The sequence below is a fragment of the Spirillospora sp. NPDC048823 genome (assembly GCF_043198445.1).
In the GTDB taxonomy this organism is placed as follows: Bacteria; Actinomycetota; Actinomycetes; order Streptosporangiales; family Streptosporangiaceae; genus Spirillospora.
Genome location: NZ_JBICUT010000009.1, coordinates 1 through 115343, shown reverse-complemented (window position 1 = coordinate 115343; position 115343 = coordinate 1). Strand labels below are relative to the sequence as shown.

The following is a 115343-nucleotide window of genomic DNA, read 5'->3' as shown; positions in this document are numbered from 1 at the left end:
GGGGAAGTGTCTGCGCCTCGAAGGCGGAACGGTTGGCGGGCACGAAGAACTGGGAGCCCAGGGCGTCCCCCAAGGCGAGGCCCTGGAGTGAGGCGTATGCGCGGGCGCGGGTGGTCATGTGGTGGCGGGTTCCAAGGTGAGGCGGGACAGTTCCCTGCGGGACGAGATGCCGAGCTTCGGGTACGCCTTGTAGAGGTGGTACTCGACCGTTCGCGGGCTGAGGAAGAGTTGCGCGGCTATCTCGCGGCTGCTCGTTCCCTCGGCTGCCATGCGGACGACCTGAAGCTCCTGCGGAGTGAGCCGGTCGAGGAGATCCGGGGCCGTGGGCACGGAAGGGCCCGTTTCGCCGGTGGCCCGCAGTTCGGCGCGCGCGCGGTCCAGCCAGGGGGTCGCATGGAGGCGCTCGAAGATCTCCACTGCGGAACGAAGAAGGACCCGTGCGTCGGAACGGCGGCGTGCCCGCCGCAGCCACTCGCCGTAGAGGAGTTCTGTGCGGGCCCGCTCGAACGGCCGCGTCGACCGCTCGTGCAGCTGGACGGCCCGTGCGTACGGTTCCTCGCTGTCGCCCAGCAGGGCTTCGCAGTGCAGGGCCACGGCGAGGGCCCACGTCTGCTTTCCCGCCTCGGCCCAGGCGCGGAACCGCTCGAAGGGCGCGTAAGCGAGTTCGGGCTGCCCGGAACGCACGGCCGCCTCGACGTGGTCGGCGGCGGAGACCATGCTGCCCGTGCTGTGGCGACGGGGGCCGTGGGCGATCTCGTCGAGGCGGCGCAGCGCGTCGTCGTAGCGGCCGAGGCCGAGGTCGAGCAGCGCGAGGGCGCCGTCGGCGAGGCCGCCGCGCGCCGGGGGCCCGGCTTTGACGAGTGGGGCGATCAGCTCGCGCAGCCGGGTCTCGTCGCCCTCGATCGCCGCGACGCGCGACAGGACGGCGCCGAGCCGGCCCACCCGGTGGGGCCGGCCGGTGTCGCGGGCCAGCGCGATCGCCTCGGCGACGGTGGCCTCGGCGTCCGCGTGCCGACCGGCCGCGATCTGCGCCTGGGCCAGTGTCTGGAGGATGTTCGGAAGCGCGCCGATCAGTCCGTGCCGCCGGGAATGCGCGACCTCGGCGGCCGCCAGTTCCAGCGCGGCCTCGTCCGCACCGATGATCAGCGCGAGCTGCGCGCCGCGCACCAGATCCCCCGCATCGGGGAGGCGGTTCGCTGCGTCGAGGGCGACACTTCCGGTGTCGCGTACGGCGGCCCCGGCACCCTGGAGGGGACCACCGCGACCGGGGCCGGAGTCGCCCGCGCCCGGGACACCTGAGTCGTCTGCGCCGTGGTGGCCGGTGCCGTCGCGGTGAACCCGGCCGCCGCGGATCTCTGCGACCAGCCGCGTGAGGAGCGGAAGGGCGTGAGCGTGGTCGCCGCCGGCCAGGAGGGCGAGCCCGCGGATCATGCGGTCGCCCGGAAGTAGCTCGGCGGCTCGCAGCACGGCGGGCAGCTCACCGGACGTCCATCCGTACACGGCACCGGTCCGCAGCATCGCGGCGCGCTCGTCGGGTGCCGCGCCGGCGGCGTGGTCGACCATCATGCGGGCCGCGGCGCGCGGGTCACCGCGCTCGTACTCGACGGCGGCGTGAACGCGGGCGAGCCGCGCCGGCGCGGCGGGGTCGGCGGTGATCTTGCCCGCCTGGACGGCGAGTTCCTCGGCCTCGTCGAGCCGTCCCGCCTGAAGGATCAGGGAGGCGGCGGAGCCGAGCCGCGCGGCGCGCATGTCCGGGGCGGGCGTCAGGTCCGCCGCCTGGCGGTAGATCGCCGCGGCCGTCGCGTACGCCACGCGGTGGCGAGCCCGCTCCGCCGCGTCCTGCAACTCGGCGGCGACGTCCTCGTCCGGCGCCATGGCCGCGGACGCGCGGTGGCGGGCGCGGCAGTCCGGGTCGTCGGCGGTGTCGGCGAGCGCCTGGTGGACGGCGATGCGCCGCGCGGCGACCGCGCCGTGGTACGACGCCGCCCTGATCAGCGGGTGGCGGAAAACGATGTCGCGGCCGGTGACCGCCACCAGCCGGGCACGTTCGGCCTCCTCCAGATCGGCGAGGCCCACGCCCATGCTGTGCGCCGCGCTCAGCTGCGTCGGCATGTGCCCCCGCCCCTCCGCCGCGGTGATCAGCAGCATCAGCCGGGTTCTCTCCGGGAGGCGGCCGATCTGCGCGCGGAACGAGGCGAGCACCCGGTCGGCGACGGGCAGCGGGTCGGGACCGTCGACGAGGCGGGTCCCGGCGGCGCCCAGTTCCTGCAGGGCGAGGGGGTTGCCGGCCGCCTCCCGGATCACCCTGGCGCGGCGGGTGGGCGTCAGGTCGCGCGCCGCGAGGAGCCGTTCGGCGTCGCCGTGCGCCAGCCTCTCGACGCGCAGCTCGGGCAGTCCGGTGCCGGTGAACGCGTCGTCGCGCGCCGCGAAGAGCATCACCACCCCTTCGGCCGCGAGCCGCCGTGCCGCGAACAGCAGCGCCTCGGCCGTCGCGGTGTCGAGCCACTGTGCGTCGTCGACCAGGACCAGGACCGGGCCGTTCTCTCCGGCGAGGCCGGAGGAGTCGGCGAGGTCGGCGAACAGGGTCAGGACGGCGAGGCCGGTGGTGAAGCTGTCCCGCCCGGGCTCGGCGGACGCGGTGCCCGGCCCGCCGAGGGCGGAGCGCAGCGCGGCGGCCTGCGGGGAGGGGAGGGCGTCCAGCTGGTCCCGGACGGGCCACAGCAGCTGGTTGAGGCCCGCGTACGCGATGGCGGACTCCGCCTCGATGCCGGTGACCCGCAGGACATGCGGGGGCGCGTCCGCCGGAAGGAGACCCGCCGCCTCGGCGAGCAGCGCCGACTTGCCGATGCCGGCCTCCCCGCGCAGGAGGAGCGCGCCGCTGCGGCCGTGCGCGCGTGCCTCGGAGAGCAGCGAGGAGATTCGCGCCTGTTCGTCGTTCCGCCCGTAAAGCACGTGTCCAAACTACGGGCCGAACTACCGAAGTCATACGGATTCGCCTTGTAGCGGACGGCTCGTACGTTCTTGACCAGCGAGAACGCACTAGGAGGACGTCATGCAGGAACTGTTCGAGCCACTGTCCGCGGGGAAGCTGGACCTGCCCAACCGCCTGGTGATGGCGCCGATGACCCGCAGCCGGGCCACTGAGAACGGCACCGTGACCGAGTTGACGGCCGAGTACTACCGGCAGCGCGCCGGCGCCGGGCTGATCATCACCGAGGGCACGCAGCCGAGCGTCCGGGGCCAGGGGTACATCCTCACGCCCGGGCTGCACTCCGGCGACCAGGTGGCGGCATGGCGGACGGTGACCGACGCCGTGCACGGCGAGGGCGGACGGATCTTCGCCCAGCTGATGAACGCGGGCCGCGTCGGCCACCCCGTCCTGTACCCGGACGGCGCGCTGCCGCTCGGGCCTTCGCCGATCGCGTCCGGCGTGCAGTTGTTCACCCCGGACGGGATGCTCGACCACCCCGAGCCTCGTGAGATGACGCCGGCCGACATCGCGCAGGCCGTCGACGATTTCGCCGCGTCGGCGCGCAACGCGATCGAGGCCGGGTTCGACGGGGTGGAACTGCACGGCGCGAACGGCTACCTGATTCAGCAGTTCCTCGCCGACGGCAGCAACACGCGGACCGACGCGTACGGCGGGACGGTCGAGAACCGGGTCAGGTTCGCCGCCGAGGTCGCGCAGGCGGTGTCCGACGCGATCGGCGCCGACCGGGTGGGCTTCCGCGTGTCGCCGGGCGGCACCGCGAACGGCGTCAGCGAAAGCGACACCCCCGAGCTGTACTCGGCGCTGATCGCCGCACTCGCCCCGTACGGCCTCGCCTATCTGCACGTCATGGAGCTGGGCGACCGCGCGACGACCCGCCGGATCCGCGCCGAGTGGCCGGGCGCGCTGATCCTGAACCCGCACCCGACGCCCGAGTCCTTCCCCTCCAGGCCCGAGTACGGCCTGGAGGCCCTGCGGGACGGCGTGGCCGACGCGGTCGCGTTCGCGGAGATGTGGCTGGCCAACCCGGACCTGCCCGCCCGCATCAAGGCCGGCGGCCCCTACAACGAAGCCGACAAGGCGACGTTCTACGGCGGCGACCACCGCGGCTACACCGACTACCCCACCCTGACGTAGTGGCACCAGGCCGCCCCCGGGTGCTGGGCCGGGCATGGCCCGGGGCCAGGAGGGCCGGACCAGGTGCCGGGGCGGCGGCCCGGCCGGGGCCCGGCCCGGCCCCTCACCGGGGGCCAGGGCGGGGCCGGGCCGGGGGCGGGGGAGGATCAGAGGCCGGGGCGGACGCCGCCGTTGAAGTTCCGCTTGTAGTAGGAGTTCAGCTTGATCTTCTTCACCCGCGAGCGGGAGTTGGGCGCGTGGATCATGTAGCCGTGGCCCGCGTAGACGCCCACGTGGGACCGGCCGCTGTAGAAGAACAGCAGGTCGCCCTTGACGGCTCCCTTCCAGGAGACCTTCTTCTTGACGGCGCGGTAGATCTGCTGGCTGGTGCGGGGCATCTTCACGCCGGCCTTGCGCCAGGCGCCTCCGGCGAGGCCCGAGCAGTCCCATGAGCCGGGGCCCGTCCCGCCGTAGCGGTACGGGTCGCCGATCTGCCTCGAGGCGTACTTCACGGCGTAGGCCGCGCGCTTCTTCTGCTTGGCGGCCCGCGACGTGGAGGCCTTCGTGACCGGCGTGGCCGCAAGGGCGGCGTGCCTTTGCGATGGCGCCGCCGCCTCCGCAGGTGCGGCTGTGAGGAGGGACGCTCCCAGCGCCGCGGCCGTGGTGAGGGCGAAGCCGCCAGTGGTGATTCCGGTCTTCGGGGTGATTCGGGGGGTATGCAGAATGACTCCAGACCTCGCGGGTGATGCCTACCGGGCAGCCGTCATCCACGGGGTGTTCACCATGGGTTCGGGATGCTGCGGCCGTGCGGATCCAAAACGTCATCAAGCACGACGCGGGAGAATCAGGGCCGCTTCCGGTTCCGTGCCTCTCGACTGCACGGATTCGGCGACCGACGGCGGCTTTCCGGGAAGGGTCCAGGGGGACGGCCTCGGGGGAGCGTGCCCGCCGCGCACAGGTGGCCAGGCACGTCGCTGCCGCTCGTCGGAGTGCGTGTTCTGTTATCTGGGCGGCCTTCTGAGCCGCATGAACCGAGCAGGAACGTAGGCGGACTCGGGCGAACAAGGCAAATCCTCCTCGGCATTTCCGTGTCGGCAGGCACTGGCAAGGAGACACAAGGCCCCGGGTCGGCCTGCGGCGATTCCGACTCCATTTCGGAATGTGTGATACGCATCACCAATTCCGAATGAAGATCGACGTCCATGCTCGCGTCCCGGGCGACGACAGGTAAGTAGAACAGCGTTCTGTGGAAAACCCGGCCGCCGGGACGGGCATTTGTTTGGTTGATCACAGATCGCTAAATTCCGCCAATGCCTGGCCATTTCAGGCACATCCCCGCAGGGACGGCTGGTGGAGCGGTCGGGCTGGATAGCCGGATTCGGCCAGACCAGGGGGTTGACGGGGACGGCGAAGCCACCTGTAGTCCGATGGAGGATCATGTCCGGTCTCCGGAGGGAGTCCCGTGTTCGGCAGGCCAGGCAGAGCGCGTACCGCGCGTCTCCTCTCAGCACTGACCCTGTCGGTGGCGCTTGCGCTTGCCGCCGCATCCCCTGCGACCGCCCAGGACGAGCCGGCGACGGCCAAGTTCCCGCCCGGCTTCCTCTGGGGTGTCTCCACGTCCGGGTTCCAGAGCGAAGGGTCTTTCCCGGACAGCAACTGGACGAGGTACGCGGAGCAAGGGGCGTACGGGGTGGAGCACCCGTACGGAGGCTCCGTCGATTTCCGGCACCGCTACCCCGGTGACCTGAAGCTCGCCAAGGGCCTCGGCGTGGACGTCTTCCGCACGTCCATCGAGTGGTCGCGGATCGAGCCGCGCCGGGGGCACCGCGACCCGGACGCGATCGCCTACTACGACGACCTCATCCGCCAGATCAAGGCGAACGGGATGCGGCCGATGCTCACGCTCGACCACTGGGTGTACCCGGGGTGGGTGGCGGACCAGGGCGCCTGGGACAACCCGCGTACGCAGGAGGACTGGCTGCGCAACGCCGAGTTCGTCGTCAACCGCTACAAGGACCAGGACGTCATCTGGATCACGTTCAACGAGGCCAGCGCATACATCTACAAAGAACTGACGACCCGCCCCATGCACATCGGGCAGATGCTGACGATGCGCGACGCCCTCATCAAGACCCACCGTGCCGCCTACGACCTGATTCACAGGATCGACCCGGACGCCATGGTGTCGAGCAACGTCGCGTACGGGACGCTCCTCAACGGCATCTTCGACGCGGCCCTGTTCAACGACGTCACCGACAAGCTCGACTTCATCGGGATCGACTACTACTACGGCGCGAACTTGGAGAACTTCAGCGCCGTGTACTCCCTCACCGGCGAGTTCTGGAAGATCGACCCGGAGCCGGAGGGGCTGTACTACGTCCTCAAGAACTATCAGCGCCGGCTACCGCATCTGCCCGTCTACATCGTCGAGCACGGCATGCCGACCGACAACGGCAAGCCGCGCCCGGACGGTTACACGCGCACGGACCATCTGCGTGACCACCTCTACTGGGTCCAACGGGCGATGGCCGAGGGCGTCAAGATGATGGGCTACAACTACTGGAGCCTCACGGACAACTACGAATGGGGCAGCTACCGGTCGCGTTTCGGCCTGTACACGGTGGACGTGCTGACCGATCCGTCCTTGACGCGCCGTCCGACCGACGCCGTCGCGACCTACCGGTCGATCATCGCCAACCAGGGTGTTCCGGCCGGGTATGTGCCGGTACGCGAGCCGGGCTGGTGCTCGATCGAAGACCCCATCGCCACCTGTCTCGGCACGACGCCGACGCCGCCCGCCGAATACCGCGTCCCGGGGTGACGGGCGAGGCATGACCCGCGCGTCCCCGGGTACCGCCATCGCGACCGTTACCGACCAGAGGATCGCGTGGGGGATGTGCGGACAGAACCCAAGCTCATGGGCCGCGGGTCCGGTACCGCGGGTCCGGGCCCAGGCTCGGGCGGCGCGGCGGACGGCCTGCTGCTGAGCCTGAAGCGCGCCGCCGCCGCGCTCCGGGACGCCGGCATCGGGTACGCGCTCGCCGGCGGGTTCGCCGCGTACGCGCACGGTGCGGCCGTGTCGACGCACGACGTCGACTTCGTGGTGCGCGAGCGGGACGTCCAGGGGGCGCTGGACGCGCTCGCCGCCGCGGGCATGACGCACATGGAGAGCCCGGAGAACTGGCTGGAGAAGGCGCGCGACGGTGAGTACCTCATCGACCTGATCCACACTCCGTCGGGCCGTCCCGTGGACGGGGAACTGCTCGGGCGGGCGGAGGAGATGACGGTCGCGGCGGTGTTCATGCCCGTCCTGCCCGCGACCGACCTGATGATCATGAGGCTGCTGGCGTTCACCGAGACCGCGTGTGACTTCAGCGGATTCCTGCACGTGAGCCGGGCGCTGCGGGAGCAGGTGGACTGGCGGCGCGTCGCCGCCGAGACGGCGCGATCCCCTTACGCCTACGCCTTCCTGACGCTGCTCGCCCGCCTCGGCGTCATCGAGGAGGGCGTCCTGTGACCGAGAGGAGACGGTGGTGACCGGAAGGGACCGCGGCGTGGCCGATCTGCCCGGCTACCTGTCCGCGCACATTCAGGAGAGGCTCGCGAACGAGGCGCACGAGCTGGGCATTCGCGTCGACATTCGCGGTGACGTGGTGCATCTGCGCGGCGAGGTGGTGAGCGAGGAGCGGCGGGGGGACGTGGAGGCGGCCGCCCGGGCCGTCGCTGAGGGCCGCGAGATCTGCAACGAGGTTCACGTCGTCGCGGTCGCCGAGCCGGAGGGGGAGGAGAGGATTTCATGATCCGTGTGGCTGCGGCGGGGGACCTGCACGTCGGGCCGGAAGTCGCCGGGGCGTACCGGCGGCACCTGTCCGCGCTGGCCGACCAGGCGGACGTGTTCCTGGTCGCCGGCGACCTGACCAGGCACGGGACGGTCGAGGAGGGCCGCGTCGCGGCGGGTGAGCTGCGCGATGCCGGGGTCCCGGTGGTCGCGGTCCTCGGCAACCACGACTACCACTCCGACGCCGAGGAGGAGATCGCGGACGTGCTGCGCGACGCCGGTGTGACCGTCCTGGAGGGGGACGGGACGGTCCTGGACTGCGGCGGGACGAGGCTCGGCATCGCGGGCGGCAAGGGGTTCGGCGGCGGGTTCGAGGGCAAGTGCGCCAGCGACTTCGGCGAACCGGAGATGAAGGCGTTCGTCGCGCACACCAAGGACTTCGCCGGACGGCTGGGCGCGGCGCTCCTGGGCCTGGACGCGGACGTGATCATCAGCCTGACGCACTACTCGCCCGCCGAGGACACCCTTCAGGGCGAGCCGCCGGAGATCTATCCCTTCCTTGGCAGCTACCTGCTGGGTGAGGCGATCGACTCGGCCGGTGCCGACCTCGCCGTGCACGGCCACGCGCATAAGGGAACGGAGAAAGGCCTCACACAGGGCGGGGTCCGGGTGCGGAACGTCGCCCTGCCCGTACTGCAGCACGCCTACGCGCTGTACCGCCTGGACACCTCGGAGGCGGCCGGGCGTCACCGCGTCCAGGAGAGCGTCTCCGCTTGGTGAAGCGCGTGGCTCTGGGGGGAGGGACGGTGGGCGATCGTGAGATCTCGTGGAGGGGAGGGATCTCGCGGTCGCCCATCTCGGCCTGTCCGCTCTCGGTCAGTCAGCGCCGCGGAGCAAGTCGAGGACGGCACGTTCGGCGGGGCCTCAGCCCGGATGGATCTCGCCGCCTGCGGGCACCAGCGTCTGCCCGGTGTAGTACGACGACTGGCGGTTGGACGCGAAGAACACGTAGGACGGCGCGATCTCGTCGGGGTCGGCGGCGCGCCCCATCGGTGCCTGCTGCCCGAAGCCCTCGACGCGTTCCTCATCGAACGTGGCCGGAATCAGCGGCGTCCAGACGGGGCCGGGGGCGACGCAGTTGACGCGGATCTCGCGGTCCATGAGGTTCTGGGCGAGGCACTCCATCAGCGTCATGGCGGCCGCCTTGCTGGCGGAGTAGTCGATGAGCGTCTTGTTGCCGCGCAGCCCGTTGATGGACCCGGTGATGATGATGGACGACCCCGGCCCCATGTGGTCGAGGGCCTGCTGGACGGTCCAGAACAGCGCGAAGACGTTGACGTCGAACGTCCGGCGGAGTTGGGCGTCGTCGATCTCGCGGACGTCCTTCACCGGCGTCTGCGTCCCATGGTGGAGGACGAGCAAATCGAGCCCGCCGAGGTCGCGGACGGCGCGTTCGACGACCTCGCGGCAGTGCCGTTCCTCGGCCAGGTCGCCGCCGAACGTGAAGCAGCGGCGTCCGGCCGCCTCGACCAGGCGCGCGGTGTGCCGGGCGTCGTCGTCCTCCTCCAGGTACGTGATCGCGACGTCGGCGCCCTCCTTGGCGAACGCGACGGCGGTGGCGCGTCCGATGCCGGAGTCGCCGCCGGTGATGAGGGCGCGTCGCCCGTCCAGCAGGCCGCTCCCGGCGTAGTCGCGCATCTCGTCACGGGGTTCGGGTGACATGTCCCCGGTCCGGCCGGGGTATGGCTGGCTCTGTGCCGGTCGCTCGCTCATGGCTCAGTCCCCCTTGTGGGGCGTCGACCCCCATGCCTGCCGGTTCGGTTGGCTCATGGGGTGCGAGTGCCCGGGGCAGCGGGGAGCAAACGCGACCCCTATTGTGACTGTTGAGTAACATCGTGCTCCGCAATCCGCCGGGGTGTGAGCAGAGCGCGGGATGACTTCTGGGTAACATCATCCCGAACCACATTCGGTCCCTGACGTAAGGTGCTGCTTATGGACCTGAACGGAGTTTCCGCCGTCGTATCCGGTGGCGCGAGCGGTCTCGGTGAGGCCACCGTCCGCGCGCTGGCCGCCGACGGCGCCAAGGTGGTCATCGCCGACCTGAACGAGGAGAAGGGCAAGGCCCTCGCCGACGAGATCGGCGGTGTCTTCGTCAAGACGGACGTGTCGAACGAGGAGCAGGTGCAGGCCGCCGTCCAGGCCGCCGTCGACACCGGCAACCCGCTGCGCGTCATCGTCAACAGCGCCGGCATCGGCTGGGCGTCGCGGACCGTGAACCGCGACGGCACCCCGCATGACCTCGCCTCCTACGAGACCGTCATCCGGATCAACCTGATCGGCACCTTCAACCTGATGCGGATCGGCGCCGCCGCCATCTCCAAGACCGAGCCCGCCGACGCCGACGGCGCCCGCGGCGTGGTGATCAACACCGCGTCCATCGCCGGCCTGGAGGGCCAGACCGGGCAGCTCGCCTACTCGGCGTCCAAGGGCGGCATCATCGGCATGACGCTGCCGGCGGCGCGCGACCTCGCCGCGATCGGCGTCCGGGTGAACACCATCTGCCCGGGCATCATCGACACCCCGATCTACGGCGAGGGCGAGGCCGCGGACGCGTTCAAGGCCAAGCTCGCCGCGCCCGTCCCGTTCCCGAAGCGGATGGGCAAGGCGTCGGAGTTCGCGCACCTCGTCAAGTCCCTGGTCGAGAACGACTACATGAACGGCGAGACCATCCGCTTCGACGGCGGTATCCGCTTCCAGCCGAAGTGAGGCCCGAATGACCGACGCTGTATCGCCCGAGGGGGGACGACCCCCCACGCCCCCCGGAAACGCCGCTGTATCGCCCGAGGGGGGACGACCCCCCACGCCCCCCGGAAACGCCGCTGTTCTGACCGAAGAAGACGGCGCCGTCCTCGTCATCACCATCAACCGCCCCGAGGCCCGCAACGCGGTCAACGGCGAGGTGGCGCGGGGCATCGCGGCGGCCGTCGACGAGCTCGACTCCCGCAAGGACCTGTCCATCGGCATCCTCACCGGCGCCGGCGGGACGTTCTGCGCCGGCATGGACCTGAAGGGCTTCCTGACGGGCGACAACCCGACCGTCGAGGGACGCGGGTTCGCCGGCATCACCGAGCGTCCGGCGGCCAAGCCGCTGATCGCCGCCGTCGAGGGCTACGCGCTCGCCGGCGGCTGCGAGGTCGCGCTGTCCTGCGACATGATCGTCGCGGCGAAGGACGCCCAGTTCGGGCTTCCGGAGCCGAAGCGCGGCCTGGTCGCGGCGGGCGGCGGCCTCCTGCGGCTGCCGCAGCGCATCCCGTTCCACATCGCCATGGAGATCGCCCTGACCGGCGACAAGTACCCGGCGGAGCGGATGGCCGAGCTCGGGTTCGTCAACCGGCTCGCCGAGTCGGGTGGTGCGCTGGCGGCGGCCAAGGAGCTGGCCCTGAAGGTCGCCGAGAACGCGCCGCTGGCGCTCGCGGCGACCAAGAAGGTCATCGTCGAGTCCGCGGACTGGTCGTCGGACGAGGCGTGGAAGAAGCAGCAGGACATCGTGCTGCCCGTCTTCACGTCCAAGGACGCCCAGGAGGGACCGGCGGCGTTCGCCGAGAAGCGCAAGCCGAACTGGAAGGGCGAGTAGCCCCACCACCGGCCCGACCCGTACGCCGAGACGCCCGGAATCAACTGGTTCCGGGCGTCTCGACGTATGTGGTGCACGAGCCTCAGCGGAGGACGGGGAAGTTGCTGCGGAACACGCCGTGCGGGTCGCGGCGGCGCTTCAGGTCGCGCAGCCCGGCGAGCGTCCCGGGTGTGAACGCTTTCGCGGCCCGCTCGCCGGGGGCGAGGAAGGTGAACGGCTTGCGGCCCGTCGTGTACGGGACGAGGGCGTTCGCGATCTCCTGCTGGCGGTCGCGCACGGCCGTCCCGCCGTCCTCGCCGGGGACGCCGAACATGTAGAGGGCGAACGGCTCGTCCAGATGCCCGGCGGGCGTGCCGGACGGACGGGCCAGCGCGCCGCCGAGGTGCCGCAACTGGACGCTGAGCAGCGGGTCGATGGGGCGTTCCAGCAGCGCCGCCGCCACGTCGTCCGTCAGTTCGGTCAGCAGTTCCGCGCGGGACCGCCCGGGGCCCGGGTCGGTCGGCTCGGCCGTGATCGACCCGAGGTCGGCGACCGGCAGCGGCGCGCGGGTATCGGAGATCCTTCCGGGGATCTTGTCGAGCGGACGCAGAAGCGCCTCCGCGTCGCCCCCGTCGCCGAGGAAGGCGCTGTCGACCGCCGCCAGCGGCGCCGCACCCGGGAACTGCAGCAGCTCGTACCAGGCGGTCAGCTCCTCCGGGGCCGCCGCGGTGATCTCCCGGTAGGCGTCCAGGACGGCGGGGGCCTGGTCGGCGGGCCACAGCATCCGTCCACCGTGCAGCCGCGGCGCCGGATGCAGGGCGAACTCGATCGCGGTGACGATCGCGAAGTCGCCGCCCCCGCCGCGCAGCGCCCAGAACAGGTCCGGGTCGGTCTCGGACGTCACACGGGAGCGGGCCCCCGCCGCGTCCACGATGTCGAACGCGCGGACGCTCCCGGACGCCCACCCGTACTTGCGGCCGAACCAGCTCAGCCCGCCGCCGAGGGTGTAGCCGGTCACGGTGACCACCGGGCTGCTGCCCGCGAGACCGGTCAGGCCGTGCGGGCTCGCCGCCTCCAGGACGCGCCCCCAGGCGACGCCCGCGCCGGCTCGGGCGATCCGCTCGTCCGGACGGATCTCCAGCTCGTTGAGACGTGCGGTGCGGAGCAGGATCACGTCACCGGGGTCGCCGGGGCCGCCGGCCGCACCGAGGTCGCCGGCCGCGCCGTGGCCGCTCGGCTGTGCCGCGATGGTCAGCCCGGCGAGGCGTGTGTGCCGGACGAGGGCGGCCACGTCGTCGGCGTCGGCGGCCTCGACCACGGCTCCGACGGGCTGGTCCACCGCGAGGTTCCAGGGGCGCCGCGCGCCTTCGAATCCGCCGTCGCCCGCCGCGAACACCCGGCCCCGGACCACGCCGCGCAGTTCGTCCCCGATATTCATGTTTCTCCTCTTCGTCGTCGTGTTCGTCATCTGGGGTTCAGCGTGCCCGCCGGCGGCTGGGATCGAGCTGGGATCGAGTTGAGGTGCCCGTAAGCTGGGCACTCGCACGATTCGGGAGGGTGATGGCGAAGGGACCGGTGTTCCGGCTGTTCGGCCCGCTCGAGGTCGCGGACGGCTCGGGACACGCGCTCGACCTCGGTACGCGCAAGCAGCGCGCGCTGGTGGCGATGCTGGCGCTGGAACCCGGCCGCGTGGTGTCCCTGGACCGGCTGATCGACGAGCTGTGGGCCGGGGAGCCGCCCGCCCGGGCGACCCGGACGCTGCAGGCCTACATCGCGCACCTCCGCAAAGTGCTGGAGCCCGGCAGGGCGCCGCGGACACCGCCGTCCGTCCTGCTGACCCGTGAGCCCGGCTACCAGCTCGCCGTCCCGCCGGGACGGATCGACCTGTGGCGATTCACCGCCTGGGCGGAGGAGGGCCGCGAGGCACTCGCCCGTGGCGCGCACGCGGAGGCCGTCGAGGCACTGGACCGGGCCCTCGACCTGTGGCGCGGTGACCCGCTGGGGGAGTTCGCCGACCAGGAGTTCGCCCGCCCCGCCGCCGCCCGCCTCACCGAACTGCGCGCGGCCGCGCTGGAGGACCGGTTCGACGCCCGGCTCGCGCTCGGCGAGACCGCCTCCCTGGTCCCGGGGCTGGAGGCGCTCGTCGAGGACGCGCCTTACCGGGAGCGCACGTGGTCCCTGCTCGTCCTCGCGCTCTACCGGGCCGGACGTCAGGCCGACGCCCTGGCCGCGCTGCGCCGCGTGAGAGCACGCCTGTCGGACGACCTCGGGCTTCGTCCGGGGCCCGAGCTCCAGGAGCTGGAGCGGGCGGTGTTCGACCAGTCGCCCGACCTCCGCCTCCCCCCACGCGAGGCACAGCGCAAGCCGCCGGGTGAGGCGGCGTTCGCCACGGTAGGGTCCGCCACGGCGGGGTCCGTCGTGGCGGGCCCGGAACCGGATGGGGACGGGCTGGTGGCACGGTCGGCGCAGATGGCGCTGGTCGAACGGTGTCTCGGCGAGGCCCGGCGCGGGCGGGGCGGTGTCGTCCTGGTGACCGGGGAAGCCGGCATCGGCAAGACCCGGCTCGTTCATGCCGCCGCAGACCTGGCCGCCGCCCGGGGATTCCGCGTCGCGTGGGGACGCTGCGTCGACGGCACCGCGCCCGCGTTCTGGCCGTGGAGGCAGATCGTCCGCGAGGCGGGGGACGAGTCCGGGCTGCTCACCGCGGAGACGATCTCCCCCGAACCGGACTCCCGTGAACCGGGCTCGCCCGAACCGGACTCCCGCGGGCAGGACCCCGGTGCCGCCTTGTTCGCCCTGTTCGAGCAGGTCGCCGACGTTCTGACGCGGGACGAGACACCGCTGACGGTCGTCCTGGACGATCTGCACTGGGCGGATGTGTCGTCGCTGCGGCTGCTGTCCTTCGTGGCGGACGCGGCCGTCCGGCACCGGCTGCTGGTCTTCGTCACGTGCCGCCCCGAACCCGGCGATCATCCGGCCGCGCTCCGCGACACCCTGGCCGGGCTGTCGCGGTCGGCCGAACGTGTGGAGCTGAGCCCGTTCACCGCGGAGAACGTGGCGTCCTACCTGCGCGTGAGGGGCGTCACCGAAGAACCCGGCCTGGTGGAGACCCTGCTGGACAGGACCGGCGGCAACCCCTTCTACCTCGGCGAGGTCCTGCGCCTGTGCGGCAGCGAGGGGATGGAGACCGTGCCGAGCGGCGCGCGGGACGTGATCGAACGCCGCGTGGCCCGCCTGCCGGAGGAGACGCGGGCACTGCTGCGCGCCGCCGCGGTCGCCGGACGCGACGTCGGCATCGACCTGCTCGAAACGGTCACGGACATGACACCCGAGCAGGTCATGACGGCGCTGGAACCGGCGATCGCGACCGGCCTGCTGGTCGAGCCGCCCGCCGGGACGGTGGGGCCGGCCCCCGACTACCGGTTCGCGCACGCTCTCGTGCGCGAGGCGCTCTACGCGGGGCTGAGCCGGCTGGAGCGATCGCGGCTGCACCTGCGGGTGGGGGAGGCGCTGGAACCCGTCCTTCCGGAAGCGGAATCGGCCACGCTCGCGCACCACTTCGCCCAGGCCGCGAAGCTGGGCGGTACGGACAGGGCCGCCAGGGCGGACAAGGCGGCCGAGCACGCGTCCCGCGCGGCCCGGCACGCGACGGGCCAGCTCGCGCACACCGAGGCCGTCGACCTGTGGGCTCTCGCGCTCTCCGTCCTCCCGCCGGGCCGGGACGCCGAACGGGCCAGGATCCGCACCGAACTCGGCCAGGCCCGCCGCACCGTCGGTCGGCCGGAGGAGGCGCGCCGCGACTGGGAGGACGCGATCCGCATCGCCCGCACGATCGGCGACCGCGACGCACTGATCCCCGCGGTCACCGCCATCGGCGGACCGTCCCTGTGGAACTGGCGGCCGTACGGCGTCGTCGACGGCGAGATGGTCGCGGTCATCGAGGATCTCCTCGCCGGGCCGCTGCGCGACGCCGACCGGGCGGCGCTTCTCGGTGCCCTCGCACTCGAACTGCACTACGGCCCGCGCAGCGCCGAGGGCGAACGCCACGCCGCCGAGGCGGTCGACATCGCCAGGAGGACCGCGGACGTCCCGCTCCTCGCCCGGACGCTGAACAACTATCTGCTCGCGGCGTTCCGTCCCGGCCGCAACGCCGAGCGGCGCGCTGCGGCGGAGGAGCTGGCGAACCTGCCCGGCCTCCCGGTCAGCGGCGAGGTGATGGCGCGCGTGTTCCTGATGTCCTGCCTGCTGCGCGACGGCGACGTGCCCGGCTGGGACCGCGAACTGGCCCGCTGCGAGACCCTCCTCGGCGCGGCGCCCCGGCCCGAGCTGGAGTCGATGGTCCGTGTCGCGCAGACGGCGCGCAGCACCCTGGACGGGCGGTGGGACGAGGCCGAGGCACTGCTCGCCCACGACATGCGGTTCGGCTCGGCGCTCTGGGGCAGCCGGTTCCGCCGGCTGGTCACGACGTTCACGTGCCGCCGCGCTCAAGGCCGTGTCCCCGAGGTACTGGACGAGCTGATCGCCGCTGCAGAGGAACCCCATCTCGTTCCGCTGCGCCCCGTCGCCGTCCTGGCGGCCGTCGAAGCGGACCGTCCCGCACTGGCGCATGAGCTGATCGGCCGCTGGGGAACCGGCATTCCCGACGACTGGGTCGCCGATTTCCTCATCCCGGTCTGGGGCCTGGTCGCCGCCCGCCTGGGCACCCCCGACCCCGGTGACCTGTATCGCCGTCTCCTCCCTCATGCGGACCAGTTCGTCGTCGCCGGCATGGGGACCGCATGCTGGGGATCCACCCACCTCGTCCTGGCCGAACTGGCGCGCCGCACAGGCGACGACGACGCGGCTCGCGATCACGCCCGCGCGGCCCACGAAGTGCACGAACAGCACGGATTCGGCTACGGGGTGTTACGAGACACCGAAAGCCCGTAGGCTCGTTACCGGAATCGACCCCCCGGGAGAGACCCATGGACATCATCAGCCGGGCGGAATGGGACGCCCGGGCCCCCCGATCCCGCACCGAAGTCAGCTGGTCCCAGCGGACCGAGTTCGTCGTCCACTACTCCGAAGGCCCCACCGACCAGTCGGTGCGCAGCATCCAGGACTTCCACATGGACGGCCGGGGCTGGGCCGACATCGGCTACAACTTCCTCGTCGACGTCGGCGGCCGGATCTACGCGGGCCGCGGCTGGCTGGTCGTCGGCGCGCACGCCCCGGACCACAACACCTCCGGCATCGGCGTGTGCATGATCGGCCGGGACGGCGACGCCACCGCCGCCGCGAAACGGTCCATCCGCCGGCTGTACGACGAAGCGGGCCGGCGCGGGGGCCGCGACCTGAAGAAGCTCGGCCACCGTGACGTGTACGCGACGAGCTGCCCCGGTGACGAGCTGTACGCCTGGGTACGGGCCGGGATGCCCGCAGACTTAGATGACGTGCCCGACTACGTCTCCGTCTCGATGGACGCCGAGCAGGCCCTCCCGCCGAACACGTGGGTGACGATCGACTGGGGCCGCGAGCACTCCGACCGCGACCATCACCACCGGGACGCCGGCGGACCGTCCTTCGTCGAGGGCCCCGCCCGCTACGCCTTCACGGCCAACGTCCAGGTGGACGGCCTGGCCCCCGGAACCGGGCTGCGCGCCCGCGCGATCGAGCACGCCGACTCTGGCGGCGACGTCGCGGGCGGCCCCGTCGCCGAATACATCGCGGGCAAGGGCTCGACCCTCGTCCACTACAGCCTCCCGGCGGACACCGTCGGCGACGGGTACCGGGTCCGTTTCCAGGTCATCCACCACGGCACCGAGACCGCCCGCATCACCTCGGGCACCGCCAAGGCCCTCGCCTGGCCCACCTGACCCCCGTCCTGGCCGCTTCGCCCGGGGCCGGAAGCCGTACGACCGGGTTCGCTTGACTTCAAGTGGACTTTAAGTGGCAGGGTCTGGGGCATGGACAAGACTCGGACGACAGGCCGAACCGACGACGAATCCGACGCCCTCATCGCCCTGCTCGACATCGCGGACAACATCCCCGGGGCGCGCGAACTTCGTGCCCGTTCGTACGAGTTGCTCGGCATCGCGCCGGATGCGGCGGTGGTCGACGTCGGATGCGGATCCGGCCGGGCGGCCGTCGAGATGGCCGAGCGGGGCGCACGGGCGGTCGGCATCGACCCCGACGAGCGGATGATCGCGGTGGCGGCCGAGCGCTGGCCCACCGCGGACTTCCGCGTGGCGGACGCCTACGATCTGCCCTTCGCCGACGGCGAACTGCACGGCTACCGGGCGGACAAGGTGTACCACGTCCTGGACGACCCTTCCCGCGCGATCGGCGAGGCACGGCGCGTGCTCGCCCCCGGCGGGCGCATCGCGCTGATCGGGCAGGACTGGGACACCTTCGTCATCGACGCCGACGACGCCGCGCTCACCCGCACCATCGTGCACGCTCGCGCCGACCGGGTCCCCACCCCCCGGGTCGTCCGCCGCAGCCGCAACCTCCTCCTCGATGCGGGCTTCGCCGACGTCACCGTCGAGGCCCACACCTGGATCTTCACCGATGCGGCGATGGTTCCCGCGCTGGCCGGCCTCGCCGAAGGGGCGCGCTCGGCCGGAGCGATCAGCGACGCGCAGGCCGAAGCCTGGGTCGCCGAGCAGCGTGAACGGGGACGGCGCGGGCGGATGTACCTCGCCCTCCCGCTGTTCGTGACCGCGGCCACGCGCCGATGACCGCCCGGCGCGCAGGGAAGACGGACGGATGTCAGCGGGGTGGTCAGTCCCAGCGGGTGGAGCGTTGGCGCTTGATGTTGGCGCGGCGCTTCTTGTTCTCCAGGCGGCGTTCGTTGATGCCGCGGGGGACCTTCTTGGGAATGCGCTTCTTCGGGGGCGGGGCCGTGGCCTCGGCGAGGATCGTGGCCAGGCGGGTGCGTGCGGCGTCGCGGTTGCGGAGCTGGGAGCGGTACTCCTCGGCGCGGACGGTGAGGACGCCGCGGACGAGGCGGCCGGCCAGGCGTTCCAGCGCTCGGGACTTCAGGGTGTCGGGGAGGGACGGGGAGTTCGCGACGTCGAAGGAGAGCTCGGCGGCGGTGGCGCTGGTGTTGACGTGCTGCCCGCCCGGCCCCGAGGAACGGGAGAAACGCCAGCTCAGCTCGGACTCCGGGATGGAGACCGAGCCGCGGACATGGATCTGGTCGGGCATGTCCCCATTGTCGCAGGGGAGGGTGATCTTGTCGTACGAGTTACCCCCGATGGCGGCAAACTGCAAGCACTTACTTACAATGAACGCCATGGCTGAAGGAGTGTTCCAGGACGGCGACCTCATCCGTGTCATCACGCAGGAGGGCGTGCTCATCGCGGCGGGTGGGGCCGCGTCGCTGCTGCAGACCGCGCATCCCAAGGTGGCGCAGGGCGTCTACGACCACAGTTACACGGCGGACGATCCGGTGCGGCGGCTGCGGAACACGATGGGGTGGCTCTACACGGTGCAGTTCGGGACGCGGGAGGAGGCCGAGACCCTCAGCGCACTGGTCACCAAGGGGCATGAGTCCATCACCGGACCCGACTACGAGGCCAATGACCCGGAACTGCAGGTGTGGGTCGCCTCCACGCTGTTCGCGGTGGCCGCGCAGTTCTACCAGATGCTCTTCCGGCGGACGTTCGACGAGTCGGAGCTTGAGGAGTTCTACCAGCAGAGCAAGACCTACGCGACGATCCTCGGGTGCCCGGAGGAACGGATGCCGGGGAACTACCGGCGGTTCCGCGAGTACTACGCGGACATGCTCCAGAACCTGAAGATCAGTGATGCGTCGCGGGCGGTGGCGGACCAGGTGCTGGACGGGGGGAAGCTGCCGGGCGGCCCGTTGAACGCGCCCGGGATGATGGCGATCCGGCTGCTCACGGCGGGGCTGATGCCGGCGCCGATCCGCGAGCAGTACGGGTGGAAGTGGGACGCCGCACGGGAGCGGCGGTTCCGGCTCCTGGTCGACGTGCTGTCGGTCGTGTACCCGCGGCTGCCGCTGCGAGTCCGGACGCTGCCGCGGTCCGTCTACCTGCGCTCGACGCGGAAGATGCTGGCGAAGGTGAAGCAGCGGCCCGCGATCTCGGTCAGATCCACCTGATCAAAGCGGCCATGGGGCGTGTGGCCGTTGAGCGGCCGCGTGGCCCACAGGGAAGCCACGCGGCCGCTCTCCCTTGCTCGGTCCCTCCTCACCCGGCCCGGCTGGGAGGGACCTCTGGCCCGGTTCCGCCGCCCGTCCGCCCGCTCCCCCCAGAGCCTGGCCGGACGGCGCCCGGGTCAGATCGGGGCGCCGGCGATGATCTCGTCGGCGGTCTTTCGTTCACTCACGATCGAGAATGCGTCCCGGGGCTGCAATCCACCTGGATCCAACCTGAAAGTTGCCTGAACGCGACCTTCGGTCTTCATCCGTGGTCGGTTCTCGCCCGTGGTCGGCAAGCCCGTGGTCAGTCTTCGTCCAAGGCCAGGACGACCCTGAAGGTGGCTCCCTCGTCCGGTGTGGAGTCCACCTCCACCAGGCCCTCATGGGCCGCCACCAGTGCCGCGACGATGGCGAGGCCGAGGCCCGCGCCGCCGCCCTCCCGTGACCGGGCCTCGTCCGCGCGGTAGAAACGCTCGAAGACCCGTTCCGACTGCTCCGGCGAGAGACCGGGGCCCCGGTCGGCGACCTCGACGATCGCCGCGGGGGCGTCGCGCAGCGTCCCCGGCTTGAGGCGCACCTCCACCTGCGCGCCCTCGGGGGTGTGCACGATCGCGTTCGTCAGCAGGTTCCCGAGCACCTGGCGCAGCCGCGGCTCGTCCCCCCGGACCTGGTACGCCAATCCTCCCTCGACCGAAAGGTCGATCGTGCGCTCGGGTGCGAGAACTCTGGCCTCCTGGACAGAGTCGGCGGCGACGGCGAGCAGGTCCACCGGACGCCGCTCGATCGGACGCTGCCGGTCCAGCCGGGCGAGCAGCAGCAGGTCCTCCACGAGCAGGCCCATCCGGGACGCGGTCTCCTCGATGCGGCCGATCAGCCGGTCGAGTTCCTCGGGGCTGCGGGCGGCGCCCTGCCGGTAGAACTCGGCGAATCCGCGGATCGCGGTCAGCGGAGTGCGCAGCTCGTGGCTGGCGTCCGCGATGAACCGCCGCATCCGCTCCTCGGAGCGCAGCGCCGTCCGCTCCGACTGCCGCGCCGCCGCCTCCGACTCGGCGCGGGCCCGGAACGCCGTCTCGATCTGCGCGAGCATCGCGTTCAGCGAGCGGCCGAGCCGTCCCATCTCGGTGCGCGGATCGGCCTGCGGGACGCGGCGGGACAGGTCGCCCGCGGCGATGGCGCCCGCGGTCTCCTCGACCGCGGCGAGCGGACGCAGGCTCGCCCGGACGACCCACACACCGAGCCCGACCAGGCCGGCCAGCACCACCAGGCCCACGATCGCGTCGATCGCCACCAGCCGGCGGACGGTCCGGTCGACCTCGTCCAGGCTGAACGCCAGCACGAGGATCGCGCCGTCGCTGTCCGGGATCGGCTCGGCCAGGATCCGCCACGACGAGGTCGAACCACCCGTCCCGGACACGGTGAACGGCCGGTCGATCCACCCGGACAGGTCCTCCGGGAGACGCGGATGGCCGGGATCGCTCCACGCCGGGTTCTGCCCGACCGTACGGCCGTCATTGACGCGGATCTGCCCGTAGATCTCGCTCGGGAGGCGGACGGTGAACCGGGTCTGCCCGCGTTCCAGATGGGGGACGACCTGGTCGATCGTCCGGCCCACGGAGCCGCGGAGCTGATCGTCGGCCCGCCCCACCAGGTACTGCCGCAGCACCGACGCGCCCGCCGCGCCCATCACCGTCATCCCGAGGGTGGCGAGGACGAGCATCCCGGCGACCAGCTTGACGCGCAGCGACGTCCGCCCCCACAGGTGGGCCAGGCCGCGCCGCGTCCACCCGGCCGCGTTCCGGCCGGGGGCGTTCGGCGGCCCGGGGTGCGCCGCGGATGCAAGGGCGCCGGTGGCGGACGCCGGAACCCGGGCGGTCATCAGCCCGGTCTCGCCGGCTCACGCAGGACGTACCCCACACCGCGCAGCGTGTGGATGAGGCGCGGCTCGGCGTTGTCGACCTTGCGGCGCAGCGCCGACACGTACGACTCGACGATCCCCGCGTCGCCCCGGAAGTCGTAGTTCCACACGTGGTCGAGGATCTGCGCCTTCGACACGACGCGTCCCGCGTTGGCCATGAAGTAGCGCAGCAGCTTGAACTCGGTCGGCGAGAGCTGGATCGCGCGTCCGCCGCGCCACACCTCGTGGCTGTCCTCGTCGAGTTCGACGTCGGCGAACACCATGCGCGGCGTCGGCTCGGCCACTCCGCCGCGGAACCGCCGCAGGACCGCCCGGATGCGGGCGATGACCTCCTCCAGGCTGAACGGTTTGGTGACGTAGTCGTCGCCTCCGATCGTCAACCCCTTGATCCGGTCCTGCACGGCGTCCCGTGCGGTCAGGAACAGCACGGGGGTGTGGTCGCCGCCGGACCGCAGCCGCCGCGCCACGTCGAACCCGTCGATGTCGGGGAGCATGACGTCCAGCACGATCAGGTCCGGGCGGTGCCGCCGCGCCGACTGGACGGCGTCGGCCCCGTTGGTCGCTGTGACCACGTCGAATCCGGTGAAGCGCAGGCTGCCGGCGAGCAGCTCCAGGATGTTCGGCTCGTCCTCGACGACGAGCAGCGTCGCCTCCGCCGCCTTGCCGCCGCCGTTCGCCGTCCGATCAACCGTTCGATCAGCCAATGGCACAGTCTCCCTCCACAATCACCGCAGAGGTTCCCATCTCAACCTGAATGTCCCCTGAATGCGCGCAGAGGATCGGGTGAGTGCGTTTTCGTCATCGTGCCTGGTGGGGAGACCGGGTGCCCGCGCCTACCGGCCGAGGTCCCGGATGGCGCGCATGGCCTCGCGGCGCGCGTCGCCGGACAGGACGTCGATGTAGACGCCGCCGTCCAGATGGCCGCACTCGTGCTGGAGGCAGCGTGCGAAGTAGCCGGTGCCCTCGACGCGTACGGGTTCGCCTTTGACGTCCACGCCCTCGACGACGGCGTGCGCGTGGCGGGGCGTCTCGAAACGCAGGCCGGGGACGGACAGGCAGCCCTCCGGCTCGACCAGCATCTCCCCGTCGGCCGCCACGAGCGTCGGGTTGACGACGTGCCCGATGTGCCGCCGTCCCTTGTCGTCGCCGACGTCGTACACGAAGACCCGCAGGCCGACTCCCACCTGGTTGGCGGCCACCCCGGCGCCGTCCTCCTCGTACATGGTGACGAACATGTCGTCGACGAGGCGTTCCAGGGAGGCGTCGAACGTCCGGACGGGGTCGCATCCGGTGCGCAGGACCGGGTCTCCGAGGAGCCGGATCGGGCGGGCGGTTCCGCGGCGCTTGTGGGTCCTCTTGCTCACCCCGAGATCCTATAAAGGACGAGGCGGTGTGCCCGGCCGGGTGAGGGCAGGGCACACCGCGGAGCCCGCCTGACGCTTCCGGAGCCGGGTGGGGTTACAGCTCGATGGGGCCGCGCGGAGGCTGCGGCGGGACGGCCGGACCACCGGACTGCCCGGGACCGCCGGGCTGTGCGGGGCCGGGCTGTGCGGGGCCGGACTGCGCGGGACCGGACTGCGCGGGACCGGACTGCGCGGGACCGGACTGCGCGGGGCCGTCCGGTTCCTCGGCCGGGCGTGCGGGCTTGGGCTGCTGCGGGGCCGGCGGCGCGGGAGCGTCGGCGGCCGGAGCCGCCGGCCCGGGCTTCTTCATGGACGGGGCGCCCTGGGGCGCGCCGGGAGCCGTGGCCGGCTTGGGCGCGGCCGGAATCGGCTTCGTCCCGGGCCCGGACTGCGGCCCGGACGGCGAGGAGGGCTGGGCCGCCTGGGTGGGCCCGGCCTGGGGCGGGGCGGGTTGCTGCTTGCGGGGCGCGCTCTGCCGGACGGCGTCCTCGACCATCTTCTCCAGTGGGCCCGCCTCGTTCTCGGCGGTCAGCAGCCGGTGCAGCGTCTCGCTGATCTCGGTGAGGCGCTGCAGGGCCTGGGTGTGGTTCTTGGTGAGCGAGGTCAGCCGCTGCGTCGCGCCCTCGTTGATCACGCTGGCGCGGCGCTCGGACGCGGTGAGGGTGCGCTCGGCCTCCAGCCGCGCGCTGCTCACCGTCTGCTCGGCCTCCTGCTTGGCGGCCGACAGGACGCTCTCGGACTCCTGCTTGGCGGAGGCGAGCACGTTCTCGGCCTTCTCCTGCGCCTGGGCGAGGTTCTTGTCGGCGTGCGAGCGGGCGTCGTCGATGATCCGCTTGGACTCGTGCTCGGCGTCCTCGCGGATCTCGGCGCCCTTGGCCTCGGCCTGGGCGACCTTGTCCTGGGCCTCGTCCTCAGCGAGGTTGATGATCTGCCGGAGCCGGTCGGACAGGTCGTCGCCGGTGGGCTTGCGCGCCTCCCGGACCTCGGCCATCTCGCGGCGGAGGCGCTCGCCGTCGTCCTGGGCACGGGCGAGCCGCGCCTCCAGTTCGCGGTGCTTCTGCTGGGCGCGGGCGATGTAATCGTCGACCTGGCGGCGGTTGTAGCCGCGCATGACGATCTCGAAGGACTCTTCTTGGAGGAGATTCGGCAGGATTTCGGCTTCGTTGCTCATGATGCCTTGGGGGGTCGTTGGCGGGGGTCATCACCCCGTCAGGGTCGGTCGCGATAACATCCTCACCCGCCGTTGAGCGGGCCCACATGTGGAAACGTCAGGACGACTCTTGTCCGGTCCACCCCATTCGCGCAACCGGAACGCGCTTCTCGCTGCCGTTTCTTCATCCGGGTAGGCCCGACAAGCTACCTAATCTGCACAAACTTCGCGCTGTGGGGCCCGTGTGGAGGTTCGTGTCGGGGTTCGTGTCGGGGTTCGTGCCGGTGGGCGCCCGTCCCGGGGGTGCCGTTCGGGACGGGACGGGACGCGTCCTAGCATCGGCCGCATGAGCTACCTGGGATCATTGGGTGAGGACCGGCCGAAGATCGACCCTGAGGCGTGGGTCGCGCCGGGCGCGGTCGTCGTCGGGCGGGTGACGCTGGGCCGCGCGTCCAGCGTCTGGTACGGCTCGGTGCTCCGCGGCGACGACGAGGAGATCGTCGTCGGCGACGAGTGCAACATCCAGGACCTCAGTTGCATGCACTCCGACCCGGGTATGCCCGCCGTCCTGGAGGACCGGGTCAGCCTCGGTCACAAGGCGATGGTGCACGGCGCGCATGTCGAAACCGGCTCGCTCATCGGGATCGGCGCGATCGTGCTGAACGGCGCCCGGATCGGGTCCGGGACGCTGATCGCGGCGGGCGCGCTGGTGCCGCCCGGCAAGAAGATCCCTTCCGGCGTCCTCGTCGCCGGGACTCCGGGCAAGATCGTCCGGGAGTTGACCGACGATGACCGGCTCGTCCTGGCGCACACCCCCGAGGTGTACGTGACCAAGGCCCGGCGGCACCGCACCGCCGAGTGGCACTGACGGTCCGGTCGCCGTCGAGCCGAATTGATGTCTCGCTGACCTGTGGTTATGTGGCTAATGGGCCGGTGAGGGGCATCCCAACCGGCTTCTCCTGACTACGATGACCAGCGTGGTGTGGGGACCGGGCTATGGCAGTGCTCCGCCGCCCAGCCCCCAGATGGGGCAGGATCCGTTCGCGGAGGCAGAGCGGGACACGAGGGCGATGGTGGCCGCCGCATGGTGGCCGTCGACGCCTCCTCAGCAGCGCCATCACGCGATCGGCGGGCGCATGCTCGTCCTGCCCGACGGCACATGGTGGCTGTTCGGAGCGTGGGCGCGCTGGTACCGGCTGCACCCGTCCGACGGCCAGTGGTACCTGTGCCCGCCGCCCCGCACGCCCGCCGTCCGGATGGCGGCGAGGCCAGCGCAGCAGGCGCCGGGGCAGGTGCCCAACCTGCCGCCGCACGTCATCCCGGCCGGTCCCGACTTCTCCTACGACCCGCCGACGGGCCTGCCGTTCGTCGGGCACGGGTTCGCGACGGACGTGACCTCGCGGGTCCGGTCGACGGTCGAGTCCGCCGCGGCCCTGCCCGCCCCCGAGTACCCGCACTGGTGGCCGGAGTTCTCCAGCGGCACGCCGTCCACCGTGGTCGTCGCGTGGGGTGTGATGCTGTGGTGCGCGTCCGCGCCCGCGTTCGACGCGCGCCTGGACGCGCAGATGCTCGACCTCTGGAAGCCGTACCGCGCCAAGCCCCTCCCGGACGTGGACGGCCCGCGCTGGCTCACCCCGCCCGCCCTGGAGACGCTGGCCGGGCTCTACGCGGAACGCCTGCGGGCGAGCCGTGTGGACGCGGCGGTCGTCATCCTCCGGACGATGTGGGCCGTCGCCAGCGCACTGCGCGAAGACGTCCGGTACCAGAGCCGGGCGGACGCCCTGCTCGCCATCCTCAGCACCACGCTCGCCAACCCGACCGTCGACTACGGGGCACTGCCCTACGGGGACCAGGCGATCGTCCAGCAGTGGCTCACCCGCTGCCCGGCGAACCTGGTCCCGGCGCTGAGGAACGAGAGTTCGCCGGGGGACAACTTCCGTCACGCCTTCTACACGCTCAGCGAGCTGATAGCCGACCTCGCCGGCGACCCCGCCGACCCCGCCTACGTTGAGCCGCGCCTGGTGGCCGCCGCGCTGCTCGCCGCCGACCTGGACGTCGTCCGCAAGGACATGGTGGGGACCATCGTCCCCTGGCTCGACCCGGAGATCCGCTACACGGTGCAGGCGGTGTCGGAACAGAAGGGCCACCCTCTGCGCCGGCTGTGGCCGCAGGACATGCGCCTCCCGGAGCCGTTGCGGTCCGCAACCGGGTCCGGGCCGGGCGCGGAGTCACTGCTGGCCGCGATGTACGAGGTCGACCTCGCCTGGTGCCGGCTCGGCGGGATGCCCGCGCGTCCCCGCGGCTTTCCCGTCCCCACCGCGCTCATCGCCGGGATCATCGGCCGCAACCGGGCCCGCGCGACGGCCGCGGTGGCGGCCCCGACCCCGCCGCCCAACCCGGCGCCCTCGCAGCCGTCCCCGTTCGGCATGCAGAGCCAGCCCGGTCTTGCCCCGGGCACGCCTCCGCAGCCGCAGGGCAAGCCGTCCGAGCCCGACCGCCCGTTCGTGCAGCCGCCCGCCCAGCAGGGGTGGGAGAACCCGTCCGGTCCGGCCGGTCCCGCGCCCGGCCAGATGCCTGCACAGGGTCCCGGCCAGGGGCAGCAGGCCGCGTTCGCCGCTCCCGAGCCGCCGGCGGGGGGCTCGCCGCCCGCCGAGGAGGAGCGCGAGAGCAGGGAGGGCCGGGACGACGGGAACGTCGCGCCTCCCTACACCGAACTCGGGTTCCAGCGTCCGGGCGCGGCGCCGCCTGCCCCGATGCAGAGCCCCGCGCCGATGCAGAGCCTTGCCCCCATGCAGAGCCCCGCGCCGAACCAGGGCGCCTCTCAGCCGCCCCAGGCTCCCGGCCAGGGCCAGATGCCCTACGCGGCGCAGGAACAGGCCACGCCGCCGCCCGCCGCGCCGGAGCGGCAACCTGCCCCGGCTCCACAGCTCGGAGGGTTCTCCCCTCCGGAGGAGGGGCGGCAGGACGACGACTTCGTGCCGCCGTACACGCATCTCGGGTATCAGCCGGCGGGCGCCGCTCCTCCGCAGCAGGGGCCGGCGCCTGGCGCCGTCCCGCAAGGACCGCCGAATCCCGTCCGGCCTCCAGAGCCGCAGCAGGCACAACCGCAGGCACAGCCGGCACCGCAGCAGGCGCAGCAGCATCAGCAGCCCGCGGCGCCCGCCGCGTTCGACCCGTACGCCACGCGGGTGGAGGACCAGGCCGGAGCGCCGCAGGGCGCGCCCGGCGCGCCAACGCAGCAGCCCCCGCCGCAGCCACCGGGCCGGCAGGGGCCGCCCGGCACGCGCGTCCTGGGGCCCGGTGACCTCGACGACGATCCGGCGCCACCGCCGCCGCCCGTCCCGGCAGGCGGGCCGGGCACGAAGGTCATGTCCAAGACGATGGTCGGCGATTTCGACTTCCTGGACGACACGCCTTCGCCGGAACAGCCCGTCCACGAGATCCCGCCTCCGCAGGACCGCAGTGAGCGCCGTGTCCTGGAGCGGTTCGGCTTCGGCTTCGTGTACGGGGATCACGACGCGAGCCCGTTCCTGGCGGACCTGCGTACGCAGGCCGAGGAGTGGAACGCGCCCGCGGGCCAGGACGTCGAGCGGACCAGGGTGGACGGCGCGCCGAGCTCGATCAAGTCGGGGCTGCCGGGCGTGCTGCTGGTCGGCGGTCCGCACTCGGGGCAGCGCCGGCTCGCCCGGATGATCGCGCTGACGCTGGCGAACGCCGGCCTCGGCGACGGGTCGATCCGCGCGCACGACGCCGAGGACGTGCGGGACGCGCCCGCGGAGCGGATCGGGCAGATCCTCTCCCAGCCGGGCCCGGTCATCCTGTTCGAGCGGCTGGACGCGGCGATCGACGGCGCGCCCGACCCGGCGGCGGTCGTCGGCGCGGTCCGCCGGGCCCGCCGCGACCCGGTGAACACGACGCCCGTGATCGCCACCTGTGAACCGCACACGTACAAGCGCCTCCTGCAGGAGCATCCGAAGCTCGTCCAGGCGTTCCGCGTGCATCGGCTGCCCGACTTCAGCGACCTCGACAACCGCCTGACGCTGCTGCACCTGCTGGCCGACGAGCGGCGCGTCACCATCGGCGCGTCGGCGCTGGAGGTCGTCCGGGAGGACCTGAACCGGCTCCGCGGGCCGGGCGACCTGGTCAACGCGCGCCTGGTCGAGGCCTACCTGGACCAGGCGGCCCAGCGGAACATGGAGCGGGCCGGCGCGTCGCACGACCGGCTCGTCCTGACCCCGGACGATCTCGCGGGCGTCGCGGAGGGCATCGAGCCGGCGCTGCGCCCGCCCGGCGACATCGACGGCTACCTGCGGCAGCTCGACCAGCTCACCGGGCTGGACGACGTCAAGGCGGCCGTGCACGAGCTCGCCGCCGAGGCGGGGCTCGCGGCCGACCGGGCGCGGTACGGGGTGGGCGGCGGCGACCCCCGCCACCTGATCTTCGTGGGACCGCCCGGCACCGGCAAGACGACCGTGGCGGGCCTGGTCGGCGGCATCTACGCGGCGCTCGGGCTGCTGCACTCCGGGCACGTGGTCGCCTGCCGTCCCGTCCACCTCGCGGGACGTGACCGGCTCGACACCGAGCGCCGCGTCGCGGGCATGGTCGAGCAGGCGCTCGGCGGGGTGCTGCTCGTCCAGGAGGCGTACCGGCTCGACCGCAGCCCCGCCGTGGTGGACGAGCTGCTCCGCCAGATGAACCAGAACGGCACCCGGTTCATGGTGGTGTGCTCCAGCCCGGTGGCCGAGATGGAGGGCTTCCTCGCGGGCAACCCCGCGTTCCGCGCCGAGCTCGGCCGCGTCATGGAGTTCACCGGGATGGGCGACCGCGACATGGTCCGGCTCTTCCAGGGCTACGCCGAGCGCGACCTGTACATGCTGGACGAGGAACTGCGCGTCGAGCTGCTGAGCCGGTTCGAGCGGCTGCGCGACGACCCGCAGTTCGCCTACGCCCGGACCGTCCGGGCCCTGTTCGAGCAGACGGTGGCGCGGCAGGCGGCCCGGCTCGCGGGCGCCGACGTCAACGCCGCGACCGTGGCCCGGCTGACGGCCCGCGACCTGCCCGAGACGCCGCTGGAGCAGATGCTCGGCGACTTCCGTCCCGGCCGCTGAACCGCCGCTGAGCATCGCCGCCGGATGCCCGGCGAACCTGACACGGCCCGGACACGGGCATCAGACGGGCCTCATCCGGGAAGGGTGACTGCGGGGGTCGGGGGCCCGGATTGACAGGGTCGGAGTGACCCTCGAATGGCCCGCTTGGGTCATGTGCCCGCCGGGGCCGGCCGCGTAGCCTCGACTTGGGTGTGGGGAACGAACGGAGGTGGACGCGGTGCGCCAGAACCTTGATTTGCGCGTCCACGACCGCGTTGCGCTGGACGAGATCGAACTCTATGCCGAGATGCTCAGTGCGGTGGCGGCGGCGGAAGAGCCGCTCACCATCGCGGAAATCGACATGGTGCTCGGAGTACGGTCCGACGAAGCCGGTCGTCGCGAGCTGACGCCGCAAGACTAGGCGGTCCCGGGGGCGATCCCCCGGCCCGGCCGAGCCGAAGCCCGCAGTTCGCACCGGGGGCGCCGATCAAGGCGCCCCCGGTTCGTCTTCGTGCAGGCCGCTCGTGCCTGCCGTGGCGGCTCGCCACGCCGGTCGCTGTAACGAATCTCACCCTGTGTGCCGCCCCGTTCTCCAGGTGACGGCCGCGTCCGGCCCGCGGGCTCGGGAGGCCCGGCCATACGGCGATGCGCAGAAGGTATGTACCTGGTGGTGTAGGGCACCCATGTAGGTGAGAGGATGGCGGACACCAGCCGAAGCTGGGGCAAAGGTTCTTTTTACGGCTGGTTGCGCCTACGATCCTCTGCGGACTGTTCCGGCACTTCAGGAGAACGACGTGCGCTTGCGTCTCACGCCGCGTGAGGACAGCTTCTACGACATGTTCGCCGACTCGGCGAACAACCTGGTCACCGGTGCCAGGCTGCTCGTGGAGCTCATCAGCGACGGCTCGGACCGTGCAGCGATCGCGGAGAAGATGCGTGCCTGCGAACATGCGGGCGACGAATGTACTCACGCGATCATGCGACGGCTCAACGAAACCTTCATCACGCCCTTCGACCGCGAGGACATCTACCGGCTGGCCTCGACGATCGATGACGTGATGGACGAGATGGAAGAGGCGGCGGACCTCGTTGTCCTCTACAAGATCGACGAGTTCCCCAAGGGCATCGTCGCCATGGTGGAGGTGCTGGAGCGGGCAGCGGAGCTGACCGCCGAGGCGATGCCGCGGCTGCGTTCGATGAAGGAGCTCAACGAGTACTGGATCGAGATCAACAGGCTGGAGAACCAGGGTGACCAGGTCTACCGCAAGCTGCTGGCGCAGCTGTTCAGCGGTGACTACGACACCCTCACGGTCCTGAAGCTGAAGCAGGTCATCGACCGGCTGGAGGACGCGGCGGACGCGTTCGAGCACGTGGCCAACACGGTCGAGACGATCTCGGTCAAGGAATCATGATCGCGAAGGACGAACCGCCAGAATCCAGCCGCCCCGCCGATTTCGCCGTAGGCGGACCCGTCGGGGCGGTGCTGGCCAAGGACGAGCCTCCGGGGGCGGACCCGACCCTCGCCGAGCAGGTCCGACGCGGCCCGGTGCGGTTCTGGCCCTTCCTGCTGCTGGGCCTCCTCGCGGTGGTGATCTCCGGGGCGCTGGGCCTGCGCCAGGACGCGCAGACCGCGGTCCTCATCCTGGTCGTGGTCATCGCGCTGGTCTTCGACTACACCAACGGCTTCCACGACGCCGCCAACGCCATCGCGACGTCGGTGTCCACCCGGGCGCTGACACCGCGGGCGGCGCTGCTGATGGCGGCCGTGATGAACCTGATCGGCGCGCTGCTCGGGGTCGAGGTCGCCAAGACCGTCAGCGAGGTCATCACCCCGCCGTCCGGGCTGCACGGCCTCACCGTCGTCGCCGCCGGCGTGCTGGGCGCGATCACCTGGAACATGATCACCTGGTACTTCGGGCTGCCGTCGTCCTCCTCGCACGCGCTGATCGGCGGCGTCGTCGGGGCCGGGATCGCGTCGGCGTCGACCGTCAGCTGGGACACCGTCGTCGAGAAGGTCGCCATCCCGATGGTGATCTCCCCGGTCGCCGGTTTCGGGCTGGCCTACCTGGTGATGGTCGCCATCCTGTGGATCTTCCGCCGCGCCAATCCGGGCCGGATCGCCCGCCGGTTCCGGATCGCGCAGTCGCTGTCGGCCGCGTCGATGGCGCTGGGCCACGGCCTCCAGGACGCGCAGAAGACGATGGGCATCATCGTCCTGGCCCTGGTCACGACCGGCCACTCCGACGGCAAGGGCGTCCCCCTGTGGGTCATCATCGCCTGTGCGGGCGCGCTGTCCCTCGGCACCTACGCCGGCGGCTGGCGGATCATGCGGACGCTGGGCCGCAAGGTGATCGAACTGGACCCGCCGAAGGGTTTCGCCGCCGAATCGACGGCCTCGATGATCCTCTATGCGACCGCATACATCTGGCACGCTCCAATCTCCACCACCCACACGATCACGTCCTGCATCATGGGCGTCGGCGCGACCAAGCGGCTCTCCGCGGTGCGCTGGGGCGTGGCGGGCAACATCATCACCGCCTGGATCCTCACCATGCCGATGGCCGCCGCGGTGGCCGCCATCGTTTACTTCGTGGTCCACCTCTTCGGAGCGTGACCCATCGGGCCGAGCCCCCACATTGAACTGCGGCGTGCCGCCCTTGCGAATTCGCGCATGGGGCGACACGCCGCAGTTCAACGGACCGGGTTATCGGCCGGTGATCCTGTCCAGGGGCGGGGGAGAGATCGTGCCCTGGGCCTTGAAGTAGGCGACGAAGGTGTCCAGGTCGATCGAGCCGAGGACCTGGCCGGTGCCCTCGGTGAAGACGGTGAAGCCGTCACCGCCGCCCAGGAGGAAGTTGTTCGCCGCGACCTTGTAGGCGGTGGCCGGGTCGATGGGCGTCCCGTCGATGGTGATGGCGGAGACGCGGTCGCCGACGGGCCTGGACCGGTCGATGGCGAAGTGCAGGTTGGCGGACGGCTGGAGGATCTTCTCGCCGGCGTCCGTCCACTGCTGTTCGAGGAGCGCGTCGATCTGCGCGCCCGTCAGGGACACGACGCCCATCACGTTGCTGAACGGCTGGACGGCGAACGCCTCGCCGTAGGTGACGACGCCGTCGCCTTCCGAGCCGCTCGCCGCGTAGGCGAGGTCGGTGCGGACGCCGCCCGGGTTCATCAGCGCGACCTGCGCGCCGAGATCCCTGGTCCCGGCGAGCTGCGCGTCGGCGATGACGTCGCCGAGCGCGGTCTCGCCCGAGGGGGACGGCGTGCGGGTGAGGTCGGCGGTGATGCCGCCGATGGGCTTGTCGGCGATCTCGGAGACGCGGTCCTTCCAGGTCTGGACGAACCGCTCCGTCTTCCGGTCCGGCGGCACGTCGCGGGTCACGACGTGGTTGTCGCCGCGGAGGGACGAGCGGACGATGTCGCCGGTGCGGCGGTTCACCCTGAGGTTCACCTCGGTGATCACGCGGCCGTAGGAGGAGCCGGACGAGAACAGGCGCGGGTCGCCCGCCGGGTCCTCGATCGAGCAGATGTACTGCTCGTGGGTGTGCCCGGACAGCACGACGTCGATCTCCGGGTCGGCCTCCGAGGCGATGCGGGACCCGGCGCCGGGGACGACGCCGCACGCGTCCGGCCGCTGACCGGAGTTCACCTCGTCGCCCTCGTGGACGAGGAGGACGATCGCGCGGACGTGGCGGCGCTTCAGCTCGCGGGCGGCCCGGTTCGCGGCCTCGACCTCGTCCTGGAACTCCAGGCCCTTGATGCCCTCCGCGGTCACGATGCTCGGGGTGGTCTTGGTGACGACGCCGATGAAGCCGACCCGGACGCCGTTGACGCGGCGGATCGTCCACGGCTTCAGGGCCGGCCGGTTCCCGTGCCGGTGCTCACCGGCCTCGCGCTTCTTCAGCACGTTCGCGGCGAGGTAGTCGAACTCCGCGCCCCGCCACTCGCCTTCGGGGGAGCAGCCGTCGACCGGGTGGCAGCCGCCGTTCTGGATGCGCAGCAGCTCCTCGTAGCCCTCGTCGAACTCGTGGTTGCCGACGGCGGAGGCCGTGACGCCGATGTCGCCGAGGAACTGCACGGTGGGCTCGTCGTGGTAGGCGGCGGACAGCAGCGGCGAGGCCCCGATCAGGTCGCCCTGCGCGACGGTGAGGGTGTCGCGGTTCCGCAGATTCTTCAGGTGGGCGGCGACGTAGGCGGCGCCGCCGGCGGGCACGGTCTCGCCGTTCTCGTTGACGGCCCTCCCGGAACTGCCGGACGGCGGCTCGAGGTTGCCGTGGAAGTCGTTGAGGGACAGCAGCCGAACCGACGCTGTTGCCGGGGGGCCTGGGGGGTCGTCCCCCCAGAAGTGGGAGGACGCGGTCGGTGCGGGCCCTGCGGCGGCGGGTTGCGCGGTCAGGCCGATGACCGTCAGCCCCGCCGCTGCGCACGCCAGGATGGTGCGTCGTCGAGTCATGCTGCGGACGGTAAGTGCGCCCGGCATACGGTTCCCGGCGGCGCGGTGACGTTTCTGTGACGAATCGATCAGGGATTCCGGCGATCACCAGGGCCGTCCGCACCTTCCGGGCCCGTCCGCAACCGTTGGGCGTTGCCGCATAGGGTGATGGCCGTGAGTGAGCTGCGGGCGCGCGGGACGCTGGGGGACGGTGAGATCGCCGAGGTGCTGGCGCTGGCCGAGGCGGCGGCGGACGCCGACGGGGTCGGGCCGCTGTCCGAGCACTCGGTGCTCGCGCTTCGCGGCGGCCGCGCCGGGATGGCGATCCGCGATGGCGGCGCCGACCGGGGGGAAGACGGCGGAGACAGCGGCGGTGTCGGCGGCGGAGCGCGCGGTGGGATCGTCGCGTATGCGCATCTTGATCCGGCGGCCGACGGGGAACCGGCGGCGGGGGAACTGGTCGTCCATCCCGAACACCGGCGCCGGGGGCACGGGCGCGCGCTGCTGCGTGCGCTGCGCGACGAGGCCGGAGGGCCGCTCCGCGTGTGGGCGCACGGCGATCTTCCCGCGGCCGCCGCGCTGGCGGCCGGCGAGGGCATGGCGCGTGTCCGCGCGCTGTTCCAGATGCGGCGCCCCGCGTCCGGTCCGCTGCCGGAGGCGCGGGTCGCTCCGGGCGTCACCCTGCGCACCTTCGAGCCCGGACGGGACGAGCGGCCGTGGCTGGAGGTGAACGCCCGCGCGTTCGCCGACCATCCCGAGCAGGGAGCCTGGACGATCGAGGACGTCCGCGACCGGGAGGCCGAGGACTGGTTCGACCCGGCCGGCTTCTTCCTCGCCGAGCGGGCCGGCCGGCCGGTCGGCTTCCACTGGACCAAGATCCATCCAGGCGTCTCCGGTGAGGTTCTGGGTGAGGTCTACGTGGTGGGTGTCGACCCGGACGCGCAGGGCCTCGGCCTCGGCCGCACGCTGACGCTGACGGGCCTGCATCACCTGCGCGACGCCGGCGTCGACCAGATCATGCTCTATGTGGACGAGCCGAACGTCGCCGCCGTCCGCCTGTACGAGTCCCTCGGGTTCACCCGGTACGCCGTGGACGTCATGTACGCGACGTCCTAGCCCCGCGGCCTCCGCCCTGACCCGGCCTCCGCCCTGACCCGGCCTTCGCCCTGACCCGGCCTCCGTCCTGACCCGGCCTCCGCACCGCCGGGCGTTCACCCGGGCACCCGGGGATTCTCACAGCGCATGACCCGGTCTCGACCGGGTCTTTTGCGTTGTGAGCTGCGCTGTTAACCCGGCGTCCATGGCAAATCGGGGCATTCTTCGCAGCGCCGGTCATCCTCGTTCATCTGCCGTTCACCTGGATCAGGGTGGCTGGTCATCTCGCCTGCTTAGCGTCGCATCCGACGGTGACCCCGGCACCTGGGCAACGAACCAGGACCGGATCCGGGGACCCGGCCAACGAAACTAAGAGGAGACCCTCCGGTGAAGAACGGTTCCCGACTTGCCGCCCTGGGCGGCGTGGTCGTCGCGGGGGCACTGGCCCTCACCGCCTGCGGGAGCGACGCCAACACGACGGCGAGCACGGGGAGCGCGCCGTCCGCGAAGATCGACTGCGCGAAGGCCAGCGTCAACGCGGCCGGCTCCAGTGCGCAGAAGAACGCCATGGAGGAGTGGACGAAGGTCTACGCCTCCGAGTGCGCGGGTGCGAACCTCAACTACAACCCGTCCGGCTCGGGTGCGGGCATCCAGGCCTTCACGAGCGGGCAGGTGGCGTTCGCCGGCTCGGACTCGGCGCTCGACGAGGAGGAGGCCGCCGCGGCGCAGAAGCGCTGCGAGGGCGGCAAGGCGGTGAACCTGCCGATGGTCGTCGGCCCGGTCGCCGTGGTCTACAACGTCCCGGGTGTGGACGGGCTGAAGCTGTCGCCCGAGACGATCGCGAAGATCTTCTCCGGCAAGGTCAAGACGTGGAACGACCCGGCGATCGCCAAGGAGAACGAGGGCGCGACGCTCCCGTCCTCGCCGATCAAGCCGGTCTACCGTTCGGACGAGTCGGGCACCACCGACAACTTCACGAACTACCTGAACACCACCGCGCCGGACGTCTGGACGTGGGAGGCCGCCAAGAAGTGGCCGAACTCCACCGGGCAGGGCGCGCCCAAGTCCGACGGCGTCACCAGCCAGGTGAAGAGCACCGAGGGCGCCATCTCCTACGTCGAGATGTCGTACGCGACGAACAACAAGCTGCAGACCGCGCACGTGAAGAACGGCGCCGGGGAGTTCACCGAGCTGTCGCCGGAGAGCGCGTCCAAGGCCGTCGCCGGGGCGAAGGTCGTGGGCACCGGCAACGACGTCGCACTCGAGATCGACTACACCACCAAGGAGGCGGGCGCCTACCCGATCGTCCTGGTCACGTACGAGATCGCGTGTGAGAAGGGGCTGCCGGCCGAGCAGGCCGCGTTCGTCAAGTCCTTCCTGACCTACACCTCCAGCGCGGACGGTCAGAAGATCCTCACCCAGCACGGCTACGCGCCGATCCCGCAGAGTGTGCTGACCAAGGTCCAGGCGTCCGTGAAGGCCCTGTCCTGACAGCGGACGACGCCAGCCGCAGCCCCGTCGCCGACGACCCCCCAACCGGGGGTCCCGGCGGCGGGGCCGGCCTGGGTTCGGCCGACGTGATCGAAGGAGGCACCCCCATGACCAGCGAGACCGGCGTCGAGGCGCGGGCCGACGCCCGGCACCGCGCCACCGGCACCGCGATGGGCACCGGACGCGCCGGTGACCGGATCTTCGCCGGCGCGGCCCGCGGCTCGGGCATCACCGTGCTGGCGCTCGTCGCCGCCATCGCCGCGTTCCTCGTCTGGAAGGCGATCCCCGCCCTGCGGGAGAACGAGGCGAGCTTCCTCACCACCGAGGAATGGAACCCGAATGCGGACCCGCCGGAGTTCGGCATCGCGCAGCTGGCGTTCGGGACGGCGATCTCCTCGCTGCTGGCGATGCTCATCGCGACGCCCATCGCGATCGGCATCGCGCTGTTCATCTCGTTCTACTCGCCGCGGCGGCTCGCGTCCGGGCTCGGCTACGTCGTCGACCTGCTCGCCGCCGTCCCCAGCATCGTGTACGGGCTCTGGGGCCTGGTGTTCCTGTCGCAGCACATGGACGACGTCAGCCGGTTCCTCAACGCGGTGCTCGGCTGGATCCCGTTGCTGGCCGGCAGCCCCGGCAAGAACTCGATCTTCACCGCGTCGATCGTGCTGGCCATCATGATCCTGCCGATCATCTCGTCCATCTCCCGGGAGGTGTTCCTGCAGGTTCCGCGGCCCAACGTGGAGGCCGCGCTGGCGCTCGGCGCCACCCGCTGGGAGATGATCCGGATGTCGGTGCTGCCGTACGGGCGGTCCGGCATGATCGGCGCCTCGATGCTCGGGCTCGGCCGCGCGATGGGCGAGACGATCGCGGTCGCGATGGTCCTGACGTTCGTGCCCGGGATCAACTGGCAGATCCTGGAGAACGGCGGCTCCACGTTCGCCGCCAACATCGCCAACAGCTTCGCCGAGGCGTCGGTCACCGGCCGCGGCGCCCTCATCGCCTCCGGCCTCGTCCTCTTCGTGATCACCCTGGTCGTCAACATGGCGGCCCGCGCCGTCGTCGCCCGCCGGAAGGAGTTCGTGTGACCACCATGACCACCGGCACCGGCAAGGCCAGCAGCCTGTCGTCGGTCTCACTCGGGCGGAAGATCAAGGACCGGTCCGTCCAGGGACTGGTCTATCTGGCGTTCGCGCTGGCGGTCATTCCGCTGGTGTCGGTGCTGTGGACGGTCCTCGTGAACGGCCTGAAGCGGCTCGACCTCACGTTCTTCCAGTTCTCGATGAACGCGGTCAGCGGCAGCGACCCGGGCGGCGGCGCCTACCACGCCATCATCGGCACCCTCCAGCAGGTGGCGATCACCAGCCTGATCGCCGTCCCGATCGCCATCATGACCGGGATCTACCTGGTGGAGTACGCCGGGAACGGCCGGCTCGGCAAGATCATCAGCTTCACCGTGGACGTCATGATGGGCATCCCGTCCATCGTCGCCGGCCTGTTCGTCCTGGCGCTGTGGCTGCTGACGTTCGGGTTCGAGTTCTCCGGGTTCGCCGGTGCGCTGTCCCTGACGATCCTGATGATCCCGACCGTGGTGCGGGCCACCGAGGAGATGCTCAAGCTCGTCCCGAACGACCTGCGCGAGGCGTCCTTCGCGCTCGGTGTGCCCCGCTGGCGGACCGTCCTGTTCGTCGTCCTGCCGACCGCGATGACCGGGATCGTGACCGGCGTGATGCTGGCCGTCGCCCGCGTGATGGGGGAGACCGCGCCGCTGCTGCTCACGATCTTCTTCACCAAGGCGATCAACAACGACCCGTTCCACGGCCCGCAGGCGTCGCTGCCCACCTTCATCTGGGAGCAGGCCGCCGACCCCAACCAGAACTCGATCGACCGGGCCTGGACGGGCGCTCTCGTCCTGATCGGGATCATCATGCTGCTCAACCTGGTGGCCCGGCTCGTCGCCCGGCGCAGCTCGCCCACGCGCTCCTGACCCCACGTGCCCTGAACCACAGGCCTGAACCACAGAGAGGACCACCAACCCCATGGCCAAGCGGATCGAGGTCTCCGGGCTGCACGCCTACTACGGCGGCGTCCACGCCATCGAGGACATCTCGATGACGGTCGAGCCGCGCTCGGTGACGGCGTTCATCGGGCCGTCCGGCTGCGGCAAGTCCACGTTCCTGCGGACGCTCAACCGGATGCACGAGGTCATCCCGGGCGCCCGCGTCGAGGGCAAGGTCATGCTGGACGACGAGGACCTGTACGACTCGTCCGTCGACCCGGTAGCCGTGCGCCGCGTCGTCGGGATGGTCTTCCAGCGGCCCAACCCGTTCCCCACGATGTCCATCTACGACAACGTGGCCGCGGGCCTGAAGCTGAACGGCGTGCGCCGCAAGAGCCGGCTCGACGACATCGTCGAGGAGTCGCTGCAGGGCGCCAACCTGTGGAACGAGGTCAAGGACCGGCTGAGCAAGCCCGGTGCCGGCCTGTCCGGCGGCCAGCAGCAGCGGCTCTGCATCGCGCGCGCCATCGCCGTCCAGCCCCAGGTCCTCCTGATGGACGAGCCGTGCTCGGCGCTCGACCCCATCTCCACCCTCGCCATCGAGGACCTGATCGAGAAGCTGAAGGCGCAGTTCACGATCGTCATCGTCACGCACAACATGCAGCAGGCCGCCCGCGTGAGCGACCGCACCGCGTTCTTCACCATCGCCGGGACCGGCAAGCCGGGCAAGCTCATTGAGATCGACGAGACCAGCAAGATCTTCACGAACCCGGAGCAGAAGGCGACCGAGGACTACATCACCGGCCGCTTCGGCTGATCAGGCACGCGCCGGGGTCTTCTCTTCGGCGTCTCCGCCGGGGCGGTGGTCAGGGACGAAGCGGTAGCCGACGTTGCGGACCGTCCCGATGAGGGACTCGTACTCGGCGCCAAGCTTGGCGCGCAGGCGGCGGACGTGGACGTCGACGGTGCGGGTGCCGCCGAAGTAGTCGTAGCCCCAGACCTCCTGGAGCAGCTGGGCGCGGGTGAAGACCCGGCCGGGATGCTGGGCGAGGTACTTCAGCAGCTCGAACTCTTTGAAGGTGAGGTCGAGCACCCGTCCGCGGAGCCGGGCGGTGTAGGTGGCCTCGTCGATCGTGAGGTCGCCGCTGCGGATCTCGCCGGGGACCTCCTCGGCGCCGGCGACGGCGGCGCGTCCCACCGCGAGCCGCAGCCGGGCCTCGGCCTCGGCGGGCCCGGCGGTCTGGAGCAGCACGTCGTCCAGGCCCCATTCCGGGCTGAGGGCGGCGAGCCCGCCCTCGGTCACGATCGCGAGCAGCGGGCAGTCGAGCCCGGTGGTGCGCAGCAGGCGGCACAGGCTCTTGGCCTGCACGAGGTCGCGGCGCGCGTCGACCAGCACGATGTCGGCGGGTGGAGCGTCGATGAGGGCGGACGCCTCCGCCGGGGCGACGCGCACCGAGTGCAGCAGAAGCCCGAGTGCGGGCAGGATCTCGTCGGAGGGCTCCAGTGCGTTGGTCAGCAAGAGCAAGCTGCTCAAATGCCGCCTCCCGTCCACAAAGACGTAGGATCCAGGCGGCTCACCCCCAAGCCCGGCCATGGCCGACGACTCAAGGACGAGGTGGCCATGAAGGGTTTCGGATGAACTCCATGGCCTCGTCGCCCGGATCCCTCCCCCCGAGCATAACGGAACCGGTCCGGCGGACAATGGAGTGGCCAGGTCGGGACGGTCACGCGGCGGGAATGGGAGTCTGGGGACATGGCCAAGGGGACGATGCGGTACTGGGCCGCTGCGAAGGCGGCGGCGGGTATCCACGAGGAGCCGTACGACGCGGGCACGCTGGCCGAGGCGATCACCGCCGCGACCTTGCGGGACGGGCGCGGGAACGAGTTCGAGCTGGTCGTGGGCCGCAGCTCGTTCCTCATCGACGGGGATCCGGTGGGCACGCGTCCGCACGAGTCGGTGGAGCTGCCCGAGGGCGGCGTCGTAGAGGTTCTGCCGCCGTTCGCAGGTGGTTGATATCACAATGGAGTGATTTTCCGAACTTCGAGGTCATTCTCCGGTCTGACCCGTTGTGGTGCGTCCGCGCAATAAGGTGTGGCGATCGCACGTGTAGCCGGCGCGGTGTGGCGATCGCATGGCGCCGGGCGGAGGAGTGACATGCGGAAAGTGCTCGTGGTGCTGCTGGTCCTCATGGTCGTCGGCGTGGTCGCCGCCGACCGGATCGGTGTGCGGATCGCCCAGGACAGGATCGCGCAGGAGGTCGCCGCGCAGACCGACCTGACGCAGCCGCCGGAGGTCACCATCCACGGCATCCCGTTCCTCACCCAGGTGGTCGGCGGCGAGTACGGGCACATCGAGATGGCCATCGGCGACTGGACGGAACAGAACGTGACCGTCACCGACGTCAGGATCGACATGCGCGGGGTGAGCGCGCCGCTGTCGCAGGTCGCCGGAGGCAACACCGCGAACGTCACCGCGCGGACCGCGACCGTGTCCGCCGTCGTCCCCTACCCGCTGATCAAGAAGAACGCGCCCAAGGAGGTCAAGGGGATCGGGCCCAAGGGCGACAACCTGGCGGTGGACATGGAGGGCAGCATCCTCGGCTTCCCGGTGTCCGGCAACGGCGTCGTCGAGGTCAAGCCGACCGCGCGCGGCATCGCGGTCAGCCCGGTGTCGGTGGCGTCGGACGGCGGGCCGCAGATCCCGCTGGCGGTGCTGAAGCGGCAGCTCACCTGGGTCGTGCGGGTTCCCGCGCTGCCGCTCGGGGCCAAGATCAGCGAGATCCGGCCGACGGCGGAGGGGCTCCGGATCGGCGCCACCGCCGAGAACGTCAAGCTGAACGACATCCAGCAGGTGCAGCGGTGACGGAGTGCGGCGTTGACGGAGTGCAGCGGTGACGGGCCGGAAGCGACCGGCGCGGAACGCGCGGGACGGCCGCCCGCTCCTCACGATCCCCACCTGACCCGCCCTCACCCGGCCCGCCTCCCGCCCTCCCGGTCTCGATGCTCATGGAAGAACTCACGGCCCCGCGCGGTTGTCGTTACCGATGACTGGTGCACTCATTGCGGCGGCGGTGCTCGCCGCGGCCACGGTGTTCGGCCTGCTGCGGCGGCGCCGCGACGGTGTCCTGCGCGCACGCCGGGGAAGCGGGGACGACGTGGGCGACATCCTCCGGCCGGACGACCTGGGCGCCGACCTCGGTGAGAAGGCGACGCTGCTGCAGTTCTCCAGCGCCTTCTGCGCCCCCTGCCGCGCCACCCGCCGCGTCCTCGGCGAGGTCGCCGGCATGGTCGACGGCGTCGCGCACGTCGAACTCGATGCCGAGGCGCACCTGGACCTCGTCCGCCGCCTGAACGTGATCCGCACCCCGACCGTCCTCATCCTGGACGACGCCGGCCGCATCGTCCGCCGCGCCGCCGGCGCCCCGCGCAAGCCCGACGTCATCGCGGCCCTGGGCGAGGCCGTGCGGTGAGCCGCACGCGGACGACCTGCGACAAGACGGATGTCACTGTCTCGGAAGGCGAGACGGATGTGACAGTACGTGGATCGGCGGATTACCATCGTGTCCGTGCGTGACATGACAGAGCAGATGCTCACGAAGCGCCGCGCGGTTGATTTCTGCCGCATGGCCGCTTCGCTCTGTCGTATGGCCTGAGGCATCGAGCCCACCCGCCCCCCGAGCACTTCCACTCCCAGCTCGTACGCACGCTTCCACTCCGCCAGGAGCACCCCGATGCAGGTCGACCCTCGTGGGCCACGCTTCAGCGCGACCGTCACGACAGTGATTCTCGTCGCGGTCCTGGTGACCGGAAGCTGGGCGTTGCTCGCCGCTCAGGCCGTCGTGTTCGCCATCGCGACCTTCCTCGGCCTCCGGTACGCCCCGTACGGGCTTGCGTTCAGAGTGCTGATCCGTCCCCGGCTCGCTCCGCCAAGGGAACTGGAGGACGCGGCCGGCCCCCGCTTCGCGCAGGGTGTCGGTCTCGCGTTCGCCCTGGTCGGAACGGTCGGCTACGTGACGGGGACCACCTGGCTCGGCATCGGTGCGACCGCCCTCGCGCTGGCGGCGGCGTTCCTGAACGCGGCGTTCGGGTTCTGCCTCGGGTGCGAGATGTATCTCATGATCCGACGAAGTCGGCCGGGGGGCGTGGGGGGTCGGCCCCCCTCGAGAAGTAGTGCTCCGACGTAATACCGCGAAGAACTCCGAAAGGGAGGTTGCTGCATGAGCCGCTCAGACGTCCTGGTGGACACCGACTGGGTTGAGTCCAACCTGGACGCGCCCGGCCTGGTTCTCGTCGAGGTCGACGAGGACGTGTCCGCCTACGACAAGGGCCACATCCGTGGCGCCGTGAAGATCGACTGGCAGACCGAGCTGCAGGACCCGGTCCGCCGCGACTTCGTCGACAAGACCGGGTTCGAGCAGCTGCTGTCCGCCAAGGGGATCGCCAACGACGACGTGGTGATCCTCTACGGCGGCAACAACAACTGGTTCGCCGCCTACGCGTACTGGTACTTCAAGCTGTACGGCCACGACAAGGTGAAGCTGCTCGACGGCGGCCGCAAGAAGTGGGAGCTGGAGTCCCGCGAACTCGTCACCGACGTCCCGACCCGTCCGGCGACCGACTACAAGGCCCAGGACCAGGACGCGTCGATCCGCGCGTTCCGCGACGAGGTCGTGGACGCGATCGGCAAGCAGAACCTGGTCGACGTCCGTTCCCCGGACGAGTTCAGCGGCAAGCTGCTCGCCCCGGCGCACCTCCCGCAGGAGCAGTCGCAGCGGGCCGGGCACGTGCCGACCGCGCGCAGCATCCCGTGGTCGAAGGCGGCCAACGACGACGGCACGTTCAAGTCCGACGAGGAGCTCCGGCAGATCTACACCGACGCCGGCGTCGACCTGAGCAAGGACACCATCGCCTACTGCCGCATCGGTGAGCGTTCCTCCCACACCTGGTTCGCGCTGCGCGAGCTCCTCGGCGTGCAGAACGTGAAGAACTACGACGGTTCCTGGACCGAGTACGGCTCGCTCATCGGCGTCCCGATCGAGCTCGGCGCACCCAAGTAACCAGATTTTCCGTGTGCATGGAGATGGAGGAGCAATGACCCAGGGCTGCGCAGCGCCCGAGCAGACGGCGCACCTTCCGGCGACCGTCGATCTCACCAACGAGGCCGTCATCCAGGGCACCGTCACCCGTGACGGCGCCCCGGTGTCCAGCGCCTACGCCCGCCTGCTCGACTCGACCGGCGAGTTCACCGCCGAGGTCGTCACCGGCGACGAGGGCGTGTTCCGGTTCTTCGCGGCCGACGGCGACTGGACCGTGCGCGTCCTGGCGGCCGGCGGCGTCAGCGTCGACAACACCGTCACGGCGAAGACCGGCGAGGTCGCCGGCCTCGAGGTCGCGATCTGACCCGAGCCGCCACGACACGGCTCCCCGGTGGCACGGGGGGCGTCCCCCTTGATCCCATCAGGGGGCAGGCGCACCTTGGACCCCGCCGCCCGCTTCATGCGGACGGCGGGGTCCGTCATTTCCCGCGCCGGCATCCGGGGAGCGCCGCGGAGGGGTGCGCAGGCTCGATACCATCGGCGCGATGCTGGGACTGTCCGCACGATCGCCGCTCGTACTTCCGTGGGCCACGCTGAAGCTCGCGGGACGTTTCGTCCTGCCGCTCGCCCTGTGGTTCACGATCGGGGAGCTGCTGCGCTACGGCGTGATGTACGGCGGCTACCGGCTCGGCTCGATGAAGGGGACGGCGGCGACGGTCGCGCCGATCGCCACCGTCGGGCTGCTGGTGGTGATCACGCTGGCGGTCACGGTGCTGATGGTGCACAGCGTCCGGGAGGGCCTGGACGTGGTGCACGCCCGCGAGTCCGACGGCGAGCTGACGCCGTGGGCGGTCGGGAACGAGGAGTCGGTGATCGGCGCGATGGGCCGCGCCGCGCTCCCGTTCGTGATCTTCTATCTGGCGTGGGGCAAGCAGTCGGAGGACGCCCGCGAGTTCGCCGAGATGGCCGCGAGCCGCGGCTTCGCCGAGGGCGGTATCCAGGGACAGCTCGACGCACTCGAACTGCTGCTGTCGCTGGAGAAGCACGTCGGGCTCGCGATCGGCCTCACCGCGGGCCTGTTCGTGATGAAGGTGGCGGCGGAGTGGCGGCTGGAGGAGCGGCTGCCCCGCGCCGTCGGCGCGCTCGTCGCGTTCCTTGAGGTGCAGTTCGCGCTGTTCGGCATCTTCACCGTCGACCATCTGCGTTCCGAGGCGGCCGAGTGGGCCACCGGGCGGCAGGCGTGGGAGTGGCTGACGGGCGCCACGGGGCCCGCCCTCGCCCTGTGGCCGCCGTTCAAGGACGCGGTGCTCGGGGCGCTGATCCTGCTGGTGATCGCCGGGGTGATCCTCGGGCTGGACGCCGGGGACGAGCGGGTCGTGCTCGGCCGCAGCCGCGCGGCGCAGCGGCTGGCGAGGGCCGGCGGGATCGAGCGGACGAACAGCCCCCGGGAGATCCTCACGCGCGGTTTCCGGGAGATGTGGCTGCCCGCCTGGTTCGGGCTGCGGCTGGTCCGCCGGTCGGGGATGATGCCGTTCGCGACGTTCTGCCTGCTGTTCGCCGCCCTGGACGTGGGCCAGGAGGCCTCACGCCGCTTCGTCTACGAGCTGATCGGCCCGCACGAGGTGACGTGGTGGATCCAGGTGCTGCCGTTCGTCGGGTACGGGACGTCGCTGGTCTTCGAGATCCTGCGCGTCTGCCTGCTGGCGGCGGCGTTCAACCTCGTCATGGCGAGGGTCAGTGCTCGAACCGCAGCGAAGGCAGTGGCTCCCCCTCCTTCCGGGACGTCTTCGGTGCCCGTATCTCCAGGTCCAGTGAGTCCGCCTTGGCACGGGGCACCGTCCCCTTGACGGTGACCAGCATCGCCGTGCCGGCCCGCGGCTCCTGGCCGCCCGCCTTGACGGCGGTCCATTCGCGGCCCTCATCGTCGACGAACCGGAAGGCGAGACCGTACGACCCGACCGTCTTCGCGCTGGCGGCGTCTCCGGGGCGGACGCCGACCGTGAGCCGGAGTTCGGTGACGCCGTTCGAGCCCGGTTCGGCGCCGCCCGGGCGGGGCTGTGCCGTCGCACGCTTCAGGATCATCCACCTGGCCCCGACGAGTTCGCCGACCTTCCCCGGCGGGACGGTGGTGACCGTCTCGGGCGGCTTCAGGTTCTTCTCGATGTTGTTCGTCTCGTCCACCCAGTGCAGGGCGAGGATCGCGGGGACGGCGCACAGAAGCGCGATCGCCTGAAGGACCCGCCTGTCGAGCGGACGCAGCCTGGACTCCCGCGTCTCCTCCGGCTCCGGCGTCTCCTCGGACTCCGGAGGTCCGAACTCCGGCGGGACCGCGGGGAGATCGGGCCGGGTGTCGTCTGCCGTCAAGGGTTGTCCTTGATCTCGTAGCGTTCGCCGGCGTCCCGGATCAGCGCGTCCGCCCGGTCCCGGGTGATGCGGAGGTCGATGTCGGCGGCCGCGGACAGCTGCGCCAGCAGCCCGCCCGTGCCCACGACCAGGTGCGCCCCTTCCAGCCGCTTCTTCGGCAGCTCGAAGACGAACGCCGCCGACGACCAGATCAGCGGCTGGAAGGTGGGCTGTCGCCCCGCCGACGCGGTGCCCGTCCGCGGGTCGTCCTTGAAGGTGTAGCCGCCGGGGGTCTCCAGTTCCGCCGTCGCCAGCTGGAGGGGTTCACGATGGCTCGTCGCGCGGAGCCGCACGATGAGGTAGATGCCGTCGGTGCCGACCGGGGGCGGGTTGCGGAGCGAGAATCCCGGTGCCAGCGACCGCGCAGCCTCCACCTTCTCGACCCGGACGCTGAAGTCGCGGTTGCGGATCTCCTCGCCGATCGTGCCGCCGCCCCGGATCGGGTGCAGTTCCGCGGCCCTGATTCCGGGCCGGAGGGAGTGCAGCCACATCGCGCCGGCGAGCAGGGCCGTCCCGCCGATCCCGGCGCCGCCCCGCAACAGCACCTGCCGCGCGTTCATCGGCGGCTCGCGGTCGGCCTCGGCGAACGCGTGGTGGCGCGCGGCTGCGGCGCGGGGCTCATCGGCGCCACCGGGAGGGTGAGACGGCCGACGAGCTTGTCGTCCTCACGCTGCACCAGCCAGTTGAAGCTGCTGTCGGTGAACCCTTGCTCGTACTTCCACTTGCGCAGCCCCACGGTCAGCTTCTCGGGCGAGTCCGCCGGACCCATCTTCCACATCGCCGACGCCTCGACCGCCAGCCCCGGCTGCGCGACGTCCGTCTCCGCGCCGCCGGCGACGCCCTCGACCCGGTCCGGCTTCACCCACTTGCCGGCCTTGGTCAGCGCGACCACACCGGCTGCCAGGCCGCTGTCGCCCAGCGACTCGGTCTCCTTGCCCTTGTTGACCACCCTCATCCGCATGATCAGGAAACGTTCCTGGTCACTGCCGAAGTCTTCCTTCGCCATCCCGATCCGCACATCCCGGACGGTGACGGTGAACAGGCCGAGGTCGAGGGCCTTCCCCGCCGTCGCGGCCGGCTGCTTCGGTGTCTCCTTGAGGCCGCCCGTCGCCCACAGGGCCGCGGTCAGGACGGCCGCCACGCCCAGCACGGACACGGGAATCACCCAGCGCCGAGCCCTGCGCCGCTGTTGCTCGTCCCCGGGAGGCGGGGGAACCGGTCCGTACGAGTGCACCCGCCAGATGGTATTACCCCGGTGCGACCAAAAGATCGGTTATGCGCACGGCCCGTGCGGATGACCGCCTCCTCCGCGCGGATCGCTTAGAGTCGTGCGGATCATTTAGATTCTTAGGGTTCGCACACATCTGGAGAGGCGAGGAATGCGCGGAGGGCGACTTGCGGCAGGGACCGGCGGCCTGGCCCTGACGGCCGTTCTGGTGTTCGCTCCGGCGGCGGCTGCGACCCCGGTGGCCCCGGCGGACCGTCCGCTGGCGGCGCCGACCCCCAGCAAGAAGCCGAAGCAGCGGCCGCCGGCCAAGCCGGAGTGCAACAAGCCGGCCGGGCAGCCCGCGTCGGCCATCACGGTGGAGCCGTGGGCCCAGCGGCGGCTGGACTTCGAGCAGGCATGGTCGATCACCAGGGGCAAGGGCGTGACGGTCGCGGTCGTCGACAGCGGCATCGACACCGGCCACCCGCAGCTCCGGGGCAAGGTCGCGGCCGACTTCGACGCGACCAAGACCACCACCGACGACTGCCTCGGGCACGGCACCGAGGTCGCCGGCATCATCGCCGCGGCGGACATGCGCTCCAAAGGCGTCCCGTTCGTGGGGGTCGCGCCGCAGGTCAAGCTGCTGAACGCCAAATGGTCCAGCGGGCAGAGCACGAACGACAACACACTGCTTCCCAAGGCCATCGCCTGGGCCGCCGATCAGGGCGCCAAGGTGATCAACGTGTCGGCGGACGCCCCGGACACGCCGGCGCTGCGCCAGGCCGTCCAGAAGGCGCAGCAGCGCGACGCCCTGATCGTCGCGTCGGCCGGCAACGTCGCCGAGGACCAGCGCGGCAAGGAGGGTCCGTCCTACCCGGCGAGCTACAAGGGCGTTCTGTCCGTCGCCGCGGTGGACGAGGCCGGCACGATCGCGAACTTCTCCAACCTCAAGACCCGGGTCGACGTGTCGGCGCCCGGCCAGAACGTCATCTCGACTCTCGGCGACGGCTACGCGGGGGGACTGCAGGGCACGAGCTTCGGCGCCCCCTACGCGGCGGGGGTGGCGGCGCTCGTCCGCGCCCGGCATCCCAAGCTGAACTACCAGCAGGTCATCAACCGGATCCTGATCACGGCGGAGGGCGGCAACGGGCAGGGCAGCGGGCACGGCATGATCAGCCCGCTGCAGGCGGTGTCCGCGCTGGTCGAGCCGAACGCCAAGCCCGGCGGGACCAACGCGCAGCCGATGGGCGGCGCCGTCCCGATCGCGAAACCGGAGCCCGTCGACCACCGGACCCGCACCATCGGCGCCGCCATCGCGGGCGGAGCCCTCCTGGTCGCGATGCTCGTCGCGTTCGGCGGCGCGTTCATTCCCCTCGGCCGCAAGCGGGGCTGGAAGCCGGGACGCACCGTCATTCCCGCCGAGGACCGCGACTGAGACGCCGCCGGGGCCGACGCCCGGCCCGCCACCGGCCGCCCGCCACCGGCGCCCACCACCGGCGCCCACCACCGGCGTTCACCGGTCCGGAGACGGAGAGCCCCGAGCGGGGCTCTCCGTTCACCAGGTCACTGCTCGTAGAAGGCGGTCTGGATGAGGCGCTTGCCGGCGCGGCGGTCGGAGTGGGTGCCGCGGCCAGTGGGCAGCGGGCTCGGCCGGACGTCGAACACGTTGCCCTCGTCCTTGTTGCCGGACATGATCAGCGCCGGGCTGGCCATGTCCTTGAGCCGCTGCAGGACCGGGTCGTACATGGCGCGCCCCGCACCGCCCATGGTGCGGGCGATGATCAGGTGCATGCCGATGTCGCGGGCCTGGGGCAGCAGCTCGGCGAGCTGCGCGACCGGGTTGCCGGACGGAGTGGCGACCAGGTCGTAGTCGTCCACGACCAGGAACAGCTCCGACCCGCTCCACCATGACCTGTTGCGCAGCTGGTCGGGTGTCAGGTCGGACGGCGGGAGCCGGTTGACGAGGGCGCCGTTGACATCTTTCATCAGCCCGCCCGCGGCCGTGGAGGACGCGGCGAAGCCGATGACGTGGTCGCTCTCCGCCGAGTCCAGCAGGGCCCGGCGGTAGTCGAGCATGATGATGCGGGCCTCGTCGGTGGTGTACCTGGCCTTGATCGACTCGACGATGAGCCGCAGCAGGTTGGACTTGCCGCATTCGTTGTCGCCGAGGACGACGAAGTGCGGGTCGTTCTCGAAGTCCAGCAGGACGGGCGACAGGGTGTCCTCGTCGATGCCGATCGGGATGCGCTTGCCGGTCTCGGTGACGACGGGCAGCTGCGCGTGCGGCAGCAGGTCCGGGAGCATCCGGACGGGCGGCGCGGGCGGCCGCCCCTGCCAGCCCGTCTTGATCGTCTGCACCAGGTGCCGGACGCCGTCGGCGAGGTCGTCGGCGGACTGCCGGCCGTCGATGCGGGGGAGCGCGCCGAGGAAGTGCAGGCCCTCGCGGGTGATGCCGCGCCCCGGACGCCCCTCGGGGACGTTCGCGGCGAGCTTGCGGTCCATCTCCGACTCGTAGGGGTCACCGAGCTTCAGCTCCAGCCGCGTCCCGAACAGGTCGCGGATCGTCAGCCGGAACTCCGACCACTTGTTCGTCGCGGCGACGACGTGGATGCCGTAGCCCAGGCCGCGCGCGGCGAGATCGGTGATCGTCGCCTCGATCGCCTCGAACTCCTGGCGGACGGTCAGCCAGTTGTCGACGACGAGGAACACGTCGCCGAAGCCGTCCCCGGCGATCTGGCCCTCGGCCCGCATCCGCCGGTAGGTGCCGATCGAGTCGATGCCGCGCTCGGTGAAGAACCGCTCCCGCGACTCCAGCAGCCCGGACACCTCGGCGACCGTGCGGCGGACGCGGTCGGGGTCCAGGCGGCTGGCGACGCCGCCGATGTGCGGCAGGTCGACCAGCGGTGCGAGCGCGCCACCGCCGAAGTCCAGGCAGTAGAACTGCACCTCCTGCGGCGTGTGCATGAGCGCCAGCGAGGTGATGATCGTCCGCAGCACGGTCGACTTGCCCGCCTGCGGGTTGCCGGCCACGCCGATGTGCCCGGCGGCGCCGGACAGGTCCAGCCACATCGGGTCGCGGCGCTGGTCGAACGGCTTGTCGACGATGCCCGCGAACGCGTGCAGCCGCCCCCTGCCGTCCCACCCCGCCGTGGTGAACCCGAGATCGGGCGTCTGCTGCAACTGCGGCAGAACCTGGTCGAGCGTGGACGGCTCCGCCAGCGGCGGCAGCCAGATCGGGTGCGGCGGCGGGCCATGCCCGGCCAGCTGCCTGACGACCAGGTCGAACAGGCTGATCTGCGGGCCCTCGTCCTCCCGGCCGCGCTGCTCCTGCTGCGGCTGCTCCTGCATCTGCGGCCGCACGTACGCCGGGGTGAACGGGACGATCTGCGCGAGCTGCCGCGGCCCCTGCCGCGACTCCTGGCCCTGGTTCTCCTCCGGCTTGTACGCGCCGGAGACGTACGCGGCGCGGAACCGCGTCATCGTCTCGGTCCCGATCTTCAGGTAGCCGTTGCCGGGCGCCTGCGGCAGCTCGTAGGCGTCGGGCACGCCGAGGACGACCCGCGACTCCGCGGAGGAGAACGTCCGGAGGCCGATCCGGTAGGACAGGTGCGTGTCGAGGCCGCGCAGCTTGCCCTCCTCCAGCCGCTGCGACGCCAGCAGCAGGTGGACGCCGAGCGAGCGTCCGAGCCGTCCGATCATCACGAACAGCTCGGCGAAGTCGGGCTTGGCGGACAGCAGCTCGGAGAACTCGTCCAGCACGACGAACAGGGTCGGCATCGGCTTGAGCGGCGCGCCCTGCTCGCGGGCCTTCTCGTAGTCGCGCAGCGAGGCGTAGTTGCCGGCGGCGCGCAGCCACTCCTGCCGCCGCACCATCTCGCCGTGCAGCGCGTCGTACATGCGGTCGACGAGCGGAAGCTCGTCCTCCAGGTTCGTGATGATCGCCGAGACGTGCTGGAGGCCGTCCATGCCGAGGAACGTCGCGCCGCCCTTGAAGTCGACGAGGACGAAGTTCAGCACCTCGGACGAGTGCGTCATCGCCAGGCCGAGGACCAGGGTGCGCAGCAGCTCCGACTTACCGGAGCCGGTCGCGCCGATGCACAGGCCGTGCGGGCCGTAGCCGCCCTGCGCGGCCTCCTTGATGTCCAGTTCGATCGGGCGGCCGTCGGCGTCCATGCCGATCGGCACCCGCAGCCGGTTCCGCGGCGCCCGCGGCTGCCACGCCTGCCGGGGGTCGACCCGGGCCGGGTCGGGCACGCCGAGCAGCGTCGTCAGCGTCGTGGCGGCCGACAGGGCGTCCATCTCCGGGTCGGCGGCGGCGCTGGCCCGCAGCGGGGCGAGCTGCCGGGCCAGCCCGTCGGCCTGGACGTAGCTGAACCGGTCGGGCCGGCCGAGGGAGCTCGGCACGTCCTTGCCGGTCCGGTCGCGGCGCAGCATCGCCATCTTGTCCGGCGCGACCCGCAGCCGCAGCATCGTGTTGTCGGCGGTCGGCGCGACATGGCCGGTGAGGTCGACGATGCACACGCCCTCGATGCCGTCCGAGCCGATCTGCGAGTCGGGCGTGACGGTGCCGCCGTCCACGATCACGACGTGGTACGGCAGGTCGCTCTGCTGCAGGCCGGGGGTGAACCGCGCCCGGTCCTTCACCTCGTTGCCGAACATCCGCTCGAGATCGGACAGGGTGTGCGACATCAGCCGCACGGGGCCCGCCGCGTCCGTCATCGTCGGGTGCATCGCGTGCGGCAGCCACTTGATCCAGTCCCAGTGGGGCATCGCCTCGGGCGACGCGCACACGCTGACGCGCATGTCGTCGGGGGAGTGGAACGCGGTCAGCTGCGACACCATGGCGCGGACCATCCCGCGTGCGGCGTCCAGGTCGCCCATCGGCAGGATCCGCGCGAACGACGGCAGCGACACCGACACCGGCAGGTTCGGCACCGTCGAGTGCGCCCGGACGAAGCGGCGCAGCGCACCCGCCGTCATCGGCTCCAGGTCCTCCACCGGGCGCGTCTCCGGCGGGATCAGCTGGACGGCGAGCTTCTGCGGCCCGGCGCCGATCCGCACGTTCCCGAAGTCGGGGTCGGACGGGCGGCGCTCCCAGATCCTGGCGCTCATCACCAGCGACCACAGCGAGTCCGGGGAGGGGCTGTTCCACTCCAGCGACTCACGCTGCTGCTCGGCCGCGCGGCGCACCTTGCGGCGCGCCTGGCTGAGGTAGCGGAAGTAGTCGCGGCGCGCCCCGTTCAGCTTGAACTTGCGCTCGCCCGAGCCGCGGCCGATCTGCCCGACCATCATGGCGCCCATCGCCAGCGCCATGCCGCCGCTGCCGATCATCATGATGGGGCTGCGGGTGCCGCCGCCCAGGAGCATCAGGCCCATCATGAGCGGCATGATGGCCATGGGCAGGTACATGAGCACGTTCTGCAGGCCGCCGCTCTGCGTCTCCGGAATCTCCGGCGGCGACTCCAGCAGCAGTTCCCCCTTGGGGGCCGGCGGCGGTTTGCGGCGCTCTCTGCGCCTGACGAGGATCGTGCTCACCTCGGCGTTCCTCCGGGACTAGCCTTGGGCGGCCTCGTCATCGTCCGGGGGGGGACGACCGGCCCGCGGGATACTTATCCGTGCATGAGGTTGATTTACCGTAGCTCGACGCAACATCCTAGGCTGCGCGCTGATCGGATCCGCCCCTAGATCTGACATGGAGAACGGTAGCTCCCGTGAACTCGCCTGCTACAACGGAACTCTGCAGGGTCACCATCGTCGCCCCGAGGCGACGGGTCGATGTGAGCCTGCCCGCGGACGTGCCGCTCGCGCACATGCTCCCCACCCTGCTGCGCGCGGCGGGCGAGGACCTGGCGGACGCCGGGCTCGCCCATTCCGGATGGGTCCTGCAGCGCCTGGACTCGGAGCCGTTCGACGCCGGCCAGACGATGAGCGCGCTCGGCGTGCGCGACGGCGAGATCCTGTACTTCCGGCCGCGGATGGCGCAGCTTCCGGAGATGTCGTTCGACGACGTCGCCGACGTGATCGCGTCCGGGATCCGGGAACGCTCCGACCGCTGGCGCCCCACCACGACCCGCTCGTTCGGCCTCGGCGCCGGCGGCGTCGCGCTGTTCGTCGGCGCGGTCGTGATCGCGCTGTCCGGCCCGCCGTGGATCGTCCCGGCCATCGCCGCCGGGCTGCTGGCCCTGCTCATCCTGACCGTGGCGACGGTGCTGTCGCGGGCGGTCGCCGACTCCGGCGCGGGCGTCATCCTCGGCTACGCCGCGCTTCCGTACGCGTTCCTCGCCGGGCTGACCGCGCCCGCCCGCGAGGACCTGGAACTGCTCGACCTCGGCGCCCCGCATCTGCTCGCCGGGTTCGGGGTGGCCGCCCTCGCCGCGATCATCGCCGCGTTCGCCGTCGCGGACGGGCTGCCGGTCTTTCTCGGCATCGCGTTCGCCGCGCTCGTGGGCACGATCGGGTCCACCGTCGGATTCCTGTTCGACGACCTGCCCGCCGCGGGCATCGCCGCCGTCTCCGCGGTCATCGTGATGATGTTCTTCGCCGCCGTCCCGTCGCTGTCGTTCAAGCTGGCGAGGATGCCGCTGCCGCCCGTGCCGAGCAGCGCCGAGGACCTGCGCCGCGACACCGAGACGGTGGACGGCGCGCAGGTGCTCACCCGTACCGCCGCCGCCGACCGGTTCTCCACCGGGCTGATCGCCGCGATCGCGCTCGTCGCGGCGGGGGCGATGCTGTTCCTCTTCGACACCGGCGGCTGGGCCGGTCCGACGATGACCGCGGTGATGTCGCTGTCGCTGCTGCTGCGCGCCCGGATCTTCCGCGGTGTCGCGCAGCGGTCGTGGATGCTCGTGATCGGGCTGTTCGGGCTGGTGCTGACGACGATCGGGATGGCGGTGCACGGCAGCCAGGTGGTCGCGCTCGCCGCCGCGCTCGTCCCGCTGCTGGTGCTCACCGGCATCCTCGTCGCGGTGACGCTGTGGCTGCCGAGCCACCGGCCCACGCCGGTCTGGGGCCGATGGGGCGACATCCTGGACATGCTCGTGATGATCTCGCTGATCCCGCTCGCGCTCGCGGTGCTCGACGTCTACACCCGCGTCCGCGGGCTGGCCGGGTGACGCGCTGATGCAGAGCAGGCGGGATCTCTACCAGGCGCACCGGCTGATGACGCAGCGGGTCGGGCTCGCCCTGCTGCAGGGTGAGCCCGACGTCGCCGAGTCGCCGATGCGGCGGCTGACGGTGGGCGCGTTCGCCGGGGTGATGATCGGCCTCCTGGTCGTCGCGGTGTTCGGCATCTGGGGGCTGCTGTCCCCGGGCGGTGCCAAGGGCCTGGACAAGCCCGGCAAACTGATCATCGAGAAGGAGACCGGGACCAAGTACATCTACGACGGCAACACCGGGAAGATGTTCCCGGTCGCGAACTACGCGTCGGCGCTGCTCGCCCTCGACTCCGACAGCGAGCCCGAGCGGCGCAGCGTGTCCCGCAAGTCGCTGGCCGGGTTCGAGCGCGGCGCGATGATCGGCATCCCCGGCGCGCCGGACTCGCTGCCCGACGACAAGCAGCTCATCCGCGGCCCCTGGTCGGTGTGCACGCGGGAGGCGGCCGGGCCCACCGGGGTGAAGCGGCAGATCACCGCCCTCGCCGCGGGGAAGAAGGTCGGCGGGCGCCGGCTGAGCGCCGGCGAGGCCGTCGTCGTGCAGAGTGGCGGCACGCCCTGGGTGGTCTGGCAGGACCACCGCATGCAGCTGACCCTCCCGCTGAACCAGGTGACGGCGCTGACCGGCGGGCCAGGTGCCGTCGAGGTCCCGGCGACGTGGCTGAACGCGCTTCCCGCCGCGGGCAACTTCGGCTCGCCGGACGTCCCCGAGCGGGGCAAGGAGGTGCCGGGCCCCCGGGGCGGGACGGCCCGGGTCGGGCAGGTGTTCAAGGCCGAGACCGGCGCCGGCGGGCAGGCGCTCTGGTATGTCATGCTGGCCGACGGGCTCTCGCAGATCAACGAGACGCAGGCGCAGCTGCTGCTGCGCGACGTCAAGACGGCCGACGCCTACCCGGGCGAGCAGGCCCGCCCGCTGCCGACGGACGTCCCGTCGGCGCAGCAGCGGGCGTCGGCGACGCGGCTGCTGGACAACAATCTGCCGCCGACGCTACCGAAGTTCGTCTCCTGGGACACCTCGAAGCCGCTCTGTTCCGTTTTCCCGGTCGGTTCGCCCACGGCGCAGCTGACCATCGGCGGAACGCTCCCGGCGCCGTCCGCCGGCGCGCTCGGGTCCGGCAGCGCCGGGGCGTCGGGCTCGATCGACCAGATGGTGCTGCCGCCGGGCGGCGCCGCGCTGATGAGCCTGGTGCCCGCGGGCGGCGACACCACCACCGTCGGCGGCGGTGGCTCCGGCTCGTTGTCGCTGGTCAACGACCAGGGCATCCGGTTCGCGCTGCCGTCCGCGGAGGTCGCCAAGAAGCTCGGCTACGACGCCGGGAAGGCCGCGCCCGTCCCGTCCAGCGTCATCCACCTGATTCCGCAGGGGCCGGCACTCGACCCGGCGCTCGCGAGAAAGCCGATCTCAACGGCGCGAGGATAGTAAACGTGATGTACGTCACACGAACCGTCGGATCATCTACTGCGTCGACTTAGATGGCGGCAAACACCTATGATTTCTGCCATCTTGTGCCGACGGTGGGGCTCCCAGGCCGACTGGCATCCGGCTGATCGACTCCCCTCTCTCTGGTACGCGAAATCAAGAATCGCAACGGAGGTGACACTGTGGGTGACCAGTCCGCAGTCGACAGAGCAGCTATGCAGCAGGCCGCCACGCGGATCGAGGACTCCGCGGGCATCGTCAAGGGCCTGCAGACCAAGCTCGACGGGCACAAGGGCCAGCTGATGTCCGGGTGGGCCGGTAACGCCGCGGTGTCGTTCGACCGGGTCTTCAACGAGTTCCAGACCGAGATGACCAAGGTCCGGACCGCTCTCGAAGGGATGCACCAGAAGCTGGTGCAGACCAAGATCGTCTACGAGAGCAAGGAACAGGAGCAGCAGGACGCGGTCAACAAGATCAACCAGCTGCTCAACGGCAGCACCTGATCCGTCCCGTTCACCCGACTTCCCTCCGACCGAAGGACTTCCATCGTGAGCGACAGCTACACCAGAGCGAATTTCGGCCAGATGCAGCAGGCCCAGGCGGACTTCACGCTGGCCTACCGCGCCCTCGTCGACGAACTCGACGACCTTGAGAAGAACCTCGAGAACCACCTCAGCCAATGGGAGGGCGGCGCGCAGACCGCCTACTGGGAGGCCAAGCGCCAGTGGGACACCGCCGCGGCCCACATCGGCCAGATCCTCAACCAGCTCGGTGTCACCATCGGCGAGGCCCACAGCAACTACAGCGGCGCGGAGCGCGCGAACCTCAACATCTGGTCGGGCTGACACACCGGTCCGCGAGGTCCGCCTACGTCGTGCAGGTCCGCTGGACCCGCACGACGTAGGCGTGCAGGGGGAAGAAACGTGATTCGCCGGGAGGGCGAGCGATGAGCGACTATTATCTGACCGACGAGGAACTTGCGAGGATCGACCACACCTTCCCGGGCCAGATGCATGGCAATTACTCAACGCCTGCAGAGCACGTGCAGAGCCCGACCCGTGATGAGTGGAACGACCTTTCGGAGTCCGAGCAGCGCGAACTGTACTTCAAGTACAGCGCGGGGGCCGACGCCGGCAAGTGGAATGATGCGAGCAATACCCTTCCGCGTGGCACCGAGCCGCAGCGCGGCGAGTGGAACGCGACGGCCGAAAAGGGCTACGACGTGGATCCGGCGGAGCTCAGGCAGCTCGCCAGGGACATGCAGTACAAGCTCGACATCTGGAAGCGCAAGCTCGACAAGGTCGCCACCACCTCGATAACTCAGGGCGACCTCGGCAACATCCAGGGCTCCGAGGAGTTCGTGGGGGTCGTGAACGCGAGCAAGTCCGGTTTCTCGGAGTACATCGGTGCCATCGAAGGCGCCTACCTGGGTGTGATCAGCAGGCTCAACGCGACGGCGGACCAGTACGAGAACGCCCACGGCAACACCAAGACGACGGTTGACGGCGTCAACCCGGATCTCGGCTGATCAGCACCCCTGAAAGGAGGCCCGATGGGTGACAACACCACGTACTACCCGATCAAGGACGGGTTGCAGTTCGGCAGCCACGACGCCGGCGGCATGAGCCATGAGGACGTCAAGAACAAGCTGAAGAGCCTGAAGCCGGAAAAGGTCGGTGACGCCTCCACCGCCTACAAGGACGCGGCGGACGCCCTCGCCGAGATGAGCGACGAGCTCACCAACAACTTCGCCAAGAAGATCATTCAGCACTGGCAGGGTGACGCCGCGCAGAAGGCTCTCGACCAGCTAGGGCAGGTGTACAACACCTCCGTGAAGCTGTCCGACGACAGCCACCAGAACGCGACCCTCTACGCCTGGTACAAGCACGACATTCTCGACTGGTACAAGACCCAGGGCGAGACCATGACCGACGGTTATGTTCACACCGGCGGGGACGACGACAACGCCCGCGAATTGATGAACAGGTTCATCGGCCGGATGAGAGAGGCGTTCAACGGCCACCCGCTCAAGATCCAAAAAGATCTTCCGTCCGAGGTCGGTACCACGGGCGAGGACCCGCCGCCCTACACCCCGCCCGGCGGCCCCGGCCCGTTCGGAGGCGGCGGCGGTGGAGGCGGCTCCAGCCCGTTCGGCGCCGACGGCGGGCCGTTCGCTGGCGGTGCCGGTTCCCTGGGTGCCGACGGTGCTTCTCCGTTCACCGGTGGTTCGGGCAGCGGCGCGGGCCCATGGGCCGGGGGCGGCGGCCCCTTTGATCCGGGCAGCGGCGGACCGCACCTTTCCGGCGGCGGTGTGCCCGGTGGAAGCGGCGGGTCGCTCAGCGGGGCTCCCGGTTCCGACCTGTCGAGCTTCCCCGGAGGCGGCGGAGGCGGCGGCATGCCCAGTGGCGGCGGCGGTGCCGGCGGCGGCTTCGGCGCCGACCCGGGCGGCTTCGGCGGCGCGGGCTCCGGTGGCGGCGCCGGCTCGGGCGTCGGTCCAGGCGGGATGGGCGCCGCGGGACGCGGCGCCGGCGCCATGCGCGGTGGCATGCCCATGGGCGGCATGCCGATGGGCGGGGGCGGCGGCCAAGGCGGCAAGGGCGAGGAGCGCGAGCGCGAGACCTGGCTGTCCGAGGACGAGGACGTCTGGGGCGGCGACGACGACACCGCGCCCCCGGTGATCGGCTGAACCCACGGTGAACGCGCGGCTCACGGGCGGTCGGCGGCTTCGGTCGCCGGCCGCCCGCGCCTGCGCGACGGACTAGGGAGTGTGCGACAGATGCGATGGCTGCTTCGGACGGCGGCGTCGACGGTGGCGATCGGCTTGGCGGTGGCCCCGGTCGTCCCCGCACACGCCGCGCCGGCCCCTTCGCCCCAGCAGTGGTGGTTCGACTCCTGGAACATCCAGAAGGAGGTCTGGCCCGTCACCAAGGGCAAGGGTGTGACGGTCGCCGTCATCGACACCGGGGTCAATGCCCAGCTGCCCGATTTGAAGCCCGCCGTGCTGCCCGGCAGCGACATGACGGGCAAGGGCGGCGACGGCCGGCGGGACTACGACACCAGCAATGAGGGCCACGGCACCGGCATGGCGAGCCTGATCGCCTCGCAGGGCACCAAGACGGGGTTCGTCGGGGTCGCCCCGGAGGCCAAGATCCTTCCGATCGCCGCTCCCTCCCTGAGCGGGCCGATAACGAGCAAGGCGGTTCGCTTCGCGGTCGATCACGGCGCCAAGGTGATCAACATCTCCCAGGCCAGCCCGTCCGCGAACCTCTATCCCAACCAGTGCCCGCCAGAACTGCTCGAAGCGATCAAGTACGCGGCGGGCAAGGACGTCGTGATCGTCGCCGGTGCGGGCAACTCCGGCAACTTCAACAACAAGCCCGCCTATCCGGCCTCGTGCCCGGGGGTCGTCGCCGTCGGAGCGCTGGCCCACAACGGAAAGCCGTGGGAGTCGACGCAGCAGCAGAGCTACGTCGCGGTGGGTGCGCCGGGCCAGGACGTCGGCTACATCGGTAAGACCGGCCACGTCTTCACCGCCGGTCAGGGGACGAGCCAGGCGTCCGCGCTGACCGCAGGCGCCGTCGCCCTGCTGCGCAGCCGCTACCCGCAGATGCCGGCCCGCCAGATCGTGCAGCGCCTCATCGCCACCGCGAAGGACTTCGGCCCGCGCGGCAAGGACAACCTGCTGGGATACGGCGTCATCAGCATCCCGCGCGCCCTCAAGCAGGACGTCCCCGAGACCGCGCCCAACCCGGTGTACGCGCGGCTCGACAAGGTCGCCGGCGGCGAGGGCGGGGCCGGTGCCACGAAGAAGCCCGCTGCTGCGGAGGAGAAGGACTCCGGCGGCTTCCCGGTGCTGATCGCGGGCGGAGTCGTGGTCGTTCTCCTCGTTCTGGGCGCCGGAGCCTTCCTGCTCGTTCGTCGTCGCCGGCCATCGGGGGCACCGTCGGGGCCCGCGGGCCCCATGTCGTCGCCGCCGCAGCAGTTCGGGCCACCACAGCAGTTCGGGCCGCCGCAGCCGGGGCCGCAGCAGTCGCCCTACCAGTCCGGCCCGCAGGCGCCGGCTCCGCAGCAACCGGCTCCGCAGCAACCAGGTCCGCACGGGGGTCCGCAGAATCCGCCGCCCGGCCGCTGACGGCAGGGCCGGTCTTCGGGCCGGCCCTTCACCGTCGACCGGGCCACGCCGACCGGGCTAACCGCCGGGTCGCCGGCTCAGGCATTCGCCGCAGTTCGCGAGGGTGTCGGTGATGCTTTTCGCGACCGCTTCGGCGCCTCCGCGCACGGCTCCTTCGTCCAGTGCCTTCGACGCGCCGGCTCTGGGGAAGCCGTCCTTGTCGAGCGGCGATGTCGTTCCCCGGTACCGCACCGTGATGACGGCGTTGCGCAGGCGGACGGTCGCGGCCACGGTACCGGACTGCCCCAGCGGCCCCTTGAGCGTCGAATAACGGGTGAACGCCTGGTCTCCGAGTCCGATGACGCTGGGAGCCTCGGCGTGCAGTGCACCTTCCGCGCCGCGCGAGGTGCCCGCCATGTGCCGGGCGCCCTTCCACGCCCCGTCGTAGTCGGACTTCGCCGGCGTCACCCCGTCCAGGTGCAGCCGCACCGCGATGTCGAGCCGACGCGCGGTGGCCGTCTCGTCGCCCGGCGCCCCGATCAGGGGCTCCGCCCACTCGCATGCCGCGTACCGTTCGGCCGCCGAGGTGCCGGCCTTGCTGGGGACGGGCAAGGCGGAGTTCGGCACGTGCTGTTCGAGGGTCAAGCCCGGCACGAGGGAGCACGGCTCCGGCATCGAGGTGAACCGGGCCGGCTCGGGCTCGTCCCCGGCGCTGCTCAAAGCCCAGGCGGCGGCGCACACCGCGGCGACCGCGAGCACGCCGGAACCCATGAGCCATGGCTTGCTCGCCATCCGCGACCACCGGAACGCCGCGGTCTCCGCGACGGGCTCGGGCGGTTCCGCGACGGGCTCGGGCGGTTCGGCGGGCTCGGGCGGTTCGGCGGCCGTGCGGTCAGCCCCGTCCAGCAGTTGGTCCGGGGGTTCGAACTCCGGACGCGACCCATCGGACACCCTGCAGGCCCCGCTGCCTATCAGCCGCCGGCCGGCTGCTTATCCTGCAGCCAGGCCGGGATGTTCTCGGGTGTGCGGGGGTAGAGCTCCAGCTCTTCCGCATAGGCCTTCGCCGGCGGCGAGGTGGCCCACTTGGGGTCGTTCTCCCGGTCGTACTCGATCTCGTAGGAGAACGGGTACGTCAGCCGGAACTTGGCGGAGAACCAGGTGCCGAGCCCGTCGGCGTACATGCCGGAGCGGAGGCGGGCGAACAGGTCGCCGAGAGCGGGCGGGGGCGTCCACAGGCTGGGAAAGCCCGGACCGGAGACTTTGCGGACCTGCCCCAGGGTCTCACTGTGGGAGCCGACCGACCGGTGGACGACGACGCACTCCTGCCAGGCGGCCGGGAGGGTGTGGACCAGCAACAGCGTCATCTCTTCGAGGAGCCGGTTCTGTTCGGCAGGGTTCAGCTGCTCGCTCACTGTGCCTCCTGCAGCCTGGCGCGCAACCAGCCGGGGATGTGCTCGTCGTCGCGCGGGAACGCGGCCAGGTCTTCTGCCCACTCGGCGGCGGTGATGCCCGGCTGCCAGAGCGGGTCGTGGTCGTAGTTGAAGCTGGTGTGGTACGCGCCGGGCGGGTCCATCATCAGGCGCATGCTCAGCCAGGTGCCGGTACCGGGCCGGTACATCATCGAGCGCAGTTCCCCGAGCATGCCGATCACGTCGCGCGGCATCTCGGCCGGTGGTGACGAACCGTCCTGCAGGACGACCGTGAGCGCGATGTCGGACACCGCGACGGTCATGAGGGCCTTCATGTCGATGCGCTTCCAGCCGGCCGGTGCCGCCTGGGCGAGCAGCGTCGCGACTCCCTTGGTGAGCACGTCGTAGCGCTGCGGGTCGTAGGGCATCGGCCCGCGGCCTGGAGCGTCGGTCATGGCTGTCCCTCCTGTTCCGCGAGTTTAGTGTCCTGCCCGGTCACCGGTGATCTCCACCAGGTGGCCGGACGCGACGAGGTCGGCGATCGAGTCGGCGAGATAGAAGCCCATCCCGGTGTCGGGCGGGGAAGGGTCGCTTCCGAGTGGGCCGGGGGCGAAGAGGCCGGTGTGAGCGCGGATCGGCTTCTCCACGCGGTAGACGTGGTAGGCGTAGTCGCTCGGCGCACCCCACAGGCCGCGACGCAGGAACGGAGTTCCGATCGTGTAGACGAAACAGTTCGCGGGGTCGCCGTACGCATCGACTTCCCTACCGGTTTCCAGCACTTCGCTGGGAGGTTCGGGTGCGGCTTCGGGTTCCGGCGCCGGTGCGGGGAGCCCGCTCTCCGCGAGCATCATGAGCACCTCGTGGACGGAGACGTACGCGCCTTCTTCAGGGGCGGCGCCGGGGAAGCACACGAAGTGATCTTCAGGGCGGTTGTGGAGCGGGTCGAGGTGGATGTAGGGGCCGGTTCCGTCGGGCCGGGGTGAGTTGGACCTGCGTACGCTCAGCTCTCGGCCCACGTCGCCGAAGGTCCATGCCTGCTGGTCGTCTCTCGGTATGCGTTCCCCGGTGATGATCTGCACCACGCTCAGGACCGCGCTGTTGATCTCCATCCCGGCGTCGGTCATCACCCCGGCCATCGCGTGCGCGACCGCGCGGTGCGGTTCGGCGTAGGGGGCGGCGTCACCGCCGGGCGCCACGGCCAGCCAGGCGTCGCCGGTGTGGGCGACCGTCCAGTGACCCTCGCCCGGAGCCCCGATACGAAGCGTTCCCGCGCCCGGAACGAAGTCGGCGAGCTTGACGCGTGCCCGCATGAACAGTTGCTCCATGCCCGGCGGCAGCAGCGCGACCAGGTCGCTTTCCCGCTGCGGGACGGGGCTGTAGGTCCGCGCCGCGTGGTGCAGGTCCAGGAGCGAGCGCATCCACTCGGGGACCGCGCCGTCCGGGCGGGGGAACCGCTGGAGTTCCGCGGCGCAGTCGGCGGGGGTGATCTCGTCCGTCCAGGCGAACTCGGCGGGGGGCCGGGCGGACACCCCCCAGTCGGCGACCCCGTTCTTGTTCCGCAGCTTGTAGCTGAATGACGGCCAGGTCCCCTGGTCGGGGTGGTAGGTGATCTCCCGGTGCCGGCGCAGCAGGCCCGGGATGCCGGTTCTGGGGATGCGCCGCCCGGCGGCGCGGATGCCGCTGGGGTAGCTGCGGCCGGTTTCGTTGCCGGTCAGGTAGATGACCTCATGGTCGCCTATCGCACGGTAGGTCAGCTCGGCCCTTGTCCACGTGTCGGGAAGCAGGCCGGTGACTTCGTCGATCAGCTGCTGGAGCAGCGTTGTTTCCGGGTCGTTCGTCATGGGCCCTCGGTGGTCTCGCGCAGCGTTCCGGTCGCGAGCAGAGCGGCGATCGTGTCGACCAGGTAGTAGCCGCGGCCCTGCCCGGTGGTGTCCGCGACGGAGATCGTCGCTTTGTCGGTCGGGAAGGACGGATAGACGTGCAGCGGCCTGCGGACCCGGTAGGAGCGGTGCGTGTGCCGGGCGGGCTCGTCCCACAGTCCGCGACGGGTGAACGGCGTTCCGGGCTCGTAGAGGAACACGTCGTCGGTGTCGCCGTAACCGTCGAGGATCGTGCCCTCGGACAGGATCTCGGCGGGTTCTCCCGGGGTGTCGGGGAGCAGGTTGAAGGCCATCATGGACCAGACCGTGTGAACGTCCACGAACGGGCCTTCGGAAGGCGTGGGGGCGGGCCGCAGGACGATGTATCCGGCGCGTCCGACCAGGCCCTCCAGAGCGATGCAGGGCGTGCCGGACGGCCGTGTCGCGTTCCGGGACTCGGCTGAGATCCGCTGCGCCGTCTCGGTCAGCGCCCACGTCCAGGTGTATTCGTGGGATTCGCGCCGGATCAGGTCGGCGATCTCCAGGATCGTGCTGTTCAGGCTCACGCCGTCCTCGGAGAGGATGCCGCCGACCGCGTGAGCGGTGGCCGCCCTCGCCGTGGCGTGGTCCGATGCCGCGTCGGCGGAACCGTCCGGGCGGTGCACGGCCTGCCAGCCGTTCTCGCCGTGCAGGACCGACCGGCATCCGTGCTCCGCGACGCCGACCCGGAAACGGGCGGCGCCGTCCCGCGTCATGTCACGCAGAAGCCGACGGGCTCGCGCGAACATGATGGGGCTCTCGGGCGCGAGCCGGGCGACCAGCTCGCGCTCGTCCTGCGGAGAGGGCGTCTCCTCGGGGGAAGGCATCTCAGGATGTTTCCGCCGGCCGGTTGATGGTCGCGACGGCTTCGCGGCGGACGTCCTCGTCCACCTCGGGCACCGCGAACCCGTTCCCGCGGGCGAAGCCGACCAGGTCGGGCTCGGGCGGGACGCCGTGGACCCGCAGGTAGTAGGCGACCGCACCGGGCCAGATCCACGTGCCGTCGGTGTGGTAGGTCATCGGGACCTCGGCGCGGCGGCCCGGGTCGAGGACATCGGTGTCGTAGCCGCGGGCAGCCAGGACGATCGGGGCGCCTTCCAGGTAGCGCAGCAGCCCCTCCCGGTCCTCTTCGGGGACGGGCGGGTGATCGGCGACGGGCGCCCCGGACGGGCCGGCGGGGCCGAAGACGCGGGCGATCCGCATCCCCGCGGGCGACGGCTGGGGGGTGCCCGTCAGTCCCCGCTCACGCAGGGACTCGTCGAACAGCGGATTCGTCCGCTTGCTCAGGGAACGGATCAGCGCCTGTTCCTCCAGGGTCAACCGCCGGCCGCCCTCCAGGGCGGTCTCCTCAAGCCCGCGCATCGTCTCGTAGAGGGCCTTGACCGTGCCCTCGCCCAGTCCCTTGCGGGCCCGGTACATCTCCACGGCGGTGACGAACTCCTCGTACGGCAGCTCGTCGATGTCGGCGTCACGGTTGAAGTCCAGCTCGCCGATGTACCGCATGGCGCGCACGAACGCCCCGCCCCGCGGGTCTGCGGCCAGGCAGTCCAGTCCGCCGCCCGGCGTCTCCAGGAGGACCACCGGCCGTTCGTTGTACACGAAGTACCGCGGATAGGTCTTCCTCACCAGCTTCACAACGACGACTCCCGTGATGATTCGTGATGCCGACGACCGTACCCGGCGCTATCCCCGCGCCAGGCGGTCCAATTCGTCCAGCCCGGCCGCCCGGCCCTCCTGCGCGTCGGCGGCGACACCGCCGGCGAGCGGGTCCTCAGGCGTTCCGCGCAGGCGCCGTACCGCCTCGGCGGCGGGCACGCCCGCACCGAAGGCGTGCGCCAGCCGGGCCTCCCACAGCCCCGCCGCGATCTCCCCGTCCCGGCCCGCCGCCGCCCGCCGCAGGTAGGACGCCGCCTCCTCCGACAACGACGCCCACACGTAGCCGAGAACCGCCCCGCCGCGCGTCACCGGGTAGAACAGCACGGGCGCCGCGGTCCGCGGCGCGTACGACGGCGGCCGGACGCTCACCAGCGGGCCCCAGCCCTGCGAGCGGTCGGCCGGCGTTCCGTCCGGGTACAGGCCGTCCTGGATGAGGGGGCCGGGTGTCGCCGGTGCGCCGGGGTTGGTCAGCTCACGCAGGGCGTCGAGGTTCGCGACGCGGTACTCGCGCGCGTCCGCCGGGATCGCGCCGCCGACCGGGTCCTCCGCCGCGCCGACCCAGAGGCGGATCGCCTCCAGCGCGGGGACGCCGCGGTCGTGGGCGTCGTCCAGGCGTCGTCCCCAGACATCGGTGGCCTCCGCGCCCGCCGCCTGGGCCGCGACGCGCCGGATGAAACCGGCGGCCTTCGCGTTGGACTCCGCGGCCCACAGATGCCCGAGCAGCTCGCCGCGGCGGACGACGGGCAGGTAGAACACCGCCTGCCGCGTGAACCGCTCGTAGGTCTGCTTCGGCGGCCGGAGCCCGCCGTCGATGGGCGGTGCCTGCGGAAGGTCCGGAAACCCGTCACTCATGACACGCGCGCCTCTCCGTCGTCATTTCTCCGTCGCCGTCTCCCCGGTGGCCGTTTCTCCCTGGGCGATGTCGCACTCACGGCGCCGCCCCGGGCGGGATGACGTCCGCCTCGATGGAGAAGACCGGCTGGGTGCCGTTCCACCCGGTCTGCACGACGTTTCTGACGTAGTACCTGGTGCCCCGGGGGAGGACGAGTTCGCGCTGGTCAGGATATGCGCTGCTGGTGCCCATCCACACCCCGTGCGCACCCTCGGGAAGGTTGAGGTGCAACTGGTAGGTGAAGCCCTGTCCGTCGACCTCCGTCGTCCCCGATCCCAGTGAGGTCGACATGTATCCCGGCTCGTTCTGCACGGCCCCGATGAGGAGCATCGGATGCCGTCCGGCCAGCGGCCTGCCGTCCGAGGCGAGCATGAAGTCCACGTCGTGCAGGCCGCGCACCGCCTGGACGGGCTCCGGCAGCGGCTGGCTCAGGGCGTGGTCGAGCTCATTGATCCGCCGCCAGAAGGCGTCCGGTGTGGGCTCACCGCCGAGGTAGCGCCGCAGGAACTCGCGCTGCTCGTGGTTCTGCCACATCTCCTGGAGACGGGCCTCCGGGTCCGTCTGCGTGAGGACGTGCTGGATCAGCTGCCGCTGGTAGTCGGTGAGGTCCGGCCGGTTCCACATCTGCATCAGCTGGTTCCGGTGGACCGGCATGCCCCCGCCGTTCAGGTAGGCGAGGTGCTGGACGTAGTTCTGCTCCGTGAACAGATGGGTCAGGTATCGGCCCACGTCCGCGCCGGGCCGCAGCTGCGGATTCGGCATCGACTGCACCGTGTACCAGTGCAGGGCCTGCTGCAACTGGTGCGGCAGGTTGCGGTAGACGTCCGACAGCCGGTTCTCGCCGTACCGCTCGCCCTGCTCGTCGGTGTCGAAACGGCGGTACCCGTCCCGGTCGACGTGGCCCTCACGGCGGAACCAGTCGCGCAGCCCCCGCGCCTCCGCGTCGTCCGCGGGCCTCGCCGGGTCCGGGCCTCGGTGGTCCTCCCGGCCAGGGGGACGGCCGTCGCGTCCGGCGGTCGAGGTCGTGCCGTCCGGGTTGAAGGTCTGCCACGTGCCGTTCGGGGGCCAGCCGGGGCGGGTCCGCCCGTCCGGGCCGGTCTGGCCGGACGAGGCGTACACGTTGCCGTCGCCGTCCGACCACGCCAGCCCGTTCGGGGCGGTGACGGGCACGCCGAGCCGCTGGGCGAGCTGCGCGGCGAAGTCGCCGTCGCCGGTCCGGCACGACAGCAGCAGGATCTCGCGGCCGTTCCAGTTCGGGTCGTTGCGGATCAGATGCGCCAGGTCGTCGGCGTTGAGCCGGCGTCCGCCGCCGAGCCGCAGCCCGTCCGCGTCGCCGTGCCCGTCGACCGTGAACCGCTGCGGGTCCGCGGGGACACGCCGCGCGAGGTCCCGCATGGCGGGGTCGGCCGGGTCGTGGAACGACCGTCCGGCCGGCGTGGCGTCGCTGTCCCGGAAGGTGTCGTGCAGGTGCGGCGGCAGACCGTCCGGGATGGTCTCCGGGGCCCTCTCCGGGGACTCGGCGTCCTCCCGCCGGACGGGTGGCTGCCCATCGCCGTGCGAAGCGTCGCCGGTGGTGGAGTCGCCGTGGGTGGAGTCGCCGTGGGTGGTGTCGCCGTCCTCGCGCGTGGTGCGCAGGTGCGGCGGCAGCGACTCGTTCAGCGCCGCGTCGAACCGCTCGTTGAGGCGACGGTTGATCACTTCGCGGACGGCCCGTTCCTCCGGTGTCAGCGGAGCGTCGCGTTCGCCGCGCGCCGCCCGTTCCTCGGCGACGTTGGGCAGGTCGCGCGAGACCTCGTACAGCGAGTGCTCGTAGCTGGCGACGTTGTCGAACGGCCGCAGGTGGAGGCGGAGCTCTCCGATGTGGCCGTTCGGCATCCGGACCGTCATCCGGATGTCGCGGTAGCCGCTCGGCTGCGGTGTGCGCAGCCGGTCCTTGATCGACACGACCTCGACGCCGTGCCGCTGCGCGACCTCCCGGACCCGGTCCAGCGCCCGGTACAGATCCGAGACGCTGTCGAACTGGACCTTGCCGCCGAGCAGGTCGTTGAGCGCGGAGGCGTCCCCGTCGCTCTCATTGATGATCTTGTCGAGAGCCCGGACCCGGTCCTTCGGCCCCGGACGCATCTTGGCGTCGTCCGGATCGCCGGCCAGGTCGTTCAGGACGTTGCGGAGGGTGCCGGTGCCTTCCGCGGCCTTCTGGTACAGCTCGTCCAGGTACCGGTTGACGAGCTCGTTGTCCTTCGAGAGCGGCTGCCCGCCCGCGCGTTCCTGCTCGGCGGCGAGCGCCTCTTCGTCGAACCCGGGCTGCTTCGGGGACTTGCCGGGGCCGATCTCGTCGATGGCCCGGTCGCTGATCTCGACCTGCCAGTCCTCAAGCGGAGTCGGTGTGGGCTCCACCTGCCCCTCGCGCAGCACCGCGTCGGCGCCCCGCTCGTTCACCTCCCGGATCGAGTCCTCCAGGATGTGCACGGCGTCCGAGTGCGTCAGCAGGCTGTGCAGCGTCCGCGGCCGCGCCAGCAGCGACTGCCGGACCGACTCCTCGGCAGGTGTCAGCGGCGGTGGGCCGCCGCCCTCGATGATCCGGGCGAGGTGGGGATGGTTCGGCAGCCGGTTGCGCAGGTCGTCGGCCAGCAGATCGCCGAGCCGGTTCCCCCGGTCGTCGACGACCGTCCCGCGGGCCTCGTCGACCATCTGCCGGACCTGCTGGTTCTCCTGGATCCGGCGCATGAGCTCGGGCTCGGCGGTCCGGGGCGGCGAGCCCTCACTCTCCGCCGACCTCGGAACGGCGTGACCCGCCGGCGGGGCGGACGCGTCCTGCAACCGGGTACCGGTGTCGGTCCGGCCATCCGGCCGTGAAGCGGACGCATCACCGGACCGCGGCGCGGCCGTCTCCGCGCCGGGCGTGGCCGTGCCCGCAGCCGGTGTTCCCGGCGTGGGTGTGCCGGGTGTGGGTGATTCCGTTGTCGACGTGCTGGGCGTGCTGCGTGGCCCGCCGTCCTCGTACCAGCCGTAATGGGTCCGGGCGTCCGGTCGTGACGTGCTCTGCCGGTCGGTGCCGTCACCGGATGTCCGCGTCTCTTCGGAGGGTGTGCGTGGCGGCGCCTGCTGGGCGTCCGAGCGCGGGGCCTGTCCCCCGTCCGGCTCGGGTGCCGGGTTGCTCCGGCGGAATCGCGGCTGGTCTCCGCCGTTCGACTCGGGCGTGGTGTTCCCGCCGGCCGGGGATGACTGCGATCCGTTGTCCGCGCCCGCCTGGTTGGGAGTGGCCGTCTGGTTCGGAGTGGCCGGCTGGGTGGGCTGACCGTTCCCCGATGGCTGGGTAGGAGCGGTGTTGCCGGGCGGTGTGTTGCCGGGTGGTGTGTTGCTCGGCGGCTGGGACGCCGCCGGGCCGCCGGACGGCGCGCCGCCGGACGGCGTGCCTCCTGCGGCTCGCTGGCTCGGGTCCAGGTTGTGGTAGCTCCGGTAGTGCGTCGTGGTCACCGGCGGGGTCTGGGAGTTGTCGGTCTCCGTCCAGCGGGTGTGTACGACCTCTGGCGTGATCTTCGGATCGTTCGGCTCCGGGAAGAAGTCGATCCGCTCGATCGTGACATCCGGATTTCCGCTGTGCCGTTGTTCGAGAAGGCTCTCGAACGACTGCCGCCAGGTATCGCCGGGAGTGAGGCCCGTGCCGGAGTTCCCGCGGTTCGTGGGGCTCCACTGCGGGAAGTAGTTGATCCGCTCTCCCGGCCCCCGCGCCTCGTGCGGGAAGATGTGGCCGCCGTCGAAACGGCCGCCCGGGTACTCACCGGTCGCCTTGCCGATGTGGCCGGCCTTCTTCTGGACAGAAGTGTTCCGCTGCTCCTCGTCCGCGTGGGGCGTGTCGTACTCGGGACGTCCGGCGGCGGCGTCCGTCTGCCCGCGGTGGTCGGTGTGGAAGAGGAAGGTGCCCGGCTCGACGCTGCCGTCGCCGAAATCACCGCTGCGGGTGGCGTCCGGCGGGTCGAGCGGCGCGTCGGGGTCGCTGGTCTGGAAACGGTCGTGGGGCTCGGCGAGGTAGTGCGTGTTCGGGCGGGGGACCCCGTACTTCTTGACGGTGGCGTTGCTGTCGCCCAGTTCGGGGTTGAACCCGTGCTGCCGGTCGCCGTACCACGTGCGGGCGTGCGTGACCTGCCTGTTCGCGTCCGTCCAGAAGACGCCGTGGAGCCTGTCGCCCGGGCCGCGCACCTCGATCCGCGAGTTGGGCGGCAGGTCCTGCCGGGCCGAGAACGGGCCCTGCGTCCCTACGTCGTATGTGCCCTGCCACCGCACCGGCGTGGCGTCCGCCGGGGGGTCGAACCTGGCGGCGGATGGCGCCATGCCCTCTCGGCCGCCGGTGTGGGGTTCGCCGGTGAAGATGTGCGGGTTGTCGAACCCGAGTTCGACCTTGTGGGTGACCCCCGGCTCGGGCCGGGTCAGGTCGATGTTCTCGTTGGGGTCGACGACCCGGGTACCGGGATCCGGCGTGACGTTGGTGATGTGGGTGACGTTGCCGTCGCCGTCCGTGTAGGCCTCGCTTCGAGGGACCCTGTTCCCCGAGGCGTCGGTCTCGTAGACGGTGTACTTGGTCCTCGGCTCCAGCGTCCCCTGTTGGACCAGCCGCTCGTTGGGCCTGAGAGTGATGTTGTCTTCGCGGGTGTACGACGGCGGTGCCCAGTCGGCCTGCTGGTGAGGCAGCCCACGTCCGGCAGGAGGGTCGGTCCGGGCCGGCGGCTCCTGGTCCCCGGGGGAGGTGTTCGAGTCGTCGGTGTCTCCCCGCCGGAAGCGAGGTTCGCCCTCACCCGGCCGGGGCCCGTCGTCGCCGCGCTGTTGTGTGCCGTCGGGCTGCTGGGTGCTGTCCGAGCGCGGTTGGCCGTCGTCGGTGCGCGGTGGCGTGCCGTCCGACCGCGATTGCGGGTCGGTTGAGGGCGGCTGTGTTTCACCTGACCGGGGCGGCGTCGTGTTCCCGTTGGGGTTCGCCGGGTTGCCGGGCGCCGGAGTGCTGCCCCCGGTGTTCTGGGTGCCGGTGTTCTGGGTGCCGGTGTTCTGGCCGCCGAGGTGGCGGTCCATGACTTGGCCGATGGCGTTGGCCAGGTCACGCGGGCTGTCGGAAAGGCGGTACTCGGTGAACGCCTCCGCCATCATCTCGTGCGAGTCGCCGGACCCGTACTCCGACAGCGCGTCCGCGATCCTCTGTTGCGTGGCGGGGTCGTGCGGCTGCGTGGCGTCGTACGGGATGCCCAGGGCGTTGGACACGGCCTGGTTCAGGTCGGCCAGCATCTGCGGGTTGTTCAGGAGCTGCTCGCCGAGGTGGTGCCCGAACTCGTGCGTGAAGACGCCTTCCGTGGAGCCGCCGCCGGGCACCGTGAACCCGGTCTGCTCCTCGCTCGCGCCGTCCTGCGCACGCTGAGCGTTGTCGGAGAACGCGTCGTGGTTGATGTAGATGCCCGGATTGGTGGCACCGGGCGTGGCGTAGGCGAGGACGTCGTCGTTGCCGGGGCCGAGGGACTGGCTGAAGTCCCCGGAGCCGATGTGGGACAGGCCCCGCATCGTCTCGGGATAGTCCGCGGCGAGTTGCTGGATGGCGTTGTTGATCTCCCGCGCCGCGGCCGGGTCGAGCGGGCTCGACGAGAAGTCGATGGTCGGTGCATCGTTGCCGAATTGGGTGAGGGCGTCCCGCGCCTGCTGCTCGGCGTCCGCGAGCTCCTGCGACCTGTCGGTCTGGTCGTTGCCGGTGGACGTGTCGCCTGAGTCGCCGCCGTCGGATTCCTTGTTGTGCGGCGCGCCCTCACTCTGCTGCGAGGGCTGGTCCTGCTGCGAGGCGTCGTCCTGCCGTGGCACCGGCTCACCGCGGACGACACCGCCGTCGTCGACGTTCTCGATCGGGGGCGGCTTCGGGCGTCCGCCGGGATCGTCGCCGGCCGAGGGCCGGGACTCGGGCCTGGGCGGCGTCGTCGATCTGGGGCCGCCCGTGGCGGAAGGGGAGGGCGAGGGGGAGGGCGAACCTCCCGTGGGCGTGGGTGAGGGCGGCGGAGATCCGCTGCCGAAGGATGAAGGTGTGCGGCTCGGGGACGCCGTACCTGCCGAGCCGCCCATCATCCCCATCGGCAGGGGCGCGACGAAGCCCGACGGGCCGCTGGAGCCGGCGCCCTCGGGCCGCTGCATGGCGTCCTGAGCCTCGGAGGCTCCGTCCGAACTGCGCTGATTCGGGTCGCCGGCGGTCTCGCTGGTCCCGTCGGCGGGTGTGGAACCGGAGGAGGGGTCGGTCCTCGGGGCGGGCGCGTCACCGCCGGGCGTGGCGCCGTCCGTGCCGCTGCCGGAGGAGGGCGTGCCGCCACCGGGGGAGGGCGTGCCGCTGCCGGAGGACGGGCTGCTGTCGCGTGTCGGCGAGCCCCCGCTGCTCCCGCTCCCGGGCGTGGGTGAACCGGTGCCGGTTCCGGGTGTGGGAGAGGCGCCAGCGGGTTGTGGAGAGCTGCCGCCGCCCGGGGACGTGCTTCCGTCACCGGGAGCCTGGGTGGCGCCGGGAGTCTGGGTGGCGCCGGGGGTCTGGGTGGCGCCGGGAGTCTGGGTGGTGCCCGGCGGCGTGCCGCTGTCCGTGGACCCCGGAGTGGGGGAGGCGGCGTCGGGGGACGGGGTACCGGAGCCAGGTGTGGCGCCGCCGGGGGGTGGCGCCTCGCCGCCCGGCGAGTGGGTTCCGCCACTGGGAGTGTGCGTGCCGGGAGTGGAGGAGCCGCCGGAGGACGAGCTGCCGCTCGGGGAGCCGCCTCGGGTGCCGGATCCGGTACCCGCCGAGGAAGAAGCTGAAGAAGATGAGGAGGAAGAAGACGAGGACGACGACGAGGGGGAGCTACCGCCGGAAGACGAAGACGGGGAGCCTCCGCCCGCGGCCGGGGCGCCGCCACCGGCCACTGGAGCCGCGCCTCCGCCGCCGACGCCTCCGCCGCCGACGACGCCTCCTCCGCCGCCGACGACGCCGCCGCCCGCGGGGGCGGCACCGCCGCCTGACGGGGTGGGGCCGCCGAAAGAACCGGCCCCGGACGGGCCGGCGGGCGAGCCTCCGCCGCCGAACCCGGACGGGTTGCCGCCGAGGCTTCCGCCGGAAGCGGACCCGCCGGCGGAACCCGAGCCGGCCAGAGAGGATCCGCCGCCACCGCCGCCGGTGTCGCCCAGAAGTGTGGAGATGCGGTTGCCGCCACCGCCGCCATCGCCGCCGGAGTACGAGCCGCCGCCGCCACCGCCGCCGCCGGATGAGCCGCCGCCGCCGGACGATGAGCCACCGCCGCCATCGCCGCCGGAGTACGAGCCTCCTCCGCCGCCTCCCCCGCCGCCGGAGGAGGAACCGACGCCTCCTCCTCCGCCGCCGGAGGGGGAGCCGCCGCCTTCACCGTCACCGGAGGGCGAGGGTGAGGGCGAAGGCGAAGGCGAAGGGGAAGGCGAGGGGCTCGGGTCGCCGACCGGTGTCGGGTTGGGGGTCGGCGGGTCCGCGCCGGGGACAGACGAGTTGTAGCCCTCAAGGCCGTCCCTGCCGCCGCCGACGGCACCGCCGAAGGCGCCCGAAGTGGCTCCCTTGGCGATGGCCTCCCAGGTCAGCGGGTCGCCATGGACCGCGGCCGTGGCGACCGTGCTGGCCACGCCGGCGATGGCCTCGGACGCGCCCTCCCGCACCATGCCTTTGGTCATACTGCCGAGCGCGGTGTCGGCGCCGTCGCCCAGGCCGGGGATCTTGCCCATGCCGTGCGAGACGCCGCCGGAGATGGCGCCGCCGATCGCGCCGTCCAGGGTGGCCGCGCCGGTCTTCGCCCAGTCGATGCCGTCACGGTTGCCCTGCGCGACCTGGATTCCCTGGACGAGCAGGTCGAGACCGCCGCCCTCGACGGCGCCGACCAAGGCGCCCCTCAGCACAGCGCCGAGGAACCGCTGGCTCAGCCGCTCCAGCAGTTCCTTGGCAATGGTTCTCGCCGTGACCTGTGCCGCGGCCTCCACGGCCGGGATGGCCGCCGTCGACGCGCCGAACGTCGCGAACGCCGCCGCGATCAGATAGGCGATCTCGATCGCCGTGATGATCAGCAGGGCGATGAACATGTACTTGGCGTACTCGATGTCGAGTGCGCCGCCGTCGAGCGTCTCGGCGAGCTGGCCGCACGACTCGACGAGCTTGGTCAGGATCTGGGGGTCGGTGGAGACCCACTGCTCCCATTTCAGGCTGAACGCCTCGGCGGCGCCGCTGTCGAGGGCGGCGCGCACGTCGGCCGCCGTCTGGTTCAGCTCCTCGATCAGCTCGGTGACCTCGGTGCCGGCGGTCCGCCACGCCTCGGCGCAGCGGCGCATCGCCGTCTCGTCGCCCTCCGGCCAGTCGGCACCGATGATCCAGCCCAGCCACTGGACCGGTTCAGGTATTTCGAGACCCACGGATCAGCTCACTTCAGCTCTGAGGCGTCCTCGGCGGCCTTGTAGGTCTTGGCCATCTGGTCCACGCCCTTTTTGATGCCTTCCAGGCCGTCCTTGAGCTTGGGGAACGACTCCTCGACGCTCGTGCTGGGCTCCTTGTAGCCCTCGGCGAACGTCTTGCCGGTCTCGTCCGAACCCCAGCACTCGCCTTCGCTGCTGAGCGCGGCGGTGAGCCGGTCGTGGATTCCCTTGAGCTGGACGGCGCCCGTTTGGAATCCCTGGCCGGCGCGCTTGAGTTCCTCTGTGTCGACTTCCAGGTGTTCGTAGGTCATGGCGGCAGGATCCCGAGTCGCTCACGCACGGCGTTGATGTCGTCGGGGCGTTCGGGCAGCAGCTTGGCGATGTCGAAGCCCTCATCCGCCGCGCCTTCGGGGGCGAGCCCCCGCATCGCCTCGCGCATCTGGTCGGTGACCTGGGACTGCGCGTCCTTGGTCGCCTCCATGATCGCTTCGGCGAGTTCCGTGATGCCGAGCCTGCGCTGGACCCGCGGATCGAGTTCCAGCGAGGTCGTCCGGCCCTGCCGGTCGACCTTGACCCGCACCATGCCGTCGGCGGCCTCCCCTTCGGCCTCGATGGCCTCGAGCTTGGACTGCATCTCCTGGATCTGCTGGCGCTTCTCCTGATAGGTCTGCAGGAGTTCGTCGATATGCGCCCGCCATTCAGCGCGCACAGGCACCCCTCTGTTCGTCGGGAGCTTGGAGAGCCCGCGACCGCGCACGATCACAGGTATGCATAGATTGACCGTTTATAGAGGTTTTCGCGGCTCTTCCGCAACCTGTTCCGGAGTGTCCGCGACGTGTGGGGAATCCCGCTGACGTTGTGGAACACTGCGAGGACCGCGCGGTGCGCCGCACGGTCCGAGCCGAAGACCGGGAAGGGGCGGATGGACGATGCGCAGGAAGCCGAACATTTGTGACGCCTGCGTGCGGTTGCACAAGAGGTCCAACCCGGGGGCGGAGTCGTCGCTCGACCGCTGGATCCCCTACTGCGACGCCTTCCCGGAGCGGGTGCCCAACGAGATCTACCGTGCGGGGTTCGACCACCGGAACCCGTTCGAGGGCGACCGGGGCATCCGGTTCGAGTTGCGTCCCGGCGGCGAGCGGGCGCTGGCCGCGTACGAGGCGTCGATCGCCCGGCGGCAGGGCGTACAGGACGCGCAGAACGCCGGGCCGGGCCAGGGCGGCTGATCCGTTCCCTCCCCGCCGCCGGGCCGGCCGAGCGCGAGGCAGGCGGGAAGCACGAGGCAGGCGGGAAGTCCGTGTGGCCGACGCCGGGCTCGGTGCGCGTCCCGGCCGGTGGGGACGGTGCGTCCTTCGCCGGGCCGAGGTGGGGGGCATGGTCGCTCCGGGGAGGTTTCGCGGCGGGGCGCGGTCGGTGCTGAGGACAGATTAGCTGGAGGCTCCTGGCGGTTTCAGGTTTAGACGCCACTATGGGACTTTCGGTTCGGTGAGATCCTTGTGCGGTGATGTTTCTGCGCCTTGAGGGCGGGTCCGCGCCCGGTCCCGGTACATGGGGCGGCGGGTCCTCTCGTAGGCTGACCGGTGAGAGGGGAGGCAGGTGACCGACTCGAGTTGGCAGCAGGCCGTCCTGCGCGACATCGGCGTCTCGGGGCGTGGATTCCAGTCGCTCGACGGGGCCCCGACCAGCGTGGCGCAAGGGTCGTGGGGTGCCGAGGCTCCGCCGCGCCCGGCGCCCGAGCCGCCGCCCCCGGCCGCCCCCGCACAGCTGCCGTCCCCGGAAGCGGCGTCGGCGTCCCCCGAGGCGCCCCCGTTCGCTCCGCCCGCGGAGTTCGCGCAGTCCTCGTCCGGCGCCCCGCAGCCGCAGCCGCTGCTCCCGCAGTCGCCGGAGCCGCCCCCGCCGGCGGTTCAGCCGGATGCCGCTCAGCCGGCGGCCCAGCAGGCCGCCCCCCAGCAGCCCGCCCCCCAGCAGCCTGCCCCGCAGCAACCCGCCCCCCAGCAGCCCGCCCCGCAGCCGGCGGCGCCGCAGCGAGGGGCGGACGCCCCCGCCGAGCCGCAGCAGGCCGAGCCGTTCGTTCATTCCGAGTTCGACTGGGCGGCGGCGGTCAATCCCGTGCTCGGCGCGGTGCCCTCCGGTGACGCCGTCCAGCCGGAGCAGGGGCCGGCGGACGCCTCGTCCGGCATGCCCGTGCCGCCGGCGCCCGCCCATCCCGCCGCGCCCGAGCAGGCGGGGCCCGGGCAGCCGGTCCCGGCGGACGACCTCGTCCGCAAGAACCAGCACGGCGACCCTCTCGCCCGTCGCATGGGACGCGGCGTCCGCAACGCGATGGGCGGCGGAGCTCGGGAGGCCAGGGAGCGGGCCGCGTTCGCCGACCTGATGCAGCGGTCGGTGCCGAGCGCCCGGCAGATCGCGGTCGCGAGCGTCCGCGGAGGCGCGGGCAAGACGACGATGGCCGCGCTGCTGGCGACGGAGCTGGCCCGGAACCGGCCCGACCGTGTGCTGGCCGCGGACGCGGACGCGGAGCTGGGGTCGCTGCCGCTGCGCCTCGGAGTCCGCCCCCAGCTGTCGCTGTTCGACCTGGCGGCGCACAACCCGAACACGTTCCAGGAGGCGGAGCACTTCCTGACGCGGACCCCCGACGGCCTGTACGTCCTGTCGTCCACGCGCGGCGGGCGCATCGCCGGGGAGTTCACGCTGGAGATGTTCCAGACCGCGCTCAGTTCGGTGAGCCGCTATGTCGCCGCGACGGTCGTCGACTGCGGCGCGGGGATCCTCACCGAGGTGAACCGCGGCGTCGTGTCGAGTTCACACGGCCTGGTGCTCGTCACCCCGGGCACGGTCGACGGTGCCCTGAGCGCGCGTGGAGCGCTGGAGTGGTACGCGAACAACGATCAGGGGGGCCCGCTGAGCCGCACCGTGATCGCGATGGTGTCGCACGCCCCCCAGGTGGGCGCCGACCTGCAGCGGGCGCACCAGATGCTGGCCGCGTGGGGACTGCCCGTCATCTTCGTCCCCTACGACCGGCACCTGGCGACCGGCAGTTCGGTGGACCTGTCCAAGGTCTCCGCCGCCGCCCGGACCGCGATCACCCGCATCGTGCACGAGGTGTTCTCGCGGTCGCTGGCCGCGGGCGGCGTCCGCTGAGCCGACCTCGGCGCCCCCGGCGGTCCGGCGAGGCGAGGCGAGGCGGCCGCGGGGTCAGTCGGTCCAGACGAGGGTGTTGGTGATTTCGACGCCGAGTTCACCGGCGGTGGCGAAGACGCTGCTGGTGCGGCCGCCGGTGGCGGCACCGGTCGACCAGTACGACTGGGCGTAGATCACGTTGGAGCCCTGCGTCCACGACCGCGTCCAGTAGGCGGGGTCGGGCCGGGGCTGCCGCAGGCCGCTGGCGTCGGACGGGGTGAGCAGCTTCGGCCAGCCCTTGTCGGACGTGACGCGGCTGACGCTGCTCGCCGCCGACGGGCTGGAGAACTTCGCGATCGACACCGCGGTGATGATCTTCTTGGTCGGGTTCGCGTAGACCGCAGAGTGCATCACCCCGACGCACGGGTGTGAGTGCAGTGCGGCACGGAGCTTGGTGTTGGCGCGGCTCGTGCACGACGAGGTGCGGGTGCCCGCCCGGGTGAAGGTGTTGCCCTTCGCGGTCCGGATCGTCGTGGACAGGACCGAGGCCGGGGTCGACGGCGTCTCGCTGGTCCTGGACTCCGTGGGCCTGGGCTCGGGGGAGTAGGACGGGGTGGCGGGGGTGTAGGTCGGAAACGTGGTCGTCCCGTCGGGGTCGTCGTCGTTGCTTTCCAGGACGACGAACGCTCCGAGGCCCAGCAGGGCGAGGACCCCGACCAGCCCGAAGATCAGCAGCGGGACGAGTGGTCCGCCGCCGCCGCGCCGGGGTGGCGGGAAACCGGGACCGCCGGGCATCGGCGGGGGGCCGTGCGGCGCCGGTGGTGGCGGGAATCCCGGCCCGCCGGGCGGCTGGCCGGGCCATTGGGGGGAGTTCATGGAACGCTCCGAGCTGATCCGTGCGGGGTGCCGGGTGAGATCGGACCAGAGTAGCGGGCAGACGTTGGCGGTTTCGCAGGGGATGGTAGGTATGTCTCGTGATGGCGCGTGCCAGGGACGGCGGCGGCGCGTGCGGATGTCTCATAGGGTTGCGATGGAGAGGGGAGGCACGTGTCTGACACAAGCCGGCGACCGGTCGCCGCGCACGGCGACGGCCCGCTCAGTCCACCCGATGCCGGGGTGACCCGATGAGCAGTGACCTGGTGGCGCTGGTGCGCCGCCGTCCGGACGTGCACGCCGTGGCCGACGGCATGATCGCCATGGGCGAGCCGCTGGAACTGCGCGGCGGGGAACCGGAGCCGACCCTGATGTACGACGCCGAGGGCCGGCTGCTCGTCTCGATCGAGGACGCGGTGCAGGTGTCGGCGCAGAGCGAGATCCGGCGGCTCCTCGGCGCCGAGTTCGCCGACCGGGTCAGCGCGCCGGTGTGGTGGGTGGACATCCGCGCCGTCGCCGACCTGCCCGACGCGATGCGCGTGGCACGCAGGTTCGCCGAGTCGCTCGTGCACTGGGCCGGCGGCGTCGTCTACCCGGACGGGGCGAGCGAGGCCCCGGCGCGCAGCTGGAGGGCGTCCGGCCAGGGCGGAGGCCAGGCGGCGGGGGCCCCGGGCCAGGACGGCGCCGCGTACCACGGCGGCGTCATCGGAGGCTGAGCCCCGCCGGACGCAGGGCGCGCCGCCGGGCGCTCAGGCCCAGTCGCGCGTCAGATCGAGGTCCCAGGGGACGAGGTTCCAGGGGCTGCGAGGCTCGGTGGCGAGCTCCTCGATGAGCCGTTCGTATTCGTCCTGCGCCTTCCCGCCGCCGCCCGACCAGAGCAGCCGCCCCTGCAGGTAGCAGGTGGCCATGTCCCGCCAGGACGAGTAGCGCCGCTGGACGTCGATCGCCAGCGGCAGCATTCGCTCCCAGCAGTACTCCTCCGTGAGCCACCCGATCATGTGGCCCCAGCGGTAGAGCATCAGGGCCCGCCCGTAGTCCCAGATCAGGAACCGTCCCACGTTGGCGCGCAGCGCCGGGTCGGCGAGGGCCTTCAGGCGGTGCAGCTCCTCCTGCACGTGGTTGCGGTCGTTGAAGAGGCGGTGGAGGAACTGGGAGAGTTCGGCGCCCTCCTCGCTGACGTCCGCGCCGGGCTCGTCGCGCAGCAGCCGCGGGACGAGCCGCGCGTACGAAGCGCCCTCGTCGCCGTAGCGGACGCGCACCAGCTCGATCAGCCGCTCGACGAACGGGGGTTCGAGCATGTCGCGGGCGATGAGGTCGTCGACCTCGCGCAGCAGCGTCCCGTACTCCTCCTGCGCGGCGGGGGGCCGGGCGGCGAGGACGGCGTCCTGGGTGAAGTCGGCGCGGTGCCCGTCCTGGACGAGCCAGTTGACGGCGCCGAGGAGCTGTTCGAGGTCGTAGGCGCCCCAGGGGTCCTGGAGGAGCTCCTGGGCGGTGCGGCGGTCGGCGGCCGCGGCGGCTTCGCCGGGGGCGGCGCCGAGGCGGTCCAGCCGGAACCCGTTGATCGCGCCGTAGGGTGCGCCGGCCGCGATGATCCAGTGCTGTACGGGGGTGAGGTCGCCGCGGGCGAGGGCGCCGGCCGGATCGGGCGCGGAGATCAGCTCCCACAGCCGCCGCCGGAACTCCTCGGCCTGGCGCTCCTCGCTGCCGAAGAACCCGGCGAGCTGTTTGCGCAGGGACGGGTGCCGGACGTAGAGCCGCCGGAAGAACCGCCCGTTCTTCCACACCAGGTGTTCGGGCCGCAGCTCGCCGAAGGGGACGCGTGTCCGCCGGTGCACCATCGCCTGCTCGGCGAACCGCAGTTCCAGCGCCGGGGGCGGGTAGATCGCCTTGAGGTCGAACAGCGGGGTGAAGCGCAGCAGGACGAAGCCGAGCGCGCAGCCGAGCAGCCCGGCGCCGGGTGCCAGCGCCCACCGCGCCTCGTCCTGCAGGCCGGTGAGGGACAGCACGGCCCCGGCGAGCAGCAGCGCGACGCCGCCGGTACCGAGGGAGAGGAACCAGGTCGCCGTCAGGACGAGGGACCCCTCGATGCGGAGCACCGCCCTGTCGCCGTCGAACTCGAACGACCCCTCGGCGAGGGTCCCCTCGACGGCCCGCTCAAGCGCGTCGAGCTGAGCGGCCTGTCCCATGGGCAGGACCGTACATCATCCCTTACCGGTAGATCATCGGCTCTTTGTGCCGTTTGTCGCGGCGGGTACGGGAGGGGCGGCCGGCGCGGGCGTTTCAGCCCGACTGGAGGTGCTGCATGAGGTGGCTGTGCCGCTGCCAGCCGTCCGGGGAGCGCCCGTCCCCGAGGGGGAAGAACGTCAGCGGCGCGCGAGGGGGCCCGACCTGCTGGCCGGGGATGCCGTTCGGCCCGGTGACGGTCCCCGCGACGGCCAGCGCGACGGGTGCGGGCGCGCCGGTCCAGCGGGGCTCGGTGGTGAGGTCGGCGCGGCCGGGTGTGAGCTGGACGAACAGGGAGGCGATGGTCTGCTCGGCGGCCAGCGCGCCGACGAGGGTCGGCAGGTGCTGGAGGGGCGGCGGGTCCGCGGGCATGTAGCCGATGGTGACGGTGCTGACCTCGGCGACGGCGCCGCCTTCGCTGGAGGTGAAGTCGCAGATCGCCTGGGCGGGGCGGGGCCCATCGCCGCCGACGAGGAGCCGCGCGGTGGCGCGTCCCCGCGCGTACTCGGTGAACCGGTCGCTGCGCCAGGGGTGCTCCAGCGGCTCGGCCGGTCCGAGCGCGCCGGGCGGTTTGCCGGTGAGCAGCTGCAGCAGTCGCTCGACGGGCCCGCCGAGGTCGCCCTCCGCGCCGTGCCTGGTGCGGTAGACGAGGGTGAGCTGCGAGCCGACCGGGGCGGTGGGACGGGTGGTGAATCCGGGCGCGTAGTCGCGGGCCTCGGGGATGGGCACGAACGTCGTGCCGTTCCACTTCAGCGGCCGTCCGGTCAGGCCCTCGTAGTAGGCGTCGCCGTTGCGGACGACCCACTGCACGTCGTCGCCCGACGCGGCGGTGCGCAGCGGGAGCGACAGCCGGGAGTCCAGCGGCGTGATCAGCTGCAGGGTGCGGCCGCTCGCGGTGCAGTCGCCGAGGGTCTTGTTCAGCCAGGCGCTCAGCGCCACCAGGGGGCGGTCCTGCAGAACGACCATGGCCTGGTCGGTCAGCGCGTCTACTGTGCTCATCTTCACCGGAGTCTAGTGCCAGGGGCCGCCGGGGCGGACGGCCCGGTGGGGGGGCCGACTTTCCTGTGACGAGGGTGGCCTGTGTCCAATCTGTGCTGAAATGTTACGGATGCAGCGAGCCGCCGCGCCGTCTTCCGTCTACTACGCGGACACCGCCCCGCCGTCACCGGAAACGCCGGTGCGGGGGCGTCTGTGGCGTGTGCTCGGCGGGCTGTCGATCGTGATGTCGGTGGTGCTGGTGGCCGGCAGCCTCACCGCGTACGGGTTCTGGCGGCGGCTGGACGGACAGATCGACCGCGAGAACGTCGACGGCCGGCTCGGCGACGACCGTCCGGAGAAACTCAACAACTCGCTGAACATCCTGCTGATGGGCTCCGACAGCCGGCAGGGGGAGAACGCCCGCTACGGCGTCGAGGCGGGGCAGCGCTCCGACACCACGATCCTGCTGCACATCTCGCCCGGCGGCGAGAGCGCCATCGGCATCAGCTTCCCGCGCGACTCGATGGTGCAGATGCCGCCCTGCAAGAAGAAGGACGGCAGCACCGTCCCCGCCCAGTTCGGGATGATCAACGCGGCCTTCTCCAACGGCGGCCCCGCCTGCACCTGGCGGACGATCGAGTCCCTCACCAAGATCCACATCGATCACTACGTCGAGGTGGACTTCGCCGGCTTCAAACGCGTCGTGGACGCGCTCGGCGGCGTGGAGATCTGCGTCCCGCGGCGCGTCGACGACCCTAAGGCCGAACTGCATCTCAAGGCGGGCCGCCAGGTCGTCCGCGGCGAGCAGGCCCTCGGCTACGTCCGCACCCGCTACGTGCTCGGCAACGGCTCCGACCTCGACCGGATCAAGCGGCAGCAGGCGTTCATGGCGTCGGTGGTCAAGAAGGCCACCGACAAGGGCATGCTCACCGACCCCGGACGCACCTACGACTTCCTCTCCGCCGCCGCGAGCTCGATCAAGGCGGACGACGACCTCACCCTCTCGGTGATGCAGAAGCTCGCGGGCAGCCTGCGCGGCATGAGCGCCGGGAAGGTCCGGTTCGTCACCGTCCCCGTGCAGGCGTACCCGCAGGACAGGAACCGCGTCCAGTTCGACCGGGCGCGCGCCGAGCCGCTGTTCCGGGCCGTCCGGGAGGACAACAAGCTCCCCGAGCCGGCCCCGCCGACGCCCGTGGCGGCGCAGAACCAGGTCAAGCCCGTCCCTCCGGCCCAGGTCAGGGTCGGCGTCTACAACGCGGCCGGCGTCCACGGCCTCGCGCAGCGGACGGCGGACCAGCTCACCGAGCGCGGCTTCCAGGTCGTCAAGGTCGGCACCAGCCGCAAGCAGTACGCCCGCACCCGGATCCTGTACGGCGCGGGCGCCGAGCGCCAGGCCGCCCGCATGGCCATCGCGGTGCCCGGCCACAAACCGCGCGCCTGGCAGTCCGCCAAACCCGGCTACGTCTACCTCGTCATCGGCAAGGACGGCGCCGACCTGCGCGGCGTGAACAAGGCGGTCCCCAAGGTCGCCGGCGAGATCCGCGCCGACCGCGACGCCTGCGCCCGAACCTGACGCGCCGCATCCCGGCCACCGGGGCCGCACCCCGGCCACCGAGGCCGCATCCGGGCCACCGGGGCCACACCCGGCACCGCCGATCGGTATCGTGTCGGCGGGTAACCCAGCAACCGCCTTAAAGCGTCACATGTAAGACAGCGCACTCGATCCCTCCGACCCTCTGCCCCCAGGAGCCGCCCCCGCACAGGGCTCTGCCGGGCGCCCACGCCCCCCCCGGAACGGACGCATGCAGCCCGAAGCCTTCACCCTGTTGATGACCGTCTACGGCGGTGATCGCGCGGAGCACGCACGGGGCGCCTTCCGCAGTGCGGTGCACGAGCAGACGCTCCGGCCCGACCAGGTGGTCCTGGTCCAGGACGGCCCCGTCCCGACCGAACTGGCGGACTGCCTGCGGGAACTGGTCACCGAAAGCCCCGTCGAGGTGTCGTTCGTCCGCCTGGAGCGCAACCGCGGCCTCGGACCCGCCCTGGACGCCGGCCTCAAGGCCGCCCGCCACGACATCGTCGCCCGGATGGACGCCGACGACGTCGCCATGCCCCACCGCTTCCAGACCCAGGTCCCGCTGGTGCGCGCGGGCGCCGACCTCGTGGGCGCCGGCCTGCTGGAATTCAGTACCGACATCTCCGACATCGTCGGTCAGCGCACCCCGCCGAGCGACCCCGACGACATCGCCCGCTACTCGCGGCTGCACGACCCGTTCAACCACCCGACGGTCGTCTACCGCCGCAGCGCCGTGGTGGCCGCCGGCGGCTACGGCGACCTGCCGCTGATGGAGGACTACTGGCTGTTCGTCCGGATGATCGTGAACGGCGCACGGGTGGTGAACATCGCCGAGCCTCTCGTCTACTACCGGGTGGGGGACGGGGCGTACGAGCGGCGCGGCGGCCGCGACCTGCTGCGCTCGGAACTGCGGCTGCAACGCCAGATGCTGCGCGAGGGCTTCATCTCACAGCCGCAGTACCTGCGGAACGTGATGGTGCGCGGCGGCTACCGGTTGGTCCCGACCATGATCCGCAAGCCGTTCTACCGCCGCGTCGTGGCCCCCTATGGCGCGCGCCGCAACCGGTCCCGCGACCGCGAGGACGCGCGCCGGGTGACGGTGGCCGTACAGCCCGGATACATACCCCGCCATGCCCGCCCGGCGACCGGCGCCGCCGACGGCCACGAGAGCATTCCCGGCCGCGACCCCGCCCGTCCGCGCCAGGAGGGCTGAGCCGCCGCGCCGGGAACGGTCACGAAAGCGGGCGGCTCCAGAGGACGGGCTGCTCGCCGGAGCGGGAGACGCTACGTCCCACGCCGAGCAGAGCGCCCTTGAACGGCGTCAGGCCCGTGATCTCCTGCCGGCCCGTCCCGGCGAGAACGTCCCCGCCGGGTGTCTGCAGCTCCCACGACGACCCGTCCGCCGACGTCCACGTGACGACGTTGGACGCGCCCGTGCTTCCGGCGGCGCCGGAGATGGTGAAGCCCTGCGGCGTGGTCGTCACGGCCGTCACCCGGACGGACTCCGTCGAGTCGGGCATCGGCGGCCGGCTCTCGCGCCAGGTTGTACCGCCGTCGTTGGAGATGAAGGCGAGGGCCGTCGTCCCGGACGTACCCGCCGCGTCGCCTGCTGCGACCAGGACGTTGCCCTTGACCGCGACATGCGTGAGCCATCCCTGCGACAGGCCGGAGGAAAGCTTGAGCTCCTGCAGCTTCCACTTCTTGCCGTCCGGCGACGTCCACACGGCCGGGAGGCCGGGACCGGGCGTGTCCGGGTTCCGCATGCCGCCGACCGCGACGAAGCCGAAGTCGCCTCCGGCGGCCGAACGTATCCAGCGGTTGCCGTTCTTCTCCGCGGTGAGGTCGTTGCGCCCGGCACCGCTGCCGCGCTGCCAGGTCTTCAGGTCGGGAGAGAACCAGATCGCGCCGGACAGCCCGTCGTCGCCGACGACGACATAGCCGGACGGGCCGGCTGCGACGCCATGGGTGGCGAGGTGGAGCTCACCCTTCTGCTCGAACACCGGATCGGTGTCGGCGGGCTTCCAGATGTTGCCGTCCGCCGATGTCAGCACCAGGGGCTCGCGCGGTGCGCCGCCCCCGTCGCCGACTGCGAGCCAGCCCGCGCCGCCGCGCGTCACGCCGAGCAGCCGCTGCAGGGCCGGGCGGGAGATGCCGCCGGAGAAACGGGCGCGCTTCCACGCCGAACCGTCCGCCGACGTCCAGATCGCGGCGTCGCCGCCGGTGCTGCCGACCGCGACCGCCTGAGCGCCCTCCGCGGCGACCGCGGTGACGGCCCGGTCGTTGCGGAACGCGCCGGGAATCTTGAGCGGGTCGACGGGGATCTCGGTGCCGTTCGCGCCCCGCACCGCCAGCAAAGCGTTCAGGTCGCCGTTGCCGGGGTCACGGCCGACCAGGACGGTGTGCTCGCCGGTGGCCGACGCCCCGAGCAGGATGCGGCCCGAGGCCGAAGGCAGCGTCCCCGCCTCCTGCCAGGATTCGCCGTCCGCCGAGCGGGAGATCAGCAGGTCGCGCTCGCGTTGCAGGATGCCCGTGAAGCCGGTGCCGGTGGCCAGCAGTTGGTGGACGCGCTTGTAGTCGGCCGACTCCAGCTTCCCGCCCTCGGTCCAGTCGTCGGCGTCCTTGGAGGTGTAGACCTGCCCGTAGGACGACTTCCCGGACTTGACCTCGCGGACCGCCACCAGCCCCGTCGGACCGCCGCCGATCTTCAGTCCGCGGGTGCCTTTCGGGGCGGGAATCTTGGCGGGTGACCAGGTGCGGCCACCGTCGGTCGATCGCCATGCGCGGTGGAACGTGGCTTTGTCCGGATCCGGGGCGTGCAGGCTCTCCATCAGCACTACCCCGCCGCTGAACGCGACCTCCTCCACCACGACCTTCCCGCGCAGCGGCAGTCCGGTTTGCTTGCCGGTCAGCGCGTCCCAGTTCCGTCCGTCGGCCGACAGCCAGATGGCGGGAACGGAGTCGGAGAAGTCGCGCTTGCGGGAGTGTTCGCCGATGGCGAGGAAACCCTTGTCAGTACGGATGACCTGCGACACACGGTTGCCGGGGCCGAAGACGTCGCCCGCCGCGTCGGGCTGGCGTCGCCACGTCCGACCGTCCTCGCTCGTCCACACGGCGCCGCCGCCCGGCCGGGTGCCGATCGCGACCCAGCCGCCGGGGCCGCCGCCGACCACCCTCGGGATCTCCGTCGAGCCGGGCTCGCCGCCGTCCAGGCCCTCGACCCGGGCGGCCTCGAAGGTGCGGCCGCCGTCGGCGGACACCAAGAACACGCCCCGGTAGTTGCCGGGGTCGGCCTCGCCGCCGACGGCGACCACGGTGGTGCCGGAGGCCGCGACACCGGTGAGCTCCTGGTCGCGGCCATCGGAACGGGCGGCCGGATCCGCCGCGAACACTTTGCCGGCGAGCCGTGCGTCCTCGCCGCTCCCGGCGGGGCCGTCACCCATGCCGAGCAGCACGACCACTCCGCCCGCGACGAGTGCGGCGGCGGCCACGCCGCCGATCACGCCGAAGAGGATCTTCTTGTTGATCCCCTTACGGCTGGGCCCGGGCGTCGTCCGCCAGGGCTCCTCGACCTGAGGCGGCGGTGCGACGGGTGTACCGGAGACCGGGTTGCCGGACGCTCCAGGGGCGGGGACATCCTGCGCCCATGGGAACGGCTGGGGCGCGGGCGCCGGTGACTGCCCGGGGATCTCCTGGGCGTATGGGAACGGCCCGGGGGACGGAGGGCTCGGCGTGCCAGGGATCTGCTGCGCCCATGGGAACGGCGGTGGCGCCGCCTGGGCGGGGGATGCCGGTGGTTGAGGTACCGGTGGTTGAGGTAGGGGCGGCTGAGGTGCCGGTGGCTGGGGTACGGGCGCGGGATACTGCGCCGCGGGAGGCTGTGGAGGTTCTGGTGCCGGTGGTGCTGGCGATTCGCCCGGGATCTGCTGCGCCCACGGGAACGGAGGGGGAGCCGGCGGAGCCTGCGCGTCCTGCTGCGCAGCCCCTGGGAGGCGCTCCACCCGGGTGCGGTCCTGCCCTTCGTCCTCGTCGGCCTCCGGCTCGCCGGTGTCCGGGGCGCCGGTCGCTGTGCCGCGGGAGAAGTCGGTCATGGTGAGGTCGGCGATGTTGCCGGCCGACTCGGTCGGCGGCGGCGCTGCCGGCGCCGCGTCTCGCCGGAAGACCTCGGTTCGCCCGGCCAGGTCGTCCTCGCCTTGGCTGCCCCGGTCGCCCGTGCCGCTTTGCTCGTCGTCCTCGTCGTCGACCTCGTTGAGCCACTGCGGCGGCGGAGGCGGCCCCGGCAGGTGCTGGGACGGCGAGCCCTCCTCGGGCAGGCCGTCCCCGTGCTCGTCGTCCGGCGTCCCCTTCGGAGTCACACCCGCCCTCCCCTTGGCCCTGCGTCGTTTGCGTTGTCAGGGATCATATCGACGCATGGCAGCCGAAATGACCTCCTCGGTCGGGCGTGGACGCCGCCGCAGGCCGTCGCGTACACCGGCCCGCAACCCGCGGCGCAGAGTGGCCCGGTCCCGCGAGCGGGCATAGGTGCGCGTCCAGCGCCGAACGGACGATCCGGCGTAGAGGACGCGTTCGGCCGGTGCGAGCCCGCGGCTGCGTGTGAACAGCCAGAGCTTGTTGCGAACCTCATAGTAGAAACGCTCCCCGGGGTCGGCGTCGGTGCCGCCGAACGTCCTGGTCTTGTGGACGACGATGCTTGCGGGACAGTACAGCCCGGTCCGCCCCCGAAGCAGCCGAGTGGTGAACTCGAAGTCGTCGTTCCACAGGAAGTAGTCCGCCACCGGCAGCCCTCGGTCCAGCACGGCCGCCGCATCGACGAGCACGGACACGAACGACGCGGACCGGACGGGGATGCAGCCGGCTTCTGCCGCGGCCGCAAGCTCGGCCCGGGACACGCCGGGTTTGACGCGCGGGGTGTTCATCGGATGATCGCCGCCGTCGGTCCACAGGACGCGGCTGGCGACGAGGACAGGATCGCCGGGTGCCCGTTCCCGGGCATCCAGAAGCGCTGCGAGGGCCCCGGGCTCGGGGACGGTGTCGTCGTCCATCAGCCAGATCAGCGGGGTCCGCCCGCCCGCGACACCGCCCGCACTGGCGGTCTCCGGGACGGACGTGTCCAGCGCGCGGGCGATCCCGGCCGCGAAACCCCCCGCGCCGCCGGTGTTGGTGCCGAGCTCGACCAGGTCGACGTCCGGGAACCGCTCGCGGACAAGGGCGGGGGTGCCATCGGTGGAGGCATTGTCCACGACGATCACGACGTCCGGCCGCCGCGTCTGGGCGGCGAGCGCGTCGAGCGCCTCGGTCAGGAGGTCGCGCCTGTTGTAGGTGACGACGACGGCGGTGACCAGCGCGTCCGCAGCGCCGGAGCTCATCGCGCGTCGGCCCGGCGGGACAGGACGGTACCGGGCCCACCGGGTTCGCCGGCTCCGCCGGCCGCCTCGTCCTCGGCCTCCGCCGCGGGTTCGGGCGGCGGCTCGATGCCCTTCAGCCGCTCCACCAGGTGCCAGTACCCGACCCGCATCTTCCAGACGGCCTCGTTGCGTTCACTGAGATGGCGGGCCATCAGTTTGGGCAGTGCGGTGTGCCGCTGCTCCCGGCGTTCGTCACGCAGCTCGGCTATCTCCTCGCGGAGCATCGAGACGCGATCGAGGAGTCCGAGGATGGTGTGGGCGGCCGTGTCGAGCAACTCCGTGTCCCCTGGCGCGGCGGCGGTACCGTTCTCCGGCGGCCGCTCGCGGGGCAGCAGTTCGGTGAGGTCGCCGACGATGTCGTAGCCGGCGGAACGGACCCCTTCGACCAGTTCCCGGGCCTTGCCTCCCGCCCATGCGCGGCGGTCCGGAGGCAGCGGTACCCTGCCGGGCTCACCCCGGCCAGGCAGGACTTTGAGCGCGAGGACGTCGGTGACCAGCCGGTGGTACAGCCACATCGGGGCGTCTTCGTCGACGGCCGCGTTCAGCCTGCGCAGCAGCTCGGTCTCCGTCCAGCTCAGCGACGCGTTCGCGCGGGCCGCCGACAGGTCCGCCACAGCCGGGTCGATGCCGAGCAGCCCGGTGAAGCGCTCCCAGAGCCGCTCGCGGGGGGCGTCCGGGCCGGGCACGGTCAGCACGTGCACGTGCTCCGGCGGGACGTGCGGGGCCCACCGTCCGAGCACCTCGGGGATGTCGTGCACGCGCCAGAACCAGGAGGCGGCGCCGCCGTCGGGAGGACCGTCGATCACCTCGCGCAGCCAGTGACCGAAGTCGTGGTGGAACCGGTGCTTGACGTACTCCTGCCATTCCGAGGGCAGCAGCCCGGCGAGATCACGGGCGGAGTAGACGATGTGGACCTCGCAGGGGGCGAGGGACCGCACCGCCCGTCCGGCGCCCTCCGCGTCCACCGCGCACAGCACTTCGTGTGAGACCACGGCGGTGTGATGGCCGGACGTCTTGACGCTGTCGGCCAGCAGGTCCCAGGCGCCGTCCCAGCCCGGTTCGGGCTCGTCCGGCTCCGGTTCCAGCCGGCGGAGGTCGCGGGTGGCCCGTACCTGCGCGCTGAAAGACCCGCCTGGCAGGTGGACGCCGGCCTCGGACAGCGCCTCGGCGTTGTCCCACAGCAGGCCCTGCAGGAACGTCGTCCCGCTCTTGGGCGCGCCGATATGGAGGAAAACGGTGGGCGGGGGGCCGCCGGGGTCCGCTGCCACCAGGTTCTCCTCTGCCGGTCGCGGGGTGGGACGCGCAAGACGCCGTTCCGGATCACAGGCAGAGTACAACCGGCCAACGAGGGTCAATCTCCACAACCGGGATCAATGTGTCGGTATGTTGGCCGCGCAGCATTGTCGATCCAGTGTCGATCCTCAGTCAATCCCCTTGCGGACAGAGCGGGCCCGCGGCCGGTCGCCGGGGACGGATCGCGCGTACGACGCGGGGGGCGTCGCAGGAAGATGAACCGTGAACGTTGATCTTGTAGTGGTGGGCTCCGGTTTCTTCGGGCTCACCGTCGCGGAACGCTGCGCGGCGGAACTGGGGCTGCGGGTACTGGTCCTCGACCGGCGCGACCACATCGGCGGCAACGCCTACAGCGAGGATGAGCCCGAGACCGGCATCGAAATCCACCGGTACGGCGCGCACCTGTTCCACACGTCCAACGAGCGAGTGTGGGAGTACGCCAACCGGTTCACGCGGTTCACCGGCTACCAGCACCGCGTCCACTCGACCTTCAAGGGTCGCGTCTACCCGCTGCCCATCAACCTCGGAACGATCTGCGCGTACTTCGGCCGAGCCTTCACCCCGGACGAGGCCCGCGCGCTGATCGCCGAGCAGGCCGCGGAGATCGCCGCCGGGCACGAGCCGCGCAACCTGGAGGAGAAGGCGGTGTCCCTCATCGGACGGCCGCTGTACGAGGCGTTCATCCGGGGCTACACAGCGAAACAGTGGCAGACCGACCCCCTTGACCTGCCCGCAGAGATCATCACCCGGCTGCCGGTGCGGTACACCTTCGACAACCGGTACTTCAGCGACACCCACGAGGGGCTGCCGGTCGACGGCTACACCGCGTGGCTGGAGCGTATGGCCGACCATCCGAACATCGAGGTCCGGCTCGGCACCGACTTCTTCGACCTGCGCGACGATCTCGTCGGACGGGTCCCCGTCGTCTACACCGGGCCGCTCGACCGCTACTTCGGTTTCGCGGAGGGCGAGCTGGGCTGGCGGACGCTGGACTTCGAGACGGAGATCATGCCGACGGGCGACTTCCAGGGAACCGCCGTGATGAACTACGCCGACGAGGACGTCCAGTACACCCGCATCCACGAGTTCCGGCACTTCCACCCGGAGCGGCGGCACTACCCGGACGACCGCACGGTGATCATGCGGGAGTTCTCGCGGTTCGCCGAACGCGGTGACGAGCCGTACTACCCGATCAACACCGCCGAGGACCGCGAGCGCCTGCTGCGCTACCGGGAGATGTCCCGGTGCGAGGACGGCGTCCTGTTCGGCGGGCGGCTCGGCACCTACCAGTACCTGGACATGCACATGGCGATCGCCAGCGCCCTGGGCATGGTCGACAACCGGCTGCGGCCCCATTTCGAACGGGGCGAGCGGCTGATCAGCGGAGGAGTTGACCGATGACCGAGCGGGCCACCCAGCCAGAGCTCCCCACGGAGCCCGCAGAACAGCTCCGGCCGGCCGTGCCGGGCGAGGGACTGCGCATCCTGCACCGGGTCGTGATGCCCGGCGAGCGCGATTTCGACGTCCTGAAGCTGTACGTGGACGGGAACGCGGTGTTCGGCCGCCGCACCGCCGACCTCAAGAGCGCCGCCGAGCGGGTGCTGGCCGAGCAGGACGGTGACGCGGCCCGCGCGGCGGCGGCGTTCAGGCCCGCATCCCAGGACGACAGCGCCGAGATCGTCGGCCGCCGCAGCATCGTCGTGCCGTCCGGCACGCGGGTGTCGTTCTGCAGCTACTTCAACGCCTTCCCCGCCGGATACTGGCGCCGCTGGAGCACGGTCGAGGACGTCCGGCTGCGCGTCCGGGTCCGCGGCGAGGCGACGATCCTCATCTACCGGTCCACCGGCAAGGGCCACCTGGAACGAATCAAGTCGCTGCACATCGACTCCGACTCCTCCGTCGAGGAGACCGTCGACCTGCCGCTCGCCCCGTTCATCGACGGCGGCTGGTACTGGTTCGACATCGTCGCCGACGGCCGCACCGCCGTGCTCGACAGCGCGGACTGGTGCGCGGTCACCGAGCGGACCGAGCCGGGCACCGCCACCCTCGGCATCACGACCTTCAACCGGCCGAAATTCTGCGTCGAGCAGCTCACCGCGCTGGCCGCGGCCGGCGACGTGCTGGACGCCGTCGACGAGATCCTCGTCGTCGACCAGGGCACCGACCGGGTCGAGGACCACCCGGACTTCGCCGCGGCGGCGGAGGCGCTCGGTGACCGGCTGCGCGTCATCGACCAGGCCAATCTCGGCGGCTCCGGCGGCTTCTCCCGGGTCATGCACGAGACCGTCGAGGCCGGGCGCAGCACCTACGCGCTTCTGCTGGACGACGACGTCATCCTCGAGCCGGAGGGCATTCTGCGCGCGGTGACGTTCGCCGACCTGGCGCGCGGCCCGATTCTCGTCGGCGGGCACATGCTCGATCTGTACAACCGGTCGGTGCTGCACGTGTTCGGCGAGACCATCGCCCGGTACCGCTGGTGGATGGTCCCGGCACCGCACACCGAGCTCTCGCACGATCTGGCCGCCCATCCGCTCCGCCACACCCCCTGGCTTCACCGCCGCGCCGACGTGGAGTACAACGCGTGGTGGATGTGCCTGATCCCGGTCGAGGTCATCCAGAAGATCGGGCTGTCGCTGCCGTTCTTCATCAAGTGGGACGACATCGAGTACGGGCTCCGTGCCAAGGCGGCCGGGTATCCGACCGTGTCGCTCCCGGGCGCCGCGGTGTGGCATGTGCCGTGGCACTCCAAGGACGTCATGACCGACTGGCAGGCGTACTTCACCGAACGGAACAGGGTCGTCACCGCTCTGCTGTACTCCCCGTACGAGCGCGGTGGCAACATGCTGAAGGAAAGCCTGTTCATCACCGTCAAGCACGCACTGGCCATGCAGTACTCCACGGCCGAACTGATGCTGCTGGCGATCGAGGACGCGCTCAAGGGGCCCGAGGACCTGCATCCGTCGATCGTCACGAAGATGGGTGAGCTGCGGGAACTGCGTGCCGAGTTCGTGGACGCCCAGGCAAAGGCGGACCTGGACGAGTTCCCCGCCGTCCGGCGGCGCAAGCCGCCGCGCAAGGGCCGCGACGTCGTCCCGCCGAAGAACAGGCGGGCGATGTTCCAGACGGCGCTGATGGGCGCGGCCCGGCAGATCAAGCCGATCGGCCCGTACCCGAAGATCCACCCTGAAGCCGTCGTCCCGCACGTCGACCAGACCTGGTGGCTGCTGACCAAGTTCAACAGCGCACTGGTCTCGTCCGCGGACGGCACCAAGGTCTCCTGGTACCAGCGCGACCCGCAGCGGTTCTGGTCGCTGATCCGGCGCGCGTCGGCACTGCACGCCCGCCTCGGCAAGGACTGGGCGCCGCTGAGCCAGCGGTACCGGGACGCGCTGCCGGGCCTCACGTCGCAGGAGGAGTGGCTGGAGACCTTCGAAAAGGCGCGGCGGCAGTAATGACCGCGGTATCCGGGGCGCCGGCCGGCCCGGTCGATCCCGAACTGGTCGAGCCGGGACGCGGAGGAGGGCTCGGCGAGGTCTTCCGGCGCCGCTACCTGCTGAGGCTCATAGTGCGGCGGGAACTGCGCGCCCGCTACCAGGGGTCGCTGCTCGGCCTCGGGTGGTCGTACGTGCGGCCCGCCGCGCACTTCTCCGTCTTCTACTTCGTCGCCGGCGTCTTCCTCGGGATGAGCGAGTACATCCAGCACTTCCCGATCTTCATGTTCTCGGCGCTGGTCCTGGTCTCGTTCTTCAACGAAACCCTGATCAACACGACTCACTCGGTGCTCGGGAACGCCCCGCTCGTCCGGAAGGTGTACCTGCCGCGAGAACTGTTCCCCGTCGCGTCGCTGCTGGTGTCGTGTGTGCACCTGCTGCCGGGACTGGGCATCGTCCTGACCGTCGCGGTGCTCTGGGGATGGACGCCGTCGGCCGCGGCGCTCGCCTCGGCGCTGCTCGGGTTCGCACTCGTCGCCGTGCTCGGGATGGGGCTCGGGCTGATCTGCTCGGCGCTGCACGTCTTCTACCGCGACACCGACAAGGTCGTCGACATCACGACGTTGTTCGTCACCTGGTCGGTCCCGATGATCTACCCGTGGACGATGGTGCGCGACACCCTGCCGGGCTGGGCGCTGGACCTCTACCTGGCCAACCCCATGGCTGTCGGGGTCCTGCTGTTCGAACGGGCCTTCTGGTGGCCGACGACCGACGGTACGTTCGAGTTCCCCGCTCACCTCACCCGTGACGCGCTCGTCCTGCTGGCGCTGGCGGTGCTGCTGCTCGGGGCGGGCCAGTTCGTGTTCTCCCGGCTCCAGCGCCGTTTCGCGGAGGAACTCTGATGGACGGGACGGCTCCGATGGACGGGACGCGGCGCGCGGTCGTCGTCGACGCGGTGACCAAGCGGTTCACGCTGCGGCACGCCCGCTCGATCAAGAACATGACCGTGCGGGCGCTGCGCCGGGAGAGTCTGCGCGACCGGTTCACCGCGCTGGAGGACGTCTCGGTCACCATCGGGGTCGGCGAGGCCGTCGCGCTGGTCGGGGTGAACGGCTCGGGCAAGAGCACCCTCTTGAAAATCATTTCGGGGGTGATGCCGCCGGACGAGGGCTCGGTCCGGATCCGCGGGCGCGTCGCCGGGCTGATCGAGGTGGGCGCCGGCCTGCACCCGGACCTCACCGGTCGGGAGAACGTCTTCCTGAACGGCGCCATCCTCGGCATGGACCGTGCCGAGACGGTCCGCAAGTTCGACTCGATCGTGGAGTTCGCCGACATCGGCCAGTTCCTCGACCAGCCCGTCCGGTTCTACTCCTCCGGAATGTTCATGCGGCTGGCGTTCTCCATCGCCGTGCACACCGAACCCGACGTCTTCCTCATTGACGAGGTTCTGGCCGTCGGGGACCCGTTGTTCCGCCGCAAGTGCATCGACCGTCTCCACGAGTACCGCGACAGCGGCCGCACCATGGTGATCGTCGCGCACGACGCGAAGCTGCTGCGGCAGCTCTGCACGCGCGGGGTCTTCCTTGAGAGCGGCCGTGTGCTGTGGGACGGCGACATCGACACCGCCGCCGACCTGCTGCTGAAGAAGCGGCAGGAACGCCATCGCGCCGCCGCGCGTCCGGCGAAGGCGGCCGAGGCGGGCCGATGACATCGGCACCACCCGTCGACCGGCCACGGCTGCGTGAACTGGACCTGCTCCGGTTCCTGGCCGCCGTCCTTGTGGTGTTGCACCACTACGTGGGCCGCATCGGCGGATGGGGCGTGGAGAATCACCACAACATGCCGTTCCTCGCGCCGGTCACCCACTTCGGGAATCTCGGCGTCGACCTGTTCTTCCTGATCAGCGGCTTCGTGATCCTGATGAGCGCCTGGGGGCGGAAGGTCGGCGACTTCGCGGTCTCGCGGACGGTGCGCATCTTCCCGGGCTATTGGGCCGGCGTCGTATTCGCCCTCGTCGGCTTCCTCGCCATCGGTCAGACGCCGATGGCGGGGCACAGCCCGCTCGTACCGTTCCTGCCGAACCTGACGATGCTGCAGATGGGCATTGGCGTGCCGGGTATGGAGAACGTCTACTGGACGCTCTGGGTCGAGCTGCATTTCTACGTGCTGATCTCCCTGCTCGTCTGGCGTGGCATCACTTACGGGCGCTGCGTGGCGTTCATGGTTCTCTGGATCGTGCTCGGCCTCTTCGCGCAGGAGGCCGACTTCGCGCCGCTAGCCGCGATCCTGATGCCGCCGTGGGCGCCTTATTTCGTTGCCGGCATGGCCTTCTACCTCATCCACAGGTTCGGCCCGAACCTTCTCCTGTGGCTGATCGTGGCCGGGTGCTGGGCGCTTGTCGTCCCCTACCGGATCGCGACCGTGAACGACGATCTGGCATGGCCGCTCATGTGGGAAGCCGCCATCACCGGCGGTGTCACGCTTTGCTTCCTGATCATGGCGATGGTGGCCAATCACCAGTTCGAGGTGGTGCGCTGGCGGGGCTTCACCGTCCTCGGCGCGCTCACCTACCCGCTCTACCTCGTCCACGAGACCGTCGGGCGGGTGCTGTACGAGCTGATCGGTTCCCAGCTCGGCCGATGGACGCTCCTCGGCGTGTCCTGCGCCGTGGCGTTCGGCTTCGCGTACCTGGTACAACGGCTCGTCGAGGAGCCCGCGCAGCGCTGGATGCGGTCGAGGCTGAAGACCGCGCTCGCCAGGCTGCGTCAGGACCGTCTCCCGCTCACCCGGAACCAGACCCCGTCCCGCAGCCCTGCGGAGGCCATCCGATGACCCGTCCTCCCGCCCCTTCCGGATCAGCCGGCCCGCCGCCCGCCGACGACGTGCTCGCCCGCCCGGTGCCGTCGCGGCTGCGCGAGTTGGATCTGCTGCGTTTCCTCGCCGTGGGCGCACTCGTGCTGCACCACTTCGCCGGGGTGCGCAGCACGATCTGGGCCGGGCGGGACGCCCAGAAGATCTATCCCGAGCTGGCCCCGGTCGCCCACTTCGGCTACCTCGGCGTCGACCTGGTCTTCATGATCAGCGGATTCGTCATCCTGATGGCCGTGTGGGGTCGGGGCGCCGGCGACTTCGCCATCGCGAGAGTCGTCCGGCTCTATCCTGCGTACTGGTTCAGTGTCCTGCTCAGCCTGGTGCTCTTCCTGGTCTGCGGCTCGGCGGTGCCCTACGGTGACGGCGACGACCCCGTCCAGCGACTCCTGCCCAACCTCACGATGCTCCAGCAGGGGATGCACGTCGCTCCGCTGGAGGTCGTCTACTGGGCGCTGTGGGTGGAGTTGCACTTCTACGTGCTCATCGCGCTCTTCGCCTGCGTCGGCATCACCTATGGGCGCTGTGTCACCTTCATGGTCTCCTGGCTGATCGTCGGCGCCTACGCCAAAGAGGCCGGCAACGACCTGATGCGCGCCGTGTTCCTGCCGGAGACGGCGCCGTTCTTCATCGCCGGGATGGCGTTCTTCCTGATCTACAAGTTCGGGTCCAACCTCGCGCTCTGGCTGATCATCGCGGCGTCCTGGGCGCTGTCGGTGCACTACCTCGTGGCGGACATCAATCCGCTGAACGCGTGGAAGGGCGTCCACGAGATCGTGATCCCGGTCGTCGTCACCGTGTTCTACATGACCATGGCCCTGGTCGCGTCGCGGAAGCTCTCCAGGGTGAACTGGCGCGGCTTCACCTTCCTCGGCGCCATCGCCTACCCGCTGTTCCTGATGCACGAAACGGTCGCGCGGACGATCGTCAAGGTGTTCTTCCCGCATCCGATCCTCGACCGGCTGACGATCCTGCCGGTCATCACGGTCTCCGTGCTGGTGTCGGCGTTCGTCGTCCACCGGTTCGTGGAACGTCCGCTCCAGTCGATGATGCGTCCGCGGCTCGCGTCCGCGATGGCGCAGATCCGCCGCAACGGAGCACCGCCGCCGCCCGCCGCGCCGCCGGATGCCCCGTCCAACGCGGATCCCTCGGATGACGCCGACGCCCCGGGCGTCCGCCACGATGCCGCGCAGGCTCCGCGTGCGTCCGTGCCTTAGCCTGATCATCATCGATCAGGTCATTGATCAACCCGTTCGGTGATCGACGTACCGCTGATCGACATGCCGCCGGCCTGAAGGGACTGTGATGCTCGGCGCCAAGCCGCGACGACGATGGCGGGCCGCATCGCCGCCGGCGGTACTGCTGGCGGGTGCGCTGGTGCTCGCCGGATGCGCGCCCGGCGGGAGCCCCGGCGACGCCAATGACGGCAAGGGCGGACAGGTGTCGCCCACCGGCGGGAAGCAGGCTGACCGGCCCAACATCGTCTACATCCTCACCGACGACCTGTCGTGGGATCTGGTCGACTACATGCCGAACGTCAAGCGGCTCCAGAAACGCGGGATGACGTTCTCCAACTATTTCGTCGCCGACACGCTTTGCTGTCCGTCCCGGGCCACGATCCTGACCGGCAAGTACCCGCACAACACGGGGGTTCGCAGCAACGACCCGCCCAAGGGCGGATTCAAGGTCTTCCGTGACCGGGGCAACGAGCAGAACACGTTCGCCGTGGCGATGCAGAAGGCCGGCTACCGCACGGCGCTCATGGGCAAGTACCTCAACGGCTACGAGACCACGAAGCAGCAGGGCTCCTCTCGGACCTACGTGCCGCCAGGCTGGACGGAATGGCAGGTCACCGGGCTGGGGTACGCGAACTACAACTACTACCTGAACAGCAACGGCACGCTCACCCACCATGGGCGGTCGCCGAAGGACTATCTCACCAACGTGATCAGCGCCAAGGGCGTCGACTTCATCAACCGGTCCGCCGACGCCGAGCAGCCGTTCATGCTGCAGATGTCGACCTTCACGCCGCACGCCCCGGCGACGCCCGCGCCGGAGGACGCCCGCAAGTTCCCCACGGTCAAGGCGCCCCGCACACCCGGATTCAATGAGCCGGATATCTCCGACAAGCCGGGTTGGCTGCGCAAATATCCCAGGCTGCGGCCACAGAAGATCCGCGCCATCGACGAGGCGTTCCGCAAGCGGGTCAGGGCCGTCCAGTCGATCGACCGGATGGTCGGCGCGCTGGAGGCAGCCGTCAACGCCAAGGGAGAGGGGGGCGACACCTACTTCGTCTTCAACTCCGACAACGGCTACCACCTGGGACAGCACCGGCTCGTTGAGGGAAAGCTGACCGCCTACGACACCGACATCCGGGTACCGCTGATCGTCGCGGGCCCCGGCGTCCCGGCCGGGAAGACCGAGAAGAGGTTCGCGCAGAACACCGACATCTGCCCGACGTTCGAGGAACTCGCGGGGCTCAAGCCGCCGGAGCCGGTGGACGGGCGGTCCCTGGTGCCGCTGCTGCACGGACGGCAGGTTTCCAGCTGGCGGACGACCGCGTTCATCGAGCATCTCGGCCCCAACTACAGCGACGACGACCCGGACCTGCCGAAGAAGTACGGGGGCAATCCGCCGACCTACCAGGCCGTCCGTACGGCGAACGAGCTGTACGTCGAGTATGAGAACGGCGACCGCGAGTATTACGATCTCGCGCGGGACCCCTGGGAGCTGGGGAACATGTGGGGGCAGGCGCCCGAGGCGCGGAAGGCCGAGCTGAAGTCGCTGGTGACCTCATACCGCACCTGCTCCGGCGCCGAATGCCGCGACCTGTGAACGTCCCGGCCACGTGAGCTCTCCCGGCCGTATCGGCATCCCGGCCGCGCGAATCGCCCGGCGGCCCCGTCTTGCGTGGCCTACGCGCCGGTCTTGGGCGCGGCGGGAGCCGGAGCCTGAGCACGGAACGATGCGCCCACGTAGGCCCGGCACGTCCCGTCCTCGCCGCGTTTGGTCGCCACCTCCAGCAGCCCCCGTCCGCCGTCCATCGGGAGCAGCGACGAACTGTAGTTGGCGCAGACGACGTCCGAATGCTCCGGGTGGGCTGGGAACGGAACATGGACCGGCGCGGGTTCCGTGTGCCACACGCCGTCGCCGTTCGCGGTGTTGGCGAAGATGGTGGCGCCGCTGGCCTCGTGTGAGAGCCCGCCCTCGGCGTCCCGGACGAGCCCGCCGATGAGCAGGATCGTCCCGTGCGGGCCGCCGCCGGGAATCCAGGTGACCGTCGGCGCGTGGTAAAGGCTCAGGCCGTCCGCGGTGCGGGCGGCAGTGCCGCGTCCGGCGGCGTCGCCCCACGTCCAGCCGTCGGGTGAGCGGCGGTAGTGCACCTTGCAGGACGCGGACGGGCCGCACACCTCGTATGCCATGAAGTAGGTGCCGTCCGGCAGGCGCCGCACCACGGGCATGCCCGGCCGGTCGTGCCCGCCGGGAGCCACGATCACCGTTCTCGATCCCCAGGTGACGCCGCCGTCGGTGGAGACCACCTCGGCGATGACCTGGTCGTGGCCGTGGTGCGTCTCGTCGGCGTAGTAGCAGACCAGGCGGCCTCGCGCGTCGACGGCCAGTTCAGGTTCCCACAGGCCCCGGTTCCAGGGTGTCCCCTCGTCGGCGGTCGCGCAGCTCGACAGGTAGTTCCAGTGCCGTCCGCCGTCGGCGCTGCTCCATACGCGCAGCTCGGGGCGGCGCCCGGGCGCGTGGTTCTTCATGCCGACGGTTCCCGCCCACAGCAGCGTCCCGGCGGGCTGGGCACCGAGCCTCCGGGGGAGTTCGAGCAGGCTGCCGCAGCAGCCGCCGCGTTCCCCGGCGGCGGCCGGGTCGAGGATCTCCGACAGCGTCCGGAACGTGCGGCCCCCGTCAGTGCTCTCGTAGAACCGCGCCATGTCGGTGACGCCGTCGCCCGTGGACGTCGCGACCCCGAGGATGATCCGGCCGTCCCGCAGCCGGACGAGCCTCGGGTACATGGCCTGGCGATCGTCCACCCGCCGTTCGCCGAAGGGCGCGAAGGCGGGGGAACGGGCGGGGCCGCCCGGGTGTCCCGCCGCCGCGCCACCGCCGCTCCAGGTGCCGTCCTCGGCCGCCATGCAGCCGGTGAGCGCGAGGACGGCGGCGAGTGGTGGGCCGGCGGCGCGCGCGATCCGCCCGCGTCCCCGAGACGGCCGCCCGCGTCTCGCCGGCCGGCCGGTCAACGACACACAGGCTCCTCACCTTTGGTGGACGTCCCCCCCGGCATCGGACATTACCGTTCTGACCGGGCGGCGGGTGAGACCCAACCGGAGCCGGGACGCGCCGTACAGGAGTGGCCGGATGCGGTCAGGGGCCGGAAAGGGGGGTGTCCGATCTTTACCGCAGGTGGACTTGGTGACCGAATTGGCGGGGTCAGTCGGTCATCTGTGGTCCTGTTCCGTTGAACGTGGCGCACGAACGCGGCAAGCTCTTTACTCTGTGTGGTGTAGGAGACCAACCCGGCAACCCCCAGGCGTTCCAATCATTCCCGCAACTCCCAGGGGTCTCTCGACGTGACGGACATGGCGCGCGAGTCCGCGATGGCGCGGCTCACACAGGCCGACCGCGTCTATGTGGGCTGGCGCTACGCGCAGGTGCACCCCGACCCGGGGCCGCCACCGGACAGGCCCGCACAGCCCGACCGCGCCCCGGCCCCGCAGCCGGCGCGGCAACCGGGCGAGCACATGGCGGCCCTGCCCCTGCGGATCGTCTTCGGCGGCGCGCTCTGCGGCATCGTGCTGTTCCTGCTCTGCGGTGTCGTCGGCGTGGTTCCCTGGCCGTTCGCCGGGGTGGCGATGCTGGCCTGCGCGCTCATCATCGGCATCACCGGCGGGACGCTGTGGCGCGACGAGCGCGGCGTCCGCGAGAGGCTCGCGCACGAGCGCGACGCGGAGGAGCGCAGGCGCGCCGAGAGCGACCGGGAGCGTGACGCGGCGGAGAGGGCTTACGCCGAGGCGAGGTCCGAGTGGGAGCGCCGCCAGTCGGCGTACGAGGGCCAGCGCGAGTGGTATCCGGTCGCCGTCCCGCCCGGCGTCGACCGGGTGGACGTCGTCGGCGGGACGCTCGCCGGATGGTCCGCGGCAGTCACCACCATGGGCGCGGCGCGGCTCGCCGTGGGCGCGCGCCTCACCGTCATCGACCTGTCCGAGGGCGCGATCGCGCACGACCTGCTGCGGCTCGCCGCCGACCGCGGCGACGACCCGCTCGTCTGGGTGCTGCCCGCCGACCTGCCGCGCCTCGACGTCACCCGCGGCCTGAACCCCGAGGCGCTCGCCGACGTGCTGTCCCTGGTCGTCGGCGCGGGCGAGGAGGAGGGCGGAACCCGCGACCTGTCGTTCGACAACTCGATCCTGGAACGGCTCATCGAGGTCCTCGGCCCGGACGCGACGATCCCGCGGATCACCGCGGCGCTGCGCGTCCTCGCCCAGGTCGGCGACCCCCGCGACGACCTCCGCAAGGGCCTCCTCACCGACGAGCAGGTCGAGCGGATCGCGACGCTGTTCGGCCGGGACGCCACCGACCGGATCGTCGTCCGGCGCGCCTGGGCCCTCGAAGCCCAGCTCCGCAAACTGGAGAAACTCGCCACCGAGCCGGTGCGGCTACCGCCGTCCCGGCTGCACGTGGTGTCGATGGACCGGCGCGCCGGCGTCCTCACCAACCGCATCCTCGGCACCTACGTCACGACCGCGCTGACCCACCGGATCAGGGAGGCCCCGCCCGGCGGCCGCTGGGACCACACCCTCTTCCTGTGCGGTTCGGAGAAGCTCCGCGGGGACGTCCTGGACCGCCTCATCGACGCCTGCGAGGCCACCGGGACCGGGCTCGTCCTGATGTACCGGTCGATCCCCGGCCACGTCCGCGAGAGGCTCGGGCGCCGCGGCCACGCCGCCGTCGGGTTCATGCGGCTCGGCAACCCCGAGGACGCCCGCGTCGCCGCCGAGCACATCGGCGCCGGCCAGCCCCTCCTCGTCGCCGAGATCACCGACTCCGCAGGCGAGACGCTGTTCGACGTCGCGGGGGAGACCTACGCCAGCACGGTCGCGTTCGCGCGCCCACGCGGCGACGGCCTCACCGACCCGGTCTGGTCGCCGCTGCCCGCACCCGCCGCCGACGACTCCGCCCTCGTGGAGGGCATCAGCTCCGCGACCGCGTGGGGCCGCACCGTCGAAGGCCGCCACCGCGCCCGCGACACCCCGGCCAAACAGCGGTTCCGCGAACTGCTGGTCGAGCCGCCGCAGCTTCAGGAGCTGCCGCCGACCGCCATGGTCTTCACCCATTCCGGCACCACCGGCCGCCGCACACTGCTCGTCGACGCCAACCCCGGCATCATCACCCTGCCGACCGCGCACTCGATGGAGTTCGAGGAGTACTTGCGCGAACAGGAACGCCGGGACAGGGAGGTTCTGGACGAGGCGAGCGACGCTGCCCATCAGGACGGGCCGGAAGCCGCGGCGCCCGAGCCCGCCCCGCCGGACGTCCCCGCCCCGCGCTTCCCCCAGCCGTCCCGCGCCCGCCATGCGTTGCCGCGAGGCGCGGGGACGCGCCCCGTCCGGATCGTTCCCCCGCTGAAGCCGAACGGCAGGCACAAGGCGGACCCTCCGTCCTCTTCGTGACAGCGGAGAGCCGAGGTCATATGTCGGCTTCATGTGTCGCGTCAAGCCCGTCTTATCTGTCCGCGGGGGCAGATGTGCTCCTAGCGTCGGCGTTTCAGAAGTTCTGAGGCCACATCTGGTCAGTCGTCTGATCTCGTTTCGGGTATGCGTCGTCACTGATCGTCGCGCTTTTCGGGAGAAGGCGGCGAAAAGCCGTTCACGTTATCACGTGACCATCCCGGGAAGTGCAGTGATCTAGATCACATTCAGAAGTTCGATATTGGCTCTTTCCCGTTTCTGGACGCCGAGTTACGTTATGGCCGTTTTGGTGACCCTTCCGCGTTGGGGTTTTCATGGGTTTTGGTGCCGTGTCGCGTTGTGCGGGTGCTGTGCGGTCGTTGGTGTGGCGGCGTCCGGTGTGGTCGGCGCGGGTTGTGTCGTTGGTGCTGGCCGCCGGTCTGTTGCAGGTCCCGGCAGCGGTCGCGCCGGTGACGGCGCTGGCCGATGAACCCAAGACGGCGGCGGCGACTGAGCAGCAGGCGGTGGCGCAGGCTAAGCGGTCGGGTGAGCCGGTGGAGATCACTTCCCGGCGGGGGGAGACCCGGACGGTGCGGGCGTTGCCGAACGGCCGTATCGAGGTCGAGGAGCGTGTGCAGCCGGTGCGTGCACGCCGGAACGGTAAGTGGGTGGACATCGACACCACGTTGCGGCGCTCGGCGGGTGGGGCGGTGGTGCCGGGCGCCTCGACGGTGGGGCTGGAGTTCTCCGGTGGCGGGGACGGCCCGATGGTGCGGATGACCCGGGCCGGGCGCCGGTTGGCGTTGTCGTGGCCGGGGTCGTTGCCTGAGCCGGTGCTGGACGGCGACACCGCCGTCTACCGGGGTGTGGCGGGCCCGGATGTGGATTTGCGGTTGCGGGCGCGGGCGGACGGGTTCGCGCATGTGCTGGTGGTCAAGACCGCGCAGGCCGCCAGGAACCCGCGGGTGGCCAGGCTGGCGCTGGGGTTGTCGACCACCTGCCTGGCGGTGGCCGAAGAGGCGGGCAGCGGGGTGTTGAAAGCCGCTGATCGGGGGTCGGGACGGGTGGTGTTCGAGGCGCCGTCGCCGAAGATGTGGGATTCCTCCCGTGCTGAGCCGGCGCCGGACAAGCAGTCCCGTGCCGCCGCGCCCGCCGGCCCGGCCGAGGATCCGGCGGAAGGACCGGTGGACGGTGCCAGGACCGCGTCGATCGATGTGGCGGTCGGCGGCGGGAAGATCATCCTGACTCCGGACGAGGGGTTGCTGTCGGATCCCGGGACCCGGTTCCCGGTGTACATCGATCCGGTGTGGACGACGAACAAGGCGTCGAGCTGGGGGATGGTGTCGTCGGGGTGGCCGGATGAGTCGTATTACAAGTTCGATGGTAAGTCGACCGAGGGGATGGGCCGCTGTGAGGTGGCCAAGGACCCCAACTGTGTGAAGAACCAGACCAAGCGGTTGTTCTTCCGGATGCCGTTGCCGGCGGTGAAGGGCCGCTATATCCAGAGTGTGGAGTTCACCGCGTTCGAGACCTACGCCTACAACTGCTCCAATCCGACGTCGGTGCAGTTGTGGCGGACGAACACGCTGCGGTCGTATGCGACGTGGAACAACACCAACAGTTCCTCGGTGTGGGATGAGCATCTGACCTCGCGTGATGTGGCGTACTGCTCCAAGACGCCGGTGGAGTTCGGCGGGTCGAAGCTGCGCGCGCATGTGCAGGACGCGGTCAACAAGGGGCACGGGTCGATCACGTTCGGGTTGAAGGCCTACAGCGAGTCGACGATGGACTGGTGGAAGCGGTTCGCCGATGACGCGTACCTGAAGGTGCAGTACAACAACCCGCCGTATCAGCCCAACACCGACTCGATGTACGCCAACCCCGGCACCAAGTGCGTGACCGCGAGTCAGGCCAAGACGGTCAACGACATTCCCACGGTGTACTCCTACCTGTGGGATCCCGACACCGAGGACCGCAACAAGGTGCGCGGCCAGTTCACGTTGTACTGGGCCGACAACGCCGACGGGTCGGACTGGGGTGCGAAGTGGACCTCGGCGCTGACTCCGGCCAAGACCTCGGGCAGCCAGTTCCAGCAGCCGCTCCCCTCGACGATCCCGGAGGGGACGTTGATCGGGTGGGGTGTGCGGGCCTGGGACGGTGAGCAATGGGGCCCGTGGAGCTACGACGGCGCGCAGACCGGCTGCTACTTCTACTACGACCCCGCGGTACCGGGAGAGCCGGCCATCACCTCGGCCGACTACCCCCAGGACGGCGCATGGCACGGCGGGGTGGGCGAGCCCGGGACGTTCACCATCTCCGACTCCGAGGGGGTGGCCGACCGGTACGAGATCGCGATGAACGGCGAGCCGGTGACCACGGTGGCCACCACCGCCGGCGCGGCCCGGCAGGTACAGATCCCGCCGACCCGCTCGGGCCCCAATGTGCTGACAGTGCAGGCGTTCGCGCCGTCTGACCAGAATGGCCCGGCGGTGTCGTATGAGTTCCGCGCCAATGCCGGCGCGGATCCGGTCGCCAAATTCAAGTTGGACGAGGGTGCCGGTTCGACGGCGGTGACGTCCACGGGTCCGGGGCGGTCGGCGTCGGTACGCGGGTCGGCGACGTTGGGTGATGCCGGTAAGAACGGCACGGCGTTGACGTTGGACGGCGTCGATGGGTACGCCGAGAGCACGCTGCCGATCGTCGACACCACCGGGAGTTTCACGGTGTCGGCCTGGGCCAAACCGACTCAGCACCGGCAGGGGGAACTGCTGGCCCAATCAGGGACGTCCCAAAGTGGTTTCGTCTTGGGGATGCACGCTAATGGAGCAGCGATTTTCGAGTGGCCAACCGTTGACGACAACAATGGCGGAGGTACTTGGCAGTGGGCTGTGGATGATGCGCCGCTTCCGCTCGGCCAGTGGAGTCATCTGACCGGTGTGTACGACAAGGCCGCAGGTCAGATGCGGCTGTACGTGAACGGGCAACTGCAAGCGACCGCCAGTGGAGTCACGCCCCTGGAAGCCCACGGTGCGCTGCAGATCGGCCGGAGTCTCTACAACGGCTGGTTCGTGAACCACTGGCCGGGGTCGATCGACGATGTGCGGGTGTTCACCCAGCCGTTGTCGGACGCGCAGGCCCAGCAGCTGGCGGGTGGAACCGTTCCGTCGGGAACGGGCCTGGTGGCGCATTGGAACATGGATGAGGCGGCGGGCAAGTCCCGGGTGTACAGCCCGGTCGCGCCGTTCACGGCCACTGTGCACAATGGGGCCGTCCTGGGCGCCGAGGGGCAGGTGGACGGTGCGCTGCAACTGGACAACACCGCCCAGCAGTACGCCGCCACCGACCGCCCGGTGGTCAACACTCTGCGCAGCTTCGCCGTGTCGGCGTGGCTGAAGGCCGACGGGCCGGCCACCTCACCCACCCAGAACTTCACGGCGGTGTCGGCGCGCGGCGACAGCAAGAGCGGCTTCTACCTCAAGTATGTGGAGGCCACGGGCAGGTGGGTTTTCGCGCGAACCGCGCAGGACAGCGACGATCCGGGCTGGTATCAGGCCACATCGAAGGATCCGGCGCAGACCGATGAGTGGACGCATGTGGTCGGGGTGTGGGACGCGGTGGCCCAGCGGTTGCGGATCTACGTCAACGGTGAGCGAGGCACCGACAGCCCGGTGGTGGACTCGCGCTGGCTGGCCACCGGCGGCCTGGAGATCGGACGCTCCCAGTGGGGAGGCAACCCGGTCGACCACTGGGCCGGCCTGATCGACGACGTCCGCGTGTACGACCGGATCGTGGGTGACCGCGAGGTCGAGGAGATGGTCACCCAGCATCCGGCGCTGAAGGCGCGGTGGATCTTGAACCAGGACGGTTCGGGTGAGCCCGCGGGTGCCTCACCACTGGTGCTGCACAACGGTGCGGCCATCGACCCGGCGGCGGGTTTCCGGGAGTGGGCGTCGCCGGCGGGTCTGAAACTCGACCCCGCGCAGTCGGCGTTCGCCGAGACCGCGCAGCCGGTGGTGGACACCGATGAGAGCTTCACCCTGACCGGGTGGGTGCGTAACAGCGGCCGGCCGTTGCAGCCGGCGACGGTGTGGTCCCAGCCGGGTGTGAACACTGATGCGTTGGTGTTGCGGTATGTGCCGGGCGCTGATTCTGAGTTGCAGGGTGGCTGGCAGGTGACGATGCGTAATGCCGATGACGGGTCGGCGGCGCCGTTGACGGCGGCGCATTCGGGGTTCTCGCCGCAGGAGTGGTCGCATCTGGCGGTGGTGTACGACGCGTTGCGCGACCGGGTCAGCCTGTACGTCAACGGGCAACTGGAGGAGACCTCCAGCGGGGTGTCGCAGGAGGACCAGGTGCTGGGGTTCAAGGCGGCCGGGAACGGCGGTCTGCAGGTGGGCCGCACCAAGCTCGGCGCACCTGGCGGCACCGAATTCTGGACCGACGCCGTCGATGACATCTGGGCCTATCAGGGCGCGTTGACCACCGAACAGATCCAGATGCTGGCCGGCGGGGTGGAGTTGCCCACCGCCGACGGCCCCTGACCCCCTTCTATCCGGTTCGACCCCGTGTCCCTTCTCTTCTGCTGATCTCGTGATGCACCCCGGCTCCCCGCTGGGGTGGTGGCGATGGAGGATGTTGTGAACGCAGGCCGCAAGAGGCTGGTGCTGGGATCGGGCCGCGCGGTGACGGTGGCCGCGGCCGCGACCGCACTCGTGATGCCGGCCGGGTTGCTGTCGGCTCCGGCGGCGTTGGCCGATCCGCCCAACTCCACGCGCCCGCAGGTCGCCGACCACGAGGACCCGGTTGCGGGGCGTGATTTGAAGGTCCGGCCGCGCAAGGCCGACCCGGCCGCCGAGCAGGGCCCTGCGGCGAAGGCGGATTGGCCGGATGCGGGGACCGCTGAGGTGCAGGTGCCGTCCGGCAAGAAGGCGGTGCGTGCGGGCGGACTGCCAGTACGGGTGTTGCCGCCCGGCAAACAGCCGCGTTCGGCCCGAGCAGTGCCGGCGGCGGGCCGGGTCCGTGTCCAGGTGCTGGACCAGCGGGCCAGCCGCGCGGCCGGAGTGGACGGGCTGGCGTTCACCGTGGCCCGCACCGACACCGCGGCGCCGGGCCGGGTGAAGGTACGGCTGGACTATGCCAAGTTTGCGCAGGCGTTCGGTGGTGCTTATGGTGCGCGGCTGCGGCTGACGCAGTTGCCGCCCTGCGCGCTGACCACACCGGCCAAGCCGGAATGCCGGACCGGTGAGCCAGTGACGGTCAGCAATGATGCGGCGGCCAAGACGTTGACCGCCGAGATCCAGGCCGCCCCCGCGGCGGCGTCTGGTTCGCCTGCGGTGGCCGCAGCGGGGCAGAACGCGACGCTGCTGGTCGCCACCGCCGCCTCCGATAGTTCGCAGGGCGACTACAAGGCCACCTCGTTGAAGGCGTCGGCGACGTGGAAGGCCGGCGGCAACTCCGGTGACTTCACCTGGTCGTACCCGATGCGGGTCCCACCCGTCCCCGGCGAACTGGCCCCGAAGGTCGAGTTGTCCTATTCGTCTGCCAGTGTGGACGGCCGGACGGCCAACACCAATGGGCAGCCGTCCTGGGTCGGTGAAGGTTTTGATCTGTGGCCCGGCTACATCGAGCGGCGCTACAAGTCATGTGAGGACGACGGCGCCCCCAAGGACGAGTGGGGCAACTCGCCGGGTGACCAGTGCTGGGGGTACGACAACGCCACGGTCACCTGGAACGGCAAGGGCGGAGAGCTGATCAAGGCGTCCGACGGGACGTGGCGGGCCAAGGGCGACGACGGCACCAAGTACGAGAAGCTCACCAGTTCGTCGAACCACAACGGTGACGACAACGGCGAGTACTGGAAGGTCACCACCACCGACGGCACCCAGTACTTCTTCGGCCTCAACCGCCTCCCCGGCTGGACGTCGGGCAAACCGGAGACCAACTCGGCCTGGACGGCCCCGGTGTTCGGCGACGACTCCGGTGAACCCTGCCACGCCTCGTCGTTCGCGAGCTCGTGGTGCCAGCAGGCCTACCGCTGGAACCTGGACTACGTCGTCGACCCCAATGGCAACGCCATCAACTACACCTACGGCCAGGAGACCAACCACTACGGCCGCAACCTCAAGCCGGAGGACGAGACCCCGTATGTGCGTGGCGGGTATCTGAAGACGATCTCCTACGGGCTGCGCGCGGACGCGTTGTTCGCCAAGCCGCCGGCGCAGGTCACCTTCACCACCTCCGAGCGCTGCATCCCGGACGCGTCCTTCGACTGCGCTCCGTCCAAGATCGGCGCCAACCCCGACAAATGGTGGGACGTTCCCTGGGACCTGAACTGCAACTCCGGCCAGGAATGCAAGGACACCCACGGCACCATCGCGCCCACGTTCTGGTCCCGTAAACGGCTGACCAAGGTCACCACCCAGATCCTCCAGCCGGACGGCTCGGCCTATCGGCCGGTGGATTCGTGGTCGATGGATCACGAGTGGGGTTTGGCCGATGTCGAGCGGGATCTGCTGCTGGAGGAGATCGTCCACACTGGGCACGCCGCCACCGACGGCGGCGGGGCGGTGACGTTGCCGAAGGTGACGTTCAACCACGTGCAGCTGCCGAACCGGCTGGACAAGACCGGCGACGACATCCTGCCCTACATCCGGTACCGGCTCGGCGCGATCTACGACGAGTCCGGCGGGCAGATCGACATCGCCTACTCCAACACCGACTGCACCCTGGCGAATCTGCCGACCCCGGAGACCAACACCACCCGCTGCATGCCGGTGATCTGGACGCCGCCGGGCCGCGAGGATCCGATCACCGACTGGTTCCACAAATACGTGGTCACCTCCGTCATCCAGACCGACCGCACCGGCCTGGCCCCCGACATGGCCACCACCTACCAATACCTGGGGGATGCGGCCTGGCATTTCGACGACGATGACGGGCTGACCAAGGAGAAGAACAAGACTTGGTCGCAGTGGCGCGGCTACGGCCACGTCCGCACCGTCACCGGCGACCCCGCCGACCCGGCCACCCAGGCCGACACCTACTACCTGCGCGGCATGCACGGCGACCGCCAGAACGAGTCCGGCGGCACCAAGAGCGTCACCGTCCCCGACGGTGAGGGCGGCACCCACACCGACCACGACGCGTTCGCCGGTTTCACCCTCAAAACCGTCCAGTACACCGAACCGGGCGGGAGTATCCACGTCAAGACGGTCAACACCCCGTGGCGGGTGCAAACCGCCTCCCGCACCCGTTCATGGGGCACCACTACCGCAAACGCCGTCCACACCGACTCGTCCCACACGTGGACGGCCAAGGACGGCGGCGGCTGGACCGAGACCAAGACCCAAACCGACTACGCCGGCTCCGGCGCGGGTGTCGGCCGCGTCACGTCCATCAGTGACCTGGGCGACCTCGCCACCGCCACCGACGACAGATGCACCCGGACCAGTTACGCCGACAACACCGGCGCATGGATGGTGTCTTTCCCATCCCGGGTGGAGACCGTCTCGGCCGCCTGCACCGTCACCCCCGACCGTCCTGCGCAAGTCGTCTCGGACGCGCGTACGTACTACGACAATGGCGGCTTCGGTGACGGTCCGTCCAAGGGCAACATCACCAAGGTCGAGAAGGTCTCCGGGTACAACGGTGGCACCCCGCAGTACGTGACACAGGCCACCACCACCTACGACTCGTACGGACGGGTCACGCAGGCGAAGGACGTACTGGGGCAGGCCACCACGACTGCCTACACCGACACCCAGGGCCTGACCACCCAGACACAAACCACCACCCCTCCGGCCACGCCTGGTGATGGGGCCACGGCGCTGACCACCACCCAGGTACTGGATCCGGCGTGGGAGCAGCCGACCCGTACCACCGACGCCAACGGCAACCACACCGATCTGGTGTACGACGGGCTGGGCCGGCTACGGAAGGTGTGGCTGCCCAACCGGTCCAAGGTCAATGGCCAGAACCCCAACCGCGAGTTCGCCTACCGGGTGACCGAGGGACAGATCGTCGCGGTCACCACCAAAACGCTGACCGCCACGGGTGGGCAGCGGGTGGCGAAGATCGAGTTGCTGGACGGGTGGCTGCGGTCCCGCCAGACCCAAGCCCCCGGTCCGGACGGCCGGCTGATCAGCGACACCTTCTACGACGACCGCGGCCAGCCCATCAAGACTTATGCCCCCTACACCGCCACCGGCGCCCCCGAAACCACCCTGTTCGGTGTCGGCACCCCCGGCAACATCGAGACCCAGACCCGCGCCGAGTATGACGGGCTGGGCCGCAAGATTGTCGAGAAGCTCACCCAGGGCAACGGGTCGCAGCCCGAGCAGGAACTGTGGCGCACCACCTACACCTACGGCGGCGGCAACCGCGTCTCGGTCACCCCACCCGACGGCGGCACCCCCACCGCCGAAATCACCAACGCCCGCGGGCAGGTGATCGAACGCCGCCAGTACCACGCCGACACCCCCACCGGCGCCTACGACGCCACCACCTACACCTACACCCCCGCCGGCGAGATCGCCTCGGTCACCGACCCGTCCGGCAACACCTTCACCACCACCTACGACCTACGAGGCCGCAAGACCCGCACCACCGACCCCGACAAGGGCACCACCACCTTCACCTACGACGACCTCGACCGCATGGTCTCCACCACCGACGCCCGCGGCAAGCAGATCTTCACCACCTACGACGGCATCGGGCGCAAGACCGCCACCCACGACGGCGCCGCCGGCGGGCCGCTGCTGACCTCGTTCACCTACGACACCGTCACCGACGGCAAGGGCAAACTCGCCACCGCCACCCGCCACCATGACGGCGCCGCCTACACCAAGCGAGTCCTCGGCTACGACGACCTGGGGCGCGTCGAGGCCACCAATATCACCATCCCCGCACAACAGGGCCCGCTCGCCGGAACCTACCTGTTCACCACCAGCTACAACCTCGATGGCACCGTGCAGGGCAACGGCCTGCCCGCGGCTGGCGGACTGCCCGTTGAAAGCACCGTCAACAGCTACGACGCCTGGATGCGGCCCATCCGGCTGACCAGCAACAAAGCCACCTACGTCAACGACACCGTCTACACCCCCACCGGTAAACCCACCATCCTGGAACTCGGCACAGGCGGGACCCGCGCCTGGCAGACCTTCACCTACCAGTACGGCACCCAACGTCTCGACACCGCCAAAACGCTCCGCGAGGGCATTAACGGCAACGACCGCAACGCCACTTACCACTACACCGACGACGGCACCATCACCTCCATCACCGACACCTCCCGTGACGGCATCGACAACCAGTGCTTCACCTACGACCACCTGCAGCGCCTCACCGAGGCTTGGACGCAAGGGACCACCGACGCCTGCGCCACCGAACCCACTGATGCGCTGATCGGTGGTCCCGCGCCCTACTGGCAGACCTTTACCTACGACAAGGCCGGCAATCGCACCGGCGAAACCCGGCACGGAATCGGCGCTGTCGCCGACACCGTCCGTACCTACACCTACGCCACCCCCGGACAGGGCAACCGCCTCAACCAGGTCACCCAGAGCGGGCCCGCCGGTCAGCGCACCGACACCTACACCTACGACGCCACCGGCAACGTCACCACCCGTGCCATCGGCTCCGGCCCGGCCGTCGGCCAGACTTTGGAGTGGGGCGCTGCGGGCGAGCTGACCAAGGTCACCGAAAACGGCAATGACGCTACGTTCATCTACGACGCTGACGGCAACCGCCTGATTCGCCGGGACCCGTCCGGTTCGACTCTGTACCTCCCCGGTACCGAACTGCGCGCCTTCAACGGTGCCTCCACTGCGACCGGGATTCGCTACTACACTTTCGCCGGCCAGACAATCGCGATGCGTACTTCTGACGGCACTGTCACCCACCTCACCGGTGATCATCAGGGCACGGACCAGATTGCCATCAATGCGTCGACCCAGCAGGTCACCGTCCGCCGCTTCACCCCCTTCGGCTCCATCCGCGGCATGGACGAGGACGCGACATGGCCGAATGACAAGGGTTTCGTCGGCGGCACCCAAGACCCCACCGGCCTCACCCACCTCGGCGCCCGCGAATACGACCCCGACACCGGACGCTTCGTCTCCGTCGACCCGGTCATGGACCAGGCCGACCCCCAGCAGATGAACGGGTATACCTACGCCAACAACAGCCCCGTCACGCACGCCGACCCCGACGGCCTGTGCCCACCAGATATCTGTGGTAAAGGTTACGTCCCTGTCGGCCACAAGAAGCCACTGATGACCGGCGGCTGCGGTCACGACTGCGGCAACCCGCCCGCAGGTTTCCTGGCATCGCTGGATCGGCCAGTCCATGCGCGCTGGGGCGACACTACGGTCCACGCCCCCAATTCCATTGCCTACACAGCCGCCCTGCAGAAGATGATGCAGCACGTGTACATGAAGTACGCAGGCACTCTGGGGCCGCTGGACCCGCAAATCATGCCGACCTGTGCCACTGACGGCAGTGCCTGTTTCCCAGGGGACCTGGGGAGACTCGGCAACTTCGCCAAACTGCTCTGCAAAATCGGCGGATTCAGATGTGACCGTATGTCCGGGCTGGAGTTCTTCGGAGCAGGAATGCGCAGCTTCCCGATGAACGGCGGCTTCGGTAAGGACGGGGGCATCACCGGCATCAGAGGCGGCCGCTGGACGACAGGTGGTCAGCCAGGCCGACCGACCAACCTGGGATCCTGTAGCAGTTTCGTCCCAGAAACGTTCGTCGTCATGGCCGACGGGAGCCGCAAACCCATCGAAGACGTCAAGGTCGGTGACAAGGTCTTGGCCACCGATCCGGATACTGGTGAAACCAGTTCCCAGTCCGTGCTCGGTACCATCACCACCAAGGGCGACAAGCACCTCGTCCAGATCACGATCAACTCCGACGCTCCCCGCAGGCTCCGTGTGACCGGTGACGAGCCGCAGCAAAGCGCCTCAAGTCAGCTCTATCGGGCCGCACAGAACGGGGTGGTCATCACCACCGCCAACCACCCCTTCTGGGTCGTCGGCGACATCAACGCCTGGGTCGAGGCTGCCGACCTGATGCCCGGCATGTGGCTCCGCACCAGCGCCGGCACCTACGTCCAGGTCACCGCCACCGAACACCGCACCGCCCACCACCAACGCGTCCACAACCTCACCATCGCCAACCTCCACACCTATCATGTGCTGGCGGACGCCACGCCGATCCTCGTCCACAACGACAACTGTGCTGTCAGTGGTAACCCGCATTCAAAACTGGGCGAGAGTGCTACCCGGACGTGGCTGCGCGATAACGGGTACCGGCACATTGTGAAGGAGGTTCAATTCAAGAACAGCAAAGGAAAGCCCTTCCGTGCTGACTTTGTTGCAAGGGATGGCAGTGGAAACTGGATCGCAGTCGACGCCAAGACCGGAAGGGGTTCGGTCATCAGTCCAAATCAGGAACTGGGATACCCGGAACTGAATGGCAGTGGAGTCGTCCTGGATACCCATAAGCTGAAGCGTTTCGGGTTGACAAAGGGAATGACCATCAGGATGGATGTGCACATCGATCTCTGGACTTGCCCGGCCTGTGGTAGCGGCCACTAGAGTGGAATCATGAGTGAAGACGGTGGACGGCACGCACTCGGATACGGCAGCGCGGACGGCGATCTTGTTCGGGCTTATAAGTCCAAAGACGTCATGCGGGCCGCCGCCAGTTGGATCGCAGCCACGGCGCTCCCAGAAGGGTTCACCTGGATCCAGTCAAAGAAATGTCTTGAGCGCAAGGCGGACGGGAGGCAGGAGTCGATCGCCCTGAGTTCATCCTATAGAAACAGACCGGACAAGGATATTCAGATCTGGATTGAGGCGCTCGAGGTAAGAGAAAGGGATCTCCTGCTGTGGCGTCGCCGCCATCCCGACTTCACCCTAGAACGCCCGGGTGGCATGGATGATCTCGTCTGTGCAAGCAGTTATATTGATTTTTGCGATCAGCTTGAAGAATATCAGGTAAACCTGACTGTGTACGATGAGCGCCCAGCCCGACTGTCCGTGCTGGCCGATCATGTCCGAAGGATCGCCCTGCCGTGGTTTCAAGCCACGGCGGAGCCGGGATCGCTGGCGGACAGCGTCTGGGACGAAATGATTCTTGATTCGGCCTCCGATCTCATGGAGTATGCGGTCTCGAAGGACCTTCCAGGCCAGGCACGGTCTATTCTCGATCGTGCACGGAATCTCGCATTCGCAGAGGAAATTCTTAACGAAGGCCGCTTCCTTGCAGAGCAGGGTAGGAAGCCGGCCTGGAATTCCCCTCATTCTGTCGGCTGGACTGCAGCCAAACTGAACTTGCTCGACTGAGCGCGCATCTCACATGGGAATCTGGCCAATTCGCGCGTAGCCGGTGATGACGGCAAGGAAATCCCGTGGCTACAGTATAGGTGAGGCAAGATGGGTAACGTGGAACGCACCTTGGTGAAGGCTTTCATGGAGATCGCCATCGCCATCGATCTGACCGACGACGATGATATCGACCCGGATGTGGCTACCGACCTTCTGGAACCGGTAGCGGCTCTCCTGCAAGAGATGCCCAGTGCAGACCGCCGACATTTGGCTGATCTGCTCCTGGCCTGCGCTGAGGAGGAGACTCTGCCCGAGCGAAGGACGACCGCACTCGACCTCCCGGAGTCCTTGGGTCTCATTTGAAATAGCCATGGAAGCCGCCGGTGGTGACCTTGACAACCTGAGAGAGATCAAGCCCGGGTGGTGGCAAGGCGAACGGCCAGATGGTACGACCGTGAAGATCGAATGGGAGACGCGCGGGCATCCCACGACGAATGAGGGCCCGCATGTTACGGTGCGAGTTCCCAAGGATCCATCGGTGGGCCCCAAGAGTGGCTGGAAGGTCATCAAGAAGGCCTTCATCGAAGGTCAAGAAGAATGGGGGTAAGCATTCAGGCCATTCACGGGCTGTGATGCTGGCCGATCGAATGTGACCGTCCGTCATGTTGATCATTGAGGGTGGACGTGGTGTGATCACCGGGTGTCCGGCCTGGATGAGCTGTCGCGCGAGGAACTGATCGTGCTGGCGCGTAGCCTGGCGATCGAGAACGCCCGGCTGGCCGAGC

At 70.8% G+C, this 115343-nt stretch carries 88 protein-coding genes (1 of these 88 running past the window's edge); 54 read left to right on the top strand and 34 right to left on the bottom strand.

Translation table 11 applies throughout. The features are described from left to right. On the bottom strand, window positions 1–118 hold the start of the coding sequence (locus ACGFK0_RS21510; RefSeq protein ID WP_392907077.1) for an ADP-ribosylglycohydrolase family protein. The gene continues 734 nt to the left of window position 1, outside the view; the window shows 118 of its 852 coding nt (coding positions 1–118); it begins with the start codon at window positions 116–118; the stop codon falls past the left edge of the window. Next, complete coding sequence (locus ACGFK0_RS21505) at window positions 115–2952, bottom strand: ATP-binding protein (protein WP_392907075.1); 2838 nt, start codon at window positions 2950–2952, stop codon at window positions 115–117. Before ACGFK0_RS21505 ends, ACGFK0_RS21510 begins: the two co-directional genes overlap by 4 nt. Before the next feature lie 100 nt (window positions 2953–3052). Between ACGFK0_RS21505 and ACGFK0_RS21500 the strand changes: the two genes are divergently transcribed. After that, window positions 3053–4126, top strand: coding sequence for an alkene reductase (locus ACGFK0_RS21500; protein ID WP_392907073.1), 1074 nt, complete (start codon window positions 3053–3055; stop codon window positions 4124–4126). Between the two features lie 146 nt (window positions 4127–4272). Here the strand turns inward: ACGFK0_RS21500 and ACGFK0_RS21495 are convergent, their stop codons facing one another. Beyond that, window positions 4273–4617, bottom strand: coding sequence for a C40 family peptidase (locus tag ACGFK0_RS21495; protein ID WP_392907071.1), 345 nt, complete (start codon window positions 4615–4617; stop codon window positions 4273–4275). Window positions 4618–5627: 1010 nt separating this feature from the next. Here ACGFK0_RS21495 and ACGFK0_RS21490 point away from each other — a divergent pair. From ACGFK0_RS21490 to ACGFK0_RS21475, 4 genes are all read left to right on the top strand, one after another. Continuing rightward, entirely contained in the window at window positions 5628–6926 is a 1299-nt protein-coding gene (locus ACGFK0_RS21490) for a glycoside hydrolase family 1 protein (RefSeq protein ID WP_392907069.1), read from the top strand. A gap of 75 nt (window positions 6927–7001) precedes the next feature. Next, window positions 7002–7622 (top strand): hypothetical protein, encoded by a 621-nt coding sequence (locus ACGFK0_RS21485; RefSeq protein ID WP_392907068.1) that lies wholly within the window; start codon window positions 7002–7004, stop codon window positions 7620–7622. Between the two features lie 16 nt (window positions 7623–7638). Then, complete coding sequence (locus ACGFK0_RS21480) at window positions 7639–7905, top strand: BON domain-containing protein (protein WP_392907067.1); 267 nt, start codon at window positions 7639–7641, stop codon at window positions 7903–7905. Continuing rightward, complete coding sequence (locus tag ACGFK0_RS21475; protein WP_392907065.1) at window positions 7902–8663, top strand: metallophosphoesterase; 762 nt, start codon at window positions 7902–7904, stop codon at window positions 8661–8663. The genes ACGFK0_RS21480 and ACGFK0_RS21475 overlap by 4 nt, the downstream gene beginning before the upstream one ends. 144 nt (window positions 8664–8807) lie before the next feature. On the opposite strand, the gene ACGFK0_RS21470 is transcribed toward ACGFK0_RS21475, so the two are convergent. After that, complete coding sequence (locus tag ACGFK0_RS21470) at window positions 8808–9656, bottom strand: SDR family oxidoreductase (RefSeq protein ID WP_392907064.1); 849 nt, start codon at window positions 9654–9656, stop codon at window positions 8808–8810. A gap of 219 nt (window positions 9657–9875) precedes the next feature. Between ACGFK0_RS21470 and ACGFK0_RS21465 the strand changes: the two genes are divergently transcribed. Together ACGFK0_RS21465 and ACGFK0_RS21460 are read left to right on the top strand one after the other, a co-directional pair. Then, window positions 9876–10649, top strand: coding sequence for an SDR family oxidoreductase (locus ACGFK0_RS21465; RefSeq protein WP_392907063.1), 774 nt, complete (start codon window positions 9876–9878; stop codon window positions 10647–10649). Between the two features lie 7 nt (window positions 10650–10656). Next, entirely contained in the window at window positions 10657–11517 is an 861-nt protein-coding gene (locus tag ACGFK0_RS21460) for a crotonase/enoyl-CoA hydratase family protein (protein WP_392907062.1), read from the top strand. Window positions 11518–11599: 82 nt separating this feature from the next. Here ACGFK0_RS21460 and ACGFK0_RS21455 read toward each other — a convergent pair whose 3' ends face one another. Further along, window positions 11600–12934 (bottom strand): FAD-binding oxidoreductase, encoded by a 1335-nt coding sequence (locus ACGFK0_RS21455; RefSeq protein ID WP_392907061.1) that lies wholly within the window; start codon window positions 12932–12934, stop codon window positions 11600–11602. 122 nt (window positions 12935–13056) lie between these two features. Between ACGFK0_RS21455 and ACGFK0_RS21450 the strand changes: the two genes are divergently transcribed. The 3 genes from ACGFK0_RS21450 to ACGFK0_RS21440 all read left to right on the top strand — a co-directional run bounded on the left by ACGFK0_RS21450 (window position 13057) and on the right by ACGFK0_RS21440 (window position 18215). After that, complete coding sequence (locus tag ACGFK0_RS21450) at window positions 13057–16425, top strand: BTAD domain-containing putative transcriptional regulator (RefSeq protein WP_392907060.1); 3369 nt, start codon at window positions 13057–13059, stop codon at window positions 16423–16425. 35 nt (window positions 16426–16460) lie between these two features. After that, a complete protein-coding gene (locus ACGFK0_RS21445) occupies window positions 16461–17351 on the top strand; it encodes an N-acetylmuramoyl-L-alanine amidase (protein WP_392907059.1) in 891 nt (296 codons plus the stop codon). Between the two features lie 90 nt (window positions 17352–17441). Next, window positions 17442–18215 carry a methyltransferase domain-containing protein gene (locus ACGFK0_RS21440; protein WP_392907058.1) on the top strand — a complete coding sequence of 258 codons (774 nt, stop codon included), beginning with the start codon at window positions 17442–17444 and terminating at the stop codon, window positions 18213–18215. A 43-nt stretch (window positions 18216–18258) separates the two neighbouring features. Here ACGFK0_RS21440 and arfB read toward each other — a convergent pair whose 3' ends face one another. Beyond that, window positions 18259–18684: an alternative ribosome rescue aminoacyl-tRNA hydrolase ArfB gene (gene arfB, locus ACGFK0_RS21435; protein ID WP_392907057.1), complete on the bottom strand. Its 426-nt coding sequence runs from the start codon at window positions 18682–18684 to the stop codon at window positions 18259–18261. An 88-nt stretch (window positions 18685–18772) separates the two neighbouring features. On the opposite strand from arfB, the gene ACGFK0_RS21430 reads away from it, so the two are divergent. After that, the gene (locus tag ACGFK0_RS21430; RefSeq protein ID WP_392907056.1) at window positions 18773–19603 is read left to right on the top strand and encodes an oxygenase MpaB family protein; all 831 of its coding nucleotides are present in this window, start codon (window positions 18773–18775) and stop codon (window positions 19601–19603) included. A 343-nt stretch (window positions 19604–19946) separates the two neighbouring features. Here the strand turns inward: ACGFK0_RS21430 and ACGFK0_RS21425 are convergent, their stop codons facing one another. The 4 genes from ACGFK0_RS21425 to ACGFK0_RS21410 form a co-directional block, all read right to left on the bottom strand. Then, entirely contained in the window at window positions 19947–21518 is a 1572-nt protein-coding gene (locus ACGFK0_RS21425; RefSeq protein WP_392907054.1) for a sensor histidine kinase, read from the bottom strand. Further along, window positions 21518–22261, bottom strand: a complete 744-nt coding sequence (locus ACGFK0_RS21420) for a response regulator transcription factor (RefSeq protein WP_392907053.1) — start codon at window positions 22259–22261, stop codon at window positions 21518–21520. The genes ACGFK0_RS21425 and ACGFK0_RS21420 overlap by 1 nt, the downstream gene beginning before the upstream one ends. A 129-nt stretch (window positions 22262–22390) precedes the next feature. Next, window positions 22391–22921, bottom strand: coding sequence for a peptide deformylase (gene def, locus ACGFK0_RS21415; RefSeq protein ID WP_392907052.1), 531 nt, complete (start codon window positions 22919–22921; stop codon window positions 22391–22393). A 94-nt stretch (window positions 22922–23015) separates the two neighbouring features. Next, window positions 23016–24131: a DivIVA domain-containing protein gene (locus ACGFK0_RS21410; RefSeq protein ID WP_392907051.1), complete on the bottom strand. Its 1116-nt coding sequence runs from the start codon at window positions 24129–24131 to the stop codon at window positions 23016–23018. Window positions 24132–24456: 325 nt separating this feature from the next. Here ACGFK0_RS21410 and ACGFK0_RS21405 point away from each other — a divergent pair, with 325 nt between their 5' ends. The 5 genes from ACGFK0_RS21405 to ACGFK0_RS21385 all read left to right on the top strand — a co-directional run bounded on the left by ACGFK0_RS21405 (window position 24457) and on the right by ACGFK0_RS21385 (window position 31811). Continuing rightward, on the top strand, window positions 24457–24978 hold the full coding sequence (locus ACGFK0_RS21405; RefSeq protein ID WP_392907050.1) for a gamma carbonic anhydrase family protein: 522 nt from the start codon (window positions 24457–24459) through the stop codon (window positions 24976–24978). A gap of 100 nt (window positions 24979–25078) precedes the next feature. Further along, window positions 25079–29218 carry an AAA family ATPase gene (locus ACGFK0_RS21400; RefSeq protein ID WP_392907048.1) on the top strand — a complete coding sequence of 1380 codons (4140 nt, stop codon included), beginning with the start codon at window positions 25079–25081 and terminating at the stop codon, window positions 29216–29218. 217 nt (window positions 29219–29435) lie between these two features. After that, the gene (locus ACGFK0_RS21395) at window positions 29436–29618 is read left to right on the top strand and encodes a hypothetical protein (protein WP_392907047.1); all 183 of its coding nucleotides are present in this window, start codon (window positions 29436–29438) and stop codon (window positions 29616–29618) included. Between the two features lie 373 nt (window positions 29619–29991). After that, window positions 29992–30609, top strand: coding sequence for a DUF47 domain-containing protein (locus ACGFK0_RS21390; RefSeq protein WP_392907046.1), 618 nt, complete (start codon window positions 29992–29994; stop codon window positions 30607–30609). After that, window positions 30606–31811: an anion permease gene (locus tag ACGFK0_RS21385; RefSeq protein WP_392907045.1), complete on the top strand. Its 1206-nt coding sequence runs from the start codon at window positions 30606–30608 to the stop codon at window positions 31809–31811. Before ACGFK0_RS21390 ends, ACGFK0_RS21385 begins: the two co-directional genes overlap by 4 nt. 90 nt (window positions 31812–31901) lie before the next feature. On the opposite strand, the gene ACGFK0_RS21380 is transcribed toward ACGFK0_RS21385, so the two are convergent. Further along, a complete protein-coding gene (locus ACGFK0_RS21380; RefSeq protein WP_392907043.1) occupies window positions 31902–33650 on the bottom strand; it encodes a bifunctional metallophosphatase/5'-nucleotidase in 1749 nt (582 codons plus the stop codon). 147 nt (window positions 33651–33797) lie between these two features. On the opposite strand from ACGFK0_RS21380, the gene mshD reads away from it, so the two are divergent. The 5 genes from mshD (at window position 33798) to pstB (ending at window position 39028) form a co-directional block, all read left to right on the top strand. Continuing rightward, the gene (gene mshD / locus ACGFK0_RS21375) at window positions 33798–34745 is read left to right on the top strand and encodes a mycothiol synthase (RefSeq protein WP_392907042.1); all 948 of its coding nucleotides are present in this window, start codon (window positions 33798–33800) and stop codon (window positions 34743–34745) included. A 366-nt stretch (window positions 34746–35111) separates the two neighbouring features. Further along, window positions 35112–36215 carry a phosphate ABC transporter substrate-binding protein PstS gene (gene pstS, locus ACGFK0_RS21370; protein ID WP_392907040.1) on the top strand — a complete coding sequence of 368 codons (1104 nt, stop codon included), beginning with the start codon at window positions 35112–35114 and terminating at the stop codon, window positions 36213–36215. A 107-nt stretch (window positions 36216–36322) separates the two neighbouring features. Continuing rightward, window positions 36323–37300, top strand: coding sequence for a phosphate ABC transporter permease subunit PstC (pstC, locus tag ACGFK0_RS21365; protein ID WP_392907039.1), 978 nt, complete (start codon window positions 36323–36325; stop codon window positions 37298–37300). Between the two features lie 5 nt (window positions 37301–37305). Next, on the top strand, window positions 37306–38199 hold the full coding sequence (gene pstA, locus ACGFK0_RS21360; protein ID WP_392907604.1) for a phosphate ABC transporter permease PstA: 894 nt from the start codon (window positions 37306–37308) through the stop codon (window positions 38197–38199). A 52-nt stretch (window positions 38200–38251) separates the two neighbouring features. Continuing rightward, window positions 38252–39028, top strand: a complete 777-nt coding sequence (gene pstB / locus ACGFK0_RS21355; RefSeq protein ID WP_392907038.1) for a phosphate ABC transporter ATP-binding protein PstB — start codon at window positions 38252–38254, stop codon at window positions 39026–39028. Here the strand turns inward: pstB and ACGFK0_RS21350 are convergent, their stop codons facing one another. Then, a complete protein-coding gene (locus ACGFK0_RS21350; RefSeq protein ID WP_392907037.1) occupies window positions 39029–39745 on the bottom strand; it encodes a winged-helix domain-containing protein in 717 nt (238 codons plus the stop codon). 219 nt (window positions 39746–39964) lie between these two features. Between ACGFK0_RS21350 and ACGFK0_RS21345 the strand changes: the two genes are divergently transcribed. The 8 genes from ACGFK0_RS21345 (at window position 39965) to ACGFK0_RS21310 (ending at window position 45094) form a co-directional block, all read left to right on the top strand. Continuing rightward, window positions 39965–40225: a MoaD/ThiS family protein gene (locus ACGFK0_RS21345; protein WP_392907036.1), complete on the top strand. Its 261-nt coding sequence runs from the start codon at window positions 39965–39967 to the stop codon at window positions 40223–40225. Window positions 40226–40366: 141 nt separating this feature from the next. Next, a complete protein-coding gene (locus ACGFK0_RS21340; RefSeq protein ID WP_392907034.1) occupies window positions 40367–41074 on the top strand; it encodes a DUF2993 domain-containing protein in 708 nt (235 codons plus the stop codon). A 238-nt stretch (window positions 41075–41312) separates the two neighbouring features. Then, entirely contained in the window at window positions 41313–41681 is a 369-nt protein-coding gene (locus ACGFK0_RS21335; protein ID WP_392907602.1) for a thioredoxin family protein, read from the top strand. A 105-nt stretch (window positions 41682–41786) separates the two neighbouring features. Continuing rightward, complete coding sequence (locus ACGFK0_RS21330; RefSeq protein ID WP_392907600.1) at window positions 41787–41864, top strand: Ms5788A family Cys-rich leader peptide; 78 nt, start codon at window positions 41787–41789, stop codon at window positions 41862–41864. 78 nt (window positions 41865–41942) lie between these two features. Next, window positions 41943–42395, top strand: coding sequence for a DUF4395 domain-containing protein (locus ACGFK0_RS21325; RefSeq protein ID WP_392907033.1), 453 nt, complete (start codon window positions 41943–41945; stop codon window positions 42393–42395). 33 nt (window positions 42396–42428) lie between these two features. Continuing rightward, window positions 42429–43268: a sulfurtransferase gene (locus tag ACGFK0_RS21320; RefSeq protein WP_392907031.1), complete on the top strand. Its 840-nt coding sequence runs from the start codon at window positions 42429–42431 to the stop codon at window positions 43266–43268. A 34-nt stretch (window positions 43269–43302) separates the two neighbouring features. Continuing rightward, the gene (locus tag ACGFK0_RS21315; protein ID WP_392907029.1) at window positions 43303–43611 is read left to right on the top strand and encodes a DUF1416 domain-containing protein; all 309 of its coding nucleotides are present in this window, start codon (window positions 43303–43305) and stop codon (window positions 43609–43611) included. A gap of 154 nt (window positions 43612–43765) precedes the next feature. Further along, window positions 43766–45094 carry a hypothetical protein gene (locus ACGFK0_RS21310; RefSeq protein ID WP_392907028.1) on the top strand — a complete coding sequence of 443 codons (1329 nt, stop codon included), beginning with the start codon at window positions 43766–43768 and terminating at the stop codon, window positions 45092–45094. Here the strand turns inward: ACGFK0_RS21310 and ACGFK0_RS21305 are convergent. Genes ACGFK0_RS21305 through ACGFK0_RS21295 form a run of 3 tightly spaced genes read right to left on the bottom strand, consistent with a single transcriptional unit; the run spans window position 44982 to window position 46806 of the window. Next, on the bottom strand, window positions 44982–45611 hold the full coding sequence (locus ACGFK0_RS21305; protein ID WP_392907026.1) for a hypothetical protein: 630 nt from the start codon (window positions 45609–45611) through the stop codon (window positions 44982–44984). The two genes, ACGFK0_RS21310 and ACGFK0_RS21305, sit on opposite strands and share 113 nt — an antisense overlap. Next, a complete protein-coding gene (locus ACGFK0_RS21300) occupies window positions 45608–46210 on the bottom strand; it encodes a hypothetical protein (RefSeq protein ID WP_392907024.1) in 603 nt (200 codons plus the stop codon). Before ACGFK0_RS21300 ends, ACGFK0_RS21305 begins: the two co-directional genes overlap by 4 nt. Next, window positions 46207–46806 carry a hypothetical protein gene (locus tag ACGFK0_RS21295; RefSeq protein WP_392907023.1) on the bottom strand — a complete coding sequence of 200 codons (600 nt, stop codon included), beginning with the start codon at window positions 46804–46806 and terminating at the stop codon, window positions 46207–46209. Before ACGFK0_RS21295 ends, ACGFK0_RS21300 begins: the two co-directional genes overlap by 4 nt. Window positions 46807–47029: 223 nt before the next feature. On the opposite strand from ACGFK0_RS21295, the gene ACGFK0_RS21290 reads away from it, so the two are divergent. Beyond that, window positions 47030–48292 carry a S8 family serine peptidase gene (locus tag ACGFK0_RS21290; protein WP_392907021.1) on the top strand — a complete coding sequence of 421 codons (1263 nt, stop codon included), beginning with the start codon at window positions 47030–47032 and terminating at the stop codon, window positions 48290–48292. 128 nt (window positions 48293–48420) lie between these two features. On the opposite strand, the gene eccCa is transcribed toward ACGFK0_RS21290, so the two are convergent. Further along, a complete protein-coding gene (gene eccCa / locus ACGFK0_RS21285) occupies window positions 48421–52392 on the bottom strand; it encodes a type VII secretion protein EccCa (RefSeq protein ID WP_392907020.1) in 3972 nt (1323 codons plus the stop codon). A 176-nt stretch (window positions 52393–52568) separates the two neighbouring features. On the opposite strand from eccCa, the gene eccD reads away from it, so the two are divergent. From eccD to ACGFK0_RS21250, 7 genes are all read left to right on the top strand, one after another. Then, the gene (gene eccD, locus ACGFK0_RS21280; RefSeq protein ID WP_392907019.1) at window positions 52569–53969 is read left to right on the top strand and encodes a type VII secretion integral membrane protein EccD; all 1401 of its coding nucleotides are present in this window, start codon (window positions 52569–52571) and stop codon (window positions 53967–53969) included. A 7-nt stretch (window positions 53970–53976) separates the two neighbouring features. Continuing rightward, the gene (eccB, locus tag ACGFK0_RS21275; RefSeq protein ID WP_392907018.1) at window positions 53977–55428 is read left to right on the top strand and encodes a type VII secretion protein EccB; all 1452 of its coding nucleotides are present in this window, start codon (window positions 53977–53979) and stop codon (window positions 55426–55428) included. 182 nt (window positions 55429–55610) lie between these two features. Beyond that, entirely contained in the window at window positions 55611–55931 is a 321-nt protein-coding gene (locus ACGFK0_RS21270) for a WXG100 family type VII secretion target (RefSeq protein WP_392907017.1), read from the top strand. Window positions 55932–55976: 45 nt separating this feature from the next. Beyond that, on the top strand, window positions 55977–56273 hold the full coding sequence (locus ACGFK0_RS21265) for a WXG100 family type VII secretion target (protein ID WP_392907016.1): 297 nt from the start codon (window positions 55977–55979) through the stop codon (window positions 56271–56273). Window positions 56274–56374: 101 nt separating this feature from the next. Continuing rightward, window positions 56375–56956, top strand: a complete 582-nt coding sequence (locus tag ACGFK0_RS21260) for a hypothetical protein (protein ID WP_392907015.1) — start codon at window positions 56375–56377, stop codon at window positions 56954–56956. A 24-nt stretch (window positions 56957–56980) separates the two neighbouring features. Continuing rightward, window positions 56981–58114, top strand: coding sequence for a hypothetical protein (locus tag ACGFK0_RS21255; protein WP_392907013.1), 1134 nt, complete (start codon window positions 56981–56983; stop codon window positions 58112–58114). Window positions 58115–58204: 90 nt separating this feature from the next. Then, window positions 58205–59560, top strand: a complete 1356-nt coding sequence (locus ACGFK0_RS21250) for a S8 family serine peptidase (RefSeq protein WP_392907012.1) — start codon at window positions 58205–58207, stop codon at window positions 59558–59560. 57 nt (window positions 59561–59617) lie between these two features. Here ACGFK0_RS21250 and ACGFK0_RS21245 read toward each other — a convergent pair whose 3' ends face one another. The 10 genes from ACGFK0_RS21245 to ACGFK0_RS21200 all read right to left on the bottom strand — a co-directional run bounded on the left by ACGFK0_RS21245 (window position 59618) and on the right by ACGFK0_RS21200 (window position 74503). Then, window positions 59618–60490: a hypothetical protein gene (locus ACGFK0_RS21245; RefSeq protein ID WP_392907011.1), complete on the bottom strand. Its 873-nt coding sequence runs from the start codon at window positions 60488–60490 to the stop codon at window positions 59618–59620. Window positions 60491–60510: 20 nt separating this feature from the next. Further along, window positions 60511–60951, bottom strand: coding sequence for a hypothetical protein (locus ACGFK0_RS21240; RefSeq protein WP_392907010.1), 441 nt, complete (start codon window positions 60949–60951; stop codon window positions 60511–60513). Beyond that, complete coding sequence (locus ACGFK0_RS21235) at window positions 60948–61403, bottom strand: hypothetical protein (RefSeq protein WP_392907009.1); 456 nt, start codon at window positions 61401–61403, stop codon at window positions 60948–60950. Before ACGFK0_RS21235 ends, ACGFK0_RS21240 begins: the two co-directional genes overlap by 4 nt. 24 nt (window positions 61404–61427) lie before the next feature. After that, a complete protein-coding gene (locus ACGFK0_RS21230) occupies window positions 61428–62789 on the bottom strand; it encodes a TNT domain-containing protein (protein WP_392907007.1) in 1362 nt (453 codons plus the stop codon). Beyond that, window positions 62786–63673: a glycohydrolase toxin TNT-related protein gene (locus ACGFK0_RS21225; RefSeq protein ID WP_392907005.1), complete on the bottom strand. Its 888-nt coding sequence runs from the start codon at window positions 63671–63673 to the stop codon at window positions 62786–62788. The genes ACGFK0_RS21230 and ACGFK0_RS21225 overlap by 4 nt, the downstream gene beginning before the upstream one ends. Window position 63674: 1 nt before the next feature. Next, window positions 63675–64481, bottom strand: a complete 807-nt coding sequence (locus tag ACGFK0_RS21220; protein ID WP_392907003.1) for a hypothetical protein — start codon at window positions 64479–64481, stop codon at window positions 63675–63677. Between the two features lie 48 nt (window positions 64482–64529). Beyond that, window positions 64530–65354, bottom strand: coding sequence for a hypothetical protein (locus ACGFK0_RS21215; protein ID WP_392907002.1), 825 nt, complete (start codon window positions 65352–65354; stop codon window positions 64530–64532). 76 nt (window positions 65355–65430) lie between these two features. Then, on the bottom strand, window positions 65431–73794 hold the full coding sequence (locus ACGFK0_RS21210) for an ADP-ribosyltransferase (protein ID WP_392907001.1): 8364 nt from the start codon (window positions 73792–73794) through the stop codon (window positions 65431–65433). An 8-nt stretch (window positions 73795–73802) separates the two neighbouring features. Beyond that, window positions 73803–74105 (bottom strand): WXG100 family type VII secretion target, encoded by a 303-nt coding sequence (locus ACGFK0_RS21205; protein ID WP_392906999.1) that lies wholly within the window; start codon window positions 74103–74105, stop codon window positions 73803–73805. Continuing rightward, on the bottom strand, window positions 74102–74503 hold the full coding sequence (locus ACGFK0_RS21200) for a YbaB/EbfC family nucleoid-associated protein (RefSeq protein WP_392906997.1): 402 nt from the start codon (window positions 74501–74503) through the stop codon (window positions 74102–74104). Before ACGFK0_RS21200 ends, ACGFK0_RS21205 begins: the two co-directional genes overlap by 4 nt. A 220-nt stretch (window positions 74504–74723) precedes the next feature. Here ACGFK0_RS21200 and ACGFK0_RS21195 point away from each other — a divergent pair, with 220 nt between their 5' ends. Together ACGFK0_RS21195 and ACGFK0_RS21190 are read left to right on the top strand one after the other, a co-directional pair. Beyond that, on the top strand, window positions 74724–75020 hold the full coding sequence (locus ACGFK0_RS21195) for a hypothetical protein (protein WP_392906996.1): 297 nt from the start codon (window positions 74724–74726) through the stop codon (window positions 75018–75020). Window positions 75021–75390: 370 nt separating this feature from the next. Continuing rightward, complete coding sequence (locus ACGFK0_RS21190; protein ID WP_392906995.1) at window positions 75391–76935, top strand: MinD/ParA family protein; 1545 nt, start codon at window positions 75391–75393, stop codon at window positions 76933–76935. 54 nt (window positions 76936–76989) lie between these two features. Here the strand turns inward: ACGFK0_RS21190 and ACGFK0_RS21185 are convergent, their stop codons facing one another. Then, window positions 76990–77790, bottom strand: a complete 801-nt coding sequence (locus ACGFK0_RS21185; RefSeq protein WP_392906994.1) for a hypothetical protein — start codon at window positions 77788–77790, stop codon at window positions 76990–76992. 248 nt (window positions 77791–78038) lie between these two features. On the opposite strand from ACGFK0_RS21185, the gene ACGFK0_RS21180 reads away from it, so the two are divergent. Next, window positions 78039–78503, top strand: a complete 465-nt coding sequence (locus tag ACGFK0_RS21180) for a hypothetical protein (RefSeq protein ID WP_392906993.1) — start codon at window positions 78039–78041, stop codon at window positions 78501–78503. A 33-nt stretch (window positions 78504–78536) separates the two neighbouring features. On the opposite strand, the gene ACGFK0_RS21175 is transcribed toward ACGFK0_RS21180, so the two are convergent. Together ACGFK0_RS21175 and ACGFK0_RS21170 are read right to left on the bottom strand one after the other, a co-directional pair. Next, complete coding sequence (locus ACGFK0_RS21175; protein ID WP_392906992.1) at window positions 78537–79973, bottom strand: DUF1266 domain-containing protein; 1437 nt, start codon at window positions 79971–79973, stop codon at window positions 78537–78539. Between the two features lie 94 nt (window positions 79974–80067). Continuing rightward, window positions 80068–81009, bottom strand: coding sequence for a DUF6177 family protein (locus tag ACGFK0_RS21170; RefSeq protein ID WP_392906990.1), 942 nt, complete (start codon window positions 81007–81009; stop codon window positions 80068–80070). A gap of 109 nt (window positions 81010–81118) precedes the next feature. On the opposite strand from ACGFK0_RS21170, the gene ACGFK0_RS21165 reads away from it, so the two are divergent. Further along, window positions 81119–82561: an LCP family protein gene (locus ACGFK0_RS21165; protein WP_392906988.1), complete on the top strand. Its 1443-nt coding sequence runs from the start codon at window positions 81119–81121 to the stop codon at window positions 82559–82561. A 229-nt stretch (window positions 82562–82790) separates the two neighbouring features. Further along, window positions 82791–83777 (top strand): glycosyltransferase, encoded by a 987-nt coding sequence (locus ACGFK0_RS21160; RefSeq protein ID WP_392906987.1) that lies wholly within the window; start codon window positions 82791–82793, stop codon window positions 83775–83777. Between the two features lie 19 nt (window positions 83778–83796). Here the strand turns inward: ACGFK0_RS21160 and ACGFK0_RS21155 are convergent, their stop codons facing one another. Genes ACGFK0_RS21155 through ACGFK0_RS21145 form a run of 3 tightly spaced genes read right to left on the bottom strand, consistent with a single transcriptional unit; the run spans window position 83797 to window position 89234 of the window. Next, on the bottom strand, window positions 83797–86916 hold the full coding sequence (locus tag ACGFK0_RS21155; RefSeq protein WP_392906986.1) for a WD40/YVTN/BNR-like repeat-containing protein: 3120 nt from the start codon (window positions 86914–86916) through the stop codon (window positions 83797–83799). Window positions 86917–86952: 36 nt separating this feature from the next. Next, a complete protein-coding gene (locus tag ACGFK0_RS21150; RefSeq protein WP_392906984.1) occupies window positions 86953–87927 on the bottom strand; it encodes a glycosyltransferase in 975 nt (324 codons plus the stop codon). Continuing rightward, window positions 87924–89234, bottom strand: a complete 1311-nt coding sequence (locus ACGFK0_RS21145) for a hypothetical protein (protein ID WP_392906983.1) — start codon at window positions 89232–89234, stop codon at window positions 87924–87926. Before ACGFK0_RS21145 ends, ACGFK0_RS21150 begins: the two co-directional genes overlap by 4 nt. A 247-nt stretch (window positions 89235–89481) precedes the next feature. On the opposite strand from ACGFK0_RS21145, the gene glf reads away from it, so the two are divergent. The 7 genes from glf (at window position 89482) to ACGFK0_RS21110 (ending at window position 98393) form a co-directional block, all read left to right on the top strand. Then, complete coding sequence (glf, locus tag ACGFK0_RS21140; RefSeq protein ID WP_392906982.1) at window positions 89482–90660, top strand: UDP-galactopyranose mutase; 1179 nt, start codon at window positions 89482–89484, stop codon at window positions 90658–90660. Beyond that, entirely contained in the window at window positions 90657–92711 is a 2055-nt protein-coding gene (locus ACGFK0_RS21135) for a glycosyltransferase (protein ID WP_392906981.1), read from the top strand. Before glf ends, ACGFK0_RS21135 begins: the two co-directional genes overlap by 4 nt. Beyond that, window positions 92711–93592 (top strand): ABC transporter permease, encoded by an 882-nt coding sequence (locus ACGFK0_RS21130; RefSeq protein ID WP_392906979.1) that lies wholly within the window; start codon window positions 92711–92713, stop codon window positions 93590–93592. Before ACGFK0_RS21135 ends, ACGFK0_RS21130 begins: the two co-directional genes overlap by 1 nt. Next, window positions 93592–94398 carry an ABC transporter ATP-binding protein gene (locus ACGFK0_RS21125; RefSeq protein WP_392906977.1) on the top strand — a complete coding sequence of 269 codons (807 nt, stop codon included), beginning with the start codon at window positions 93592–93594 and terminating at the stop codon, window positions 94396–94398. The genes ACGFK0_RS21130 and ACGFK0_RS21125 overlap by 1 nt, the downstream gene beginning before the upstream one ends. Continuing rightward, the gene (locus tag ACGFK0_RS21120) at window positions 94395–95522 is read left to right on the top strand and encodes an acyltransferase family protein (RefSeq protein WP_392906975.1); all 1128 of its coding nucleotides are present in this window, start codon (window positions 94395–94397) and stop codon (window positions 95520–95522) included. Before ACGFK0_RS21125 ends, ACGFK0_RS21120 begins: the two co-directional genes overlap by 4 nt. After that, complete coding sequence (locus ACGFK0_RS21115; protein ID WP_392906973.1) at window positions 95519–96775, top strand: acyltransferase family protein; 1257 nt, start codon at window positions 95519–95521, stop codon at window positions 96773–96775. Before ACGFK0_RS21120 ends, ACGFK0_RS21115 begins: the two co-directional genes overlap by 4 nt. Before the next feature lie 88 nt (window positions 96776–96863). Further along, the gene (locus ACGFK0_RS21110) at window positions 96864–98393 is read left to right on the top strand and encodes a sulfatase (protein ID WP_392906971.1); all 1530 of its coding nucleotides are present in this window, start codon (window positions 96864–96866) and stop codon (window positions 98391–98393) included. Between the two features lie 80 nt (window positions 98394–98473). Here the strand turns inward: ACGFK0_RS21110 and ACGFK0_RS21105 are convergent, their stop codons facing one another. Next, complete coding sequence (locus ACGFK0_RS21105) at window positions 98474–99805, bottom strand: sialidase family protein (protein WP_392906970.1); 1332 nt, start codon at window positions 99803–99805, stop codon at window positions 98474–98476. Between the two features lie 333 nt (window positions 99806–100138). Here ACGFK0_RS21105 and ACGFK0_RS21100 point away from each other — a divergent pair, with 333 nt between their 5' ends. The 5 genes from ACGFK0_RS21100 to ACGFK0_RS21080 all read left to right on the top strand — a co-directional run bounded on the left by ACGFK0_RS21100 (window position 100139) and on the right by ACGFK0_RS21080 (window position 114921). After that, entirely contained in the window at window positions 100139–102229 is a 2091-nt protein-coding gene (locus ACGFK0_RS21100) for a hypothetical protein (RefSeq protein WP_392907597.1), read from the top strand. Between the two features lie 422 nt (window positions 102230–102651). After that, a complete protein-coding gene (locus ACGFK0_RS21095; RefSeq protein ID WP_392907595.1) occupies window positions 102652–106767 on the top strand; it encodes a LamG-like jellyroll fold domain-containing protein in 4116 nt (1371 codons plus the stop codon). Between the two features lie 84 nt (window positions 106768–106851). Next, window positions 106852–113826 (top strand): RHS repeat-associated core domain-containing protein, encoded by a 6975-nt coding sequence (locus tag ACGFK0_RS21090; protein ID WP_392906969.1) that lies wholly within the window; start codon window positions 106852–106854, stop codon window positions 113824–113826. Between the two features lie 9 nt (window positions 113827–113835). Beyond that, window positions 113836–114576 (top strand): hypothetical protein, encoded by a 741-nt coding sequence (locus tag ACGFK0_RS21085; protein ID WP_392906968.1) that lies wholly within the window; start codon window positions 113836–113838, stop codon window positions 114574–114576. A gap of 90 nt (window positions 114577–114666) precedes the next feature. Further along, complete coding sequence (locus ACGFK0_RS21080; RefSeq protein WP_392906967.1) at window positions 114667–114921, top strand: hypothetical protein; 255 nt, start codon at window positions 114667–114669, stop codon at window positions 114919–114921. Here the strand turns inward: ACGFK0_RS21080 and ACGFK0_RS21075 are convergent. Continuing rightward, window positions 114914–115343: hypothetical protein (locus tag ACGFK0_RS21075; protein ID WP_392906966.1), on the bottom strand; the 430-nt coding region annotated here is incomplete at its 5' end. The genes ACGFK0_RS21080 and ACGFK0_RS21075 overlap by 8 nt on opposite strands.

Excerpts from the sequence above, each read along its gene's own strand:
- ACGFK0_RS21500 (WP_392907073.1), top strand. The coding sequence starts at position 3,053 with ATGCAGGAACTGTTCGAGCCACTGTCCGCGGGGAAGCTGGACCTGCCC.
- ACGFK0_RS21475 (WP_392907065.1), top strand. The coding sequence starts at position 7,902 with ATGATCCGTGTGGCTGCGGCGGGGGACCTGCACGTCGGGCCGGAAGTC.
- ACGFK0_RS21470 (WP_392907064.1), bottom strand. The coding sequence starts at position 9,656 with ATGAGCGAGCGACCGGCACAGAGCCAGCCATACCCCGGCCGGACCGGG.
- ACGFK0_RS21465 (WP_392907063.1), top strand. The coding sequence starts at position 9,876 with ATGGACCTGAACGGAGTTTCCGCCGTCGTATCCGGTGGCGCGAGCGGT.
- ACGFK0_RS21460 (WP_392907062.1), top strand. The coding sequence starts at position 10,657 with ATGACCGACGCTGTATCGCCCGAGGGGGGACGACCCCCCACGCCCCCC.
- ACGFK0_RS21455 (WP_392907061.1), bottom strand. The coding sequence starts at position 12,934 with ATGAATATCGGGGACGAACTGCGCGGCGTGGTCCGGGGCCGGGTGTTC.
- ACGFK0_RS21450 (WP_392907060.1), top strand. The coding sequence starts at position 13,057 with ATGGCGAAGGGACCGGTGTTCCGGCTGTTCGGCCCGCTCGAGGTCGCG.
- ACGFK0_RS21445 (WP_392907059.1), top strand. The coding sequence starts at position 16,461 with ATGGACATCATCAGCCGGGCGGAATGGGACGCCCGGGCCCCCCGATCC.
- ACGFK0_RS21440 (WP_392907058.1), top strand. The coding sequence starts at position 17,442 with ATGGACAAGACTCGGACGACAGGCCGAACCGACGACGAATCCGACGCC.
- arfB (WP_392907057.1), bottom strand. The coding sequence starts at position 18,684 with ATGCCCGACCAGATCCATGTCCGCGGCTCGGTCTCCATCCCGGAGTCC.
- ACGFK0_RS21430 (WP_392907056.1), top strand. The coding sequence starts at position 18,773 with ATGGCTGAAGGAGTGTTCCAGGACGGCGACCTCATCCGTGTCATCACG.
- ACGFK0_RS21425 (WP_392907054.1), bottom strand. The coding sequence starts at position 21,518 with ATGACCGCCCGGGTTCCGGCGTCCGCCACCGGCGCCCTTGCATCCGCG.
- ACGFK0_RS21410 (WP_392907051.1), bottom strand. The coding sequence starts at position 24,131 with ATGAGCAACGAAGCCGAAATCCTGCCGAATCTCCTCCAAGAAGAGTCC.
- ACGFK0_RS21405 (WP_392907050.1), top strand. The coding sequence starts at position 24,457 with ATGAGCTACCTGGGATCATTGGGTGAGGACCGGCCGAAGATCGACCCT.
- ACGFK0_RS21400 (WP_392907048.1), top strand. The coding sequence starts at position 25,079 with ATGACCAGCGTGGTGTGGGGACCGGGCTATGGCAGTGCTCCGCCGCCC.
- ACGFK0_RS21385 (WP_392907045.1), top strand. The coding sequence starts at position 30,606 with ATGATCGCGAAGGACGAACCGCCAGAATCCAGCCGCCCCGCCGATTTC.
- ACGFK0_RS21380 (WP_392907043.1), bottom strand. The coding sequence starts at position 33,650 with ATGACTCGACGACGCACCATCCTGGCGTGCGCAGCGGCGGGGCTGACG.
- mshD (WP_392907042.1), top strand. The coding sequence starts at position 33,798 with ATGGCCGTGAGTGAGCTGCGGGCGCGCGGGACGCTGGGGGACGGTGAG.
- pstC (WP_392907039.1), top strand. The coding sequence starts at position 36,323 with ATGACCAGCGAGACCGGCGTCGAGGCGCGGGCCGACGCCCGGCACCGC.
- pstA (WP_392907604.1), top strand. The coding sequence starts at position 37,306 with ATGACCACCGGCACCGGCAAGGCCAGCAGCCTGTCGTCGGTCTCACTC.
- pstB (WP_392907038.1), top strand. The coding sequence starts at position 38,252 with ATGGCCAAGCGGATCGAGGTCTCCGGGCTGCACGCCTACTACGGCGGC.
- ACGFK0_RS21345 (WP_392907036.1), top strand. The coding sequence starts at position 39,965 with ATGGCCAAGGGGACGATGCGGTACTGGGCCGCTGCGAAGGCGGCGGCG.
- ACGFK0_RS21340 (WP_392907034.1), top strand. The coding sequence starts at position 40,367 with ATGCGGAAAGTGCTCGTGGTGCTGCTGGTCCTCATGGTCGTCGGCGTG.
- ACGFK0_RS21330 (WP_392907600.1), top strand. The coding sequence starts at position 41,787 with ATGACAGAGCAGATGCTCACGAAGCGCCGCGCGGTTGATTTCTGCCGC.
- ACGFK0_RS21325 (WP_392907033.1), top strand. The coding sequence starts at position 41,943 with ATGCAGGTCGACCCTCGTGGGCCACGCTTCAGCGCGACCGTCACGACA.
- ACGFK0_RS21320 (WP_392907031.1), top strand. The coding sequence starts at position 42,429 with ATGAGCCGCTCAGACGTCCTGGTGGACACCGACTGGGTTGAGTCCAAC.
- ACGFK0_RS21315 (WP_392907029.1), top strand. The coding sequence starts at position 43,303 with ATGACCCAGGGCTGCGCAGCGCCCGAGCAGACGGCGCACCTTCCGGCG.
- ACGFK0_RS21300 (WP_392907024.1), bottom strand. The coding sequence starts at position 46,210 with ATGAACGCGCGGCAGGTGCTGTTGCGGGGCGGCGCCGGGATCGGCGGG.
- ACGFK0_RS21290 (WP_392907021.1), top strand. The coding sequence starts at position 47,030 with ATGCGCGGAGGGCGACTTGCGGCAGGGACCGGCGGCCTGGCCCTGACG.
- eccB (WP_392907018.1), top strand. The coding sequence starts at position 53,977 with ATGCAGAGCAGGCGGGATCTCTACCAGGCGCACCGGCTGATGACGCAG.
- ACGFK0_RS21260 (WP_392907015.1), top strand. The coding sequence starts at position 56,375 with ATGAGCGACTATTATCTGACCGACGAGGAACTTGCGAGGATCGACCAC.
- ACGFK0_RS21255 (WP_392907013.1), top strand. The coding sequence starts at position 56,981 with ATGGGTGACAACACCACGTACTACCCGATCAAGGACGGGTTGCAGTTC.
- ACGFK0_RS21250 (WP_392907012.1), top strand. The coding sequence starts at position 58,205 with ATGCGATGGCTGCTTCGGACGGCGGCGTCGACGGTGGCGATCGGCTTG.
- ACGFK0_RS21235 (WP_392907009.1), bottom strand. The coding sequence starts at position 61,403 with ATGACCGACGCTCCAGGCCGCGGGCCGATGCCCTACGACCCGCAGCGC.
- ACGFK0_RS21230 (WP_392907007.1), bottom strand. The coding sequence starts at position 62,789 with ATGACGAACGACCCGGAAACAACGCTGCTCCAGCAGCTGATCGACGAA.
- ACGFK0_RS21225 (WP_392907005.1), bottom strand. The coding sequence starts at position 63,673 with ATGCCTTCCCCCGAGGAGACGCCCTCTCCGCAGGACGAGCGCGAGCTG.
- ACGFK0_RS21215 (WP_392907002.1), bottom strand. The coding sequence starts at position 65,354 with ATGAGTGACGGGTTTCCGGACCTTCCGCAGGCACCGCCCATCGACGGC.
- ACGFK0_RS21205 (WP_392906999.1), bottom strand. The coding sequence starts at position 74,105 with ATGACCTACGAACACCTGGAAGTCGACACAGAGGAACTCAAGCGCGCC.
- ACGFK0_RS21195 (WP_392906996.1), top strand. The coding sequence starts at position 74,724 with ATGCGCAGGAAGCCGAACATTTGTGACGCCTGCGTGCGGTTGCACAAG.
- ACGFK0_RS21185 (WP_392906994.1), bottom strand. The coding sequence starts at position 77,790 with ATGAACTCCCCCCAATGGCCCGGCCAGCCGCCCGGCGGGCCGGGATTC.
- ACGFK0_RS21180 (WP_392906993.1), top strand. The coding sequence starts at position 78,039 with ATGAGCAGTGACCTGGTGGCGCTGGTGCGCCGCCGTCCGGACGTGCAC.
- ACGFK0_RS21175 (WP_392906992.1), bottom strand. The coding sequence starts at position 79,973 with ATGGGACAGGCCGCTCAGCTCGACGCGCTTGAGCGGGCCGTCGAGGGG.
- ACGFK0_RS21170 (WP_392906990.1), bottom strand. The coding sequence starts at position 81,009 with ATGAGCACAGTAGACGCGCTGACCGACCAGGCCATGGTCGTTCTGCAG.
- ACGFK0_RS21165 (WP_392906988.1), top strand. The coding sequence starts at position 81,119 with ATGCAGCGAGCCGCCGCGCCGTCTTCCGTCTACTACGCGGACACCGCC.
- ACGFK0_RS21160 (WP_392906987.1), top strand. The coding sequence starts at position 82,791 with ATGCAGCCCGAAGCCTTCACCCTGTTGATGACCGTCTACGGCGGTGAT.
- ACGFK0_RS21150 (WP_392906984.1), bottom strand. The coding sequence starts at position 87,927 with ATGAGCTCCGGCGCTGCGGACGCGCTGGTCACCGCCGTCGTCGTCACC.
- ACGFK0_RS21135 (WP_392906981.1), top strand. The coding sequence starts at position 90,657 with ATGACCGAGCGGGCCACCCAGCCAGAGCTCCCCACGGAGCCCGCAGAA.
- ACGFK0_RS21130 (WP_392906979.1), top strand. The coding sequence starts at position 92,711 with ATGACCGCGGTATCCGGGGCGCCGGCCGGCCCGGTCGATCCCGAACTG.
- ACGFK0_RS21125 (WP_392906977.1), top strand. The coding sequence starts at position 93,592 with ATGGACGGGACGGCTCCGATGGACGGGACGCGGCGCGCGGTCGTCGTC.
- ACGFK0_RS21120 (WP_392906975.1), top strand. The coding sequence starts at position 94,395 with ATGACATCGGCACCACCCGTCGACCGGCCACGGCTGCGTGAACTGGAC.
- ACGFK0_RS21115 (WP_392906973.1), top strand. The coding sequence starts at position 95,519 with ATGACCCGTCCTCCCGCCCCTTCCGGATCAGCCGGCCCGCCGCCCGCC.
- ACGFK0_RS21110 (WP_392906971.1), top strand. The coding sequence starts at position 96,864 with ATGCTCGGCGCCAAGCCGCGACGACGATGGCGGGCCGCATCGCCGCCG.
- ACGFK0_RS21100 (WP_392907597.1), top strand. The coding sequence starts at position 100,139 with ATGGCGCGCGAGTCCGCGATGGCGCGGCTCACACAGGCCGACCGCGTC.
- ACGFK0_RS21090 (WP_392906969.1), top strand. The coding sequence starts at position 106,852 with ATGGAGGATGTTGTGAACGCAGGCCGCAAGAGGCTGGTGCTGGGATCG.
- ACGFK0_RS21085 (WP_392906968.1), top strand. The coding sequence starts at position 113,836 with ATGAGTGAAGACGGTGGACGGCACGCACTCGGATACGGCAGCGCGGAC.
- ACGFK0_RS21080 (WP_392906967.1), top strand. The coding sequence starts at position 114,667 with ATGGGTAACGTGGAACGCACCTTGGTGAAGGCTTTCATGGAGATCGCC.